The sequence below is a fragment of the Corynebacterium sp. HMSC073D01 genome, assembly GCF_001815555.1.
GTDB lineage: Bacteria > Actinomycetota > Actinomycetes > Mycobacteriales > Mycobacteriaceae > Corynebacterium > Corynebacterium glucuronolyticum.
In genome coordinates this window covers 57,672-170,813 of record NZ_KV821047.1, presented here as the reverse complement: position 1 = coordinate 170,813, position 113,142 = coordinate 57,672, and the positions used below count along the sequence as shown (strand labels likewise).

General features: G+C 60.8%; 113 protein-coding genes (1 of these 113 cut by a window edge). 40 read left to right on the top strand and 73 right to left on the bottom strand.

Translation table 11 applies throughout. The features are described 5' to 3' along the window. The 3 genes in view from HMPREF3044_RS07500 to HMPREF3044_RS07490 are tightly spaced (at most 2 nt apart) and all read left to right on the top strand, a layout consistent with a single transcriptional unit that may run on beyond the window. Window positions 1-860 carry the 3' portion of a methionine ABC transporter ATP-binding protein gene (locus HMPREF3044_RS07500; RefSeq protein WP_070740462.1) on the top strand. The gene continues 178 nt to the left of window position 1, outside the view, so only the last 860 of its 1,038 coding nucleotides appear in the window; the start codon falls outside the window, past its left edge; its stop codon occupies window positions 858-860. A gap of 2 nt (window positions 861-862) precedes the next feature. Next, window positions 863-1,540 carry a methionine ABC transporter permease gene (locus HMPREF3044_RS07495; protein ID WP_005394957.1) on the top strand — a complete coding sequence of 226 codons (678 nt, stop codon included), beginning with the start codon at window positions 863-865 and terminating at the stop codon, window positions 1,538-1,540. Further along, window positions 1,537-2,130 carry an HAD family hydrolase gene (locus HMPREF3044_RS07490; protein ID WP_070740460.1) on the top strand — a complete coding sequence of 198 codons (594 nt, stop codon included), beginning with the start codon at window positions 1,537-1,539 and terminating at the stop codon, window positions 2,128-2,130. The genes HMPREF3044_RS07495 and HMPREF3044_RS07490 overlap by 4 nt, the downstream gene beginning before the upstream one ends. Here HMPREF3044_RS07490 and HMPREF3044_RS07485 read toward each other — a convergent pair. After that, window positions 2,056-2,946, bottom strand: coding sequence for a sucrase ferredoxin (locus HMPREF3044_RS07485; RefSeq protein ID WP_246820943.1), 891 nt, complete (start codon window positions 2,944-2,946; stop codon window positions 2,056-2,058). The genes HMPREF3044_RS07490 and HMPREF3044_RS07485 overlap by 75 nt on opposite strands. 76 nt (window positions 2,947-3,022) lie before the next feature. On the opposite strand from HMPREF3044_RS07485, the gene HMPREF3044_RS07480 reads away from it, so the two are divergent. Then, on the top strand, window positions 3,023-3,625 hold the full coding sequence (locus tag HMPREF3044_RS07480) for an AMIN-like domain-containing (lipo)protein (RefSeq protein WP_005390407.1): 603 nt from the start codon (window positions 3,023-3,025) through the stop codon (window positions 3,623-3,625). Here the strand turns inward: HMPREF3044_RS07480 and HMPREF3044_RS07475 are convergent. Next, a complete protein-coding gene (locus HMPREF3044_RS07475) occupies window positions 3,622-5,154 on the bottom strand; it encodes a Y-family DNA polymerase (RefSeq protein WP_070740507.1) in 1,533 nt (510 codons plus the stop codon). The genes HMPREF3044_RS07480 and HMPREF3044_RS07475 overlap by 4 nt on opposite strands. Before the next feature lie 12 nt (window positions 5,155-5,166). Continuing rightward, window positions 5,167-5,817, bottom strand: a complete 651-nt coding sequence (locus tag HMPREF3044_RS07470; protein WP_070740452.1) for a hypothetical protein — start codon at window positions 5,815-5,817, stop codon at window positions 5,167-5,169. Between the two features lie 51 nt (window positions 5,818-5,868). On the opposite strand from HMPREF3044_RS07470, the gene HMPREF3044_RS07465 reads away from it, so the two are divergent. Together HMPREF3044_RS07465 and HMPREF3044_RS07460 are read left to right on the top strand one after the other, a co-directional pair. Continuing rightward, entirely contained in the window at window positions 5,869-6,291 is a 423-nt protein-coding gene (locus HMPREF3044_RS07465) for a hypothetical protein (protein ID WP_246820942.1), read from the top strand. Window positions 6,292-6,296: 5 nt separating this feature from the next. Continuing rightward, window positions 6,297-7,688: a pyridoxal phosphate-dependent decarboxylase family protein gene (locus HMPREF3044_RS07460; RefSeq protein WP_246820940.1), complete on the top strand. Its 1,392-nt coding sequence runs from the start codon at window positions 6,297-6,299 to the stop codon at window positions 7,686-7,688. Here the strand turns inward: HMPREF3044_RS07460 and guaA are convergent. Then, window positions 7,669-9,219 carry a glutamine-hydrolyzing GMP synthase gene (gene guaA / locus HMPREF3044_RS07455; protein ID WP_034989287.1) on the bottom strand — a complete coding sequence of 517 codons (1,551 nt, stop codon included), beginning with the start codon at window positions 9,217-9,219 and terminating at the stop codon, window positions 7,669-7,671. The genes HMPREF3044_RS07460 and guaA overlap by 20 nt on opposite strands. A 9-nt stretch (window positions 9,220-9,228) precedes the next feature. On the opposite strand from guaA, the gene HMPREF3044_RS07450 reads away from it, so the two are divergent. Together HMPREF3044_RS07450 and HMPREF3044_RS07445 are read left to right on the top strand one after the other, a co-directional pair. Continuing rightward, window positions 9,229-9,540: a thiol-disulfide oxidoreductase DCC family protein gene (locus tag HMPREF3044_RS07450; protein ID WP_040428925.1), complete on the top strand. Its 312-nt coding sequence runs from the start codon at window positions 9,229-9,231 to the stop codon at window positions 9,538-9,540. A gap of 65 nt (window positions 9,541-9,605) precedes the next feature. After that, entirely contained in the window at window positions 9,606-10,691 is a 1,086-nt protein-coding gene (locus HMPREF3044_RS07445) for an HNH endonuclease signature motif containing protein (protein ID WP_005390414.1), read from the top strand. Here HMPREF3044_RS07445 and HMPREF3044_RS07440 read toward each other — a convergent pair. Further along, window positions 10,673-11,797: a GuaB3 family IMP dehydrogenase-related protein gene (locus HMPREF3044_RS07440; RefSeq protein WP_005390415.1), complete on the bottom strand. Its 1,125-nt coding sequence runs from the start codon at window positions 11,795-11,797 to the stop codon at window positions 10,673-10,675. The genes HMPREF3044_RS07445 and HMPREF3044_RS07440 overlap by 19 nt on opposite strands. Before the next feature lie 10 nt (window positions 11,798-11,807). After that, on the bottom strand, window positions 11,808-13,334 hold the full coding sequence (guaB, locus tag HMPREF3044_RS07435; protein WP_070740442.1) for an IMP dehydrogenase: 1,527 nt from the start codon (window positions 13,332-13,334) through the stop codon (window positions 11,808-11,810). Between the two features lie 99 nt (window positions 13,335-13,433). Here guaB and HMPREF3044_RS07430 point away from each other — a divergent pair, with 99 nt between their 5' ends. After that, complete coding sequence (locus tag HMPREF3044_RS07430) at window positions 13,434-13,793, top strand: DUF5319 domain-containing protein (RefSeq protein ID WP_005390417.1); 360 nt, start codon at window positions 13,434-13,436, stop codon at window positions 13,791-13,793. Here HMPREF3044_RS07430 and HMPREF3044_RS07425 read toward each other — a convergent pair. Next, the gene (locus HMPREF3044_RS07425) at window positions 13,790-14,506 is read right to left on the bottom strand and encodes a hypothetical protein (protein ID WP_070740439.1); all 717 of its coding nucleotides are present in this window, start codon (window positions 14,504-14,506) and stop codon (window positions 13,790-13,792) included. The two genes, HMPREF3044_RS07430 and HMPREF3044_RS07425, sit on opposite strands and share 4 nt — an antisense overlap. Further along, on the bottom strand, window positions 14,499-15,074 hold the full coding sequence (locus HMPREF3044_RS07420; RefSeq protein ID WP_005390420.1) for a sigma-70 family RNA polymerase sigma factor: 576 nt from the start codon (window positions 15,072-15,074) through the stop codon (window positions 14,499-14,501). The genes HMPREF3044_RS07425 and HMPREF3044_RS07420 overlap by 8 nt, the downstream gene beginning before the upstream one ends. 245 nt (window positions 15,075-15,319) lie before the next feature. Between HMPREF3044_RS07420 and HMPREF3044_RS07415 the strand changes: the two genes are divergently transcribed. Then, on the top strand, window positions 15,320-15,622 hold the full coding sequence (locus tag HMPREF3044_RS07415) for a WhiB family transcriptional regulator (RefSeq protein ID WP_005390421.1): 303 nt from the start codon (window positions 15,320-15,322) through the stop codon (window positions 15,620-15,622). Window positions 15,623-15,665: 43 nt separating this feature from the next. Here HMPREF3044_RS07415 and groL read toward each other — a convergent pair whose 3' ends face one another. The 5 genes from groL to HMPREF3044_RS07390 form a co-directional block, all read right to left on the bottom strand. Next, window positions 15,666-17,249 carry a chaperonin GroEL gene (gene groL, locus HMPREF3044_RS07410; protein WP_070740436.1) on the bottom strand — a complete coding sequence of 528 codons (1,584 nt, stop codon included), beginning with the start codon at window positions 17,247-17,249 and terminating at the stop codon, window positions 15,666-15,668. Window positions 17,250-17,254: 5 nt separating this feature from the next. Further along, on the bottom strand, window positions 17,255-17,551 hold the full coding sequence (groES, locus tag HMPREF3044_RS07405; RefSeq protein WP_196793962.1) for a co-chaperone GroES: 297 nt from the start codon (window positions 17,549-17,551) through the stop codon (window positions 17,255-17,257). 118 nt (window positions 17,552-17,669) lie between these two features. Next, window positions 17,670-17,903, bottom strand: a complete 234-nt coding sequence (locus HMPREF3044_RS07400; protein ID WP_005394928.1) for a cyclin family protein — start codon at window positions 17,901-17,903, stop codon at window positions 17,670-17,672. Next, the gene (feoB, locus tag HMPREF3044_RS07395) at window positions 17,903-19,849 is read right to left on the bottom strand and encodes a ferrous iron transport protein B (RefSeq protein ID WP_276542528.1); all 1,947 of its coding nucleotides are present in this window, start codon (window positions 19,847-19,849) and stop codon (window positions 17,903-17,905) included. The genes HMPREF3044_RS07400 and feoB overlap by 1 nt, the downstream gene beginning before the upstream one ends. Window positions 19,850-19,924: 75 nt before the next feature. Next, window positions 19,925-20,110, bottom strand: coding sequence for a FeoA domain-containing protein (locus tag HMPREF3044_RS07390; RefSeq protein ID WP_005390427.1), 186 nt, complete (start codon window positions 20,108-20,110; stop codon window positions 19,925-19,927). A gap of 228 nt (window positions 20,111-20,338) precedes the next feature. Here HMPREF3044_RS07390 and HMPREF3044_RS07385 point away from each other — a divergent pair, with 228 nt between their 5' ends. Next, a complete protein-coding gene (locus HMPREF3044_RS07385; RefSeq protein WP_034989281.1) occupies window positions 20,339-20,920 on the top strand; it encodes a hypothetical protein in 582 nt (193 codons plus the stop codon). 15 nt (window positions 20,921-20,935) lie between these two features. Further along, a complete protein-coding gene (locus HMPREF3044_RS07380) occupies window positions 20,936-21,457 on the top strand; it encodes a hypothetical protein (protein WP_005390430.1) in 522 nt (173 codons plus the stop codon). Here the strand turns inward: HMPREF3044_RS07380 and HMPREF3044_RS07375 are convergent. Then, window positions 21,408-22,364 carry a TDT family transporter gene (locus tag HMPREF3044_RS07375; RefSeq protein WP_081446530.1) on the bottom strand — a complete coding sequence of 319 codons (957 nt, stop codon included), beginning with the start codon at window positions 22,362-22,364 and terminating at the stop codon, window positions 21,408-21,410. The two genes, HMPREF3044_RS07380 and HMPREF3044_RS07375, sit on opposite strands and share 50 nt — an antisense overlap. 61 nt (window positions 22,365-22,425) lie before the next feature. Next, window positions 22,426-22,854: a hypothetical protein gene (locus tag HMPREF3044_RS07370; protein ID WP_005390432.1), complete on the bottom strand. Its 429-nt coding sequence runs from the start codon at window positions 22,852-22,854 to the stop codon at window positions 22,426-22,428. A 152-nt stretch (window positions 22,855-23,006) separates the two neighbouring features. Between HMPREF3044_RS07370 and HMPREF3044_RS07365 the strand changes: the two genes are divergently transcribed. Continuing rightward, window positions 23,007-24,503 (top strand): gluconokinase, encoded by a 1,497-nt coding sequence (locus tag HMPREF3044_RS07365; RefSeq protein ID WP_070740434.1) that lies wholly within the window; start codon window positions 23,007-23,009, stop codon window positions 24,501-24,503. A gap of 95 nt (window positions 24,504-24,598) precedes the next feature. Here the strand turns inward: HMPREF3044_RS07365 and HMPREF3044_RS07360 are convergent, their stop codons facing one another. The 7 genes from HMPREF3044_RS07360 to HMPREF3044_RS07330 form a co-directional block, all read right to left on the bottom strand. Next, the gene (locus HMPREF3044_RS07360) at window positions 24,599-31,051 is read right to left on the bottom strand and encodes a Rib/alpha-like domain-containing protein (RefSeq protein WP_246820938.1); all 6,453 of its coding nucleotides are present in this window, start codon (window positions 31,049-31,051) and stop codon (window positions 24,599-24,601) included. Window positions 31,052-31,385: 334 nt separating this feature from the next. Next, window positions 31,386-32,423, bottom strand: coding sequence for a tRNA (adenosine(37)-N6)-threonylcarbamoyltransferase complex transferase subunit TsaD (tsaD, locus tag HMPREF3044_RS07355; protein ID WP_070740431.1), 1,038 nt, complete (start codon window positions 32,421-32,423; stop codon window positions 31,386-31,388). After that, complete coding sequence (gene rimI / locus HMPREF3044_RS07350; protein WP_070740428.1) at window positions 32,417-32,938, bottom strand: ribosomal protein S18-alanine N-acetyltransferase; 522 nt, start codon at window positions 32,936-32,938, stop codon at window positions 32,417-32,419. Before rimI ends, tsaD begins: the two co-directional genes overlap by 7 nt. Then, window positions 32,925-33,611: a tRNA (adenosine(37)-N6)-threonylcarbamoyltransferase complex dimerization subunit type 1 TsaB gene (gene tsaB / locus HMPREF3044_RS07345; RefSeq protein WP_070740425.1), complete on the bottom strand. Its 687-nt coding sequence runs from the start codon at window positions 33,609-33,611 to the stop codon at window positions 32,925-32,927. The genes rimI and tsaB overlap by 14 nt, the downstream gene beginning before the upstream one ends. Window positions 33,612-33,661: 50 nt before the next feature. Next, window positions 33,662-34,237 carry a tRNA (adenosine(37)-N6)-threonylcarbamoyltransferase complex ATPase subunit type 1 TsaE gene (locus HMPREF3044_RS07340; protein WP_070740501.1) on the bottom strand — a complete coding sequence of 192 codons (576 nt, stop codon included), beginning with the start codon at window positions 34,235-34,237 and terminating at the stop codon, window positions 33,662-33,664. A gap of 41 nt (window positions 34,238-34,278) precedes the next feature. Beyond that, on the bottom strand, window positions 34,279-35,385 hold the full coding sequence (alr, locus tag HMPREF3044_RS07335) for an alanine racemase (RefSeq protein WP_070740422.1): 1,107 nt from the start codon (window positions 35,383-35,385) through the stop codon (window positions 34,279-34,281). An 80-nt stretch (window positions 35,386-35,465) separates the two neighbouring features. Beyond that, entirely contained in the window at window positions 35,466-36,224 is a 759-nt protein-coding gene (locus HMPREF3044_RS07330; RefSeq protein WP_231286096.1) for a CAP domain-containing protein, read from the bottom strand. A 340-nt stretch (window positions 36,225-36,564) separates the two neighbouring features. On the opposite strand from HMPREF3044_RS07330, the gene HMPREF3044_RS07325 reads away from it, so the two are divergent. After that, on the top strand, window positions 36,565-37,422 hold the full coding sequence (locus HMPREF3044_RS07325; RefSeq protein ID WP_005390446.1) for a poly(ethylene terephthalate) hydrolase family protein: 858 nt from the start codon (window positions 36,565-36,567) through the stop codon (window positions 37,420-37,422). A gap of 338 nt (window positions 37,423-37,760) precedes the next feature. Here HMPREF3044_RS07325 and HMPREF3044_RS07315 read toward each other — a convergent pair whose 3' ends face one another. The 10 genes from HMPREF3044_RS07315 to HMPREF3044_RS13125 all read right to left on the bottom strand — a co-directional run bounded on the left by HMPREF3044_RS07315 (window position 37,761) and on the right by HMPREF3044_RS13125 (window position 49,546). Continuing rightward, entirely contained in the window at window positions 37,761-39,395 is a 1,635-nt protein-coding gene (locus tag HMPREF3044_RS07315; RefSeq protein ID WP_070740419.1) for a hypothetical protein, read from the bottom strand. Beyond that, on the bottom strand, window positions 39,392-39,700 hold the full coding sequence (locus HMPREF3044_RS07310; RefSeq protein ID WP_005390449.1) for a hypothetical protein: 309 nt from the start codon (window positions 39,698-39,700) through the stop codon (window positions 39,392-39,394). Before HMPREF3044_RS07310 ends, HMPREF3044_RS07315 begins: the two co-directional genes overlap by 4 nt. A gap of 169 nt (window positions 39,701-39,869) precedes the next feature. Then, a complete protein-coding gene (glmM, locus tag HMPREF3044_RS07305; protein WP_070740416.1) occupies window positions 39,870-41,213 on the bottom strand; it encodes a phosphoglucosamine mutase in 1,344 nt (447 codons plus the stop codon). Window positions 41,214-41,566: 353 nt separating this feature from the next. Continuing rightward, a complete protein-coding gene (rpsI, locus tag HMPREF3044_RS07300; RefSeq protein ID WP_005390451.1) occupies window positions 41,567-42,142 on the bottom strand; it encodes a 30S ribosomal protein S9 in 576 nt (191 codons plus the stop codon). Beyond that, window positions 42,139-42,582 carry a 50S ribosomal protein L13 gene (rplM, locus tag HMPREF3044_RS07295; protein WP_005390452.1) on the bottom strand — a complete coding sequence of 148 codons (444 nt, stop codon included), beginning with the start codon at window positions 42,580-42,582 and terminating at the stop codon, window positions 42,139-42,141. Before rplM ends, rpsI begins: the two co-directional genes overlap by 4 nt. Before the next feature lie 523 nt (window positions 42,583-43,105). Further along, the gene (locus HMPREF3044_RS07290) at window positions 43,106-43,396 is read right to left on the bottom strand and encodes a WXG100 family type VII secretion target (RefSeq protein ID WP_070740412.1); all 291 of its coding nucleotides are present in this window, start codon (window positions 43,394-43,396) and stop codon (window positions 43,106-43,108) included. A 39-nt stretch (window positions 43,397-43,435) separates the two neighbouring features. Next, window positions 43,436-43,753: a WXG100 family type VII secretion target gene (locus tag HMPREF3044_RS07285; RefSeq protein WP_070740409.1), complete on the bottom strand. Its 318-nt coding sequence runs from the start codon at window positions 43,751-43,753 to the stop codon at window positions 43,436-43,438. Between the two features lie 159 nt (window positions 43,754-43,912). Further along, the gene (locus HMPREF3044_RS07280; protein ID WP_070740406.1) at window positions 43,913-44,896 is read right to left on the bottom strand and encodes a type VII secretion-associated protein; all 984 of its coding nucleotides are present in this window, start codon (window positions 44,894-44,896) and stop codon (window positions 43,913-43,915) included. Window positions 44,897-44,911: 15 nt separating this feature from the next. Next, window positions 44,912-48,925 carry a type VII secretion protein EccCa gene (gene eccCa / locus HMPREF3044_RS07275; RefSeq protein ID WP_070740403.1) on the bottom strand — a complete coding sequence of 1,338 codons (4,014 nt, stop codon included), beginning with the start codon at window positions 48,923-48,925 and terminating at the stop codon, window positions 44,912-44,914. A gap of 405 nt (window positions 48,926-49,330) precedes the next feature. Beyond that, a complete protein-coding gene (locus HMPREF3044_RS13125; RefSeq protein WP_005394894.1) occupies window positions 49,331-49,546 on the bottom strand; it encodes a hypothetical protein in 216 nt (71 codons plus the stop codon). Between HMPREF3044_RS13125 and eccD the strand changes: the two genes are divergently transcribed. Further along, window positions 49,545-50,987, top strand: coding sequence for a type VII secretion integral membrane protein EccD (gene eccD / locus HMPREF3044_RS07270; protein ID WP_231286097.1), 1,443 nt, complete (start codon window positions 49,545-49,547; stop codon window positions 50,985-50,987). The two genes, HMPREF3044_RS13125 and eccD, sit on opposite strands and share 2 nt — an antisense overlap. Next, window positions 50,987-52,327, top strand: coding sequence for a S8 family serine peptidase (locus tag HMPREF3044_RS07265; protein WP_005390462.1), 1,341 nt, complete (start codon window positions 50,987-50,989; stop codon window positions 52,325-52,327). The genes eccD and HMPREF3044_RS07265 overlap by 1 nt, the downstream gene beginning before the upstream one ends. Here HMPREF3044_RS07265 and eccB read toward each other — a convergent pair. From eccB to HMPREF3044_RS07245, 4 genes are all read right to left on the bottom strand, one after another. Further along, a complete protein-coding gene (gene eccB, locus HMPREF3044_RS07260) occupies window positions 52,293-53,618 on the bottom strand; it encodes a type VII secretion protein EccB (RefSeq protein WP_005390464.1) in 1,326 nt (441 codons plus the stop codon). The genes HMPREF3044_RS07265 and eccB overlap by 35 nt on opposite strands. Before the next feature lie 353 nt (window positions 53,619-53,971). Next, window positions 53,972-56,353: a DUF6541 family protein gene (locus tag HMPREF3044_RS07255; protein WP_246820945.1), complete on the bottom strand. Its 2,382-nt coding sequence runs from the start codon at window positions 56,351-56,353 to the stop codon at window positions 53,972-53,974. Window positions 56,354-56,720: 367 nt separating this feature from the next. Further along, entirely contained in the window at window positions 56,721-57,575 is an 855-nt protein-coding gene (gene truA, locus HMPREF3044_RS07250; RefSeq protein ID WP_070740397.1) for a tRNA pseudouridine(38-40) synthase TruA, read from the bottom strand. A gap of 73 nt (window positions 57,576-57,648) precedes the next feature. Next, window positions 57,649-57,855 carry a YgaP family membrane protein gene (locus HMPREF3044_RS07245; RefSeq protein ID WP_070740393.1) on the bottom strand — a complete coding sequence of 69 codons (207 nt, stop codon included), beginning with the start codon at window positions 57,853-57,855 and terminating at the stop codon, window positions 57,649-57,651. A gap of 302 nt (window positions 57,856-58,157) precedes the next feature. On the opposite strand from HMPREF3044_RS07245, the gene HMPREF3044_RS07240 reads away from it, so the two are divergent. Both HMPREF3044_RS07240 and HMPREF3044_RS07235 read left to right on the top strand, forming a co-directional pair. Further along, window positions 58,158-58,739 (top strand): hypothetical protein, encoded by a 582-nt coding sequence (locus tag HMPREF3044_RS07240; RefSeq protein ID WP_070740390.1) that lies wholly within the window; start codon window positions 58,158-58,160, stop codon window positions 58,737-58,739. Window positions 58,740-58,978: 239 nt separating this feature from the next. Next, entirely contained in the window at window positions 58,979-59,602 is a 624-nt protein-coding gene (locus HMPREF3044_RS07235; protein WP_246820936.1) for a hypothetical protein, read from the top strand. Between the two features lie 274 nt (window positions 59,603-59,876). On the opposite strand, the gene rplQ is transcribed toward HMPREF3044_RS07235, so the two are convergent. The 6 genes from rplQ to infA form a co-directional block, all read right to left on the bottom strand. Next, a complete protein-coding gene (gene rplQ / locus HMPREF3044_RS07230; RefSeq protein WP_070740387.1) occupies window positions 59,877-60,413 on the bottom strand; it encodes a 50S ribosomal protein L17 in 537 nt (178 codons plus the stop codon). A 76-nt stretch (window positions 60,414-60,489) separates the two neighbouring features. Continuing rightward, window positions 60,490-61,512, bottom strand: coding sequence for a DNA-directed RNA polymerase subunit alpha (locus HMPREF3044_RS07225; protein ID WP_070740384.1), 1,023 nt, complete (start codon window positions 61,510-61,512; stop codon window positions 60,490-60,492). An 88-nt stretch (window positions 61,513-61,600) separates the two neighbouring features. Beyond that, a complete protein-coding gene (rpsD, locus tag HMPREF3044_RS07220) occupies window positions 61,601-62,206 on the bottom strand; it encodes a 30S ribosomal protein S4 (RefSeq protein ID WP_005390474.1) in 606 nt (201 codons plus the stop codon). A 21-nt stretch (window positions 62,207-62,227) separates the two neighbouring features. Further along, window positions 62,228-62,629, bottom strand: coding sequence for a 30S ribosomal protein S11 (gene rpsK / locus HMPREF3044_RS07215; protein ID WP_005390475.1), 402 nt, complete (start codon window positions 62,627-62,629; stop codon window positions 62,228-62,230). Between the two features lie 3 nt (window positions 62,630-62,632). Beyond that, entirely contained in the window at window positions 62,633-63,001 is a 369-nt protein-coding gene (rpsM, locus tag HMPREF3044_RS07210) for a 30S ribosomal protein S13 (protein ID WP_005390476.1), read from the bottom strand. Between the two features lie 256 nt (window positions 63,002-63,257). Next, entirely contained in the window at window positions 63,258-63,476 is a 219-nt protein-coding gene (gene infA / locus HMPREF3044_RS07205) for a translation initiation factor IF-1 (RefSeq protein WP_003854422.1), read from the bottom strand. Between the two features lie 572 nt (window positions 63,477-64,048). Between infA and HMPREF3044_RS07200 the strand changes: the two genes are divergently transcribed. Continuing rightward, complete coding sequence (locus HMPREF3044_RS07200) at window positions 64,049-64,354, top strand: hypothetical protein (protein ID WP_246820935.1); 306 nt, start codon at window positions 64,049-64,051, stop codon at window positions 64,352-64,354. A gap of 247 nt (window positions 64,355-64,601) precedes the next feature. Here the strand turns inward: HMPREF3044_RS07200 and HMPREF3044_RS07195 are convergent, their stop codons facing one another. Next, window positions 64,602-69,137, bottom strand: coding sequence for an acyl-CoA dehydratase activase-related protein (locus HMPREF3044_RS07195; protein ID WP_070740378.1), 4,536 nt, complete (start codon window positions 69,135-69,137; stop codon window positions 64,602-64,604). A 194-nt stretch (window positions 69,138-69,331) separates the two neighbouring features. Here HMPREF3044_RS07195 and HMPREF3044_RS07190 point away from each other — a divergent pair, with 194 nt between their 5' ends. From HMPREF3044_RS07190 to HMPREF3044_RS07185, 3 genes are all read left to right on the top strand, one after another. Continuing rightward, window positions 69,332-69,925: a TetR/AcrR family transcriptional regulator gene (locus HMPREF3044_RS07190; RefSeq protein ID WP_070740375.1), complete on the top strand. Its 594-nt coding sequence runs from the start codon at window positions 69,332-69,334 to the stop codon at window positions 69,923-69,925. A 108-nt stretch (window positions 69,926-70,033) separates the two neighbouring features. Continuing rightward, window positions 70,034-70,201 carry a hypothetical protein gene (locus HMPREF3044_RS13120; RefSeq protein WP_168167240.1) on the top strand — a complete coding sequence of 56 codons (168 nt, stop codon included), beginning with the start codon at window positions 70,034-70,036 and terminating at the stop codon, window positions 70,199-70,201. Between the two features lie 164 nt (window positions 70,202-70,365). After that, window positions 70,366-72,450, top strand: a complete 2,085-nt coding sequence (locus HMPREF3044_RS07185) for a RecQ family ATP-dependent DNA helicase (protein ID WP_070740372.1) — start codon at window positions 70,366-70,368, stop codon at window positions 72,448-72,450. A 92-nt stretch (window positions 72,451-72,542) separates the two neighbouring features. Here the strand turns inward: HMPREF3044_RS07185 and HMPREF3044_RS07180 are convergent, their stop codons facing one another. After that, on the bottom strand, window positions 72,543-73,361 hold the full coding sequence (locus HMPREF3044_RS07180; RefSeq protein ID WP_070740369.1) for a L,D-transpeptidase: 819 nt from the start codon (window positions 73,359-73,361) through the stop codon (window positions 72,543-72,545). A gap of 127 nt (window positions 73,362-73,488) precedes the next feature. Further along, window positions 73,489-74,283 (bottom strand): type I methionyl aminopeptidase, encoded by a 795-nt coding sequence (gene map, locus HMPREF3044_RS07175; protein ID WP_070740366.1) that lies wholly within the window; start codon window positions 74,281-74,283, stop codon window positions 73,489-73,491. A gap of 89 nt (window positions 74,284-74,372) precedes the next feature. On the opposite strand from map, the gene HMPREF3044_RS07170 reads away from it, so the two are divergent. Further along, window positions 74,373-75,095: a YaaA family protein gene (locus HMPREF3044_RS07170; protein ID WP_070740363.1), complete on the top strand. Its 723-nt coding sequence runs from the start codon at window positions 74,373-74,375 to the stop codon at window positions 75,093-75,095. Between the two features lie 520 nt (window positions 75,096-75,615). Here HMPREF3044_RS07170 and HMPREF3044_RS07165 read toward each other — a convergent pair. The 8 genes from HMPREF3044_RS07165 to rpsH form a co-directional block, all read right to left on the bottom strand. Next, complete coding sequence (locus HMPREF3044_RS07165) at window positions 75,616-76,161, bottom strand: adenylate kinase (RefSeq protein ID WP_070740360.1); 546 nt, start codon at window positions 76,159-76,161, stop codon at window positions 75,616-75,618. Continuing rightward, on the bottom strand, window positions 76,158-77,480 hold the full coding sequence (gene secY / locus HMPREF3044_RS07160; protein WP_070740357.1) for a preprotein translocase subunit SecY: 1,323 nt from the start codon (window positions 77,478-77,480) through the stop codon (window positions 76,158-76,160). Before secY ends, HMPREF3044_RS07165 begins: the two co-directional genes overlap by 4 nt. Before the next feature lie 236 nt (window positions 77,481-77,716). After that, a complete protein-coding gene (gene rplO / locus HMPREF3044_RS07155; protein ID WP_070740354.1) occupies window positions 77,717-78,214 on the bottom strand; it encodes a 50S ribosomal protein L15 in 498 nt (165 codons plus the stop codon). 7 nt (window positions 78,215-78,221) lie between these two features. Next, window positions 78,222-78,407, bottom strand: coding sequence for a 50S ribosomal protein L30 (gene rpmD / locus HMPREF3044_RS07150; protein ID WP_005390489.1), 186 nt, complete (start codon window positions 78,405-78,407; stop codon window positions 78,222-78,224). A gap of 3 nt (window positions 78,408-78,410) precedes the next feature. Further along, entirely contained in the window at window positions 78,411-79,034 is a 624-nt protein-coding gene (gene rpsE, locus HMPREF3044_RS07145) for a 30S ribosomal protein S5 (protein WP_070740351.1), read from the bottom strand. A gap of 31 nt (window positions 79,035-79,065) precedes the next feature. Further along, the gene (gene rplR, locus HMPREF3044_RS07140; protein WP_005390491.1) at window positions 79,066-79,467 is read right to left on the bottom strand and encodes a 50S ribosomal protein L18; all 402 of its coding nucleotides are present in this window, start codon (window positions 79,465-79,467) and stop codon (window positions 79,066-79,068) included. Next, window positions 79,467-80,003, bottom strand: coding sequence for a 50S ribosomal protein L6 (rplF, locus tag HMPREF3044_RS07135; RefSeq protein ID WP_005390492.1), 537 nt, complete (start codon window positions 80,001-80,003; stop codon window positions 79,467-79,469). Before rplF ends, rplR begins: the two co-directional genes overlap by 1 nt. A 19-nt stretch (window positions 80,004-80,022) precedes the next feature. After that, entirely contained in the window at window positions 80,023-80,421 is a 399-nt protein-coding gene (gene rpsH / locus HMPREF3044_RS07130; RefSeq protein ID WP_005390493.1) for a 30S ribosomal protein S8, read from the bottom strand. 984 nt (window positions 80,422-81,405) lie between these two features. On the opposite strand from rpsH, the gene HMPREF3044_RS07125 reads away from it, so the two are divergent. The 9 genes from HMPREF3044_RS07125 (at window position 81,406) to HMPREF3044_RS07085 (ending at window position 94,443) form a co-directional block, all read left to right on the top strand. After that, the gene (locus HMPREF3044_RS07125) at window positions 81,406-81,690 is read left to right on the top strand and encodes a DUF6457 domain-containing protein (RefSeq protein ID WP_005390495.1); all 285 of its coding nucleotides are present in this window, start codon (window positions 81,406-81,408) and stop codon (window positions 81,688-81,690) included. Between the two features lie 88 nt (window positions 81,691-81,778). Beyond that, a complete protein-coding gene (locus tag HMPREF3044_RS07120) occupies window positions 81,779-84,088 on the top strand; it encodes an FdhF/YdeP family oxidoreductase (RefSeq protein WP_070740347.1) in 2,310 nt (769 codons plus the stop codon). Between the two features lie 6 nt (window positions 84,089-84,094). Then, window positions 84,095-85,000, top strand: coding sequence for a formate dehydrogenase accessory sulfurtransferase FdhD (gene fdhD / locus HMPREF3044_RS07115; protein ID WP_005390500.1), 906 nt, complete (start codon window positions 84,095-84,097; stop codon window positions 84,998-85,000). A gap of 297 nt (window positions 85,001-85,297) precedes the next feature. Next, a complete protein-coding gene (locus tag HMPREF3044_RS07110; RefSeq protein WP_005390502.1) occupies window positions 85,298-85,849 on the top strand; it encodes a hypothetical protein in 552 nt (183 codons plus the stop codon). Window positions 85,850-86,581: 732 nt separating this feature from the next. Beyond that, the gene (locus HMPREF3044_RS07105; protein ID WP_005390504.1) at window positions 86,582-87,565 is read left to right on the top strand and encodes an ABC transporter permease; all 984 of its coding nucleotides are present in this window, start codon (window positions 86,582-86,584) and stop codon (window positions 87,563-87,565) included. After that, window positions 87,566-88,639 carry an ABC transporter permease gene (locus HMPREF3044_RS07100; RefSeq protein ID WP_005390506.1) on the top strand — a complete coding sequence of 358 codons (1,074 nt, stop codon included), beginning with the start codon at window positions 87,566-87,568 and terminating at the stop codon, window positions 88,637-88,639. After that, window positions 88,639-90,690 carry a dipeptide ABC transporter ATP-binding protein gene (locus tag HMPREF3044_RS07095; RefSeq protein WP_070740344.1) on the top strand — a complete coding sequence of 684 codons (2,052 nt, stop codon included), beginning with the start codon at window positions 88,639-88,641 and terminating at the stop codon, window positions 90,688-90,690. Before HMPREF3044_RS07100 ends, HMPREF3044_RS07095 begins: the two co-directional genes overlap by 1 nt. Before the next feature lie 55 nt (window positions 90,691-90,745). After that, a complete protein-coding gene (locus HMPREF3044_RS07090; RefSeq protein WP_070740341.1) occupies window positions 90,746-92,452 on the top strand; it encodes an ABC transporter family substrate-binding protein in 1,707 nt (568 codons plus the stop codon). A gap of 284 nt (window positions 92,453-92,736) precedes the next feature. Beyond that, on the top strand, window positions 92,737-94,443 hold the full coding sequence (locus HMPREF3044_RS07085; RefSeq protein WP_070740338.1) for an ABC transporter family substrate-binding protein: 1,707 nt from the start codon (window positions 92,737-92,739) through the stop codon (window positions 94,441-94,443). Between the two features lie 154 nt (window positions 94,444-94,597). Here HMPREF3044_RS07085 and rplE read toward each other — a convergent pair whose 3' ends face one another. The 7 genes from rplE to HMPREF3044_RS07055 form a co-directional block, all read right to left on the bottom strand. Next, complete coding sequence (gene rplE, locus HMPREF3044_RS07080) at window positions 94,598-95,182, bottom strand: 50S ribosomal protein L5 (RefSeq protein ID WP_005394838.1); 585 nt, start codon at window positions 95,180-95,182, stop codon at window positions 94,598-94,600. 2 nt (window positions 95,183-95,184) lie between these two features. Continuing rightward, a complete protein-coding gene (gene rplX / locus HMPREF3044_RS07075) occupies window positions 95,185-95,499 on the bottom strand; it encodes a 50S ribosomal protein L24 (RefSeq protein ID WP_005390515.1) in 315 nt (104 codons plus the stop codon). 3 nt (window positions 95,500-95,502) lie between these two features. Further along, window positions 95,503-95,871 (bottom strand): 50S ribosomal protein L14, encoded by a 369-nt coding sequence (rplN, locus tag HMPREF3044_RS07070; protein WP_005390516.1) that lies wholly within the window; start codon window positions 95,869-95,871, stop codon window positions 95,503-95,505. Window positions 95,872-96,052: 181 nt separating this feature from the next. Further along, entirely contained in the window at window positions 96,053-96,589 is a 537-nt protein-coding gene (locus HMPREF3044_RS07065; protein ID WP_070740336.1) for a hypothetical protein, read from the bottom strand. A gap of 84 nt (window positions 96,590-96,673) precedes the next feature. Then, on the bottom strand, window positions 96,674-96,886 hold the full coding sequence (locus tag HMPREF3044_RS12615) for a hypothetical protein (protein WP_005390518.1): 213 nt from the start codon (window positions 96,884-96,886) through the stop codon (window positions 96,674-96,676). Further along, the gene (locus HMPREF3044_RS07060) at window positions 96,855-97,505 is read right to left on the bottom strand and encodes a hypothetical protein (RefSeq protein ID WP_005390519.1); all 651 of its coding nucleotides are present in this window, start codon (window positions 97,503-97,505) and stop codon (window positions 96,855-96,857) included. The genes HMPREF3044_RS12615 and HMPREF3044_RS07060 overlap by 32 nt, the downstream gene beginning before the upstream one ends. After that, window positions 97,451-97,867, bottom strand: a complete 417-nt coding sequence (locus HMPREF3044_RS07055) for a hypothetical protein (protein ID WP_141759651.1) — start codon at window positions 97,865-97,867, stop codon at window positions 97,451-97,453. Before HMPREF3044_RS07055 ends, HMPREF3044_RS07060 begins: the two co-directional genes overlap by 55 nt. A 238-nt stretch (window positions 97,868-98,105) precedes the next feature. On the opposite strand from HMPREF3044_RS07055, the gene HMPREF3044_RS07050 reads away from it, so the two are divergent. Together HMPREF3044_RS07050 and HMPREF3044_RS07045 are read left to right on the top strand one after the other, a co-directional pair. After that, a complete protein-coding gene (locus HMPREF3044_RS07050; protein WP_070740330.1) occupies window positions 98,106-99,800 on the top strand; it encodes a dynamin family protein in 1,695 nt (564 codons plus the stop codon). Beyond that, entirely contained in the window at window positions 99,801-101,384 is a 1,584-nt protein-coding gene (locus HMPREF3044_RS07045) for a GTPase family protein (RefSeq protein ID WP_070740327.1), read from the top strand. 43 nt (window positions 101,385-101,427) lie between these two features. On the opposite strand, the gene HMPREF3044_RS07040 is transcribed toward HMPREF3044_RS07045, so the two are convergent. The 13 genes from HMPREF3044_RS07040 to rpsJ all read right to left on the bottom strand — a co-directional run bounded on the left by HMPREF3044_RS07040 (window position 101,428) and on the right by rpsJ (window position 109,147). Further along, on the bottom strand, window positions 101,428-101,781 hold the full coding sequence (locus tag HMPREF3044_RS07040) for a hypothetical protein (protein WP_070740324.1): 354 nt from the start codon (window positions 101,779-101,781) through the stop codon (window positions 101,428-101,430). Further along, window positions 101,778-103,121 carry a sodium/glutamate symporter gene (locus HMPREF3044_RS07035; protein ID WP_070740322.1) on the bottom strand — a complete coding sequence of 448 codons (1,344 nt, stop codon included), beginning with the start codon at window positions 103,119-103,121 and terminating at the stop codon, window positions 101,778-101,780. The genes HMPREF3044_RS07040 and HMPREF3044_RS07035 overlap by 4 nt, the downstream gene beginning before the upstream one ends. Before the next feature lie 825 nt (window positions 103,122-103,946). Then, window positions 103,947-104,219: a 30S ribosomal protein S17 gene (gene rpsQ, locus HMPREF3044_RS07030; protein WP_005390525.1), complete on the bottom strand. Its 273-nt coding sequence runs from the start codon at window positions 104,217-104,219 to the stop codon at window positions 103,947-103,949. A 2-nt stretch (window positions 104,220-104,221) separates the two neighbouring features. Beyond that, window positions 104,222-104,452 (bottom strand): 50S ribosomal protein L29, encoded by a 231-nt coding sequence (gene rpmC, locus HMPREF3044_RS07025; RefSeq protein ID WP_005390527.1) that lies wholly within the window; start codon window positions 104,450-104,452, stop codon window positions 104,222-104,224. Further along, window positions 104,452-104,868 (bottom strand): 50S ribosomal protein L16, encoded by a 417-nt coding sequence (gene rplP, locus HMPREF3044_RS07020; RefSeq protein WP_005390533.1) that lies wholly within the window; start codon window positions 104,866-104,868, stop codon window positions 104,452-104,454. The genes rpmC and rplP overlap by 1 nt, the downstream gene beginning before the upstream one ends. A 6-nt stretch (window positions 104,869-104,874) precedes the next feature. Next, window positions 104,875-105,627 (bottom strand): 30S ribosomal protein S3, encoded by a 753-nt coding sequence (rpsC, locus tag HMPREF3044_RS07015; RefSeq protein WP_005390534.1) that lies wholly within the window; start codon window positions 105,625-105,627, stop codon window positions 104,875-104,877. Continuing rightward, complete coding sequence (rplV, locus tag HMPREF3044_RS07010; RefSeq protein WP_005390536.1) at window positions 105,627-105,989, bottom strand: 50S ribosomal protein L22; 363 nt, start codon at window positions 105,987-105,989, stop codon at window positions 105,627-105,629. The genes rpsC and rplV overlap by 1 nt, the downstream gene beginning before the upstream one ends. 4 nt (window positions 105,990-105,993) lie before the next feature. Next, the gene (rpsS, locus tag HMPREF3044_RS07005; RefSeq protein WP_005390537.1) at window positions 105,994-106,269 is read right to left on the bottom strand and encodes a 30S ribosomal protein S19; all 276 of its coding nucleotides are present in this window, start codon (window positions 106,267-106,269) and stop codon (window positions 105,994-105,996) included. Between the two features lie 16 nt (window positions 106,270-106,285). Then, entirely contained in the window at window positions 106,286-107,128 is an 843-nt protein-coding gene (rplB, locus tag HMPREF3044_RS07000) for a 50S ribosomal protein L2 (protein WP_005390539.1), read from the bottom strand. 42 nt (window positions 107,129-107,170) lie between these two features. Next, the gene (rplW, locus tag HMPREF3044_RS06995; protein ID WP_005390540.1) at window positions 107,171-107,473 is read right to left on the bottom strand and encodes a 50S ribosomal protein L23; all 303 of its coding nucleotides are present in this window, start codon (window positions 107,471-107,473) and stop codon (window positions 107,171-107,173) included. Then, window positions 107,474-108,154, bottom strand: a complete 681-nt coding sequence (rplD, locus tag HMPREF3044_RS06990) for a 50S ribosomal protein L4 (protein WP_005394818.1) — start codon at window positions 108,152-108,154, stop codon at window positions 107,474-107,476. It lies immediately after the preceding gene. Between the two features lie 2 nt (window positions 108,155-108,156). Beyond that, window positions 108,157-108,807: a 50S ribosomal protein L3 gene (gene rplC / locus HMPREF3044_RS06985; protein WP_005390545.1), complete on the bottom strand. Its 651-nt coding sequence runs from the start codon at window positions 108,805-108,807 to the stop codon at window positions 108,157-108,159. Window positions 108,808-108,841: 34 nt separating this feature from the next. After that, window positions 108,842-109,147, bottom strand: a complete 306-nt coding sequence (gene rpsJ / locus HMPREF3044_RS06980) for a 30S ribosomal protein S10 (protein ID WP_016458981.1) — start codon at window positions 109,145-109,147, stop codon at window positions 108,842-108,844. Window positions 109,148-109,656: 509 nt separating this feature from the next. Between rpsJ and HMPREF3044_RS06975 the strand changes: the two genes are divergently transcribed. From HMPREF3044_RS06975 to amaP, 6 genes are read left to right on the top strand one after another with little or no spacing between them, the layout of a single operon-like run. Next, window positions 109,657-110,166: an Asp23/Gls24 family envelope stress response protein gene (locus tag HMPREF3044_RS06975; RefSeq protein WP_070740319.1), complete on the top strand. Its 510-nt coding sequence runs from the start codon at window positions 109,657-109,659 to the stop codon at window positions 110,164-110,166. Window positions 110,167-110,178: 12 nt separating this feature from the next. After that, window positions 110,179-110,463, top strand: a complete 285-nt coding sequence (locus HMPREF3044_RS12915; RefSeq protein ID WP_070740315.1) for a hypothetical protein — start codon at window positions 110,179-110,181, stop codon at window positions 110,461-110,463. A gap of 28 nt (window positions 110,464-110,491) precedes the next feature. Continuing rightward, window positions 110,492-110,683, top strand: coding sequence for a hypothetical protein (locus HMPREF3044_RS06965; protein WP_005390553.1), 192 nt, complete (start codon window positions 110,492-110,494; stop codon window positions 110,681-110,683). Window positions 110,684-110,686: 3 nt separating this feature from the next. After that, the gene (locus HMPREF3044_RS06960; protein WP_005390554.1) at window positions 110,687-111,733 is read left to right on the top strand and encodes an Asp23/Gls24 family envelope stress response protein; all 1,047 of its coding nucleotides are present in this window, start codon (window positions 110,687-110,689) and stop codon (window positions 111,731-111,733) included. After that, window positions 111,705-112,277, top strand: coding sequence for a DUF6286 domain-containing protein (locus HMPREF3044_RS06955; RefSeq protein WP_005394813.1), 573 nt, complete (start codon window positions 111,705-111,707; stop codon window positions 112,275-112,277). The genes HMPREF3044_RS06960 and HMPREF3044_RS06955 overlap by 29 nt, the downstream gene beginning before the upstream one ends. Further along, on the top strand, window positions 112,274-112,840 hold the full coding sequence (gene amaP / locus HMPREF3044_RS06950) for an alkaline shock response membrane anchor protein AmaP (RefSeq protein WP_005394811.1): 567 nt from the start codon (window positions 112,274-112,276) through the stop codon (window positions 112,838-112,840). Before HMPREF3044_RS06955 ends, amaP begins: the two co-directional genes overlap by 4 nt. Window positions 112,841-113,142: the final 302 nt, after the last annotated feature.

The following is a 113,142-nucleotide window of genomic DNA, read 5'->3' as shown; positions in this document are numbered from 1 at the left end:
GACTCGATACGCCGACCTCCGGTGAAGTACTTCTCGACGGCACGGACATCGTCCCCCTGCCCGAGCGCAAGCTGCGCACCCTACGCAGCTCCATCGGCATGATCTTCCAGCAGTTCAACCTGTTTAACTCCCGCTCGGCGGCCGCGAACATCGAGTATCCCCTCAAACTCGCGGGCGTGCCCAAGGAGGAACGGAAGCGCCGCGTGGCGGAACTGCTCGAGTTCGTTGGCCTCTCCGACAAGGGTGGCAACTACCCCGAGCAGCTGTCCGGCGGCCAGAAGCAGCGCGTTGGCATCGCCCGCGCCCTCGCCACCAACCCCTCCCTCCTGCTTGCCGACGAAGCGACCTCCGCTCTCGACCCCGAAACCACCCTCGACGTACTGAACCTGCTGCGCCGGGTGAACCGCGAGCTGGGCATCACCATCGTCGTCATCACCCACGAGATGGGGGTTGTCCGCGCCATCGCAGACAAGGTCGCCGTCATGGAGGCCGGGCGCGTGGTCGAATACAACGATGTCTACCACGTCTTTTCCGACCCCCAGACCGCCGTCGCCCGCCGCTTCGTGCAGACGACGCTGCGCAACGAGCCCGACCAGGTGGAATCCGAATCCCTCCTCGCCGACGACGGCCGCCTCTTCACCATCGAACTCACCGAACACTCGGGCTTCTTCGATGCCGTCGGCGATGCCCGCGCAGCAGGCGTGGGCATCAGCATCGTCCACGGCGGCGTGACCACGCTCAAAACCCACTCGTTTGGCAAGATCACCGTGCGCCTGACGGGCCCCGAAGACGCCATCGCGGCCTTCGCCCACCGCCTCGAGCGCACCACCCAGATTACTGAGATCCGAGGAGAACTCTAACCATGACCACTACGTATCTAGCAGCCGACTGGAACCGCCTCGGCGACACCTTCCTCGAATCCATCCAACAAACCCTGTTCATGGTGATCACCACGATCATCATCGGCGGCATTGCCGGCCTCGCCATCGGCACGCTGCTATACACCACCCGCAAGGGTGGCATCATGCAGTCTAAGCCGGCGTACTTCATCCTCAACTTCCTGGTGAACTTCATCCGCCCGATCCCCTTCATCATCCTCGTCAGTTTCCTGGCGCCTGTGACGAAGGCGGCGGTCGGCTCCACCATCGGCACGACACCGGCAATCTTCGTCATGAGCGTGGCGGCCACCTTCGCCGTCGCCCGCATCGTCGAGCAAAACCTCGTCGCCATCGACCCCGGTGTCATCGAGGCCGCCCGCTCCATGGGGGCTGGCCCCTGGACGATCGTCCGCACCGTTATCCTCCCCGAGGCACTCGGACCACTCATCCTCGGCTTCACGTTCATCTTCATCGCGATTGTCGATATGTCCGCCATGGCGGGCTACATCGGCGGCGGCGGACTCGGCGACTTCGCCATCGTCTACGGCTACCGGGCCTTCGACCTGGAAGTTACCTACGTGGCCACGTTCATCATCATTATCATCGTGCAAATCGCCCAGTTGTTTGGTAACTGGCTATCCAAGAAGGTGATGCGTCGATGACCGCACTGCTGTTTGACCTCTACGGTGTCGTCATTCAGCACCGCACCCCCGCCGATCGCGCCCGCGTGGCCGACCAGCTGGGGGTTACGGACGGTTTCTGGGAGACCTACGAGCGCACCCGCCCACCCTACGATGCCGGCGCAATTTCCGACGCCGATTGGTGGCGCGCCCTCGACCCCAGCATCGACCTCGACACCGCGCTGCGCATCGAGGCAGAAACACTGAGCCACGCCTACCCCGCCATGGTCGACTTCCTCTCCGCCCTCAAGGAGGCAGGCTTCCGCATCGGCGTGCTCAGCAACCTCCCCTACGTCCTTGCGGATAATCTCCTCACCGTCCACCCGTGGTTTACCCACCTGGACTCCCTCACGTTTTCCTGCCGCATCGGCGTGAATAAGCCCGACCCGCGCGCCTACGCCCACGCACTGGCGGACCTCGGCGCAGACGCGGAGGACACGCTCTTCTTCGATGACACGCAGGCGAACGTCACCGCCGCCCGCGAAGTCGGCCTCATGTCAGCCCTCGTGGACCGCGCCGACCCCGTCGCCTCCGTCCGCGCTGCCATGAAGAAGTTCGACGCTATCCCGTAGCGCCACCCACTGCTCGGCGGCCTTCCCCGGCTTCCCGCACGAGGCGACGACCCCCTCCCGGTGAACCTTTTCCAGGTGAATGAGGTAGCTCCCGGAACGCCCACGGAACCACACACGGTCCCCACGGGCGTCGACAAGCTCCAACTCACCGGGAGCAACAGAAAACCGCGCGGCGACGGCAACCTCAGCCACCTGGGCCGCAGAACCATAAATGGAACGACCACGAAGCTGCGGAACGAAAAGCGTCGGGCTAGACAACGCCGCAGCCGCCGCCGACGCATTCAGGCGACCATAGGAATACCCCCACGGCAACAGCTGAAACACGGGCGCAAAACGGTGCCCCTTGTTATGCGACGTCTCCCAGATGACCTCACCACCGAACCGATCATCCAGCGTCTTCGCCAGCGGCCGCCCCTTAATCGCACAACACATATCCCGCTTGCCATGGGTGCAAATAAGCCCCATCGGCCCCTCCACCGGCGTGCCCTGTGGCCGCGCCAGATCGATGTCCAGGATGTCCTCCGCACGGGTCACCGCCAGGCGCTCAATCCGCGGTGCCGGGTCGAACCGCACCACGTACACCGACGGCGCACCGTACAGGTACGCGTGGATCTCCGGCTTGCGGATGAACTGGAAGCCATAGCCCACCGCCCCCACATGCCGCTTCAACGCCCCCGCTGTCTTCTCCCCCAGCGCCGTTCCATCTAGGACATCGTGCCCCCAGCCGCTGAGCCGCTCGAACAGCACGAGCCCGCGGCCCGTCTTCGCGGTTCCCGGTAGGGACTCCACGGCCACATCTGAGCACCTTATTGTCATGACCTGCATTGTACTTTTACAACAATTTGGTCACATCCATGGCATGGCCTCACCCACGCCCGCTACGGTGGGACGTATGAGACATCGTGCCGTCGCCACCGCCTGTATCGCCTCCGCCCTCGTTCTTGCTGGCTGTTCCCAGGAACCCGCTGAAGAGGTCACGTCAACCACCACTGTCACTTCGGTGGAAACGAAGCAATCCACTGTGGACACCAAGAGTGCCATCACGGATGCCTCTCCCATCGGCGAGGCAGACATGGATGAAAAGTCGCAGCGCGCGGACGGCGAGTGGGATCTCGTGGCGACGGACATACGCGTCGGGCACCACCAGGGCTTCGACCGGGTTGTCGTCGACTTTTCCGGCACGGGAACCCCCGGCTACTTCGTCTCCTACACCGATGCGCCTACACAGCAGGCCAGCGGTTACCCGCTCGTCCCCGCAGGCGACTCCTACTTGGAGGTAGCCATCGACGGCACAACGTACCCATTCGAGGTGGGCGCTCAGCCCGAGTCGCTCGCCACAACCCCCGACCTGCCGGTGGTGAAGGATGTTGCCGACGGCGGCACATTTGAGGGGCGCAGCCAGTACATCATCGGCATCAACGGTCCGAAAAAACCGTTCGCTGTGAAGGTTCTGGACAACCCCACGCGCCTCGCCATCGACATCATCACCGACTAGCCGTACTCTGCCTCGACACTCCACCGCCCCTCGCGCCACAGCACGAGCCACGCATATTCATCGTCCGTGTGCACCTGCCGACCCACCACTTGCATCCGCGCATGCTGCCCCGGGCTTGTCGACGCCCACCAGCGTCCATCCACCGCCCACGGTCCCGCCCAGGCAGTCACAACGAACCGTCTCTTTCCCCAGGCCAGTGCGAACGGCTCGCCGGTCAGCTGCGCCTCGGCATCGAGGGCGACGAGGGCACCCTCACTGGTGACGATCTGTACCCGCGAGGCCGGGTGATGGCTGGCCGGGTAGGGCGCGGGGATCCGCCCCGCCCACGGCCCCTCCACCGGCCGCGGGGGCAAGGCATCCTCCCCAAACGGCACGAGGCGCACGCGCTCCGTGGGACCACGACCGCCGGATTCGACGGGGGTGAGAACGCGATCCGTGCCCAGCGTGGACTGTAGTCGCATCGCCACCTGGCGTGCCTTCTTCTGCTGGGCACTCCCCGTGGACCACAAGCCGGTGGATTCGGGGACATGACACTCGAGCGGGGTGAGCGCGAACTCGACGATCCCCTCGCCGTCGACGGCGTCTGCCGGCCCGCGGGAGGTGAGCCAGCCGTCGAGTTGCCAGCGCACACGGTCGGCGGTGGCCTCTTCCGTCAGGTCCTCGCGGGTGCGCCATGCGCGCTGCACCTCCTTCCCGCCACCGAACACGGCGGTGACGAGGAGGCGGGCGCACGTGAGGCCGGCGGCAGAAAGGGCAGTGTGGAGGCGGGCGGCGAGGTGGCGGGCGGCGAAGGCTGCGGCGTCGACACGCGTGATGGGCTCGTCCGGGACCATCGTCACGCTGAGGTCGGGTGCGTCGATGGCGGAGGAGACCTTCTTGCCGGGGGCGGCGCGGGCGATGGCGTGACAGCGCTCCCCCGTGGTGCCGAACCGTGTGGTCACGGCCGTGGAGGGGAGGGCGGCGAGCTCGCCGAGGGTGTGCACGCCGAGATCGGCAAACTTCTGTACCACCTCCGCGTCGCAGTGCAGCGCCTCCTCCGCCACCAGCTGCCCCAGGGGCTGGGAGGAGAGGAACTGCGCTGAGCCTCCGGGGGGCACGATGGCACCCGCGCGGGCGGCGAGGAACGCGGTGGTGACTTCGTCGGCAATGCCGACCAGGCAGTCAACACCGCTGCGGGCCGCGGCATCTAGGATCTTTTCGGCGGCGGTGTCCTCCCCACCATAGAATTTCGCCGCCGCACGCATATCCACGACGAGGAGGCCAGGGCGGATGACCTCGATGGTGGAGACGACATCGTCAAGCCCGCAGGCGATGGACTCGAAGTAGCGGGCATCGCGATCCGGGTCGTGCGCCACACTGCGCAAACCAGGGTCCAGCGCCTGCGCATGCCGCAACCGCATGCCCCGCCGGATGCCACGGGCACGGGCCGCGCCGTTGGCCACCCACACCGCGCCGTTTTTTGTGATTACCGCCGGGTCCCCGTCCAGCTCCGCCGCATGAATCGGCCAATCCGGAAACCACAGCGCCATGACGCGCACGCGCTATACCGCCCGCAGCGTCGGCTGTTCACCGAGGTACAGCGTGGTTGCCCTATCCCGGCGCGTCTTCGTCTCCGCGCGCACATCCAGCACCACGCTCGTGATCCGCCCACTGCCCCGCCCGATACCACGGAAGCCAACGACCCGCCCAGTCAAAGTCAGCGCCGGCGACGGCAGCCGCGTGCCGACGGTGACAAGCGCCGCCGTTCCCTCGCGCACCTTCGCCATGAGGGGGCGGGCACGCGTGGGCGATACCGTCACCGCCGCCGTGTGGTACATGACAAGGTCCATGTGCTCGGCAAGGAGCCCCACCACATGCAGCGGATCGGGGCCCGGATCGGGAATAATGAGGACATTGTCAGCAGCGCCGCGCCCCTCCAGCGCCGAGGTGAGGACGAGCTCCGGCCACCCCACCACCGCCACGAACAAACCAGAACCGGACGCTTGTGCGATAAGCTCAACCGCAAGGGCGGGGCATTCGTTCATACTGGTGACGGCGCGACGAGGAAGCCCCGGAACGCCGGCAAGCAATTCAATAACCGCATGACCGGGGACAGTGGCGCCCATCGCCTCCATCCGCGCGCGCAGCTCCGCGATCTGCGCCAGGCGCCCATTTTCGAACACCTCCTCGTTTCGAACGCTCGTTCCAACCATGACCCCCAATCTAGTCCCGCCCAAACCACCCCGTCAAGTACCATGGTGAGCATGTATTACGGCACAATGCGCTCCTACCACACCCCGATCAACACCCCTGCCATCATCCGCATCGGCGCCAGCGCCCTGGCTGGCATCGCCACCGCTGTCATGACGACGCGCCTGCCGTTTGCCATCTCCGCACCCGTTGCGCTCCTTGCCATCATCGCCGCTGTCATGCTCACTTTTACCCACCCCTACCGGCGGGAACTGCGCGCGTACTACGAGGCGCACGGCGGCTTCGCCGCCACCGGCCGCAGCAAGATCCAGTTCCTCCTCCCACTGTTCCCCCTGTGGTTTCTCATCATGCTCAGCCCCCTCATGGCCCCCGCGCACCCGGTCCTCACCGGGCTTATGTTTGTGGCCGGTATGGCGGGCGTATGGATCACTTTCCCGCACATCGATGGCACGCGGTTGGCGGCGTTCTTAGACTAGAACACATGACAAGTAATCCTGTAACTTTCAATCCCCGTGTGCCCGATCTGGCGACGGAATTCATCGGTTCGATCTTCAACGATTACGACCCTCGCGAGTACGCCCCCGGTGCCGACTTCCTCACCCGCCAGGAGGACCGCAAGAAGGTCTCCCCCACTGCTATCCCCGCAGTTGGCCGCCCCCTCACCGAGGCCACCAAGGAGCTTGTCGACGTCCTGGAGCACGACTCCAACCTCCGTCACCCACGGTTCTTTGGCTTCATCCCCGGCCCCGCCCAGTCTGTCTCCTGGCTCGGCGATGTCATCGCCACGGCATACAACCCGCACGCCTCCAACTGGGCGCAGTCACCCGGCGCGAGCGCGCTGGAGAAGCAGGTTCTTGACTGGGCGTGCGAGGCGGTCGGCATCAGTAACCCGAATCGCGGCGGCATCCTTGTCTCCGGCGGATCGATGGCGAACCTCACGGGTCTCATGGCAGCCCGCGAGTCCCGCATCAGCCTGGACGACATCCCCCGCGCGCGCGTCTACACCACGGAGCAGACGCACTCGTCGGTGAACAAGGCGCTGCGGATCATCGGTGTTCGCCCGCGCATTTTGCCTGTCGACGAGCACTTCCGCATGCAGCCGGAATTGTTGCGCTCAGCGATTGAATCCGACATTGCTGACGGCCTCCTCCCACTGGCCGTGGTTGGCACCTGCGGTACGACGAACACCGGCGCCATCGACCCCCTCGACGCGATCGCGGATATCTGCGAAGAGTTCAACCTGTGGTTCCACGTCGACGGTGCCTACGGCGGCTCCGTGGTGCTCAGCTCCCACCGCGACAACGCGCACGGGGTCGAGCGCTGCGACTCCATGGCCTGGGACGGGCACAAGTGGCTGTACCAAACCTATGGACTTGCGATGCTGTTGGTGAAAGACCGCGCCGACCTCGTCCGGGCGTTTAGCGCCGGCGGCGAATACCTGCAGGATGTGGAGGGAGGTTCCCACAACCCCGACTGGTGGGACATGGGCCCCGAACTCACCCGCCCTGCCCGCGCGCCACGGCTGTGGCTCACGCTGCAGACGGTGGGCACCGAGCGCCTGACGCAGATGATTGACAGCTCCATCGCTGTTGCTGAACTGTTTGAAAAGGAAATTGCCACCGTCGACGGCATCAGCATCGTCACGCCGGCCTGCAACGCGATTGTCACGTTCACCACGGGTAGTGAAAAGCGCAACGTTCAGCTTGCCGAGTACCTGCGCCGCCACAACATCGCCGGCATCTGGACAACGACCCTCAACGACAAAAATGTCCTCCGCCTGTGCACCATCTCCCCCGACGAAACGCCGGAGGATATGGAGGCACTAGTGAAGGACATCCGAAAGGCTCTGGAGATTATTCCCACTCAATCGTAGCCGGGGGCTTCGAGGTGACGTCGAGAACAACGCGGTTGATCTCCGGCACCTCGTTGGTGATGCGCGTGGAGATCTTCTCCAGCACGTCGTAGGGGACGCGGGTCCAGTCTGCGGTCATCGCGTCCTCGGAGCTCACTGGACGCAGGACGATCGGGTGGCCGTACGTGCGGCCGTCGCCCTGCACACCGACGGAGTGAACATCAGCCAGGAGCACGACCGGGCACTGCCAGATCTCGCTGTCCAACCCGGCGTCGGAAAGCTCCGTGCGGACGATGAGGTCGGCGGCGCGCAAGATATCGAGGCGCTCGCGGGTAACCTCACCGATGATGCGGATGCCGAGACCCGGGCCGGGGAACGGCTGGCGGCCGACGATGACCTCCGGGAGACCAAGCTCGCGGCCCACCGCGCGGACCTCGTCCTTGAACAGGAGGCGCAGCGGCTCGACGAGCTCAAACTCGACATCGTCGGGAAGTCCACCGACGTTGTGGTGGCTCTTGATGTTGGCGGTGCCGGAGCCTCCGCCCGACTCCACAACATCCGGGTACAGCGTGCCCTGGACGAGGAAGCCGACATCCTGGCCATCGAGGACGCCGGCGACCGCGCGCTCGAAGGAACGGATGAACTCCGCACCGATCGCCTTGCGCTTCGCCTCCGGCTCCGTCACGCCCGCGAGCTTGCTGAGGAACGCCTCCGACTCGTCGACGGTCACGAGCTTCGCGCCCGTCGCCTTGACGAAGTCCTCCTCCACCTGCTGGCGCTCCCCTGCACGCAGCAGGCCGTGATCAACAAACACACACGTCAGGCGGTCGCCGATCGCGCGCTGCACGATCGCCGCCGCAACCGCCGAATCCACGCCACCGGACAGGCCACAAATCGCACGCCCATCGCCGATCTGCTGGCGAACCTTCTCAATCAGCTCATCAGCAATATTCGCAGGAGTCCAATCCTGGGCAAGCCCAGCAATGTCGGTAAGGAACCTGGTGAGAACCTCCTGGCCATGCTCAGAATGCATGACCTCCGGGTGGTACTGCACGCCCGCCATCTTCTTCGCCGGGCATTCAAACGCCGCCACCGGCGCGCCCGCCGACGTCGCCGTCACCGTGAAGCCCTCCGGAGCCTCACTAACCGAATCGCCGTGGCTCATCCACACGTTGTGCGTACTGAGTCCCTCGTGCAGGACACCGCCATCGACGGTGAGCTTCGTGCGGCCGTACTCGCGATCCCCCGTCGCAGCCACCGTGCCACCCAGCGCATTCGTCATCGCCTGGAAGCCGTAACAGATACCGAACACCGGAACTCCAAGCTCCAGGAGCCCCTCCTGCAACGCCGGTGCGCCATCCTCGTACACCGACGAGGGGCCACCCGACAAAATAAGCGCTGCGGGATTTTTCGCCTTCACCTCTTCCACCGGCATCGTGTGAGGAATAACCTCAGAGTACATGCGCGCCTCGCGCACGCGACGAGCAATCAGCTGCGCGTACTGAGCGCCGAAATCTACAACTAATACTGGGCCTTGAGTCACGTCTAACATTCTAACGTAATGAGTTCTACCTTTTACTTCGACGGCAACTGCCGATTCTGCGCGCGCAGCGCCCGCGTCCTTGTACGCCTCACGCAAGGCCTCACCGTCGAGCCTGCACCACTTGCTGACACCGCCGTCTACCGCTCCCCCGCCGGTGTGACATACGAGCTCAACGAGTCGATTGGCAGGGCGCTCGCGCACCACGGCCGCTGCGTCGCTATCCGGCTCGCAGGGCGCATGCTGTGCTGGCCGGTATTCGCGCCGGTTTATCGCTTCGTCGCTGCACATCGCAGCTGCGCAATCGGAACACTCGCCCGAAAAAATTCTTAACCGCGTGACCGGGCAGGATTCGCTTCCTGTTGCGGGGTAGTGCGGGCGGTTCTATCATCGGGCGCATGGGGGCATTTGAAACCTTGGGGGCCCTGCAATCTCGCGGAATGGAGATCGTGCAGGGTGGAGCCGGCATGACGTACGTCGAGATCATGCGGCATGGTTTTTCGCGCGCGCAGGCGAAGAATTTGGAGAGGCTCGCGGGGGTGTATTGCGAGAGGACGAGGTCGTCAAGGATGCAGGCAGCGGCGGTTGCGTGTGCGCGCGAGACGGGGAAGTCAGTGGGGCAGCTGCTGCTCATCGAGAAGCACGTGAAGAAGCTGAAGAACAAGCGGAATGCGTGGCCGATGCGGCAGGTGCTGTGTCGGGTGCGGGGCCACGACGGTGATATCTCGCGGGAGGCACGGCGGCTTCTCGACGAATGGAATCCCACCTCGCCGGAGGACACCGACACCACGGCCCTGGCGCGGTTCAGCGATGTGAAGGGGACGCTGCGCCGCAAACTCGTCCTCGAGGCCGATGAGCACACGCTGAAGCAGAAGGAACTGCAGGCGCGGGAGTATGCACGCAAGAATGGGGTGACGCTGGGACAAGCCGTCGAAAAGCTACTCCTAGAGGGAAGCGGGCCGGTCGCGCCTGCCCGGACCACCATCATCGTGGGGCTCGACGAGGCGACGAGGATCGAGCGGGGCGAGGGCGACGACATCATTGTAGGGCTTACCGACGGCTCCCGGGTACGCGGTGCGGAACTCGCACGGCAGGCGTTCCTCGACGCGGGGCACGTCGTGCTCGTCCATCCTGTGGAAGGTGCGGTGGATGCCTACCGCTTCGAGCGCCGCGCAACAAAAAAGCAGCGCATCATGTGCGCTGCTGAATCCCCGATGTGCGGCTGGCCGGGCTGCAACCAGCCCGCCGATGTCTGCGAAATCAACCACAACCAGCCGTGGAAAGCCGGCGGGCCGACCAACATTAAAAACCTCTCACCCCTGTGCCGCTTCCACAATGGGTGGGCGAACGACGCGCGGCACGGGACGATCGTGAAGATCCGGGGCATCACATACCGCAGGCCACCGCCCGGGGGCGGGCCACTGCAGCGCAACGAACATCCCGTCGCGCTGCTGGGAGCCATGCGTTATACGAGGTCTAGCTGAACCTTCTGGAAACTCTTCAGGTCCGTGTAGCCGCACTTACCCATGCTGCGGCGCAACGCACCGTTGAAGTTGAACTCGCCAAGCGGGCTGGAGCTCGGGCCGTGCAGTACGTGCTCGAGGCTGACCAGTTCGTCGCGGTTGGCCACCTGCTCCACCATGGAGCGGGGGAACTTGGGGTGCGCAGCCGACGCCTGCCAGTAGAGGCCCTCGCCTGCGGCCTCCTTGGCCTTGGCCAGCGGAGCACCGAGGGTGACGGCATCGGCGCCACAGGCGATGGCCTTGACGGCATCGCCGGTGAGCTCGATCTCGCCGTCGGCAATGATGTGGACGTAGCGGCCGCCGGTCTCGTCCAGGTAATCCCGGCGCGCGGCGGCGGCATCCGCGATCGCGGTGGCCATCGGCGTATTGATGCCGCTGGTCGCCCAGTTGGTGGTGTCGCCTGCGCCGATGATGACGCCGGCGGCGCCCGTGCGCATGAGGTGCAGCGCCGTGTGGTAATCCGACACGGAACCGGCGATGACCGGGGTGTCGAGGGAGCCGATGAACTCCTTTAGGTTCAGTGGCTCGCCTTCCTTGGTCACGTGCTCCGCAGAGACGACCGTGCCCTGCACCACGAGGAGGTGCAGTCCAGCCTCCTGGAGGACGGGGGCGAGCTCGCGGGCGTGCTGCGGGGAGACGCGGACGGCGACGATGGCACCTGCGGACCGCACGGCGGCGATGCGCTCGCCGAGGAGATCGAGGTCGAGCTCCTTCTGGTGCATTTGCTGCAGGACGCGGGTGGCTGCCCACTCGTCGTCTTCGTCTTCAAGCGCCTCGCGGATCTGCTCAATGGCGGCACCGAGGTCGGTCTCGCGGCCCCACAGGCCCTCCGCGTTGATGACGCCGAGTCCGCCCTGCTTGTCCATCTCGATGATGAACTCGGGTGTGGCCAGGGCGTCGGTGGCGTGGGAGAGGAACGGGGTCTCGAACTCGTAGGCGTCGATCTTCCAGCGGGTGTCCACGTCTTTGGAGCTGCGGGTGCGGCGGGAAGGGACGACGGCGATGTCGTCTAGGTGGTAGGTCGTGCGGGCCTCGCGGCCGATGCCGATTTCCTTATGTTCGCGCAATGTTTTCTCCTTAGCGCAGCTCGTAGTTCGGTGCAGCGACGGTCATCTGAATGTCGTGCGGGTGGCTCTCGCGGAGGCCAGCGGCGGTGATCTGTACAAACTGGGCCTTCCACAGATCCTCGATCTCGTGGGAGCCCGTGTAGCCCATGGCTGCGCGGAGGCCGCCGACGATCTGGTGCAGGACAGCATCGATATCGCCCTTGAATGGGGTGCGCCCCTCAATGCCTTCGGGGACAAGCTTGTCCTCACTGGTGACGTTGGCCTGGAAGTAGCGGTCCTTGGAGTAGGAACGCTTCTCGCCGTGGAGGCCGCGGCCCTGCATGGCGCCCATGGAACCCATGCCACGGTAGCGCTTGTACTGCTTGCCACCAACGGTGATGACATCGCCGGGGGCTTCGGTGGTACCGGCGAGCATGGAGCCGAGCATGACGGTGGAGGCACCGGCTGCCAGCGCCTTAGCGACATCGCCGGAGTACTGCATGCCGCCGTCGGCAATCACGGGGACACCCGCCTTGTGGGCGGCTGCGGAGGCCTCGAGGATGGCGGTGATCTGCGGCGCGCCGACACCTGCAACAACACGCGTCGTGCAGATGGAACCCGGGCCAATGCCCACCTTGATGGCGTCGGCACCGGCATCGATCATGGCCTGCGCGGCGGAGCGCGTGGCGAGGTTGCCGCCGATGATCTGGGCGCGGTCGCCGAAGTCCTTCTTCAGGCGGGCGACCATTTCCAGGGCGAAGTTGTTGTGCGCGTGAGCGGTATCCACCACGAGAGCGTCGCAGCCAGCCTCGATGAGCTGGGCGCCGCGATCGTAGGCATCAGTGTTGGTGCCCACACCGGCAGCGACGCGGAGGCGACCGGCCTCGTCCTTCGTCGCCAACGGGTAGGCCTCAGACTTCACAAAGTCCTTCACTGTAATGAGGCCGACGAGCGTGTTGTCGTCCTTGACAATCGGCAGCTTCTCCACACGGTGCTCGCTGAGCAGCTTGAGCGCCTCAGACTTGGTCACGCCCTCCTTGGCCACGATCAGCGGCATCGGTGTCATGACATCCTTGACCAGACGGTTCATGTCGGGCTCGAAGCGCATGTCGCGGTTGGTGCAGATGCCCAGCAGCTTGTCCTTCTCGTCTACCACCGGCAGGCCGGAAATGTGGTATTTGCCGCAGATCTCGTCCACCTGCGCAATGGTCATATCGGGGGTGGCGACGACGGGGTCGGTGATCATGCCGGATTCGCTGCGCTTGACGCGCTCCACCTCGTGCACCTGATCCTCGACGGAGAGGTTGCGGTGAAGGACGCCGATGCCACCGTGTCGCGCCATGGCGATAGCCATGCGAGCCTCGGTGACGGTATCCATAGCTGCGGACAGGATCGGAATGTTAAGCTCAATCCCTTTGGACAGGCGGGTCTTGGTGTGGACCCCGGAGGGGATGACATTAGATTCGGCGGGAAGCAGAAGAACATCGTCGAAGGTAAGCCCGGTGAATGCTATCTTGTTCGGATCGTCACCACCGGTGTGAACGGGCGTAGAAGTCACGAGAGAATCCTTAATCTTTTTAAGCTGATATCGCGTACTCCCACTATAGTCCCCGTATTGATACCTGGAACGCAACCACCTAGGCTAATCGTTGTGACTATGCCTCTTGATCCTTTTGCTGGCGATCCGAACGACCCCGCGTCCTTCATCGAGGATGATGACGCGGATAAGCAGCCGCCCCTGTCCATGGAGCAGAGAGCGAGCTTGATGGAGGATCTGCGCTGGCTTGATGAGTTCAAAAAGCACATCGCCCCACTGGGTTACAGGGGGATTTTCTTCTTCTGTGAGGATTGCCGCGAGAACCACTTTTACGATTGGGATATCCTCGTCGATCACTACCGGGCGATGCTGGACGGAGAACTCTCCCCCGTCCACGAGCCCGGGGTAAGCGTGCGCCCGGAGGACTACCTGCCGTGGGATTACTGCTTGGGCTACGTGGACGGGATTCACGCCCGCTAATCGAGAATCGGGGGTGCGCCTATTTCGGGGGTGTGCGACGGGGTGGTCGTCGGCGCGGGGGCGACGGTTCCCGTCTCCAGCGTCGGTGCCACGTTCATGGTCGGCGTCGGCGCGGGTCCAGCGGTCACCGTTACTGTTTCCGTCACGGTGACGGTGGGCTGTGGTTCCGTCGATGTCGGTGCGGGCTCCTCTGTGGGGGGCGTGGCAGGACTTTCCGTGACGGTCACGGTGTGCGTCGGTTGCTCTTCTGGCTTCTCGACGTCCGCTTGCTGCTGCGTATTCCCCAAAGCTGCGGCAAGCACGTGCGCCTGCTGGAGGAGGGCGAGCGCCCCGTCCGTGTCGCCGCGAGTACGGGCAGCGTCGGCCTCCTGGAGAGTGGAGGCAAGCTCAACCACGGTGGCGTGGTCGCCGAAGAGAGACTGGTTGGCCGACCACAGGGCGTCGCCAGGCTGAGAGTTGAAGATGGCGCCACCGACGCCGGCGATGACGAGGGCGGAGGCGGCGGCACCGACGAGACCGGAACCGATAAGCCCACGCCAGTTGGTGGCATGCTTCTGCTCGCCGGTGGCGAGGAACAGCGGGGCGGGAGGAATGTCGCGCCCCACTTCGTCGACAAGCCCAGCAAAGTCAGACGCAAAATCGTCATCGGCGGAAACCTCGCCCTTAGACAATGCCGTCAGGAAAGCATCGGTGGTGAAAAGATCATCACTCATTTGCAATCGCACCTTCATTCTCGTACATCCGCCGCATGGTAGCGAGCGCCCGATGCTGGGCGACGCGAACCGCGCCGGGTGTAGAACCTACAATCTCCGCCGTCTCATCGGCGGATAAGCCAACAAACACACGCAAAATAATGATTTCGCGAGCCCTGTCACTTAAACAATCGAGAATCTCCCGCACTCTGTTACTACCATCTGCTACCAGGGCGTATCCCTCGGGGGTAAGCCCCTCATCAGATGATTCGGGAATGGTGTCGGTGGGGGTTGTTTTGTCGCGCCCCATCGAGCGGTACGCATCGGCGACCTTGTTTGAGGCGATGCCATACACGAATGCCATGAACGGGCGCCCCTGATCTTGATAGCGACCAATAGACTGGGCCACGGCTAGGCAAATCTCCTGGGCCACATCCTCTGCATTGGGGATGCGACCACCGGAGATGCGAGCACGCGTATAGCGGACGATGGCGGGGTGGATGATACGAATGATCGAGCGCAGTGCTTTAGCGTCTCCCCGCGCGGCGCGAGGGACAAGCGGCGCTAGTTCTTGGTCAATATCGCTCATCGCTCCCCTTTCATGTACTGAAACCTTACCCTGCGATCTCATTGTTTTTGCATTAACGTATTCAGTAATGGTGCGTGCAAAAATTCACCAAGGGTTAACCTGTCGGATTTACACCAGTTCAAACGAGGTTTTTAACCCAGCGTTATTGTGGTAGCCACATTGCAGTAACCGTCGTGCTACTCAGCGTTCACCAAAACCTACAAGACTCCTGTGGTATCTGAAAGCCATACAAAAGGAGTTTGACAGTGCCACAGCCGAAGAAGTTGCCCGGACCACAGCTGGATGTATGGGATTGGCAGGTCCACGGTTCCTGCCGAGGAAAAGATTCCTCTTTCTTCTTCCACCCAGAGGGCGAGCGGGGACGCGCTCGCACTCGCCGGGAGCTTCGAGCTAAGGCAATCTGCAACGTCTGCCCGGTGCTCGAGCAGTGCAGGAATCACGCGCTGAAAGTGGCGGAGCCCTACGGCATCTGGGGCGGGCTGAGCGAAGCGGAGCGGGACTCGATCCTGCATCCGCGTAAGCGCAGGCACGCCATGGCGAAGGTATAAAAAATTGGGGAGCAGGTCGCTGCTCCCCAATTTTTATGGGTTTTTACTCGTCGGCAGGCTTCTCCACAACCGAGGCCTCGGTGGTCAGCACCATCCGGGCGACGGAGGTGGCGTTCACCACGGCAGAGTGGGTCACCTTGACTGGGTCAATGATGCCCTGCTCGATGAGGTCCCCATACTCCAGGGTGGCGGCGTTGAAGCCCTCACCATTGGCGCACTCGCGGATCTTGCTGACGACAACGGAGCCGTCGAGGCCCGCGTTCTCGGCAATCCAGAAAGCGGGCTTCTCCAGGGCGGAGGCCAGTGCGAGAACACCGGTCTTTTGATCGCCCTCGAAGCTTTCTGCAAGCGAAACGAGCTCTTGCGCAATCTGAACGAGCACGGAACCACCGCCGGCGATGATGCCCTCCTGCGCCGCCGCGCGAGCGGCGTTGATGGCATCCTCGACGCGGAGCTTACGCTCGGACTGCTCGGTCTCAGTAGCGGCACCGACGCGGATGACGGCGACACCGCCGGAGAGCTTCGCCAAACGCTCCTCGGCCTTTTCCTTGTCCCAGGAGGAGTCGGTGATCTCGATGAGGTGGCGGATTTGGCCACGGCGCTTCTCCACAGCCTCGGCAGAACCTGCGCCATCGACGATAACCGTCTCATCCTTAGAAATGGACACGCGGCGAGCGGTGCCGAAGTGTTCCTCACCGGCGTCGCGAAGGTTAATGTTGACCTCCGGGTCGATGACGGTTGCGCCGGTGACCACAGCGAGGTCATCCATGAACGCCTTGCGCCGCTCACCGAAGAACGGAGACTTCACGGCTGCCACCTTCAAAGACTTGCGGATCGCGTTGACCACAAGCATCTGTAGCGGCTCGCCGTCGACATCCTCAGCGATGACGAGCAGCGGGCGGTTGGCGCCGGCGACCTTCTCCAGCACGGGGAGGAAGTCCGGCAGGGAGCTCACCTTGTTGCGGACGAGGAGGATGGCCGGGTTCTCCAGCACGGCCTCCTGAGAGTCCACATCGGTGATGAAGTACGGGGAGAGGAAGCCCTTGTCAAAGGACACACCCTCGGTGATGTCGAGCGTGGTGTCGATGGTCTGGGACTCCTCGACGGTCACGACACCGTCCTTACCCACCTTTTCCATCGCGCCGGCAACAAGCTCGCCGACCTCGGGGTCACGGGAGCTCACCGTCGCTACGTTAGCGATCTCCTTGGCGGAGCTCACGTCCGTGGCGCGGGCTTTCAGCAGCTCCACGGTCTTCTCCGTAGCTGCTTGGATGCCCTTGTTCAGCTCGATCGGGTTGGCACCAGCGGCAACGTTGCGCAGCCCCTGGCGGATGAGCGCCTGGGCGAGCAGCGTCGCGGTGGTCGTGCCGTCACCGGCGATGTCGTTCGTCTTCACAGCGACGGACTTCACCAGCTGGGCACCGAGGTTTTCAAACGGGGCGGAGAGGTCAATCTCGCGGGCGATGGTCACACCGTCGTTGGTGACGGTGGGCGCGCCGTAGGACTTGTCCAGTACGACGTTGCGGCCACGGGGACCGAGCGTCACCTTGACGGCATCAGCAAGCTCATCGACTCCCGCCAGGAGGCCTTCGCGGGCTTCCTGATCAAATGCAATGAGTTTCGACATAAAGATTAGCCCTCGATGACTGCCAGGATGTCACGAGCGGAGAGGATGAGGTACTCCTCACCATCGAACTTAATCTCCGTTCCGCCGTACTTGGAGAACACAACAACGTCACCCTCGGAGATGTCGAGCGGGACACGCTTGCCATCCTCGAAACGGCCAGGGCCAACAGCCTTGACGGTTGCCTGCTGCGGCTTTTCCTTAGCAGAATCCGGAATGACGAGACCGGATGCAGTGGTGGTCTCTGCTTCGTTGATCTGAACGAGAATACGATCCTCAAGCGGCTTAATCTGTGCCACGGTAATCCTCCATGCTTTGTGGTTGAATTTGTGTGGGTTCGTTTCCGGGTGGCCGCCGTCGCGGGTGGACAACCAGATCCAAAAACAACCTCTTTTGGCACTCTACCCCCGAGAGTGCTAGCACTCAAGTCAGGGTGAGTAACACCGGACCGCTGCCGCAGGTCCCGGCAACGGCACACGACGAGCAGCGCCCCACGCAGGACTTCATCTCCTCGCGGCTGAGTCGCCCTGAGTGCTCCAAAAACTCCAACACCGCATCGACGGTGACCGGCTGCAGGCCGCACTCGTGGGCGAGACCCGCCCGCGTCGTGACACCGCTCTTCAGGGCACTGATGACGGACTGAACAGGGGCAGCCATTACAGACCAAACACCTTCAACAGGTTGAACGCGCCCACAGCGAGAAGCCAGGCGAAAACCAGCTGCACGCCGAAGCCGAACATAGTCCACTTCCAGCCAATCTCTCTGCGTTGAGCGGCAAGTGTCGCGACACACGGGGTGTACGCGAGCATGAAGAGCATGAATGCCCAGACGGCTGCAAGCGCATGGCCGTTAGAGGATTCGTCAAAGTCCGCACGAACAGACTTTGCCAGCGAACTCTCCGCCTGCTCCTCGGGATCTTCGTCGGTAACATCCTCCACGGCGTACATCTGCGCCCACGTGGAGATGACAGCTTCCTTGGCCACGAAGCCTGTGATCAGCGGCCCAGATAGGGTCCAGGAACCAAACCCAGCGGGGGCGAAGACCGGAGCGACGGTGCGCGAGACAGCTCCATAGACGGACTCCTCCGGTGGCGGGTTAAGCTCCGTCGTTCCGTTCACTGGGATCGCCATGAGGAGCCACACGACGGTGACGGTGGCGACAATTACGGTAGCGGCATCGTGGAGGAAGCCCTTGAGACGGGTCCACGTCACGGTGCCGGCGAGGCGAGCCGTGGGCAGCTGGTATTCGGGGAGGTCAATAATCAGTGGCTCATCGGGCATCGTGCGCCACAGGGTATGCCGCAGGATGAGACCAGTCAGGGCGATGAGCAGGATCGAAATGACGTACATCGTGAATACCACGAGGCTCGCGTGGTCAGGGAAGAAGATGGTGGCCAACATGAGGAACACGACGAGCCGGGCCGAACACGAGGCAAACGGAATGAGCAGGGAGGTCAAGATCCGTTGGCGAGGGGAACCCAGCACGCGCGTCGCCGAAATTGCCGGCACGTTACAGCCGAAGCCGACAACAATGGGGATGAACGCCTTGCCGGGCAAGCCGATGGCGCGCATGGTGCGGTCCGTCACCACGGCGGCGCGAGCCATATAGCCGGAATCCTCAAGGATGGCGAGGCAGAGGAACATGAGGCCCATGAGCGGAAGGAAGCTGACAACCATGCCAACACCGCCGATGATGCCGTCGACAAGCAAGCCAGTGACGAGCGGATGATCCAAGCCGACCTGTTCCAGGAGCCAACGTGCGCCGTCGGCAACGGGGCCGGTGATAACGCCCTCGGCCCAATCCTGGAGGGGTGCGGCAAGAGTAATGGTGATGTGGAATACCGCGAACATCGCGGCGAGGAACACGATCGGACCACCAACCGGGTGCAGGGCGACGGCGTCGATCTTCTCCGTCAAACCTGGTTCGGTCTCATGCTCGCTAGCCGCCGCAGAGACGAGGCGATCAATGATCTCGAATCGTTCCTCGATGTCCTTTTCCGGCCAGCTCGTTGTCGGACCAATGAGTGCGGCGCGGACGGCGGCCTCGATCTCAGCGAGCCCCGTGCGGTGGCGACCATCAACGGGAATAACGGGGAACCCGAGCTCCTTCTCCAGCTGCGCCGCATTGATCTCCGTGCCGTGCTTCTCCGCCAAATCGCACTTGGTCAGGGCGACAAGCAGGTGGAAACCGTGCTCGGCAAGCTGCGTAACCATGTAGAGACTGCGGCCGAGCGCCGTCGCGTCCACTGTGGCAACAACCACGTCGGGACGCTCCTCAAACGGAACATTAAGGAGGAGATCGCGAGTGAGCGCCTCATCCGGGCTCATCGGATCCAATGAGTAGGTGCCAGGAAAATCGATGAGGTCGTAAACGCCGTCGGACAAGGCCCAGGCGCCACGGGACACCTCAATAGAGGTCCCCGGCCAGTTACCTGTACGCACCTTGGACCCAGTCAACGCGTTAAAGAGCGTAGACTTGCCGGAGTTCTGGGCTCCAACAAGAGCCACCGACGGCGACCCCTTGGGAGCAGGAGATGTCTCTGCCGCACAGTGCGCACAGCTAGGTGCCTGCGCTACCGTGGACGCAGATTGGGTTTCAGACATGGTAAATAATCCCTTAGTGTAAAAACGGAAAGACGGCACCGGACCCCACCCCGCACGCCGCCACAGGAAAGAAAATTAGATGAGACCGAGCGAGCGAAGGGTCGCTTTATCCAGCGCGTAACGGCTCTTGCCGACGCTGACCACACGGCCACCGCCGGAGGTCTTGCCACCAAGCTGAACGTCAACGTTGCGACGCAGACCGAGTTCAGCAAGGCGCCGTGAAACCTCGGGGCGGGTAGGCATCGAAGTGATCGCTGTCATGGTCAACTTCCTTTCAAAAGCTGGCTCCAGTGATAGTTATCCTGGACTAAGTATTTGCTAGGCAAGTCTCACCTTACTAGGTGAGTTTAAAATATCCTAAGCCTGGGGCTGTGAGTTTTTTCACAAAAGCGACACGCCGGTACTTTGGGTCCACAAACTAGGGGGTGAACCTCGGATAGAGTTGTTGCTACACTACAGGTCAACTCAAATTTGATGGGAGAATCGCCCATGCACCAGAGATCCGCTTTACTCCTCGTATGCGTCTCCACTCTTGTGCCTTTAACTTTCACTCAGCCAGTCGCCCTCGCCGAGCCGGCCCCCGCAACCGCGAACCAGGTCCAGCCGCAGGGACTCCACCTCTTGTACTCCGATACCGATGTCCTCACCGGGCAGAAAGCCGGGTACTCACTGCAGTACGTCGGCGCCGATGGGGAGCGAGCAGACAGGATCCACGGCAACGTAACCGTCACCATTGACGGGGCGAAGACCGCCTACACCGCCCGTTTCAACCACGGATTTGCCATCTTCAAGAACATCACGTGGGACACGCCATCTACCGAGGCGCACACACTCGAGTTCACGGCGACCGCCGACGATGGCACCATCCTCGGCACAGTAAAAGCCAGCACCCGCGTGCAGCAGGCACCGCCGCCGGAGCCGGAGCCGGATGCGTCGACAAGCTCACTGCTGTCGTCTGGAATCAGCCTGACACCCGGCAACCCCGACCCCTCGACTGTCTCTGAAAACACAAAGTACTACATGGAATATGCCAGGGAGCTGGAGAAGCAGCTCGCAAAACTTGGCAAGTAAAGAAAGGTTTCCACAATGAAGAAGATCACCCGCACCCTCGCCCCCGTTCTCGCTCTTGGTCTGGCGCTCCAGGCACTGCCCGCCTCCGCCGCCATTGCAGATATCCACGACAACCCGATCACGGGCGTACAGAAAGATGCTGTATCTAACAACAAGGTTGTCGGCGTAGAAAAGGACGCCGTCAAGGTCAATGGAATCGAGAACGCAACCGTCGCAGAAGGAGCCATTAAGGGCATCGAAAAAGACGGCATCAAGGCCAACGGCATCGAAAACGCCAACATTCACGAGGGTGCCTTCAAGGGCATCGAAAAGGATGGGGTCAACGCCCTCGTTGGTGCACCCGGCATGGTGAACGTTAACGACGGTGCACTGCGGGTCGTCGTCGCAGACGTCCTCGGTTCCTCAAAGCTCTCCGAGAACCCCGGCGTCACCGCTGGCTTCTCGATTGCCGCCGTCGGTGCGCTCCTCGGCGGCATCGCAGCACTCGTCAGCGCGATGGGTCTAACACCCGCGATTCAGGCCGCCCTCGGTCTGTAACCCAGCTAATAAACCGGCTGGCACATAATCCCCAGTGGGCGATGAGCACCACGGGGATGCTGAGCGCCACCACGTCGAGCCAATGCGAACCGCTGACGAGCGCGACCTGGTGGCCACCCATGCTGACGGTTCCCGGCGGGAACGTGCATGACCACCACGCAGGTGAGTAGGCAACCCACCGGGCAGCATTGGGGTAGAAGATTGTCATAGCGTAGATCGCCAGGGGGATGGCGATGACGAGGGCAACCCGCCCATACAGGATGGAAAAAGGACCGGGGTAAAGAATCTGCATGGCGGTGGTCGACTGGCCAACGACGCCAAGCGGCACCCACGCCGTCGCAGACTTGGCACCCGTGAAATCCACCTTGCCGTGCCATGCAGCCCAATACACACGGGCAAACGTGGGAACAGCAGTAAACAGGGACATACAGAACAACACCGTGCCCATGACGTGGTACGTGCTGCCGTAGTCGCGAGCGAGCCAACCGGCGACCGACGCGGAGATCATCGGCCCCACAAGCGGCAAGCCCCACGTGAACTTGGGATCGCCATGGAAACGCGTGAGCTGAATCCCCCACGTGATCACGGTTACGGGTCCACCGATCCAAAAGCCGATAAGCCGGAAGAGATTGTTGCCGGTGATCCCGGATAGCGCCGCGCCGAGGGCCAGGATGCCGATGAAGTACATCGACCACTCGGCCATAGTTGTGCGTCGAAAACTAGGCTCGCGGAAGCGGGCGAAGCCGACAGTAAGTTCCGCGAGAATGACGCAGGCTATGGCGACAAAGATGCCGGCGAGAAATAGCAGGTGCTCCTCGACGAGGAGGCGGGCCACAATGGATGTCCCCATGAGGCTTCCGCCCCAGGCTGGGCCGGGCGGAGGGAGTTGGCGGAATTTCTCAGTCACGAACGATCATAGTACCCGCAGTGTGGCCATAATCACTACATTCTTGCCCGGTTCCGGGCAGCTACTGGGTCTCAGGAAGGTTGAGGGCAGCCGCGCGCCACAGGGCGTAATCCTCCGGCTCGTCCTCCATGTAGTTCTTGACGGCGCGGATGCCGTCGTCGACAAGCGCAATCTGGGCGAAGGAAATGTCTTCCCCCTCCGGGCCAACGAAAATAACAGGGCCGATGACGGCGGTGGTCGGATCAGTAAAGAAAGCGGAGTTGCCCGTAGCGGCTTCGTTCTTCGCCATCGATGCCACGGCGTTCGGTTCCACACCGTCCCCTTGCTCGTGCGTCATGTGCAATGCAGCGAGTGTCGCATTCTCGCGCTGCTGGAAGGCTACAGCCACGCGATCCTCCGCAGTGCCACCGATGTATTCGGCGGCGTTGTCAATATCAAACTCGATGGCCTTTGCCGTCAGATCAGGTTGAACTAGGTATCCACGTGTCATGGTGTGCTCCCCATCTTTCTATCTAAACCGCTACTAAGGGTATTGGCTTTGTACCCCGAAAGCACCAGATGAAAGCTAACCGTCACCATGAATTCACCCCAGGTTAACCCCGCTCCCCCCGAAACTACCCCTCCACCAATACACTGGGATTTATGGCTGACACCCCCAAGATTCCCACCATGTCTATCAAGCTAAAGGATGCGACCGCGCCGTTCGTCCTGGCCATGGATGTCGGCTCCACAGCCTCCCGTGGCGGCCTGTACGATGCCACCGGCTGCCCTGTGAAAGGGTCGAAGCAGCGGATCGCGCACGAGTTCACCACGGGGCACGACGGGCGCAGCACCATCGATGCCGATCAGATAGCCGACGAGTGCCGACGGATCGTAGAAAGTATCGTCGCCTTCGCTGAGGACAAGGATCTTAGGATCTCTGGGGTGTGTTTTGATTCGTTTGCGTCGAGTTTCCTTCTCGTTGACAAGCAAAAACAAGCATTGACACCGTGCGCAACCTATGCGGACTCACGGTGCGCACCGTACGTCGAAAAGCTAGAAAAGCGTGCCGACGTGGGTGCGTACCACCAGCGGACCGGCGTGCGCGCACACACGAGCTACCACCCAGCGCGGTTCCTGTGGGTGCAAGACCAGTTCCCTGAGCTGTGGGAAAAGACCTGGCGAGTCATGACCATCGGCGAGTACGTCTACCTCAAACTCGCAGGAATCGAAGGACTGGCCACGTCCACCGGCGCGTGGAGCGGAATCGTCAACGCGCACACGGGCGAACTCGACACCGAAATCCTCGCCGCCTGCGACGTCGATCCGCCACTGATCTCACCACTACACCTACCCACCGAGCCCGCGTTCCCCACCTCGCTCGACTGGCCCGCCCTCGACGCCATCCCCTGGTTCCATGGCATTCCCGACGGCTGGCCATCCAACGTCGGCCCGGGAGCCACCGATGCCTCCACCATCGCGGTGGCGGCGGCGACGTCGGGAGCCATGCGCGTCTTGCTGCCCCAGGCACCCGAGCACATCCCCGAGGGGCTGTGGTGTTATCGCGTCTCGAGCGACCAGGTCATCCTCGGCGGGGCGCTCAACGATGTGGGTCGCGCGATCAGCTGGCTGGAACGCACCGTTGTAGCGCTCCCCCACGAGGACATCGAGGAAACACTGGCGGGCGCACCGTCGGACCACGCGCCCGAGGTGCTGCCGTTCTTCTCCGGGGAACGGGCGACGGGGTGGGCATCGGGGGCGAAGGCATCGCTGGTGGGAATCACCGACGACACCACACCGCTGGGGCTGTGGCGGGGCATCATCGAAGGCATCGCGGTGTCCTACGGGCGCATCTACGATGAGCTGGATGAAGCCGGCGCCCAGCCCGAACGGGTGATCGCCTCGGGGCGGGTGACCACCGACCACCCGGCGTGGCTCCACATTCTCGCGGACACGCTGCGCTGCGACGTGGTGCCCCTAGCCATGAAGCGGGCGACGCTGCGTGGCACCGCGCTTATCGCCTTGAATATCATCGCCCCGGGTGTCGATCGGGCCGTGCCACCGTTTGGGGAGCGCATCTGCCCCACTGAGGCGAACGCCGAGTACTACCGGGAGCTGCGGGCGAATTTTGAGGCCTTATACAAGGCTCTAGTGAAATAAAAAAGCGCCACCCGGAGGTGGCGCCATGCGGTGGTGGGACCAGTTGACCACCGCGAGGTGAGGGAGGCACGCCGTGTGGCGCGCCTCCCTATTTATTACTCGGATTCAGTTGTGTCGGTTTCCTCGGTGTATTCGGATTCCTCCGCGTACTCCGTGTCCTCCTGAGCCTCAGTCTCGGCATCGCTGGCAGCGCGGTTAGCGGTGCCGCCGGTCTTCGGCTTGCCATTCTGGTCGAGCTCGGTGGTCTTCTCACCCGTCTGGGTCTTGTTGCCGTCGGAGGAGAAGATGTTGCCGGTCTCGTCGGTCTCGATGGCGCTGAAGTCCCAGCCCTTGCCGGAGGTGCACTTGGACAGGTAGTAAGCACCAACCAAGCCGGCCGCAGCGGTCAGGCCGAGGATGGTGAGGATACCGCCGGCGTTGACCTTGATGCCCGAGTTAGCGAACTGGGCGTTGAGGTCCTTGATGAACTGTGGCTGCTCACCGGGGTTGGCCGGGCGCAGCGCATCCAGCTGCTGCTTGACACTCTCCGGGAGGGGCAGCTCGATCTGGGTGAGCAGACCGATGATACCCAGCGGGATGAGGTAGAGCAGCGGGTTGGTGTACCAGTCATCGTTGTCCTCGAAGCATCGCTGTATAGAGAACGTAGTCTCCTTCGCGATGGAGGCAACCTTCGGCGTGACCGTGACCTTGGAGGCCTGCTTGGAGCCATCCTTGAAGGTGACGTTCACGGGGATGTCCTGGCCGACACCGGTGACGGCATTTTCAGGAACAGTGACTTCAACCTCACCAGTGGTCTGGTCGACGACCTTTACGGTCCAGCCGGCCGGAACCTTGGACTGATCAACCTGGAAGGTGGTGCCCTCCGGAATCTCGTTCATCTCGATACCGGGGGTCTCAACCAGGTCGATGTACGGCTTGCTCTTCACCGTGGTGCCACGGTCAGGAACCAGCGACGGGTAGGTGACCTTGCTGGAGTCAGCGGTGGTGTATTCCGTGACGTTGCCCTCGGCCGTGATGGTTTCACTCGTGCCATCGGGGTAGGTCACAACGACGTCGATCATCTTCTTGCCGGGTGTCTCATTGGCACCAGGCTCGTAGGTGATCTCACCGGTGTTCGGATTGACATACACTCCGTCGGGGTTACCTTCGCCCGGGGCGTAAGTAGTGCCGGACGGAATGGTCTTGCCGTTGGCATCCTTCGGAGCATCGAAAGTGACCTTGCCGCCCTGTTGAACGTCCTTATCCTTGTAGATCGGCTGGTACTCGTTACTCTGGGATTCCGTCACCGTCACCTTGGCAACCGCGGTGTCCTCAGAACCATCCTTGGTGTAGTGAATCTTCACCAGGATGTCCTGGGTGTACGGCTTCACGTTCGTGGCATCCACCGAAATGGAGCCGTCTTCGTTCAGCGATGCACCCTGCGGCAGGCTGCTGATGACCTCGAAAGTAGCGTCAACGTCCTTGAGGGCTGCCGGGCGCTCTATGGTGCCGGTCTTGCCCTGGCGGAGTGTCAGCGAATCGTACTGCGGGTCAAGCTTATCGGCGAGTTTGCCATCGACAGTGACCGTGGTCTTTGCGGTACCCGTCGTACCGTCGGGGTAGGTGACCTTGACGGTAATTTCGTGGGTTCCAGGAACGGCATCCTTGCCATCGATGTCGAGGGAGCCGTCAGGGTTAACAACAACCCAATCCGGGGTGGTGCCGTCCTTCTCGAACTTGCTGCCGTCGGGCAGCTCGTTGCCGTTCTTATCCTTCGGCGGGTTGACGTGGACATCTTCACCAGGCGTGACCGTGTCGATGTCATCGTACTTCGGGTCGCCGTGCTTGGAGTAGTCGCTTTCAACAACCTTGGCCTGAGCGGTGATCTCCAGCTCGGAATCATCGCGGAAGTGGACGATAACCGGAACGTCGTATGTCTTGACCTCCTGGTTGGCGCCAGGCGAGAAGGTGACAGCGCCGGTCAGCGGATCAACCGTGATCCAGTCCGACTCCTCCCTCAGCGTGTAGTAGGTACCACTGGGCAGGTCACCCTGTACGGTCGGGTTGATCGTCTCAGACTTTGTCTGGGCAACCTCGGCAACCTTCTCGTAGTTGATCTTGCCGTCGAAGCGGTCAGCGTAGTTTCCAGTGACCTCGATCTCCTGGGTGACGACCTCGGAGGGACCACTGGGGTAGATGACCTCTACCCGCTGCTTGTACACCTTCGGCGCCACGTCCTTACCAGGGCTGACGAAGACCTGTCCAGACTTTTCACCGATCGTAACCCACGCGGGGGCGTCGACAAGCTTGAAGGTCGAGCCGGCGGGAACGTCCGTCGGCTCTTTGCCAAGCTTGCTGTCGCCGGCGGCAACCGTGATACGCTCGTAGGCGGGGTTGAACTCGTCCTTGTAAGACTTGGTCACCTTGACCGCGGCATCGAGATCATCAGTGGTGCCATCCGGGTAGTGTGCCTTCACCTGAATGGTGTAATCTTTCAGAGGCGCGTCGGCCGGAACGGTGCCGGTGATGGTGCCATCGGGGTTGACGGTAGCCCAACTGGGGCCGCCTTCCTTGGTGAAGGTGGTGCCCTCCGGCAGTACCTTGCCCTCGGTGTCCCTCGGGGTATCGATATTCAGAGTGTCACCCTGGCGAGCCGTGGTGTCCGCATACTTCGGATCGAAGCTGCCCTTGTCCGTGGCCTGGACGGTCACTACCGCGTTGACGATGCGGAAGGACTTGTCTACGTCGTAGGTAACGCGGATCGGGATCTGGTACTCCTTAGGCGTTACCTCAAAACCGGGAGCGTAGTAGAGGGTGCCCGATTCCTTGTCCAGCTTGACCCACTCGGGAAGCTCGGCAACACTTTCGTAGCTGGCCTCGTCGGACGACTTAGCCGTGGCGGATTCAGTCTCGCCCTGCTTCACTGTCTTGGGCTCGTACTCGGTAACACCGTTCTTCTCATCCTCGGCTGCGCGGGTATCGCCAACCTGGATGGTGGCAACGGCGTTGGCCTTGGTGCCATCCGGGTAGGTAACCGTCACCGGCACCTCGTAGGAGCCGTTGGAAACAGAACCACCAGGAGCAACCGTGATGGAGCCGTCCTCGTTGAGGGTGGCCCACTCAGGCGTGGTGCCGACGCGTTCGAAGGTCGTGCCCTCTGGCAGCGCCTCACCCTCTGTCGTCTTCGGGCGATCAACCTTCGCGGTCCCGCCGGGCTTGACGCTGACGGAATTGTACTGTGGCGTGCCGTAGGTGGTGACATCGGAAGCAACAACCTTCACCTTGGCCGAAAGAGCCTTGGTGGACTTATCCGGGAAGGTTACCGTGACGGGGATCTCGTAGCTGTCAGCGGCCGTGTTGTTGGTGGGCTTAGCGGTGATCTCGCCGGTCTTACCGTCGATGGTCAACCAGTCATACTGGTTGTCCAGGGTGAACAGCGTGTTGGCGGGAAGCTCACCCTTGGTCACCTGAGGAGCAGGAACCTTAGCTTCCTTCTCCTGGCGAACCGTAACCTCATCGCCATAAGCAAGCTCGACGGAGTCTGCGTTGTTGGCGGTGACGGTGATCTTCTGGGCGACCTCCTTGGTTTCCTTGGTGCCATCCGAGTAGGTGACCTGAATCTTCTGGGAGTATTCGCCAGGCTTGACGTCTACCGGCGGCTGGGCGGTGACCTGACCATTGTCAGGATCAACGCTTGTCCATCCAAGTGGATCAATGAGCTCGTAGGTGGCATCCGCAGGGGCGTTCTCTGGGAGCTCGCCGTAGACCTTCGCTCCACCGGCGACCGCTTCCATATCCTTGTAGTAGGGATCGAACTTTTTGTCGTAGGAATCGACCACCTTAACGGTGGTCTTCGCCTCACCCGTGGAGCCATCGGGGAAGGTGACCTTCACCGTGACGGGGTAATCACCAACCTTCTGGCGAACGGGAACGACAGCTTTGATCACACCGGTGGTGGGATCAACAGTGATCCATTCTTCACCGGAGACCTTTTCAAAGGAGCTCTTCTCAGGCAGCGCCTGCTTGGTGGCGGCGTCCACCGGGGCGGGGATGAAGCCCGTCTTGCCCTGGCGCAGTTCCAGACCCTCATACTCGGGGGTGTAGGTGTGCGTGTCGGACGGGGTGACCTCGACCGGCAGGCGGTAATCGCGGGTGGAACCATCCGGGAAGGAAGCGGTGACGTTGAAGAGCCGCTCGCCTACCTTCTCATCCGGGCCCGGCTTGTAGGTGACAATGCCGTTCTCGTCGACGGAGACCCAATCCGGGGTGCCCTCGGCGAGCTTGAATTTCGTGCGAGCCGGGAAGTCCTTATCCGCCTTAGCAGTCTTGGTGGTGCCCTGCTGGACAACAACCTTGGGGTACTCGGCGTTCGTCTCGGTAGCCTGGGAAGGATCGACGACGAACTTGACGCGGTCCAGGTGGGTGAACGTGCGCTCGCCGTCCTTGACGGTGTAACGAACAATCACGTTGTACTCGCCGGCGGCGGCCGGGAGACCGGTGAGCTCGCCCTTCTCGTTGACGGTCAGACCTTCGGCGCCGTTGACGATGTAGTTGGAGATCTCAGCTCCCTCGGGAAGGCCCTCGGTTGCGAGCTTGTGGGTGTATGGCACGCGCGACTTACCCTTGGGCAGGGGCGTATCGGTAATGGTGAAGGGGATCTCCTTGGGGAAGGTCTGCTCGACCTTGCCGCCCTTCATCTGCTTGGCCTTGATCGTGGCTACAGTGGTGCCAGCCTTGGTCGGGGTACCGGTGATCTCGCCCGTCTTCCGGTCGATGCTCAGGCCCTCGGGGAGGCCCTCGGCCTCGTACTCCATCGTGCGACCATCGGCAGCTTCCTGCTTGTAGTGGCCGGTGTAGGGATCACCCACGGAGCCGTAAGGGTTGGCCTGATCGTTGCGGGTGGCGAGGAACGAGTCGGCCTGCACCAGCGTGCGACCGGCGTAGAGGCTCGCGGTGTAGGTCTCGGCGGTGCCGATGGTATCCGGAACCGTCAGCGGGCAAGTATTGGCCGGAATGTTGCCCAGGCTATCGGAGGAAACCTTGCACTCGCCTACCCTGTTCCCGGCGGAATCGGTCCACACAACGTTGTACTCGTAATCCGGGATGAGATCCGTTGCCCGCACCGTGGCAGTATCGCCCACCGTGGCGGGGTTGGTTGTCACGTTGTACGGAGTGACATCGAACGTGTTGGAACGGGCCTGCAAAATGAAGTGGGCGCCATCGGAACGGTTAACCACGTTGGTGCCACGGCCAGTGCCAACACCATCAAACATCGGGGTCTGCCACGAACCCATGTTCACGTTGGCAGACAATACGCCCGTCTCCAGGTCACCGATGACCGGGTAGACGTACATGTACTGCTGGTTGATGTGCTTGGAATTCACACCGCCAATAGCCCAAGAACCTGCGCCGTACTCGGCGAGCTGGTGGTGACGGTTACCGGTGACAATGCCGTTGTAGCTGGCGCGGTCGCCGTAAATGCCACGGAACTGTAGCTTGTAGTTGCCGTCCTTGTCTGTCTTGGTCACCACGGTCTCGGCGATCGCCGAACCTTCACCGTGAATTTTCTCGTAATCCTCAACAATCTGGCGCTGAGCGGCACGGAATTCCTCCACCGGCGCGTTCTTGTGTTCCTTCTTCCACGCGTCAAAGAGGAGCGTGACCTCATCGTTGACGTAGGAGCCCACGACGGTGACGTTCTTAGCGCGCATATCTCCAATAGGCCCGTCAACCTCGCTCAACGAGTCGGTTCCACCGGCAGCGTCCCATGTGTTCCACCAGATGAGGCCCTCGACATAGCCACTGCCCTCATCCTTGGGGGCTTCCTGCCACTGATCCTTAGGCTTTTGCAGCCAGGAGAGATCATCCTGGTTGGGGTACTCGTGCAGAGCGATCATCCAGTTGATGACGTGCTTCCTGGCAGCGTTCCACGAGGCCAGGTTACGGAACGTAGACGTTCCTACGGGATAGGACTCCTGGTAGGCCACCGTGTAGTGCTTGCCATCAACATCCAGCTCATCGCGGGAGGTGAACACCACGAGCTTCTCACGAGCGTTGGCATCGAAGGTATGGGAAATGCCCTGCGCGTCCGTGTACGGCTTGAGGTAGATAGAGTAGCGACCATTCTGCGAATCGGAGTTGGTCAGCTTACGCGATACGTCGTAGTAGGTGGGCGAGACGGTGCCGTCCTCGTCGATCCAGTAGGCATATACCTTAATGCCGTTGGGCTTTTCATCGTCGTTGTTGTAACGGCGAAGAACCCCCTCACGGTCGATGTAAATATCGCCACTTACGGTGTACTCATCGCCCCAGGCGTGGCCCGGGGAGTGGATAGCATTCTTGATGGGGGTATCGACCGGGACATTGCCGCGGTCCTGCGCCTGCGCAACTGCTGCCACCGGCGCTGAAGCCTGAACCGCAACGACACCCGTTGCGGCCATAGCGGTGGAAACGACGATCGCTGTTGCGGAGCGGGAGAAACGACGTACGAAGTCGGTTGCTCCGATGCCGCTCATTGCTCGGGAGATGCGCCCTGGCATCCGACCCGAAGCTAAACGGGTGTTGTTCATTTTTCCTCCGGAAAATTTGGTCCTGAAAATTCCTGTTGAGACAACTCCTGAGGGAGCCTGATTCCCAATAGGTAATATTCTTACCCTTTTCCAAGGTTTTGTCTAGTGAGTGTTAAGCGGCCTTAAAATTCACTGAGGATCATACTTTGGTTATAAAAAGTGCCCATTGTTCAACAAATTAGCACACGAGATACCCGTTTCGCCTGGTCGTTTTTCAAAAAAGTGACACCGGAACCCGCTCACGTCGATTTCCGGTGCCGTAGAAAATTTTTCCATTTCACCCCCAACCGGGGGTTAAAAATCGCATTTACTACATGTGCGTAGGTTAAGAAAGCTATTCCATCACCTGAGGAATCTCAACATCGAGTGAGGAATCTGTGCCAATGCTTAACGGCGACGGTTCTGCACCCTCGTGGATGCGCTTTGCCGCCACGGCGGCGATCATCACGCCGTTGTCGGTGCACAGGGAGAAGCGGGGAACGCGCAGCTCAATGCCCGCGGCATCGCAACGCTCCTGGGCGAGTTCACGCAGCCGCGAGTTCGCCGCCACGCCCCCGCCGAGCAGGAGCACGTCGGCCCCCACGTCCTGGCAGGCGCGAACAGCTTTGAAGGTGAGGACGTCGGCAACTGCTTCTTGGAAGGAGGCACAGACATCCTCCACACTAATGACACGATTCTCACGTTCGGCGGCCTCCACATAGCGGGCGACGGAGGTCTTTAGGCCGGAGAAGGAGAAATCGTGGCGCGGGTCTTTCGGCTTCATGAGGCCGCGTGGGAAGGCGATGGCGTGCGGGTCGCCCCGGTGGGCGAGCTTGTCGATGACGGGTCCTCCCGGGTAGCCCAGCCGGAGGAGCCGTGCGACCTTGTCGTAGGCTTCGCCGGCGGCGTCGTCAAGCGTGGAGCCCAACTCGCGCATGGGGAGGCCGACGCGCTCGACCTCGAGGAGCTGGGTGTGCCCGCCGGAAACGAGGAGCGCGACGGCGTGGCCAAGTGGCGCACCCTCAAGGTTGGCGACAGCGACGTGCCCACCGAGGTGGTTGACCCCGTAGAACGGGACGCCCCAGGCGGCGGCGTAGGCCTTGGCGGCAGAAGCGCCGATGAGGAGCGGCCCGGCAAGCCCCGGACCGACCGTCGCGGCGACGGCATCGGGGCGGTCGATCCCGGCCTCTTCGAGGGCCTGGTGCATGACGGGGCTCATGGATTCGAGGTGGGCGCGGGAGGCGATCTCCGGAACGACACCGCCGAAGCGGGCGTGCTCGTTCATGGAGCTCGCCACCGCGTCGGCGCGGATTGTCAGCTCTCCGTCGTCGGAGAGCTCAACGATGCCTACGCCTGTCTCGTCGCAGGAACTTTCAACACCGAGAACTAACACAGTGTACCTTTCTTTCCCCCGTTCTTTTCGCGGTCGAAGACCGCGTCGCGGCGCATCGTCAGCGCGTCTGCACCGGAGGGCTGGTAGTAATTCTTCCGCACGCCAAGCTGCACAAAGCCGTGCTTTTTGTAGAGGCCGATGGCGGGGTCGTTGTCCACCCGGACTTCGAGGAAGACGGTGGACTGGCGGCGGTCGGCCTCGGCCAGGATGTCGCTCAGTAGCAGCTCGCCGATCCCCCGCCCCTGGTAGGCGGGGTCGACGCCGATGGTGTGTACCTCGGCCTCGCCTAAGCCGTAGCCGAGCCCCGCGTACCCGATGAGCGCACTGTCTCGCTCCGCGCCGACGTAGTACGTCCATGGGCTGCGCAGCTCCTCGGCGAACGCTGCCGCCGACCAGGGCGAGTCACCGGGGAAGAGCTGGGCTTCCAGCTCCTCCAACCGCGTCACGTCGGCGGCTGTGAGCGGGCGTAGCGTCGCCGGAGACGGCGCAGCTGACGGAACGCTAGAGCTGGACATCAGGGATCGCCTTGCTCTTCGGTTTCTGCTTCGGTTCTGCTGCATCAGGCCGGCGCAGGTAGTGCGGGCGCAGCGGGTGCGGCTTACTGTCCCAGTCCGCGACGGCAACAAGGCTTGCCGGGGTGACCTCGACCTGCACGCGTGTGCCGGTGGTGGCGACTTTTTCGGCGAGGGCCTCCGGCACGCAGACAATGTCGGCTGCGGAGTAGTCGCCGGATAGCTCTTCTGGCTTGACGACGTCCGGCCCCGCCACACGGTCACCGTTGTCGTAGGCCGCGACGTAGACTTCGTGCCGGCGAGCATCGGTGGCGACGACGAGGCGGCCGGAGGCTGCCTCCGGGTGCGAGGTAGCGACCTCGGCTGCGAGGGCGTCGAGGCTCATGACTCCGTAGACGGGGATGGACAGGGCGTCGGCAAATGCTTGGGCGGAGGCCATGCCCACGCGCAGGCCGGTGAAGGGGCCGGGCCCCTCGCCTACGACCACCGCGTCGAGAAGCGAGAAGTCACCGCCGACTGCTGCCAGTGCCTGTTGGACGAGGGGGGTGAGCAGCTCGTTGTGGTGGCGGGAGTCGGTGACAGATACGTCGGCGAGCACCGTGACCGTGTCTGTTGTGCGTGCGCACACCCCCACCACCAGCTTGGTGGTGGACGTGTCAATTGCCAGTACGTTCATTTACCTCTCCTTACCCGCCGCTGTGACGCGACCGGAACAATACTAACGCCCTAGTTGCCGGTGCCTGTGCCAGAGGTGCGCTTTTCGACGCTGATGTAGCGCGCCTCGGAGTCCGGGTCTTCCCGGACGGCGCGTTCGCGGTCGATGTCGACGTAGTAGTAGACGGGGGCGAGCTGCTCCATCATGCCGTCGCCCCATTCCGCCACGACGACCGAATCGGCCAACTGCCAGTCCAAATCGAGGGATTCGAGCACGTCCATCGGGTCCTCCCCTGACTCCCGCAGCCGGTAGGCATCGACGTGGATGAGCGCCGCGCCAGCCGAAGCATGTACTCCCGCCTCAGCGGAACCATGTTCTCCCGCGTCAGCGGGAGTACATGGTTTATGGACGCGGGCGATGGTGAACGTGGGCGAGGTTACCCGCCCCCGTACATTCATTGCGCGCGCGAGCCCACCGGTCAGGGTGGTCTTGCCGGCACCCAGTGGGCCGTGCAGCAGCACGACATCACCGGCGACAAGCATCCTGCCGAGGAGTTCCCCTACGTGTTGGGTTTCCGCGACCGATTCGCAGCGCACGGTCGCTCCCACGAGATCCTCACCGGTTGCCACATCGTCTATGGTCACCATCGGCTGTGGCGTGTCACCCATCGGCTTACCTTTCCGTTTCGTTATTCTCCACGCCCACTATACGTACGCTGCACGCGCCCACGCGGGCTGCACAACACCTCATAGTTGATGGTCTCCAGGTGCTCGGCCCACTCATCCACCGTCATCTCACCGTGGTCACCGGGCCCAAACAGGAAGGCCTCGTCACCGGGGTGAACCTGTGGCTCTTCGGGGCCGAGATCAACGACAATCTGATCCATGCACACGCGCCCCACCTGCGGGTATCGCTTGCCACCGATAGCGACCTCCAGTTTGCCCTGCATCCGGCGGGGTAGGCCGTCGGCGTAGCCCACGGGGACGATGGCGGTGTAACGATCCGTCGGAGCGTGCCACGTCATGCCGTAGGACGCCCCCTCGCCGGCGTGGATCTTCTTCACGATGGTCACGTGGGCGCTCCACGTCATCGCGGGGCGGAGGGTGTACCCGGCGGTATCGCCCTCGGGAAGGGGGCTGTAGCCGTAGAGAATAAGGCCGGGACGAACCGTCGAAAAGCCAAGATCACCCTTGGTGAGAACCCCCGGAGAGTTCGCAACGTGGTTGCGCGTGGGGTTGAGACCGCAGGCACGGGCGACGGCGAGGGCGCGGGTGAGGGTGTCCACCTGCTCACCCGTCAGCGGATTGTCCTCCTCGTCGGCACAGGCCAGGTGGGTGAACAGACCCGTGACCGTAAGGTGCGGAACACCGGCGACGAACCGGCAGAGCTCCTCCCAGTTCTCCTCATCCACCCCGGAGCGGTTCAGCCCCGTATCAATGACGAGGGTGACGGTGCGTGGAGTGGGATCCGCCGCGAGCGCCCGCGCCTGTGCCATCGACGCAAGCCCCAGGTCAATGTGCTCCTCCTGCCTAGGCAAATCTTGCTCAGGGTGCCAAATCCAGGCGAGGACGGGAAGCTCAGTCACCTCGCGCACCTGGCGCGCCTCGGGGATCGTCGCCACGCCGAAACCCGCGATACCCGCCTTCTCCAAGACGGGAACGACGAGATCGACTCCGTGGTTGTAGGCGTTCGCTTTCACCACGGCCATCACGTCGGCGTTACCTGCAGCTTTTCGCACCTCGCGGGCGTTCGAGGCGATAGCATCCAGATCAATGGTGAGCGTAGTAAGTTCCATAGTTTCAAAATTTTGCCACGAAAACACCTGTGGGGTTAATTAGCTCTCACCCCAGGTCACTCATGAGCCGGTAACAGTGGCTACCGAATGGTGCGACCAGGCTTATCCGCCAAGCGCACAACAATGACAGTCTTTCCGCCACGCTGAACAATTCCCACACCCGCGAAACGGTGTGGCTCATACATCAGCGCCGCCTCATGGCCGGGGCTTTTCATCCACTCAGCAAATGCCCGATTCGCGTCCACCCACGATCCCTGACCGCCGAAGAGCAGCTCACCGGCGTGGTTGAAGTAGTACGAACCCGTCTCATGGACGAGCGCGGGGGCCTGCGCACCAGGCGTTGACGCGACCAGGTGATCTGCCCAAGCCACAGAGCTGGCTGCCACATCGTCGTCCCACTGGAGGGCAGGTAAACCCCGATGGAGCCGTTCGGCATTGATCTTGTTAAAAAGCACCCGCTCGTTCTGCAGCACGACGTCCGCCCGCGAGTCCAAGCCCCGCTGCCGATCCATGATATTGACGATCCCGTCGACAGCCTGCCAGCCTGTGGCCACGGCGACGAGATCCACGATCACCCGCCGAATCATGTCCTGCACCTGCTGTGGCGCCCCGACACGCGCCGCAAACCCGACCAGGAGTGTGGACAGCTGCGTGGCGGTTTGTTCCATCCAGGTAGTGAGCGGATCCTGCGACGACCCGGCAGCGGTAGACGGGGCTGCAGGGGCGGCCGTGGCTTCCGGCGGACACGGAGCGACAACCAGGGCGGTACTCAGCACCGCGCCCGCCGTCGCAGCGGACAGCAGACGGTACCCGCATGAGTGTCCGTGCTTTCCTACCACGTTTCTCGCCTTCCTCATATACATACTTCCCGCTGCTACCGGGCGCAGCCTCAGGGATGCTACCAACCACATCGCCGCCTGCGGGAACCCCATCAGGTGACGCAGATACTGGCCAATGTACCGGACACGACCGATTTTGACAACGCCAAAGGAGCGCTAACCTGCACCTACACGCTGCAACAACAGCGACACGCGCCGAACCGCCAGGTGAAAAGTGTGGCACCCGCGCAAATCGAGTGGGACGAGAGGCACCGGCGGTGAATCTGGGGCAGCCGAAACAGTTACGCCACCGGTGGGACGGGGATCCTCACCGCGTGCAATTATCCACTATCCTGGTTACGTGGCTGAAAATCTAAAGAAGCAATTGTCCGTGTTGTCCAAGCGTGGCCCCCACCGTGTTCTCGTGGGTGACCTCGACTTCGCCGGCCTACCCGGCAAGGTGTATACACCTGCTGAAGGCTCCGGTATCCCCGGCGTGGCGTTCGGACACGACTGGATGCTGGGTCTCAAGCGATACCACGCAACCCTCCGCCACCTCGCGAGTTGGGGAATCGCCGTGGCGGCTCCGTCCACGGAAACGGGCTTCACCCCAAACCACCGTGGGTTCGCCGCCGACCTTCAAACCGCGTTACAGGTGCTCGCGGGTGTGAAGCTGGGAAGTGGCAACGTAACCGTGTCTCCAAAGAAGCTTGGCTTGGCAGGTCACGGAATGGGCGGTGGAGCTGCCATTCTCGCGGCGCTTGATAACCCGCAGGCCAAGGCCGTCGCCACGATTTTCCCCGCCGTGACTAGCCCGTCGAACTACGAGGCTGCCAAGCATATGACAGTGCCCGGTCTCGTCATCGATTCCGAAACCAACGGCCTCATGGATGCGGGCAATCCCGCCACGGTGGCGTTCAACTGGGGCGCGGATGTGGCCTACAGGCAGATCTCCAACGGCAACCAGCTCGGCTTCGCCGAGGGAGCTCTCCTTCACCTCTTCGTCGGCCTCGGCCTGCCACAGACTTCCGCCCAAGAGAACATCCGCGGTCTTGTCACGGGCTTCCTGCTGCACCAGCTTGGTGGCGAAAAGAAGTACTCCGCCTTCTCTGCCTTCGAGGCGGAGGCAAAAAATGTTGGCTACCTCACCCGCGAGGAGCTTGCCGACCGCGCGGACATCGAGAAGGTTGACACCTCCTCCATCTTCAAGCGCTCCTAGCCGTAGGATGCATGGGAAAAACCCTGAGCCTCCGTAACCGGAATCCCAGGGCGTGCCTGCTTTAGACCTTTCCGAGCCTGCCGTGGCCGGTGGATACGTCCACCGGCCACCTTTTTATGTCAACACTGAGCGCACTGGCCCGCGTCCACGGGCTGTTTTCGACGGCACTTGTGCCGCTAGCGGTTTCCGCTGCGCCCCGTGTTCTCCGTATCCTCCTCGCCGTGCCGCCTGCGACGCGACGAAATCCTGGGTGGTCTTGCTCACCGCTTTCTCAAAAGTACGGAGGTTGGAGATGACTTTTTGATGGTAGCTTTCTTTAATCTCGTCGTACGCGCTCATCACCATCCACCTGCCTTACGGGCGCCACCTGCGTGACGCAGTGGCGGCGGCGTGGAGGAGGCAACCCCTGGTGTGGTTGGTGCGCCGGTTGCCACCGCTGGCCCTGCTGGTGCAGGGGCGGGTGCTGGTGTCGGCGGGGGTGTCGTGCATACCGGGGTCGGCGTCGGTGCGGGCGCTGGGGCGGGCTGAGCCGGTGCAGGTTTTGGTTCTGGTGCGGGAGTTGTCGCTGCCGCTGGCTCCACCGGCGGTGCAGCTGGCGGTGCAGGTGGGGCATCTGGTGACTCCCCTGTCAGCCCAGCAAGCAAATCCCCGAGGTTATTGTGCAGGAATTCAGCGATGAGAATACCTGCTCCCAGACCCAACAGTCCAGCAAGGATGCCCCCTGTCACAGCGGCAGAATCCCCATCCGGCTGGGGTGCGTGCTCTTCCGGCTGCGGGTTCTCGGTATCTGGCCACTCGTCTTCTGGCTGCGGATCTTCCTCATTGGGCTCGGTGTTCACCGGTGTCGACGTGTGCGTTCGGGAGTGATGTTCATGCCGCTCACCCAAGCCTTCGTCGGTGTGGGCATCTTGAGTGTGGGATTGGTCTTCTGTGGCATCTGCCGGAACAACCCGTCGCGTCTGCTGGTGGTTTTTCGCCTCGTCACCGTCGCATTCGCAATTGACGTTTACGGTAACCGAGTTGGTGTTGGTCTTCGTCCCCTTGGGTGGGGGTGTCACCTCGGGCGTGGCGGGCGTTGCCGGGATTGTTTCTACAGGCGGCGGGGTGGTGGAAGCGGGTTGTGTCGGCGGTGCCGGTGTTGGTGCCGGAGGCTGCGGAGTTGTCCCCGCCGGAGTTGTCGGCGTCGCCGTCGGTGCCGGCGGCGCCGGCGGCGCCGGCGGCGCAGCTGGCGGAGTAGAACCTGCGGGAGACGGCGGGCATGTCGGTGCTGGTGTCGGATCACACGAGGCACTCTTTCCTGTTTCGTGTTCTACCACGTTCGGGGCCGCACACGTCGCGGTATCTCCACCGCTGACACCGGCCCTACCCTCATTTGATTTGATGAAGGTGTCGAGGCACTGCTCTACCGCTTCGTCGCGGGCGGTACAGAGTTTGATGACACAGTCGCCTGTGGCATCAACGATTGCGCCGCCGGCCTTCACGCACGCGTCGTAGCCATCAGGGTCTTCATCGCGGTCGGTGGTGGCAAGTTGCTCCGCGAGTTTTTTCACGATGTCGTTGGTTTCCTTCGTAACACGAAGTATTTCTTTGGCCGCATCGGTGTCGATGTCCTCTGCGGTATCTCCAACATCATTGGCCTCCTTGCCTGCGTCGCCTGCGTCCTGGTCGCTTTCTTTCGACCGATCAAAGAGGCTTCTCAGCTTTTCCATGACCCATCCACCGGCAACACCGGCGACGTTAAAGAACACTGCTTCAAACAGCATCTCGAAGACGTACGAGAGGATGCCTTCCTTATTCCTCCGGTTGCGCGGGATAAGACGAGAGGTGGATCGTCGGAACAACCCGTAGTTGGCGCCGCGGGTGCGGGAGGCTTTTTCTTTTACTTCCTCTGCGCTGTGCTTCGGAACCCACAGCCCACCCGCGACTTGGGTCATCGTGTCTACGGAGTCTTTGTATGCGCTCGTGTCCGTCATCGTGTCGCGCCCTCCGCGTCGATGGCTCCCAATGTATGGACGTTCACGGCTTCCTGGCGTACCAGCTCATGAATCTGCGCCTCTGCCTTCCTCGTGGCGTTGATAAGCGTAAGGGAGCGCCGCAGGTTTTCCTGGTGAATCGAATTGAGTTGCCTGGCGATGATCCGCGCTTGGTCTGCGAACCCCTCCCCTAGCATGTCGCTGGTGACAATCGGCTCGCTGCCGCGCAGGTCGGCCGCAAAGGTCTCCAGCTGATCGCGGAGCTGCTGCAGCGTCCGCAGGCTCTTCTCGGTATCTATGTGCATGTTTCCCCCTGGTGGTTCACATTTCTTGCAGGTCGGTCCCCGCGGACGCGGTGCCCACCGTGCCCACCGGGTTCAGGCAGGAAAAGCGAGAAAGCCGCCCTCCTACCGTCTACTACTTAGACGGCACGAGAGCGGCAAATGGTTCCCCCAAACCAGATACTTCTTTTTCCTACACGTCGGCGACGACGGCGGCGAGCCTGCCGGCGATCTTCCGGGCGGTCGCCTCGTCGGGCGCTTCCACCATGACGCGGAACAATTCTTCCGTGCCCGAGGGGCGAAGGAGGACGCGACCGGCCTCGCCGAGTTCTTCCTCGGCGACGGCGATGGCTTCCTTCACCTGGGTGGAATCCGCGATCACGGTCTTGTCGGAGACGGGAACGTTGACCAGCACCTGCGGCAGGACCGTCATGATGGAGGCGAGCTCGTCGAGGGGCTTGCCGGTCTCCGCCATGCGGGCCATGAGCGACAGACCCGTGAGCAGGCCGTCGCCGGTCGTCCCCCAGTCGGGGAAGACAATGTGGCCGGACTGCTCGCCACCGAGGCTGAGGTCGCTGGCGCGCAGTTCCTCGAGCACGTAGCGGTCGCCCACTTTGGTGGTCTTCAGGTCGATGCCGTGGTCGTTCATCGCCAGCTTGAGGCCGAGGTTGCTCATCACCGTGGCAACGAGGGTGTTGTCCTTCAGGTCTCCTCGATCCTTCATGGCTGTGGCGATGATTGCCATGATCTGGTCACCGTCCACGACGTTTCCATGCTTGTCGACGGCGAGGCAGCGGTCCGCGTCACCGTCGTGTGCGAGGCCGAGGTCTGCTCCATGCTTGACGACGGCTGACTGGAGCTTGTCGATGTGGGTGGAACCACAATTCTCGTTGATGTTGTACGAGTCGGGCGTGTTGTACATGGGGATGACGGTGGCACCGGCATTCTTGTAGGCCTCGGGTGCTACCTTGCTCGCTGCGCCGTTGGCACAGTCAACGACGAGGGTGATGCCGGTGAGATCCGTGTCGACGCAGGCTGCGAGGTGGTCAAGGTAGCGCTCCTTCGCGTCGGGAGCTTCCTCGATCACCTTGCCGATGGAGTGACCCGTCGGCCCGTCGTCGGGAAGAGTCTGCATGACCTGCTCGATTTCGTCCTCAACGGCGTCGGGAAGCTTGTGCCCGCCGCGAGAGAAGAACTTGATACCGTTGTCCGGCATCGGGTTGTGGGACGCGGAGATAACAACACCCATGTCGGCATCGTAATCATCTGTGAGGAAGGCGACGGCAGGGGTGGGGATGATGCCCACGCGGAGGACATCGACGCCCTGGCTGGCCATGCCGGCAGAAAGCGCTGCGGCGAGCATCTCGCCGGAGACGCGCGGGTCACGCCCGACGACGGCGACGGGGCGTCGCTTTGTCGTATCTGCATCGCGCGTGAGCACGTGGGCTGCCGCGGCACCAAGGCGCAATGCCAGAGGCGCGGTCAAAGTTTTGTTCGCCAGTCCGCGAACTCCGTCAGTTCCAAAAAGTCGAGCCATAAGCTCTCATGTTACAACGTGGCTCATTCCCCAGCCCGTTGAGCAGCATCCAGCGCAGCCGTGCTCATGCTCCGAGAGCAACAGACGAACACAGCGTGGGCCAGCCAAGTAATAACTTATCCGGTTGTTGGTTAGTCATCAGTGGCATGATCTTCTCGGGAAAACAGGCTCTAGTGGTTTGGCGGATATCCGTAGCCAGGTAGTCGGCATTCTGGCAAACAACACGCCAATTGGATTAGGAGTAGGAGCCCCTAGTGAACCGACCACCGGCTGTGATTCACCTGGCATCGGGGAACAAAAAAGCCGCCTGCACATCGAAGGATGTGCAGGCGGTCTTTTGAAAAGGCGTGTTTTTAACGCTTGGAGTACTGCGGGGCACGACGTGCCTTGTGCAGACCGGCCTTCTTGCGCTCCACCGCACGGGAATCGCGGGTGAGGAAGCCAGCCTTCTTCAGGGCCGGGCGATCGTTGATGTTGAACTCGTTAAGAGCACGGGCGATCGCGAGGCGGAAAGCACCGGCCTGGCCGGTGGGGCCGCCACCCTTGAGGTTGGCCTTGATGTCGAACTGACCGTCGCGCTCGAGAAGAACGAGCGGGGACAGGATATCCTGCTGGTGCAGCTTGTTGGGGAAGTATTCCTCCAGGCTACGGCCGTTGCAGGTGATCTTGCCGGAGCCAGCAACCATGGTCACACGGACGATGGCGCGCTTCCGGCGACCGACGGTCTGAATCGGGTGATCCAGCTCAGCCGGGGTGAGAACAGAAGCCTCAGCGGCGGTGTCCTCGGTAGCCTCGGGAGCGATGGAATCACCGATGGTGGAGGTGAACTCCTCGGTTGCAGCCTGGGCGGCAGCAATGTCCTCTGCGGAAGCAACGTTCGGCTCGTTGGCCTCTACGTTCTCTACCTTCTCTACGTTCTCTTCGCTCACTGTGCCACCTGCTTAATCTCGTAGGTCTCGGGATTCTTGTCGGCGTACGGGTGCTCGGCACCTGCGTACACGCGCAGCTTCTTGATGGAAGCGCGGGAGAGGCGGGTGTGCGGCATCATGCCCTCAATCGCCTCGAAGATGACGCGCTCGGGGTGAAGCTCCAAGGAGCGACCAAGGGTCAGCTTCTTCAGGCCACCCGGGTAACCGGAGTGACGGTAGCGGAACTCACGGTCGCGCTTGTTGGAGGAAATCGCAACCTTATCGGCGTTGATGATGATGACGTAGTCGCCACAATCGACGTTGGGTGCGTACTGAGGCTTGCCCTTGCCACGAAGCAGGTTTGCAGCGTGGGTAGACAGGCGGCCCAGAACCACGTCGGTAGCGTCGATGACGTACCACTTGCGGGTAATGTCACCGCTCTTCGGGTGGTATGTAGACACACTGACTCCTTGTCTATACTGTCTAAAACTTTGCCAGCCATGGTGTATGCGACGCACTCCCCGCACTCGCTTTCGCGACTACAGGAACGAAACACACGGCGGCCGGTGGAGACCCGAGGCTTCGGTGCGGCCTGCGTTTGCCCTCGTCATCACATTTCCGATAACTCGGACGCACGCTCGCGTACACAAGCGCATTACCATACCAAAAAATCCTCCTACGACAAAATAGCGTTTGCTGCTACAGCCAGCGCACGTCGCAACGTGTAGTGCTCGCCACTACAGCCAGTGCACGTTCTTAGAACGCACGTACTAGCCACCGTGGCAGTTGTACCCAATTGCGCAGAAAAACCTTCTGCACCCTCAGCCCTCCACACGCCCTACCGCACACTATCGGGGGGATGATTGTGCGCGCGGCGATGGGGCTCACGGGGACCCGTATGAATAGGGACTCCGGGACGTGCGAAGGGGTGAAGGGTGCAGAAGGCCTGGTGGCAGGTCGCTGGGTGTTCGACGTGGTGGGTGTTTACGACCAGCTGGCGGCGGCGCGCGAGTTCATCTCGCTCATCCGCTGGTTGCCATCCTCGACGGTGCGGGCAATGGTTTCCAGAATCTGGTTAAGTTCACCGGCGGCGCGGTCCCACCGGTTCTGAGCATCCTGGTAGGCGACAGCGGAGTCGCCCTTCCATGTGCTTACCATCGGCGCGATCTGGGACTTGAGATCTCCCAGCAGTCCGTTGATGCGACCGGAGGTGGTTCGCATGTCAGCTGAGGCGGCGGAGATGGCGCCGAAGTCGTATCTAATCAGTGATTCCATGGTGTTGTTCCCCTTTAATAGTGCTTGGTGAGCGTGTATTTACAGCGCGAGGCCTTGGGCCTCAATGGAGCGAAACGCCTGCGAGTTGTCGGCCTCGGATGAGTCGAACTGCGACGCGTTGGAGCGAATGTTGGTGGCGATATCTGTCAGCGCCGAGCGCAGGCGCATTGCTGAGTCGTCCCAACGAGCCATGAGGCCCGCGAAGGACGTGCTGGCCGAGCCCTTCCAGCTTCCGGCTACATCCTGGACAACGCGTTTCACACGGTTGAGCTCCGCCTGGACCTGGTCATTGGTGGCGTCAACGTTCTTGGCGGTGTTGACCATCACCTCTGATTCGGTTGCAAACATTCCTGACATGGTGTCCCCCTTTTATAAGGATCTGTATGTGTTGCTTCTATTGTTTCCCGCCCGTCCCCGAGCCTGGCGGCCGATTGCGGGGCGGTGAAGGCGTCCTTTTTGTTCCTTCATTTACTTAGACTGCATGAGCCACCCAATCGGTTCCCACTTTTTCAAAATTTATCTTTCTCCCTGGTAAGTGAGGGTATCTGCAGCCATCCGGCAGGCCGCTTTGTGGGCGTAGGTGGGTTCTCCACGCGAGTGGCAGCCCACGGAGAACTGCCTATCTTTTTCCACCCACGTGGTCCAGTTCACCTGCGATCCGTCGCCGGGAAGCTCGATATACTCCACCGGTTTGCCCTCGCCTGTGCCTTCAACAAGCGTCAGGGTGGGATCCTCCTCCACCATGCGCAGCACTTCCGCTTCGACGGCTTGGGGCTGCACACCGTAGACGGGATCCGCCGCCACGACGATGCGCAGATCCGGGTCCGGCCCTTCAGCGGTGTAGGCGCCGTCGGGGCGGGCTGTGAGCGTGAAGTTGGGTGGGGTCTTCATCTCCAGTCCCCCACCGCTGACAGTGACTGGCTCGTTATCCACTGTCTCTTCGGTTTCCGGGTCTGAGGTGGTGGCGACGGGTGAGGGCGCCACCGTGGTCTCGTCGGCGGCGCGTGTGTCCCGGGTTGCTCCCGGCAGGGCTGAGCTGATTGCCCACCAGCTCAGTGCAATAACGAGGAGGACGACCGCAGCGATTGCAGCGTTTGTGAGGGTGAGCAGTGTGCTGGCACCGGACCGGGCCTGCGGGCGGTAGACAACCGCCCGTGATTCTCCTGGCTGTGGCTCCTCAAGCGGATAGGATTCCACGGGTTGTGGCGGGTCGTCTTTGTGTAGCACGCTGCTTGAGTAGGCGGCGATGCCTTTATTTAGCAGGGTGCGGGCAAGCATCTCTGTTGTGCGTTCATCGGCGGTAATGACGACCTCGATGTCGGGCCAGTATTCGGAGCAGAGGTCTTTGATTTGGTCGACGACGGCGGGCACGGCCCATCCTTCTATGATGCCGGTGGCCGGCAGGTCGTAACGGTAGACGGTGTCCGGACCGTCGATGACGGTGGCGATGTCATCGACGGTGACGGTCACGACGTGGTCTGTGTCGTAGTTAGCTGGCATGGGTTCCCCCGTTTCTTATTGTGTGGTTTCTGCGTGCGGAAGTGCGACTTGGATGGGGCCGACGCGCGCCGACTCGCGCACAAGTTGGGCTCGCCCCGGGGCTGCCACGGTGGTTTTCACTCCGGCGATGGGCCCGTCGGCGGGATCGGCTGAGTAGATGAGGATGTCTGGCTGGGCATCCATAATTCCACTGATAAGTGGCGTGTAGAGCGCCCGGGAGAAGGCACCGGCTTTGCGGCTCAACACGATGTGGAGGCCGACATCGCGGGCGTGTGGCAGGTAGGGGTGGAGGGGCTGGAAGATGTGGTCGGCGATGAGATGGCAATCGTCGACAAGCAGAAAAAGATCGGGACCCGACCACCAGGAGCGTTCGCGGAGCTCCTGTGGGCTGACCTCCGCCGAGGGCATACGGGTGGACAGTGTGACGGCGAGGTTTTCCACCAGCGTGGCCATAGTGTCGGCGGTGGCGGCGTAGCCCGCGAGCATGTCTTGTGGGAAGGTGCCGAGGAGACTGCGGCGCGGATCGAGGACGATTAACCGCGCAACGTCGTGTCCGATACAGGATAGTGATTGGCCGACGAGCTCCATGAGGGAGGTTTTGCCACAGCCCCGCGCGCCGAGGGCGAGGAGGTGTTGGGAAACACCGGGCTGCCACATGGCCGGGGCGAGTCGTGCGCCGCCGATCCCGAGTGGGATGGTGATGTGGCCACCCGGCGCGCCCTCGGGGCCGGGTAGTTCGCTGCTGGTGAGGGTGGTGGGCATGAGACGAAGCTGTGGCACTGGCGGCTGCCCGGCTGCAAGTTCGTGCACGTGGTGGATGTCTTCGCCGGAACTTAGGGCGATGAGCATGGATTCACCGTCGGGGGTCAGTCCTCTGCCGGGTAGGGCGGGGACGCGTTCTTGGGCTTTGCGGTCGATGAGTGAGTCAAGTGGGTCGGCGAGGTGGAGTTCGATGCGCCCGCCGATGAGGTCGCGGATTGCGGGGCGGAGTTCGCTCCAGCGGTGGGTGGTGATGATGAGGTGGACGCCGGCACCGAGTCCGTCGGAGGCGATCCGCGCGACGGTGTCCAGGTGCTCCTCGAAGTCGGCCCGGATGATGTGGAAGCCGTCGATGATGAGGAATGTTTCCCGCGTGGGTGTGGGGGAACCGCTGCCCCCGCTGGTAGTGGCATCGTCGATGAGTTGGGTGACCTCGGCAAATACTCTGTCTACTGTTTCTTTGTTTTGCTTGCCGACGACTCCGGCAACATGGGGCAGGCTGGACAGTTCTGCAAGGTCTGCTCCGCCGAGGTCGAGGATGTAGAAGGCGATGTCGGCGGTGGTGTGCGTCGTGGCGCAGGACAGCACGAGGCTGCGTACGGCCGTTGTTTTACCCGATTGCGGTCCGCCACAGATGGCGAGGTGTCCTGCCGCGCCGTTCAGGGGCAGGACGAAGGGGTCTTGTCGCTGTTGGTAGGGCCGGTCGATGATGCCGATCGTGGCTGCGAGTCCGCCCCGCTTCTCTGCAGAGGCGGACAGGGAGCTGTGACCTGCCGACGAACCGGTGGCACCACTGGTGCCCCCAGCAGCAGCGGTGCCGCCGGCAGCAGCGGTGCCTCCGCCCAGCACCGCGCCGAGTGGGACAACCGGCGGCAGCGGCGGGAGCCATACCTGGTGCGCCACCAACTCCTGCGCCTCTGCTTCTGCACTGCAGGCTGCGACAACACGGTCAACAAGGGTTTCCGGTGGTACTGCAGCGGTGTCGCTTGCTTGGACAGCTTCATTGCCCGCAGTACCACCTGCAGCAGAGCCACCTCTGGCAGGTCCACCCGTGGCAGGACTGCCTGCGGCGGATCCATCATCAGCCTCGTCTGCGGAATTGCCGCAGGCACCCGCATCGATCCCGGCCTGGTTTTGCTCAGCAGCCGTATCGGAGCCCACGGGATCTGCCTCCCGCCACCCGGTAAACAGCTGCACGCGGACTTCTTCATCGCTTGCTATTGTGGCCTCCTTGACGGGGCCAGACACGTAGGAAGCGGTAAACCGGATCAGTTCGTCAGCATCGGTTTTCATGTATCCGGAGCCCGGCTTCGCCGGCAGATGGTACGCATCGGCCGTACCAATCACCTGGCGAGATTCGGAGGCGGAAAAAGTCTTGAGGCCGATTCTGTAGCTCAGGTGCGAATCCAGGCCGCGCAGTCTCCCCTCCTCTAACCGCTGCGAGGCGAGCAGGAGGTGGACACCGAGGGATCGGCCAAGGCGACCAACAGCAACAAACAGTTCAGCAAAGTCAGGGTGTTGACCAAGTAGCTCAGAGAATTCGTCGATGATGATGACAAGGTGTGGCAACGGGGGAAGGCTCGGGTCGTGGGCGGCCTTTTGGGCGTACGCACCAATGTTGGGGATGTTGCCCGCCGCACGGAGAACTTCCTGCCTGCGGTTCATCTCCCCGCTGATCGCTTCCTGCATCCTACCCACGAGTGTCTGTTCCTCTGCCAGGTTGGTGATCACTGCCGAGGTGTGCGGTAGCTTACCGAGTTCCAGGAAGGTGGCACCGCCCTTGAAGTCCACAAGGATGAGGTTGAGATCCGCCGGCGAATGCGTCAGTGCCAGGGAAACAACGAGGGTCTTCAGTAGTTCTGATTTTCCGGATCCTGTCGCCCCAATGCACAGGCCGTGGGGGCCAACGCCGCCAAGGGCGGATTCTTTCATGTCGAGCACCACTGGTCGGCCTTCTTCATCTGCGCCGATGGGGACGGCGAGAAGATAGTGCTCGTCCCGTTCCCACAGCTGCCCGAGTGGTAGTCGCGTGGGGGTGGACACCCCCAACATGGGCAGCAGTTCCCCGGAGGAGGCGATGGCTTCATAGCCGCTGCCCGGCCGGTCGTAGGCACCAATTGCCCGTACAAGCTGATCGAATTCGGCTTCTGTCACCCCGTCGGCTAGGCCAATGACCTGTTCGCCACCCTCTGTCGCCACCCCTAGCTGCGTGTTGCGGGTTCGGCTGCGTCCATGTGTCGCGCTCGGCTCACCGGCCCCTGCAGACCACACGCGTTCGCGCGACGTGCGCTGCCCCACACGGGGAGAAAAGCTGCGGTCACCACGGTTCCTGGGGGCATGGGCAGAAGCACCAGCGGAAGCACATTCTCCTTCCTGTGGATCCCCGTGCGAGTACAGGACGAGGCCATCCTGCCAGCACATCTGCCCCAGTTCTGTGGACGAGTTGGAACCCACGACGATACAGATGACGGTGCCCGCTGCGGCGGCGATTCGCGTCTCTAGCACGTTCGGGTCGGCACTGGCTGCCTGCTGTTCCCCTGGCACATCGTCAACAACGAGGATGGTCCACGGTGCCGAGTACGGGTCCCGGTTGTGTGGCAACCATTTCACACTCTCCCACTCCGTAGCGCATCTGCCACACACGTCGATGCCAAGAAGTTCAGGACCGTGGAAGAATGCTGCAGATGCGATAATCGCCCGCGCCAGATCCCGCACACTGTCTCCACCGGGGGCGCTGTCCTCGCCTTCGTCTCCCTCCACAATGCCGATAAATGGAAAGGCCGTCAGGTCGACGGTAAGTGGCACGCCGTGGACGGCGCGGCTGGCCTGCACGGTGTGCCGAAACGCGATGAGGCAAACGGGGTCAAGATCTTCCTGCGCACCCATTTCGGGGATGACAATCGGGGTGGCAAGGGGCGTAACTCCTGTGCCGACACGGACGGTGAGCACATCTGCGTCTCCACGCACGCGTTCCCACAGCCGTGGGGAATCCACGAGTGACCACAGCGAATGTGGCGCCGGGTGGCAAAACTCCTCGTACTCTTTCTGTGCGACGGCTACGGCCCGCGCCTGCTCACCTAATACTCCGAGGTGCCGGAGGTATACCCGCCTTATCTCGTCCGGATCCTCGCTGGAGGTGGGCGCAAACATCATCAGCATGCTCAGCACCATGAAGACCGGGAAGATGAGCATGGAAGGGTTCGGGTTTGTGCTGCCGAGGAGCATGAGGCCGACCATTCCGAGCATCACTGCCACCATCACCACAGGCATGATGATGCGGATGAGAGGTTGTGGTGTCGGTGCGTTGCTCGGTGGGACGGGATCGGGGCGGAGTTCACCTGTGGGGCGTGGCGGTGGCTCTACGCGTTCTCCGTCTTCTCCTCGTGCTGGTAGTGGCCGTATTGACGCGGCAATGGTCCCCACGATTCCCCTCCAAAATAATTCTCCCCTACATCTTGACCACTCCACCTATCCCCGCAGGTTGCTCGCATTTTCTGGAGCCTTACTCAGGTGGCTGGCTGGGACTCGATGCCCCGTTGCCCGTCAATGTAGTACTGCTTGCTTTCCTTGTCCTGGCGAAGCGGTCTTCTCTCCCCCGTGCCTGCTCATCCGCGCGCCTGCGCAAATGTGCTGCCGTGCACCGCAAACACGTCCGCTACCTGTATCGTTTAAGGGCTACCCGGCGGTCCGCACGGGGCACTGACGGCCTGCGTGGGCGATGCCGGCGGTATCTGTTTTACCCCCACTTCCGGAACGTGCTTTCCCACCGGTGGACAGCGCAATCGCTGTGGCGCACAGTGGAACTGTCGCTGAGGGGTGCTGGCGCGCGCCCGGTGACGAAATTTCAGCAGTACCTTTCCGGTACTCGGGGACACATTGGGGGTTATCCATGAACCGTCACGCTCTTACGCACTCGCTGCGCGTAACTTTTCGCTTTGCTGTTGGCCAGACACGGGATCATCCCGTCGATGTGGATGTTGCTGTGCCTGCTGGGGCACGGCTTGCCGATGTCCTCCCCGAGGTGTGTGATGTCGCTGGTGTGAGTCCTCCGGTGAGCCCGTGGGAAGCCCGCACACCGGCTGGCGGGATGGTGCCCACCTCGACACCCTTAGCCTGGTCTAACGTCCGACCGGGGAGCATTATCACTGTTCAGGATGCTTCCCACGATATGGAGCCACTAGTTGCAAGCGACACCGAGGCGCTCACGCAAGTGCGCCGTCCCAGTGGTGCCACTGGCTACTCTGTATGCGCGGTAGCAACGGGTTTTGTCATGCTCCTGCTGCTTCTGGGTGGGTACCCGCTGGCGCTGACTGCAGCTGCGCTTTGTTGCCTCGGCATCAGTGCCGGGCAGCGCGTGGCCTGGCAGGATGCGGTGCGCCCAGCAGTAACCGCCTGTATGACCGCAGGCACAGCGGTTCTTGCGCTTCTCGCCGGGCTTAACTGGGTCACGTGGACGGCGACGCCACCCGACGCATCCCTGGACGTCGCTTCTCCGCTCATCTCTCCCCTCGGCTTGGCGACGGCGGGGGCTGCCATGCTGTTTGCCACAGCACTTTCCCACCTCGTCAGTCGTCCTCCCCGTGCGGTCACCGTGTGCCTGATCACCACAGGACTCGGTGTTTGCGCGTGGGCTGGATTCAGCGGACTCGCGGCCACCGTCGGGCTTACTACCTCGCACTCCAGTGCGTTGGCAGCTCCGACAGTGGTCGCGGCCGCACCGCTTATGGCTGTCCTTGCCCTCGGTGCGGTCATCTATGGGCCGCTTGTCGCGCTGCGCAGCGCGGGGATCGCTATCCCTGCTGTTCCGTCAGCGGGTGCGGATCTCACTGCAACGGATCTCCCCGCCGAGGTGTACGCCGGTGCGGGCAGTCGTGCGCGCCGGGCGACGAGCCTTTTCGACGGCTTGGTGTGCGGTTCTTGTCTTCTCGGCGTGGCAGCGACCCTGCTCTCGGTGTTTTCCGAGCAGCCCGCGCCCTTCCGGCTCCTGTTCACCCTCGTCCTTGTCGCCTGTTTGGCCATGCAGTCGACCCGCTATGCTTCGGCCGTTGGGGCGTGGGCTGTGTGGCTATGGTCGATGGGGACCGCTGTCGCCACTGCCCTGACTGTTGTGATTCATCCCGGCGATGTGCAGCCCCATCCTGCCGTGGCGGGTCTGGCCTTCGTGCTGGCGACGGTGTGTGTCGCTGCTGGTTTGTGGACTCCTCGTCTCGCTCATCTTCCACCGACGACCATTGCCGCGCTGGAGAAGGTGGAAAGCGCCTGCGTGATCGTCGCGCTTCCCTTCGCCCTGTATCTGGCTGGTGTGTTCGCCGCGATTCGGGGGCTGGGCTGATGCGTGTCCGTCACCTCCCGGCTCGCCTCGGTGAGCGCTGCCTGGCTTTTGCCCTACTCACCATCCTCGGGCTCATGGCCGTGGAGGCATCCGCACAGGAGGAGCCCCGTCCCAGCCCAACGAGTCAGGTGGAATCCACGCCACCAGCGGATTTCACCTCTGCGCCGGAACCCACATCACCGAAGGGGTCGGCGTGCCCCGACGGCGATCCGGTCCCTGTTCCTGCGGGGCCATCCGACGTTGCCCGCGCCACAGCTCTGTCCGCTTCCCTCCACGCTGCCCACCGCTTCGCCACCGGCGCCGGGGTCACCGTCGCTGTCATCGACACGGGTATCACCCCGCACCCTCTCCTCCCCGAGCTTGTCGACGCCGGCACGTTCCTCGACCCTCCTTTCTCCCCCACCGGTGCACTCACAGACTGCGAAGGCCACGGCACAGCTGTCGCCAGCATCATTGGCCTGCGCACCCCGGCCTCCGCAAGCTCCGGCCGGGGTGGGGGTAGTGGTGAAGGAAGAGGTGAAGGTGGGGGTGAAAGAGCAGGAGGAGGGAAATCCAGTGGAGGGGATGATGTGAAGAAGCCTGTTGGTGTCGCCCCCGATGTCCGCCTTATTGCCATCAAACAATCCGCAACCGAAACCGGCGGCACCCTCGATAGCCTGGGCCACGCCATTAACCGGGCCCTGGATGAGCATGCAGACGTTATTAACCTCTCCGTCTCGTCGTGTTTGTCCCGCACAACGACACTTGCCCCCGGCGTGTTACAGGAGGCTATTGACCGCGCCGAACGGGAGGGGGCCGTCATCGTCGCGGCGGCGGGCAACATCGCCGGCGACTGCCCCGCAGATTCCATCAGCTACCCCGCGCATTTCCCCACGGTCATCGCCGTCAGCGCTCTGAACACGCCTTCTGTTATCGCCGAGTACTCCCTCGACCTGGGAGGAAAGCGACCCGTGGGGGCACCGGGGACAGCAAGCATTGCTGCGTCGACAAGTGGGCACGGCTACGCCACAGCGACGGACAAGACAGAATTCCAGGGAACGAGCTTCGCAGCGCCAGTGATCACAGGGTTTGTCGCACTGTTGAAGGAGCGCTACCCCCACGCCACGCCGGAGGAGCTGCGGGCACTGGTGTACTCGGCCGCACATCCGGTGACGGGTGCACTGGATGTGCAGGAGAGCGTCGACAAGCTTGAAGAAGAAAGGCAAACCGCACGCCAACCAGAACCGATCAGTGCAACGACGACGGAGGAAGCGGGCACATGGTGGCCGCTTGCCGTACTAATTGGCTTCGCCTTGGGTGGCCTCATCATAGCTGCGGCGAGGAAGCCTCCTCAGCGGTAAGAGCCGCACCACGGGGCAACAAACTCACCACCGACCACGGCGCCGGGGTAGCATCCTCCACGCCAAGCGCCGGGGCGGAGGCAACCGGAACGGGGAAATACGTGCCCGTCTCCCCCACAATGACCACCCCGTCACCGACGGTAACCGCCATGCCGCCTGACCGCGTCGCAGAGAACCTCGTCGCCACGCTCGTCCCCGCAATTCCCACGCCCGGGGGCAGCGAACGTTCGGGAGGCAGGACACCGACGACGGGCGCATCCACCGCCACCCCAGCTGTACCCGCCGACGCGAAGAGGCCCCACCCCCGCGACTCCGCAAGCCTCGTCGCACGCTGACTCACACACACCGTATCCGCTGGATGAACCGGAACAAACGTCCCCCGTTCCGCAGGCAAGGCAACGGCAGTCTCAGACAACGGCCTACCCCGCAGCGTCTCCGGGGGCACCTCACGCTCGGCGACCCCCACCTCCCGCAAAACCTCCGCCTGGAAGGCCGTCACCGGCGCGAGCCCCTCACCATCGTCGAGCCACACCCTTTCCCCCGCACGCAGAAGTCTCGCCGAGGCTACGCGGGGAAGCGACTCCATAGAGGGCAGCTCCGGCAGAATGTCGAGCACCGCCGCCGAGGGCTCCCATGCACCCGCCGACATTGGAATGCCCAGATGGCGACGCACCGTCGCGCCCTCTGCGGAATCGGCGTCTGGCAGCTTGCGCCGCCCCTCCGCCGTCACCAGATACTCATCGCGACCCACACGCGCCAGGAAGAATTCCCCCGGCGCGGCCGCAGGCGGATTGTCAAGACCTTCCACCACCTGTGTTTCGCCCTGGCCACGCGTACACGCAGACCAGGTAGATTCATCCCCCGCATCCCCCGCCGCGAGGACACCCGGCGCGCCGGGGATGCCCACCGGCGGACCGAACTCCTTCGTCGCCAAGATTTCATCGGCGGCACGGGCAGGCTGCGCCGGTTCCCCAGCGATCAGGCGCGCTGAGGTGAGGTTCAACGCCGGGTGGTAGGTCTCCCCCACGCGCACGTACAAACCGCCGGACTCGGCCCGGACGATGGCGGCATCCCCCGGCTCTGCCTGCGGTTTGAACATCGCCATCGCGCCTGCTCCAAGTGCAAATAGCGCGCAGCCGATGAGGCCCAGTGCGAGGCTGCGGCGAAGCCTGGCTAACGGGTCGTGGATCATGCGTGCGTCGGCGTAGATGAGTGCGTGCTCTGCCCTCCTCACCAGGAACTTGTACCCTGAGACCTGCGGTTTAGTAGTCGGCGCGAGAAGTTGTGCCATGTTTCCCCCTGTTTTCCCCTGATTTTGTCTTTCGATATTGTCGATCGGGCTTCAGATTAACCCCGTAGCAATCGGGCTGCAACGGGAACGGGAGCAGCGGGATGCACAGTGTGGAGCCCCCAGAACAAGCAAGGCTCAAAGCGCACAAATGACTATGTCCTTCGGACATGCACACAGGGCATGCGAATAGGCATGTCTAGGAGACATGACAATAGGTATGACAAAAGGCATGCCAATCGGGCATCAGCCACATGCAAAAGAGCCCGCGAGCCCCTCATTAGGAGTAATTCGCGAGCTTCACGCCGTGCGTGACACTGGCCTGCGTGACACTGGCCACTGCATGCGTTATGTGATTAGGGCGCATCCGGTGGTGGCGGATCATGGTCCGGGATGCCATCCGGGGTGAAGTCCCCTGGAACAGGAACGGGCTTCGGACGCACCTCAGCCTCAGTCGAGGACTGTTGTGCTTTTCCCGGCATCGTTTTCTCCGGTCGGTGGTAGTACGGCTGGTTAATTTCCTGATCGGTCGTAGCTACCCCCATCTGCCCCTTGGTGGGGACGGGAAGCAGCGGATCCGGTGAATCACCGGACTCTCTCATCCGTGTGATCTCGGCATCGGTGAACCTCTCGTTGACGACGTAGATCGTCACGTTGTGATCACGGTACACATCGGTCACGCCTGGCGTCCGGTCGAGGCCGGGAATCCACTCCGCCTTGGTTTTCTGGAAGTCCCAGAAATTGAACGGGCTCGTAATGATGTAGTTGATGTCGAGGTTCTTGGCGGCCTCATCTACGGTGTTGCGCAGCATCGGGTCCCCGAAGTTGCCCACGCCCAGGAGGTTGGGATGGAAGTACAACATCGTCGTGTCCGAATCTGATAGCGCGTACGGCCAGTTGTAGTGGGTGTAGAAAGCGGGCAGGCCGTTGTACGCATACATCCATCCGGATCCGTCGGCAGGGTCGGAGAAAATCCGGTGCTCGTACGCACCAGGCTGATTCGCCAACCAGCGCCACGCTTTCAGGTCATACTTATTCACCATGCGCTGATCACGAGAATTCGCGATTGGCCAGTCGAGCTTCCCTTCCGTGCGGTTATCCACTGCGACCCAGAGCGCCGCGCCCACGATAAGTCCGACGATTGTTGACAGCACGACGGAAAGCATAGATAGGCGACGCACCGGCCCGAGGCACACGACGCGAACCACGACGGCGATGGCCGCACCCGCGTAGGCGACGAGTAGCAGCGCGACGGGCATGATGAGGCGGTGCGTGCCGTTGTAGTGCAGACCACCGATAAAGGTGAATGCATCGCCCCAGGCCCCGGTGAAGGGGTGCATGGAGTTGACGGTGACGACGAGACTGAACAGATAGGCCAGCGGCCCCCACAGGTTGCCCCGCCAGACCAGCACGATGACCATGCCTGCCAACCCCACCCAGAGGAGCGGAAGTGAATCGAAACCAATCTCATCGGTGTGGCGGGTAGCAAGGTTGAACGCTGTCTCCCATGCCTTGGCCATGCTCAGACTTTCCGCGTCGTCGAAATTGACGACGTCCTCGGTCTGCGACGATCCCGCGATGATCTGCGGCAGCAAAATAAGCGCGCCGGCCACGCCTGTCAGGGCAAGAAGACCAAGATCGCGAAGGCGGAACCCTACACCCTGCTGCCAGGAGCGAGGCGTGTGCGAGGGTTTCCACACGAGCTTCGTCAGCCACCACAGAAGTAGGAAGATCACCACGTGTGTCGCCGGTGCTGGATGCGTCTGCACGAGGCCGGCGAATGCGAGTGCTGTGGCGAAGGCGCGTTTGGGCACCGCAGGAACGGACATAAACGCGCTCACAACGATGCCGATCATGGCCACGGCGGAGAGGTACGGCCAGGCCCCAACGTAGTAGCCGATCCAGAACAGAACGGGCACAACGCCAACAAGTACAGCAGCAAAACCGGCGGCCAATTGGCTTGTCACTCCGCGCGTGCCTACGACGCGCCATGCCAGTGCTGCAGCGGAGATAGGGAAGAGCGCTCCCGCGAGCACAACCGACGTGACGTTGAGGGCTGCAATGGGGGAAAGATCAGCAAACTGACCAATGAGATAGGCCGTCGAGTGCCAGGCTGTGGGGTAGTACAGAGGATGGCCGGTTTCTGCGTTTTGCAGGATCCCCATCTCTGTGGGTGAGGCGATGCCTGTCTCGCCGATGAAGCGGACGACAGAGGCGTGCCAGTGTGCGTCCCAACCCTGGTACACGTTCTCCAATCCACCCCACGACCGCTCGATCACAGCAAACGAACGAGACATGATGAAGTACGCGCCGGCGATCACGCCGGCGGCGGGCAACAGCCACCGCTGATCGGAAATGGATCCTGGCCGCCACGCCGGGTTGAGGCGCACGAAGTCGGAGGCACGACGTGCAGCACTGGCGGCTGGGATTGCTGGTGGTTGACCAACATGTTGACTATCGGGAACGAGAGAGAAGTTCTTCGCACGGTGGCGTCGCCCGAAATAGAAAGCACCTCTCCACAGTGCAGCCAGGGCAGCGACGAGAACGATAAACCAAATAACGGCTGTGGGAGTAAAGGAAATTCCCAACGGGTGGAACAGAGCTGACGCGATCCCGTACATTCCGACGGTCACCGGCACGGCGCACATTGCTGATGTCGGTGTCCGCATCCCGGAGATCCAACTAACGAGAAGGCCCGGTATGACACAGACAGCGATTGCTATAAGCGCTGTTTCCATCACGCAGCCCCACATCCTTTGTTTGTTCTCTGTACGTTAGTGATATCTATCTCTCAGACATCGTAGTCGGTCACTCCGCTGCGTTTTGGTAGGCGTGCCCGCTTTACCCTTCCACAGATCCGGAGCCTTTTGCTTATAACTCCCCTAACCTCCCCGTATGCCAGAGACTTTCTTTGTACGGCCTCCTCAGCCAACCCCCCGCCAGTGGCACCCACGGGGAACGCATGGGAACGCACGAGCTAGCGCCCCAGAGAGGATTCGGCTCTCCGACACGGCCTCTTTCAAGGCCCCATGTCAAGTTACCTGCCTCCGGGAACCACCCCTATATCCGGCTCACCATGAGTAGGTGCCCGCTCATTGGTCTGAGCTACTCAATTTCATCGGCTGTTCGCTTGCGCCTTGTCTCTTCTGCTCGGCTCGCAAGCTCCGCATCACTGGGATAGTCCACTCCTGTGAGGGTCAGTCCGCATGCCGACGCAACGGGAACATCGGCGGCTCGTTCTTTCAGAGTGAGCAGGTGTGGTGCGAACGAGAGATCCCGGCGCCCCTCCCCCACAGCGAGACATGCTCCGACGAGGGAGCGCACCATGGACCAGCAGAACGCATCTGCGCTGACCTTTGCAAGGTAGGTCTGTGGCTCACGGGGAGTTGATATGTCTTCCCATGTGAACGTTTCGACGGTGCGGATCGTGGTGGCGTGAGGTTTGTGCTTGCACAGTGCGGCGAAGTCATGCAGCCCTACAAAGGCCGATGCACATGCTGATACAACATCGATATCTACAGGCTTTTTCCAGGTAGCGGTATCAAACCTCCGCAAAGGTAGGGGACCGCCCGGACGTGTGGTGACACGATATTCGTAGTAGCGGCGAAGTGCCCCGAATCGTGCGTCGAAGGCTCCCGGTGCAGCACTGACGGCGAGCAGGGAGATATCGTCAGGCAGAAGTTTGTTGAGCCGACGGGTAAGCCGGGCTGGGTCGCCGTCAATGGAGCGCTGCTCCAGACAGGACTCGGGCACCACCATGTTGGCCACCTGCCCTGTGGCGTGCACCCCCGCGTCAGTTCGGCCTGCGACGGTGAGCTGGTAAGAGTCATCCAACCGCAGCACGAGTCGCAGTGCTTCCTCGATCGTTTGCTGTACGGTGCGGAGTCCACCTTTTTGCGTTGCCCACCCATGGAAGTTTGTCCCGTCATAGGCAATGTCGAAGCGGAGGTTCACTGTCATAACCACACAGTGTAGCGGGCGTGGGTTTTACCTCCTGCACCCTAATCCCGACTCCGCACCACACACCCTGCGTCTACTGGTTCTTGCAGGTGTTGACACCAAACAGCCTGTACAGGGGGCACCAGCCGATTGCCGCAGTCACGAGCATCACAACTGCGACGATGAGGAGAATCACTCCCCACACCGTCCCCGGCGATGTCACCGTAAATGCCAGTACCGCGCACACAACCGCAATCACAAGCCGCACAATGCGGTCTACGTTGGATTCATTCGTAACCATGATCTTTTCCTTTCGTTTGGCTAACTATTTTTTATCTTACATATTCCGATCCCGTCGATAGCATCAATTTGCCCTGCCGCAAACGAAATTTTGAGAACCATCTAAAAGGCAGATGCCAAAGGAACTGCCCACTCTTAAGATCCCTCGCACCAGATTGGACCTACCAATTCACCCCTAATCAGGGCAAGAGGGTCAATCAAAATAGTGTTTCTTCCCACTTTGCCGCCCCATCAATTGCGCTACCTTTTGCTATCTTTTACGGTTCAAATAAGTCACTTATCGCACTTTTTATAAGGAGCCCCATGCCCCACCGTCACAGGAAATTCTGGCCCCTGGTCGCCGCCGTCGCTGTAGGAAGCAGCCTTGTCGCGCCCGTTGCAAATGCGGATACCACTGACCAAGAGACTGAGCTTTGCATGCTGAAGATTAACCTCCGTGAAAATGAACAGATCTCGCCATCGGAAAAAGCTTTCAGAAAAGCAATGAACGAGGGCAATGCGCTGAAGGTAAAGAAATCAAACGCACAAACGCAGTTTATCGGCTACTCCGTGCAAAAAATGGTTTACACCAGGCAAATCGAGGACCTACAGGCGATGAGGAAAGACGGTGAGATTACCGATTCCGTCTATTTCCGCGAGGTCGAGCCGCTGGAGGCAATGACAAAGGTGATCGGGGAGCTGATCCCCCAGCTTCAGGCTTGTGCCACGGGGTATAAGGAATCGCAGAAGCCCGATTCTTCCTTAAGCACCGCAGACGGAGAACCCAATGATACGGCAATCGGCATTATTGCTGGCTCGGTAATCGCCCTCGTCGGGCTTGTCATCGGTTTGCCTCCCCAGGTGAAGAACATTCTGCCACCGAGCATCGCCACCTTACTTCCATAGGGCGATTTGCTGTTTTGTCGCGGTGATTAACTAGGAAGTAGTCGCCTCATTTGTAGGCCTGCCGATTGGTTTCTCACCGTGTACGATAACAAGGAACCTCAACCTCGCCCTCGACAGTTTGCGGGGCTAATTCAAAATTGGAGAAAACTATGCGGTCATCGAAGAAGACCATTGCTTTAGTCTCGCTAGTCGCTGCGTGCTCTAGCATGTTCACTATCCCTGCCAACGCTGCGTCTGTCGTGTTCGAAGGTAATACATGCTCCTTCACTTTCAATAAGGATGAAAAGGAATTTTCGTACCTCCCATTCTTTAACGACATCAATTCGCAGCAGGCAAGCTCATATATTGACCAAATTTCTGCTGATAATCAGCGCGACAAAGAAAAGATTAAAGGGCTGAAGCAAGAGCTCAAGGACGGCAAGTGGAAGGCTGGACTGCCGCCAATTAAGTCGGATAAGCCAGGTGATAAAAAAGGTGATGTAAAGGTTGAAACGGATGAGCACGGAATCAAGCACGTGATTTACCCGATAGATCCGGACAAAAACCGAGAGGGCATCTCAAAAGAAGAGTACGACCGAATGGTTAGTATGCAGGAGGCCCAGTTCAAGAATGACATTGCTTCTGCTGAAAAGGCTGTTACCATTCGCAATGGCCTCCTTCCGGCTCTGACTGCCTGCTCAAAGGGTCAGTCCTATGAGGACGAACCCACGCCCTCTAAGACTCCCCAAAAGGGAGCAGACAGCGCATTAAGCACCGCCGACGGCGAGCTCAACGATGCAGGCATCGGTGTTATTGTCGCAGCGGTTCTTCTTCTGCTCGGCGGCGCGGTTGCTGCTGTGCTCCCCCAGCTCGGCTTGGTCTAAGCCTCCCCTTTCATTTTGAGCGCCTCTGATGAGGCGCTCTTTTTTGTTTACGTCCTTCCTTGGCAACCAACGGTGAGGAAGAGCGGAGGGAGGATGGAGGCGTCGACTGTCGGATGCGGTTTGTTGGTACCGGTGTTCCAGGAACGCGGTGGAACCCCGGTACCAACTACGCGGACCAACTACGCGGACACACGGTACCAACTACCCCGAATCGACATCGACAAGCAAAAAATCCCCCGCACACAGGGTGCGGGGGATGAAGAGAGAGGGGAGATTACTTCTCGTCCTCGGCGGCCTCTTCCTTTGCCTCAGCCTCAGCCTCAGCGTCGGTGGAGGTCTCAGCCTCTACCTCGGGGGCCTCCTCCTTGGTCTCCTCAGCCTTAGCTTCCTCGGCCTCGTCGGCCTTCTTCGAAGCAGCGGCGCGGGTAGCGCGCTCAGCTTCCTTGGAAACGGTGGGCTCGAGAACCAGGGAGATCTGGGAAATGGAAGCACCATCGCCCTTGCGCTGGCCGAGCTTCACGATGCGGGTGTAACCGCCCTCGCGGCCCTCAAACTGGGGGGCAAGCTCGTTGAACAGGTAAGCAACAACCTGCTTGTCAGCGATCTTCTTGAGAACGTTGCGACGATCAGCAACCGTGCCAGCCTTGGCCTTGGTGATGATCTTCTCTACGTACGGGCGCAGCAGCTTAGCCTTGGCGTCCGTCGTCTTGATTGCGCCGTGCTCGATCAGCTGCGCAGCCAGGTTAGCCAGAATGTGCTTCTGGTTCTGGGCAGAGCCACCGAGACGCGGTCCCTTCTTCGGGGTTGGCATAGGATTAACTCCTCGTGTTTGTGTAAGTTCAGATTGTCAAAGCGCGCGCCGACAAATTCGACCGCCCTTTTCCTTCTTATTCGTCTACGTCTGCGTCTGCGTCCGGATCGTGGTATCCACCAGACTCGGCGTCGTACCCCTCAACGGTGGTGACGTCGAAGTCCTCCGGAGCGTCCTTCAGGGTGAGGCCGAGCCCAGCGAGCTTAACCTTGACCTCGTTGATGGACTTCTGACCGAAGTTGCGGATATCCAGCAGGTCCGACTCGGTGCACTCTGCGAGCTCACCGACGGTGTGGATCTCCTGACGCTTCAAGCAGTTGTAGGAGCGAACGGAAAAGTCCAAATCCTCAATCGGCATGGAGTAGGAAGCGGTGTTGTCGCCCTCAAGCGGGGATGCACCGATTTCGATTCCCTCTGCCGCAGTGTTCAGCTCGCGTGCGAGGCCGAACAGTTCCACGAGAGTCTTACCGGCGGATGCCATAGCATCGCGGGCGGTAATGGAGTTCTTGGTCTCCACATCAATGACCAGCTTGTCAAAGTCGGTGCGCTGCTCAACACGCGTTGCCTCGACCTTGTAGCTGACCTTGAGAACCGGGGAGTAAATCTGGTCGACCGGGATCCGGCCGATCTCAGCAACATCGTTGTTCATGGCAGCAGGCACGTACCCGCGGCCACGCTCGACGACGAGCTCCATGTTCAGACGGCCATCGTCGTTCAGCGTTGCCAGGTGGAGATCCGGGTTGTGGATTTCCACGCCGGCCGGGGGCTGAATGTCGCCGGCCTTAACCTCGCCTGCGCCCTCCTTATTGAGGTACATAACGACGGGCTCATCCGAATCCGAAGACAGGACGATGCCTTTGACGTTCAGGACGATGTCAGAAACATCTTCCTTCACGCCCGTGATCGTGGTGAACTCGTGGAGAACACCGTCGATCTTGATCGACGTCACGGCTGCGCCCGGAATGGACGACAGCAGCGTGCGACGAAGGGAGTTACCCAGGGTGTAGCCGAAGCCCGGCTCGAGCGGCTCAATGGTGAACCGGCTACGCGCGGAATCGATCGGCTCCTCAGTCAGTACTGGACGCTGTGAGATGAGCATGAAACTTGTTTTCTCCTTTGGTGGGCGCCCGCTATATTGCGCCCTCGTGGCATTAAAAGGATTATGGGGTTCTAGTTAGCTCCAAGGATTACTTGGAGTAGAACTCGACGATCAGCTGCTCCTGCAGCGGAATGTCGATCTGAGCACGCTCGGGCAGCTGGTGCACGAGGATACGCAGAGTGGACGGAACAACCTGCAGCCATGCAGGTACGACAGCGTCGACGAGGCCGTCCTGAGCCTCTTCGAACCACAGCATCTTCCGGGACTTCTCCTTGACATCGATGATGTCGTACTGGGAGACCTGGAAGGACGGAATGTTCGTCTTCACACCGTTAACCAGGAAGTGGCCGTGGGTGACCAGCTGGCGAGCCTGGCGACGGGTGCGAGCCAGACCTGCGCGGTAGATCACGTTGTCAAGACGCGACTCGAGGAGGATGACCAGGTTGTCACCGGTCTTACCCTTGCGACGGGCAGCCTCTTCGTAGTAGCGGTGGAACTGCTTTTCCATGATGCCGTAGGTGAAGCGAGCCTTCTGCTTCTCCTGCAGCTGAATCAGGTATTCAGATTCCTTGATGCGAGCGCGGCCAGCCTGTCCCGGGGGGTAGGGGCGACGCTCGAACGCCATATCTCCACCAACCAGGTCGGTGCGGAGACGGCGAGATTTACGTGTGGCGGGGCCAGTGTAACGTGCCATAACTTATCCTTTCTCCTTTACTTAAACCCGGCGACGCTTGGGGGGACGGCAGCCATTGTGCGGCTGCGGCGTAACGTCCGACATCGAGGTGACCTCGAGGCCAGCTGCCTGGAGGGAGCGGATAGCGGTCTCACGACCTGAGCCCGGGCCCTTGACAAACACGTCAACCTTCTTCATGCCGTGATCCATTGCCTTGCGGGCAGCGTTCTCGGCAGCCATCTGTGCGGCGAACGGAGTGGACTTACGGGAACCCTTGAAGCCAACGTGGCCGGAGGATGCCCAGGAAATCACAGCGCCCGACGGGTCCGTGATGGACACGATGGTGTTGTTAAACGTGGACTTGATGTATGCGTGGCCCTGAGCCACGTTCTTCTTCTGAATCCGGCGGCCAGTACGGCGGCCGGCACGAGACTTTGGAGGCATGTATTACTTCTTCTTTCCTGCGATCGTCTTCTTCGGGCCCTTGCGGGTACGAGCGTTGGTCTTGGTGCGCTGACCGTGAACAGGCAGGCCACGACGGTGGCGCATGCCCTGGTAGCAACCAATTTCGATCTTGCGGCGGATGTCGGCAGCAACCTGACGACGCAGGTCACCCTCGACCTTCCAGCTCGCCTCGATCACGTCACGGAGGGAAGCAATCTGCTCGTCCGTGAGGTTGTCGGTGCGCAGGTCGGGAGAAATGCCGGTCTCTTCCAGCAGTTTCTTGGCTCGGGCGGGCCCGATGCCATAAATGTAAGTCAGTGCAACTTCCATGCGCTTGTTGCGCGGAAGATCCACACCAGCTAGACGTGCCATAAGTGGAACGTACCTTTCCGGTTGTTGCGGTGGTTTTCTCCCTACTCATCCGTCCCTAACACAACGCTTTACCCGGGGCGGAACGCCGGGGAGTTGGGTTGTGGATTACGGACGGCTCCAGCCACCGTAGCCGGAGGTAAAGAAAGCCAGGGTTCGTGTTGCTTGTGCCACGACCCGCGCATCGTTTCAGTTGCGCGGGACACAGGTTTTTGGGTGCAACCGGTTTCCCCAGCCTGGAGTAAGGAGGCTTACGTTATTACTTGTAGCGGTACACGATGCGACCGCGGGTGAGATCGTAGGGCGACAGCTCTACGACGACACGGTCCTCGGGAAGGATGCGGATGTAGTGCTGGCGCATCTTGCCCGAGATGTGAGCAAGCACTTTGTGTCCGTTGTCCAGCTCGACACGGAACATTGCGTTGGGCAGAGGCTCGACAATGCGACCCTCAACTTCAATTGCGCCTTCCTTAGCCATATCCTCCACGTTTTCCGGCAACCAGACCCATCCCGACCACATGAGTAGCCGCTTTCAGTCTGCTGCCTGGTCAGACTTTATTAAAAGTCGTATCTGAGTATCACTGCATAGGCATCCCTCGTAAAGAGACACCAAGCTAGCACAATACACGTCACCCCCGCGGTACGCAAGTACCCGCGTGTCCCCCGCTTTTCTGCAGTCATCTTAGCGCATAACAGCTACTGCACAGACTCGCGTGTGCACGAGCTGCTTTCCAACGCCTCGGCAGTCGCCACGTCATCTACGCTTAATCTCGCTTCAGCATACGTCAAAGATCACTCCGAGATAGTTTGAAACGACAGATAAAGCTCTAAGGATGGCTTAACTCTCCGCACGCGCAGATTAATTACAGTGGCAGTTGTTCATATCTAATTGCGTTACTGCCCCACGAGTTTTATTTACGCCAAAATTCCAGGAGTGCGACCTTGATTATATGTTTCAAAACAACGTTTCTTTGCAGCGATGACGACCTCAACGCGGCGAAGCGGCGCTACGAGGCACGGCTAGATTTAGTAAGGCAACGAGTCACAGTATTGCTAGCCAGCGAACAAGCCGTCTGCCAAAGCCGTGACCCCAACAATTACACGTTTCGCTTCCTCGTTACCGAAATCAAACCGTGGGAGCAGTTTCTTGCCGAGGAACTCAATCAATACGGCGTTTATGAAATGGTCACTATCCTCGCAGTGCCGCCCACTGTCGACAGCGACGAGCTGTTTAGCTTCCAGGAACTTTTTGATATGGATTCAGAGGCGGACTGGCCAGTCCGCTTTCCTTGTACGTTCCGCTGGTTCAGGATGAGTGCATCAGGAAGAGAAGAGAACCATCTTGAAACAGTCTAAAAAATGTAAACGCCTTGGGTTTCGGTTCAGGTATGCACTGAACCTTTCTGTCACTTTTCACGCAAATTTAGTTTCTTTGCAGCGCTTGAGCTAGAAGACCCCTGCACGGAACTAACCCCGTGCGTGCCACCTCGTTGACCGCTTTTGAAGTGGCAACGAAGTAGCGCGTATCCACAGCTAAGCCTGCGGTGCGGCGCATCCACGGCTGCGCCACACACGGGAATGGCACCGTAGGCAGAGTTTCCCGCTACTTGGCAGAGGAGTGCACCATGACGGGAATCCCGAGGGAGACGGGACGCTTCTGGTCGGGGATATTCGATGACGCTGTACTGGATCCGCAGCCACAGGTGCGGGCATTGGCACCGCTAGCACTGGTCGGACCGGACGCGGAGGTCGCACCCACACCCGGATCCTCGAAGTGGAAGTCGTGCTGTTTCTTCGCCGTGGCGATCATGAGCTTGATGCGGTTCAACTGGTTGACCTCGCTGGCGCCGGCGTCGTAGTCGATGCCCACGATGTTGGCCTCGGGGTAGCGCACCCGCAGGGCACGGAACATACCCTTGCCGATGACGTGATTGGGCAGGCACGCAAATGGCTGCGCACAAATAATATTGGGGCACCCATTTTCGATCATGTCCATCATGTCGGCTGTGAGATACCAGCCCTCGCCGGCGATGTTGCCCAGCGAGCACACATCCTGCACTTTCTCCGCCAGCTCCTGAATGGTGGGGCCGGGCTCGAACCGGGTGGAGGTGGCAAGCGCCTTGCGGGCGACCTTCTCGTACTGCTGCATGCCCCACAGCGCGAAGTCCGACAGGCGACGCTGGTTCGTCGTCATGGAGCCGACAACCGTCTCCTTGAAGTGGGAGTTGATGAGGCTCATGTGGAAGAACTGAGCCAGCGACGGCAGCTCCGCCTCGCAGCCCTCGGCTTCGATGGTGGCCACCGCGTGGTTGTTGGCATCCGGGTGGAACTGGACGAGGATCTCGCCCACCAGGCCGACGCGTGGCTTGCGCGGGATCTGCTGTAGCTCCACGACATCGAAGTCCGCGACGATGGCGCGGATGAGGGCACCGAACCCGAGACGCTTCTTTAGCGCAGGCACGAAGTGCCTACCTGTGAACCAGTCGCGGCTGATGCGGTCCCATTTCTCGTACAGGCGGTCGACGTTGCCGTCGATCTGGTACGGGCGGGTGCGCAGCAGCAACTTCTGTAGGACGTCGCCCACGGTGACGGCCTGGAAGGCCTTGTGCAACATCTTCGGCCTGATGGAGAAACCGGGGTTGGATTCAATCCCCTGAGCAGACAGTGCGATGACAGGAACCTGGGGGTACCCAGCGTCGACAAGCCCCTTGCGGAGCAGCCCAGCGTAGTTGGTCGCGCGACACTGACCACCGGTTTGGGTGATGCCCACGGCGGTGCGGTCCGGGTCGGCGGTGCCGTTTAAGAACTGACTGATGAGCTGGCCGATGACGACGATGGCCGGGTAGCAGGAATCGTTGTTCACATACTTGAGGCCCACCTCGATGTCATCGTCGGTAGCCTCCTCCAGCAGGCGCACGTTGTAGCCGGCGGTGCGCAGAACCGGCGCGAACAGGCGCATGTGAATGGGCGCGAGCTGCGGCATGAGGATCTCGTAGCCCTCGCGCTGCATGTCCTTGGTGTACGGAACGCGGGCGTGAACATGACCGGCGGCGCGGTAGGTCTCCTCCCCTTCCTCGCCGAGGGTCTTCGTCGTGTCGATGTGCACCGACTGACGCTCGCTGACGCTTGCGCGCGAGCCAGCACCGTCGTCCGTGCCGGAGCTTGCGCGCGCCTGGGAGCGCTCATCCACCGCAGCCACGAGCGAGCGGAGGCGAATGGTAGCCGCTCCCAGGTTGCTGACCTCGTCAATCTTCAGCGAGGTGTAGACCTCTCCCTCACCTTCGAGGATTTCCTGCACTTGATCGGAGGTGATGGCGTCGAGACCACAACCGAACGAGATGAGCTGCACGAGCTCCAGTTCAGGGGTGCCGGACACGGTGCCGGCGGCCTCATATAGACGAGAGTGGAAGGACCACTGGTCACGCACGCGCAGGGGCCGCTCGAGGTGGCCCTGGGGCAGGCAATCCTCGGTGAGAACCGCGTGCCCTAGCCCCTGGATAACCTCGGGAATGCCGTGGTTGATTTCGGGATCGAGGTGGTAGGGGCGACCGGCGAGAACGATGCCACGGATACCGTGTTCACGCACGTAATCGAGGGCTTCGCGCCCCTTTTCCTGAATCTCCGCGTGGTAGGCATCCATTTCCTCCCAGCCGGCCTCGCAGGCAGTGCGGGCCTCCTCCTCCGTGACACCCCACGGCTCGAAGACCTCTGCCAGACGTTCGGGCAGGAGTTCCTTGTTGTGGAGGGACACGAACGGAGATAGAAAGGTGGCTTTACCCTCGGTGATGCGCTCCATGTTGTTGCGGATGACCTCGGGATAGGTGGCCACGATCGGGCAGTTGAAGGTGTTTTCCTGGCCTTTGGCGGAGTCGTCGTTGAAGGTGACGCACGGGTAGAAGATCGTCTTCACGCCCTTGTCCAGGAGGTTGTTGATGTGCCCGTGGACGAGCTTCGCCGGGTAACAGACGTTCTCACTGGGGATGGTTTCCATGCCCTCTTCGAACAGCTCGTGGTTGGAGCGGGTGGAAATCATGACGCGGAACTTCAGCGCGGAGAGCACCGTGAACCAGAAGGGGTAGTCCTCGTACATGTTGAGCACGCGGGGAATGCCGATATCGCCACGCGTGGCCTTCTTCTCCGTAAGGCGCCGGTAGCCGAAGGTGCGCTTGTACTTCCAGTCATACATGTTGGGGATCGGCGACTTGGCGGGCACCCGCTCGAGGGACGCACCGCGCTCGCACCGGTTGCCAGACACGTGCCGCTCCCCTGTGGAGAACGTGGAAATGGTCATCGTGCAGTGGTTTTGGCACAGCCGGCACGTCTTGCGGCTCGTCTCCACGGTCAGCTCGCTGAGTTCCTCGGTGCTGAGCAGGCTGGATGTTGCGCCCGGCTGCGCGTGTTTCTTGGCCGTGAGCGCCGCTCCGTAGGCACCCATGAGCCCGGCGATGTTGGGGCGCACGACCTCCCGACCGGACAGCTTCTCAAAGGCGCGCAGTACCGCGTCGTTCAGGAACGTTCCGCCTTGCACGACGACGGCGTCGCCCAGTTCATCGGCGCTGCGTAGCTTCATCACCTTGTACAAGGCATTGCGCACGACGGAGTAGCTCAGCCCCGCGGAGATGTCGCCCACGTCGGCACCATCTTTCTGCGCCTGCTTGACCGACGAGTTCATAAACACCGTGCAGCGGGTGCCCAGGTCGACGGGGTGGGGTGCCTTGACAGCAGCCTCGGCAAACTGCTCCACGTCTGTGCCCATGGTGTGGGCAAAGGTCTGCAGGAAGGAGCCACAGCCGGACGAGCAGGCCTCGTTGACGGAGATGGAGTCCACCGTTCCGTTCTTGATCTTCAGGAACTTCATGTCCTGCCCGCCGATATCGATAACACTGGTCACGCCCGGCGCGAGGAACTCGGCTGCGCGGTAGTGGGCCATCGTCTCGATTTCGCCCTCATCCACGCCAAGAGCAGTCTGGACGAGCGATTCGCCGTAGCCGGTAGAGCAGCTGCGCGCGATGGTTGCCGTGGGTGGCAGCACCGTGCGCAGGTGGGTGACGATCGCCGTCGCTGCGGCCACGGGGTCGCCTTCGTTGGAGGCGTAGTGGCTGAAGACGATGGAGGCATCTTCGTCGATGAGCACCGCCTTGATGGTGGTGGAGCCGGCATCGATGCCCAGGTAGAAGGTATCTCCGGTGGCCTCTGCGATGCCCTTTTGATCGACGTGGGCACGGTTGTGGCGCTCGAGGAACTCCTCGTAGTCACCCTTGGTCTCAAACAGCGCAGGCAGCCTGCGGGTTGTCGCGCCGATGGAGCCTGCATTTTCTAGCTTGTCGACGATCTCCTGCAGCGTCTGCTCGGAATCTCGCTCCGCCAGGAGGGCTGCGCCATAGGCCACGTACAGCTGGCCGTTGTCCGGGGAAATGAACTGGTCTACCTTGTCAAGGATGCGTCGATACGCCTCCCGAAGCTCGGGCAGGAAGTGCAAGGGCCCGCCGAGGAAAAGCACGGTGCCACGAATTGGCCGGCCATTGGCCAGGCCCGCGACCGTCTGCGTGGCGACGGACTGGAAAACCGAGGCGGCAAGATCCTCGTGTGGCACGCCCTGGTTGATGAGTGGCTGGATATCGGACTTGGCGAACACGCCACAGCGGCTAGCGATGGGATACAGCTGGGTGGAATCCTCGGCGAGCTCGTTCAGCCCCGCCGCGTCCGTTTTCAGCAGGGTAGCCATCTGGTCAATAAAGGCACCGGTACCACCTGCGCAGGAACCATTCATGCGCTGCTCGGGCGTGGGCTTGAGGTAGGTGAGCTTGGCATCTTCGCCGCCGAGCTCAATGATGACGTCGGCCTCCGGATAGGTGCGCTCCGTGGCCTCCGTCTCGGCGATAACCTCCTGGACAAACGTTGCGCCGACGTGTTCGGCGATGGACAGCCCGCCAGAGCCGGTCACTGCGACGGCAGTACGGATATTGGAATGGTCGGTAGCGATGTCTTGCACTAAACGAGTGAGCTCTCGACGCACATCAGCGTTGTGGCGACGGTAATCCTCGAAGGCACGGGTTCCATCTGGACGAAGCAGCACAGCCTTCACCGTGGTGGACCCCACATCGATGCCCAAGCGGTACATGTCGTCGTTCTGTGCCATGCTCTTCGCACTCCTCATATGCATTTAGCTGCCCCACACAGAAGGGGATGTTGTAATGTGCGCCACTTTAAGGGTTTGCCGACAAAATTTCTATGCTGTTGAAATTAGAATTGTTTCCACCTGCTACCAGTAGTGAGTTCACACTCATGATGGGGGCACCCGTTGAAAATATTCCCCTATGGAAGGAACTCCACATGACAGGCCCCAAGGCCGCCCGCGGAGAAATCAAGGACACCATTCTCACCGCCGCGCGCGAACTTTTCTCTACCCGGGACTACCCCGACATCACCGTCCGCGCAATCGCCAAACGCGCCGGCTGCGACGCCGGCATGATCTCCTACTACTTCGGCTCCAAGGCGGGCGTGTTCCGCGCCGCCATGTCACTCCCCCAAGACCCCGTTGAGGTGGTCGCCACCGCTTTCGGCGACGGCGGCCCCGGCACCGGCGAACGCGTCCTCGGCGAAGTCCTCCGCTTCTGGGAGGAAAGCTTCGCCACCACCAACGTCCAGCTCCTCGTCCGTTCCCTCCTAGAAAACGAGAAGACCCTTGCCTTCTTCCGTGAGTGGCTTGACCGCGCCCTCTTCACCACCCTCGCCCACCAGCTTGGCACACCCGATGCGAAGCTCCGCATCCAGTTCGCCGCCGGGCAAATCGTCGGGCTCTGCGTTTTGCGGTTCATCTACAAGTCTGAGCCCCTCGCCTCCATGCCCGCCCCCGTCCTCGCCCGCCAGCTCGGCCCCATCATCGATATTCACCTGTTCGGCCCGATCATCCCGCGCACCACGTAGCGTGGGTGTCGGATGGAACTTCTAGATCCACAGTTTCTTAGCATGCCAACATGGGTACCGAACCCCATACATAGATATCCAAGATCTCAACGAGGTGAGGCAAGAAAAATGAGCAATAAAGCCATCGCTACCTGGATCCTTGGCTGCGTAGTCGTGGTCATTTGGATTGCTGCAAGCTCCGACAATGGGTCGTACTGGGCCATGCGTACCGCCATTGCGTTTGCTTGCATCACAGTGGGTATCGCTTTCGTTCGTCTCATTCAGAAGAAGCAGTAGGTCAAATCCGAGTTTTTGCTAGTTCCCACCAGCTACCATCGCGATTTTGCTCCAGCCTAGGTATGGGCACTGGAGCGTTGTCGCCATCTCCAGGCGCGCTGCGGTAAAAAACTTAAAACCGCAGGTAAAATCATGTGTGTATGCCATGCCGTAGCGTAGGAGGCATGAGTAACCCAGTAGCTAAGGGGAGCGCCCAAGAGCTCCTCACCCGCATCGCCGGCCCCACCGCCACGCTTCGCGACGACCAGTGGCGTGCCATCGACGAACTCGTCAACAACCACAAACGCCTCCTCGTGGTGCAGCGCACCGGGTGGGGCAAGTCCGCTGTCTACTTCATCGCCGCCAAACTCCTGCGCAGCAATGGATACGGCCCGACCCTCATCATCTCCCCACTGCTCTCGCTCATGCGAAACCAGGTGCAGGCAGCCGCCTCTGCCGGGATCCGGGCAGAGACCATTAACTCCTCCAACATCAGCCAGTGGCAGGAGATTGAGGACGCCATCCGCAGCGAACAAGTCGATGTCCTCCTCATCTCCCCCGAGCGTCTCGTGAACCCGGATTTCCGCGAGGCGATCCTCCCCCAGCTCATCAAAGGCGTGGGCATGGTCGTCGTTGACGAGGCTCACTGCATTTCCGATTGGGGTCACGACTTCCGGCCCGACTACCGCAGAATCCGCGAACTTCTCAACAACGATCTCGCAGCAGACACTCCAGTTCTCGCCACCACGGCAACCGCCAACGACCGTGTCGTCGCCGATGTTGTCGCACAGCTCGGCCCAGATACCGGGCTCATCCGTGGTGGGCTCGACCGCACATCGCTCCACCTCAACGTGGTCCATCTCGACGACCCCTCTGCCAGAGCTACGTGGATCGCCGGCATCCTTCCCCAGCTTCAAGGCTCCGGAATCATCTACTGTCTGACAGTCTCCGCAGCCGAGGACCTCGCTGCCGCTCTGCGGGCGGCGCACATCCCCGTGGAGGCCTACACCGGTCGCACAGATGCCGATGAACGCCTCGAGCGCGAGCAGCAACTCCTGGACAATGAGGTGAAGGCTTTGGTTGCGACAAGCGCACTCGGCATGGGTTTTGATAAACCAGACCTCGGCTTCATCATCCACCTCGGCGCTCCGAGCTCCCCCGTCAGCTACTACCAGCAGGTCGGTCGCGCAGGCCGTGGCACTGATCGGGCTGACGTCATCCTCCTGCCCGGCCCGGAGGATCGCGCCATCTGGGACTACTTCGCCAGCACCTCGATGCCCTCCCAGGAGGTCGTGGATACTCTCCTTGGTGCGCTGGGAAGCTCACCACTATCCACGGCGAAGCTGGAAAAAACGGTGGATCTCTCCCGTTCCCGCATTGACCAGACCCTAAAAGTCCTCGCGGTTGAGGGCACCGTGGAACGCGTTGCCGGTGGTTGGGTAGCAACCGGTGACGACTGGATCTATGACGAGAAACGCTACGCAGGTATCACTGCTGCACGCCAGCGGGAACAGCAGGCCATGCTCGACTATGAGCACACCGACGGCTGTCGCATGGTATTCCTGCGAAAGCAGCTCGATGACCCAACCATTACCCCTGACGAGAGATGCGGGCGCTGCGATAACTGCACCGGCACCCACTACCCCACCACTGTGGACAGCACCGACGCTTCGGCTGAAGTCACTGCATCACTCAACGCCCCCGGTGTAGATATTCAGCAGCGCAAGAGGTGGCCCACGGGCGCTATCCGTCGCGGAAAGATTACGGGTACGGCTCCGGGAAAGGCGCTGGGGAGGATGAACGACATTACCCGTGGCCCCGCGCTACGCGCACTGTTTGCCGATCCGACCTGGGTACCGAACTCGAACTGGAAGCAGGATCCCTGGCTCAACAATTTCGTCCGTGTTCTCGCTTCGTGGAACTGGGAGGAGCGCCCGCACACTATCGTTGTGTTGGAACCGGAGGATCCCGCCCGCCGGGACATGCTCCTTGTCTGTGGCCAGGCACTAGCTGCCATCGGGCAGATGGAGTTTGGCGGGGTGGTTACCACCCGCACGGCGCCGGTCACGGCGATGAACTCCACCTTCCGCGTCAACGCGCTTGATGCGCACTACGACTACGGGCAGGTATCCATTACGGATACTACTGCTCCTGTTCTGCTGCTGACCGACATCGTGGACACCGGTTGGTCAGTCACCGTTGCCGGTAGCGACATTGCCGACAGGTTCGGCACAACAGTTCTGCCCCTCGCCTTCGCCACCGCGTTCTAGCCCATCGAGTGACCGATCCACTCCACTAGAAAGCAACAGCGGGGTGCCCGGCACAACCGGGCACCCCGCCACTTCGCGGAAGCGTGAAGTTTTTAGATCGGACCGTTCGGGTAACCGTAGGTCTTGTCACCGTATGCGAACACGCGATCGCCGATGTTCAGCTGCTCGAAGAACACCTTTGCATCACCGTAGTTCAGGTGGATGCAGCCGTGGGACAGGATGTACGGGGAACCTGCGTGGAACGCGATGCCGTTGTACGTGAAGTAGACTGCGTACGGCATCGGGGCGTTACCGAACTCGCGGGACACCTCGTCCTTGATCTTGCGATTCACGGTCATCATGCCCTGCGGGGTGTCGTGCCCATCAGCGCCTGCAGATGCCGGCACCGGACCGTAGGTGATCTTGCCGTTTTCCTGCAGCCAGGCGCGGTTGCCTTCGATATCGATGCAGGCCTTTGCTTCCGGCGGGCAGACTCCCTGCGGAATGTTCAGGGCATCGCGACGAGCGGCCTCAGCCTGCTCTGCCTCAATGCGGGCCTGCTCGGCTGCGAGGCGCTCTGCCTCTGCACGAGCAGCGGCTTCCTCAGCCGCGCGCTTCTCCGCAAGTTTCTGATCCACAAGGCCCGGGAACAGAAGGTTCATACCGCCATCAACCATGCTCTTAACGTTCTGGTTGTGCGGTGCAGGCAGAACGGCGTCGGCCTGGTTCACCAGGTTGTTGCGCGTCTGCCACGCGTTGTTGCGAATGTCATTATTCAGCTGGTCAAGCCCCGCAGTGATGTTGGACGAACCAAGATCCTGCGCGGATGCAGCTGCAGGCTGCGCGAGCAGTGCGCCTGCCGTCGCAGCGGCTGCCAGTGCAGCCGTGGAGCGACGTGTCGCAGTGCTCTTCAAACGATGCTTCCCACTCATACCGGGCATTATAGGTTGCGGTGCTATCGTTCTCTAAACCACAACACAGCTATTCCGATAGTTTCGGGAATATACCTTTACGGACATGCTGGTCATAGGTGACATTTCACCAATCCTGATTTTTTGCTTAATTTTTTCGCGGGGTGAGGATTCGGGGCCCATCAGCCGTGGCAGCAACCGTGTGCTCCCAGTGGGCAGCCCACGAGCCATCGATGGAGGCAACGGTCCAGTCGTCGTCGAAGACCACCGAGTCCACAGACCCCAAGGTGAGCATCGGTTCAATGGCTAGAACTGAACCTTCCTGGATGATCGGACCGCGACCACCACGACCCTCGTTAGCCAGGTATGGATCCTCGTGCATTTCGTGGCCAATGCCGTGACCACCGTAGCCATCGACGATGCCGAAGTTGTAGCCCCACTTCTTTTCCGCTGCGCGCGTTGCCATCTCCAGCGCGTGGGAGACGTCGGTAAGCCTGTTACCGGGAACCATGGCCTGCATGCCTTCCATGAGCACCCACTCGGTTGCTTCGTTGAGGGCCTTTGCATCTGCTGCGACGGTGCCCACCTCGATGGTGAGTGCAGAATCGCCAACCCAGCCCTTGTACGTCGCACCACAGTCGATGGAGATGAGGTCGCCGTCCTTCAGCACCGTCTTCTCGTCCGGAATGCCGTGAACGATGATGTCATTAACCGAAGCGCAAATGGAGCCAGGGAATCCCTCGTAGCCCTTGAACGTCGGCTTGGCACCCGCTGCGCGAATCGTCTTTTCCGCAATCGCGTCGAGCTCCAGGGTGGACACCCCCGGCTTGGCGGCTTCACGGCAGGCGATGAGCGCCTCGCCAACGATCTCGCCGGCCGCCTGCATGGCATCCAGCTCCTTCGGTGTCCTCGCGACAATCTTCTTGTTACGCCTAAAACCCACTGTTTTCTCCTTTACCGTTTCTGGCACCCAATCGTACTACCGCACCTGCTGCGCGCTGGGTCACCTGCCCCACCGGTAGAATCGCACACATGCTCATCATTCTTCCGCCCAGCGAAACTAAGGAACCAGGTGGAGAAAATGACCCCATGGAGGTCTCCTTCCCCTCCCTCAACCCCATTCGGGAGACGCTGATGGATGAGCTCGCCTCCATCCCCGCCGAAGAACAGCTCGGGTTCCTCAAAATCAGCCCGCGTCTCATCGACCAGGCAGAGGCGAACCTTGTACTCCGTGAGGCTCCCACCATGGCCTCCATTTACCGCTACACCGGTGTGCTTTTCGACGCCCTCGATGCCGGCACACTCCCCGACACCGCTTTGGACCGCATCCTTATCAGCTCCGCCCTCTTCGGTGTCACCCGCGCAACCGATGCCATTCCCGCGTACAGGCTGTCTGGCAACACAACCCTGCCTGGAAAGAAAACCGTCAAGTCCTTCTGGGGGAAAGCCCTCACCGCCGTGCTAAATGAGCTCCCCGAATTCATCGTCGATATGCGCTCCGGCGCCTACCACTCACTCGGTCCCGTGAAGAACCCCGCTTTGGGCGTGTGCACCGTCCGGGTGGAAACCGAGCAGCCCGACGGGACACGAAAGGTCGTTAGCCACTTCAACAAGCACTACAAGGGCGAGCTCGCCCGGTGCCTAGCCACCTCCGCAGAAGATGCACGCTCCGTCGACGAGGTTGCTGAAATCGCCGCCTCCTCCGGCTTCCGCGTGGAGACATCTCCCACCCAGCTGACACTCATCACGTCCTAGCTAGCCGCCATTTACCGAATGCGGCCCATCTGCTGCCGATGCCCATCGCACCGGTATTGGTTGGGCCGCGTTCCGTATCGCGGGTGCACGCACTGCGGTCCAGGAAGTGTTCTATTCTTGGCTACTTCATGTCTCTGGGCCACCTTTCCTTGACGAGCATCCGTATTGCGGCCCATCTGTTACCAATACTCAATGCCCCGGTAACGATTGGGCCGCATTCTTTATCGCGGGTACACGCACTGCGGCCCAGGCGGTGGTGAAAGCAGGGAGCTCGGCCACCATCGGGCCACTTTCCGTTGCAGCCGTCTTCTTTTGCGGCCCAACCACGGCGATCCTGCTGCGGATTGCCGCCAGATGGGCTGCGTTCGGTGGGTGTGTATCCAGAGTGTGGCCCATCGGTCTCCGAACACAGCGTCCTCGATCGGAGATGGGCCGCAGTGCGTTCCACCGCGCACCCTATGCATGCAAAAGCGCCCTCCCGGATCCTTCCGGGAGGGCGCTTGCGACTATGTAGAGGTGTTTACTTACCCAGTGCCTTCATGGCGCGCTCGTTGATTTCCTCAACGTCGCCCTCAGCGTCGACGGCGAGAAGCTTGTCGCCGTAAAAGTCTGCTACGGGCTGGGTCTCCTCGTGGTAGACCTTGAGGCGGTTGCGGATGGTGGCCTCGTTGTCGTCGTCGCGGCCACGGGCGAGCATGCGCTCAACAACGACGTCGTCGGAAACCTCGAAGCTCAGGACAGCATCGATTTCTTCGCCGTTTTCTGCGAGGTGATCGCGGAGGAGCTCGGCCTGCTCAACAGTGCGGGGGAAGCCGTCGAGAAGATAGCCATCCTTGGCATCGTCGTGGGAAAGACGATCCCAGAGCATGCGGGCGGTGACATCCGTGGGGACGAGGTTGCCGGCATCCATGTAGCTCTTGGCTTCCTTGCCCAGCTCGGTGCCTTCGCCGATGTTGGCGCGGAACAGGTCACCGGTGGAGATGTGCGGGATTCCCAGCTTGTCCTTCAGCAGGGCGGCTTGCGTGCCTTTGCCGGCACCGGGAGGTCCAAGGAGAACTATTTTCATTTGAGAATTCCTTCGTAGTTGCTTTGCAGAAGCTGGGACTCAATCTGCTTCACGGTGGTCAGGGCCACGGAAACGAGAATGAGGAGGGCGGTGCCACCGAACGGAGTGCTGCCCGCGTTCAGGTTGCCGACGCCTAGATCAAGCATAATATTCGGCAAGATCGCGATGATACCCAGGTACAGCGAACCAACGAAGAGAAGGCGGTTCATGACGAATCCGAGGTATTCAGCGGTAGGGCGGCCGGGGCGGATGCCCGGGATGAAGCCACCGTACTTCTTCATGTTCTCGGCCTGATCGTACGGATCGTACTGGACGGAGACGTAGAAGTAGCTGAAGAAGATGATCAGCACGAAGTACAGGACAATGTACTGCCAGGAGCTCGGAGCGTGCAGGTAAGCGATTACGTTACGCATCCACCAGTTATCCGGCGGAGTCGGCGAACCGGAGTTCACAATCTGCGTGATGAGAACCGGGACGTAGATGAGCGACGAGGCGAAGATGACCGGGATAACGCCACCCTGGTTCACCTTCAGGGGCAGGTAGGTGGAGGTTCCACCGTACTGGCGACGGCCGATCATGCGCTTTGCGTACTGCACCGGAATGCGGCGCTGGCCCTGCTCAATGAAGACCACGCCGACGACGAGGATAATCACTGCGACCATGACGGTGGAGAAAACGACCGGGCCCGAGCTCTGGAAGATGTTGGCACCATCGCGCGGAAGGCGCGTAGCGATACCCGCAAAGATGAGGAGGGACATGCCGTTACCGATGCCCTTCTCGGTGATGAGCTCGCCCATCCACATCACGAGGACGGCGCCGCCGGTCATGCAAATAACGAGGATGACGAGGTCCCAGATGTTGTGGCCTTCACGAAGCACCCGCACAGATGGTCCGAGAAGCTGGCCACGCGCAGCAAGGGCGACAATGCCCGAAGACTGCAGCAAGGCGAGCGCCACGGTGAGGTAGCGGGTGTATTGCGTCATCTTGGTTTGACCCGACTGCCCCTCCTTCTTCAGTTCCTCGAACTTCGGAATCACGACAGTGAGCAGCTGCACGATAATCGACGCCGTAATGTACGGCATGATGCCGATAGCGAACACTGACAGCTGCAACAGCGCGCCGCCAGAGAACAGGTTGATCATCGAGTAGACATTGGACTGTCCTTCGGTGAGCTCATTCAGTTTGCCCGCGATGGAGACGTAATCCACGCCAGGAGACGGGATCTGTGCACCTACGCGGTACAAAATAATCATCACGAGTGTGAAAAGGAGCTTCTTCCGAAGATCAGGGTCCTTAAATGCCTGAAGGATGGCAGACAAACTAATTTCCTCCTACCCTCCCCGACCACCGCGTAGGCAGATCCAGGGGGATGTTTATTACATAGTCGACTTTGCAACAATACCAGTTCGCACTTTTCTTGTCGATGTCAGCCCCCCTTGATGCATCCACGCGGAGGTGGATAGCCAACGTGGCCGTACAGGCGACGGCTACGAGGGGGCGTCGACAAGCAAAATGCCCCCGCACAACGCGGAGGCATTTCAGAGATGAAAGAAGATTAGTCCTCTTCCTTCAGGCTACGGCCAGTCTTGTCAGCCTTGGCAAAGTAGACCTCGGTGACGGAGCCACCGGCAGCCTCGATCTTTTCCTTAGCGGACTTGGAGAACTTGTTAGCCGTGATGTCGAACTTGACGCTGAGGTCACCGTCGCCAAGGACCTTGACGGGACGACGCTTCTTAACGATGCGACGATCCTGCAGATCCTTGATGGTGATGGTGCCACCCTGCGGGAAGTACTTCTCCAGGTCTGCGACGTTGACAACTTCGTAGACAACCTGGTTGTACTTCTTGAAGCCCTTGAGCTTAGGCAGGCGCATGTGAATCGGCATCTGGCCACCCTCGAAGCCCGCGCGCATGTTCTTACGTGCACCCGTGCCCTTGGTACCGCGGCCAGCGGTCTTACCCTTCGAACCTTCACCGCGACCAACGCGGGTCTTAGCCTTGTTGGAGCCCGGTGCAGGGCGAAGGTCGTGGAGCTTGATTACGTCTTCGCTCATTTTTTACCTACTCCCCTGCTACTTCCTCGACCTCAACCATGTGGTCCACAACGCGGATCATACCGCGAACAGAAGCGTCATCCGGGCGGACGACGGACTGGTGGATCTTACGCAGGCCGAGAGCTTGCAGCGTATCTTTTTGCTTCTGCTTGGCGCCGACGACGCCCTTCTTCATTGTGATCTTCAGAGCCATGGGTTACTTAACCTCCTGACCAGAGCGTGCACGAAGAATGTGCGGCGGGGCAACCTCGTCGAGGGACTTGCCACGGCGTGCGGCAACTTCCTCGGGGCGAGCCAGAGACTTCAGGCCCGCAACGGTTGCGTGGACAACGTTAATGGCGTTGTCGGAACCGAGAGACTTGGAGAGGATGTCCTGAACACCAGCGCACTCCAGCACCGGACGAGCAGCGCCACCGGCGATCACACCGGTACCTTCGGAAGCCGGGCGAAGCATAACCTTGCCTGCGGCTGCGCGGCCCTCAACACGGTGAGGAATGGTGCCACCGACCAGCGGAACGCGGAAGAAGTTCTTGCGAGCCTCTTCAGCACCCTTCTGGATTGCGGCGGGGACTTCCTTAGCCTTGCCGTAGCCAACGCCAACCATGCCCTTGCCATCGCCAACCACAACGAGTGCGGTGAAGCTGAAGCGGCGGCCACCCTTGACCACCTTGGACACGCGGTTGATGGTAACTACGCGCTCGATGTACTGATTACGCTCGTCCTGAGCGTTCTTGTCCTTGCGGTTGTCGCGGCGATTACCGCGACGCTGGTTGCGGTCGTTCTTGCGGTTGTCGTCATCGCGACGTTCACGTCCCGGCATTACGCTTCCTTTCCTTCGGTCTTAGTAAACATTAGAATTCCAGACCACCTTCACGCGCGGCATCTGCCAGCGCAGCGACGCGGCCGTGGTACTTGTAGCCACCGCGGTCGAAGACGACCTTGGTGATTCCAGCCTTCTTGGCGCGCTCTGCGATGAGCTGACCAACCTTAGCAGCACGTGCCTTCTTGTCACCCTCGGTTGCGCGTACATCCGCCTCGATGGAGGATGCAGCAGCGAGCGTGTGACCGGCCAGATCGTCGATGATCTGGACGTGCACGTGGCGGGAGGAACGGTGGACGACAAGCCGCGGGACCTCGGCGGTGCCACGGAGATTCTTGCGGATGCGGAAGTGCCTCTGAGCGCGAGCCGCCCGACGACGGGTGGACACGTCCTTGCCCACAGGCAGACGCTTCTGATTGTTCTCGTTGCTCATTACTTACCCGTCTTTCCGACCTTGCGGCGAATCTGCTCACCTGCGTAGCGGATGCCCTTACCCTTGTAAGGATCGTCCTTGCGCAGACGACGAATGTTAGCCGCGATCTGGCCTACCTTCTGCTTATCGATGCCTTCGATGGAGAACTTGGTCTGGCCATCGGTTGCGAACGTGATGCCTTCCGGAGCCTCGATGAGGACGGGGTGGGAGTAGCCCAGGGAGAACTCCAGGTTGGAGCCCTTCTGCAGGACACGGTAGCCCACGCCGTAGATCTCCATGTTGATCTTGTAGCCCTCGGTCACACCAACAACCATGTTGTTGATGAGGGAGCGGGACAGACCGTGGAGAGCGCGGTTCTTGCGGTTCTCGTCGGGGCGGGTGACGACGATCTTATCGTCCTCGACCTTGGCGGAAATCGGCTCGGGGATGTTGATCTCGAGCGTGCCCTTCGGGCCCTTTACAGAGATGTGCTGACCATCAATGGTGGTCTCGACGCCCTTCGGCAGGGCGACTGGGTTCTTACCTACACGTGACATTTAAGTCTTCAGCCTCCTTCTACCAGACGTAAGCGAGGACTTCCCCGCCTACGCCCTTCTCGTGAGCCTGACGGTCGGTGAGCAGACCCTGGGACGTGGAGATGATGGCCACGCCCAGGCCGCCGAGGACCTGCGGCAGGTTATCGGACTTTGCGTAAACGCGGAGACCAGGCTTGGAGACGCGCTTAACACCTTCGATGGAACGCTGACGGTTCTGGCCGTACTTGAGATCAAGCGTCAGAGTCTTGCCAACGCGAGCATCCTCGACCTTGAAGTCAGAGATGTAGCCTTCCTGCTTCAAGATGGTCGCAATGTTCACCTTGATCTTGGAAGACGGCATAGACACGGTCTCGTGGTAAGCGTGGTTAGCGTTACGCACGCGAGACAGCATGTCAGCAATAGGATCAGTCATTGTCATGAGTGATCGACATACCTTTCTCGTTGCGGTTCCCATTACACCCGGTTTCCCAGGCTTTTCGACGATTAAACGTCACCACCCAGCGTTATCACAGCGCCTCGACGGCCACTAGCCGCTTGACTAATTCAATAACCAGAAAGCTCGCTGCCGTATAAAAAACTGTGGACGCTTCTGCACACCGGTGAAGTGCACATAGGCGGAGGGCCTACAACAAAGTTGATTCTTCGTTTTACCAAAGCTCACTCGCTCCTCTGCATGCCGTAAAAACTGCGCACAAAATCAGCGGGCGAGCCCTGGGAGCCAAGGGTACACGCAGTACTACTAAAACCCAAATCTCGTCTTCCAGGCCCGTTAGCCAGCGAAAAGCCTCTAGCGCCACAGACCGATAACGGCCCGAATTTCTCACCCCACTCATACCTTCTGCTCCCTCGGGCCACGTTCGGATCGCCCCCGCACCCAACACGGCCCAGCGCCTCACCAGCACTCGCTTCTCTCCCCTTCCTTGGGCTACATTCGGATCGCCCCCGCACCCAACACGGCCCAGCGCCTCACCAGCACCCACTTCTCTCCCACTCCTCGGGCTACATTCGGATCGCCCCCGCACCCAACACGGCCCAGCGCCTCACCAGCACCCACTTCTCTCCCCTTCCTCGGGCCACGTTCGGATCGCTCCCGCACCCAACACGGCCCAACCGCTCCGAACACTCAAGATCAGTCATCCCAACGGGCCGCACTCCGCACCGCTATCCTCCCCGGCGCGCCCCAAACGCGGCCCAAGAGGTGAAAAGGCCGGATCGCCCGCTACGGTCGGGGACGCAAAGGCGTGCGTGACTGCGTCGGGGAGGTGAGGGCAGGATTCGGTTTACACTGTTATATACGCGTATACCTACTTGCACGCGTGTATCTATTTACACGTGTATACCTACTTACACGTGTAGACGGGCGAGCAGGTGCGCGTCGACAAGCAAGAAGAAAGGACGAACCATGGGTGACTTTGAACAATGGCTGCGCGACGCGGCGAAGGAACTGGACGTTGACTACGAGATCCTCCAGCCGCGCATCAACGACCTCCTGGATCTCACCAAGCACGTGGCGCACGGACCGTCACGGCCGGCGGCCCCTCTGACGGCATTCCTCGTCGGCGTATCTGCGGGGCAGGTCGGGGCGGGTGCGGACGCGAAGGTCTCCGCCGACCGCGCACTCGAATCGATCAAGGCGCTGGTCAAGATTATCGAGGAAAAGTACCCCGCAGACGAAGGCGAAGCCTAAGACCCCCAGTGGGTGACCAAAACCGCTGGTCACCCACAGATGCATATTATAAGTCCGTCTTTTTTGCCTATACCTATACAATGGTGGCATGACTAAGACCGTGGACAATAAACGCGAGCAGCCTCGCAAGCAGAATCGCTTTGATAATCCGAAGATTGAGCGCCCACACCGTCTAGCCGCAGGCATCCCGGGCGTGATGACGGCAATGAAGTTCGCCATCCCCGAGAACGCCCTCTTGCCGCTACTCACAATGAACCAGCCCGGCGGCATTGACTGCCCCGGGTGCGCGTGGCCTGAGCCTCCGATGGGCGACCGCAACATCGTCGAGTTCTGTGAGAACGGTGCCAAGGCCGTCGCGGAGGAGACCACACGTCGCCGCGTCGACCCCGAGTTTTTCGAACGTTACTCCGTTACTGATCTGAGGCAGAAGACCGACTACTGGCTCGGCCGACAGGGACGTATCACCACGCCGATGATGTACGACGGCACCGATGATTACTACCACCCGGTGAGCTGGGACACGGCCTTCAACACCATCGTCGATTACCTCAAGACGCTAGACGATCCGAACAAGGCCATTTTCTACACCTCCGGACGCACGGCCAACGAGCCGGCCTACATGTTCCAGCTTTTGGCACGCCGCTTCGGCACTAATAACCTGCCGGACTGCGCCAACATGTGCCACGATTCCACGGGTAAGGCCCTCGCCCCCACGGTTGGCCTGGGTAAAGGCAGTGTGACCTACGCCGACTTCAAGGTCACCGACATGCTTATTTCCGTCGGTCAGAACCCCGGCACGAACCATCCGCGTATGCTTACCGTCCTCAAGGAGATCAAGGACAACGGTGGCAAGATCGTCACGATCAACCCACTGAACGAGACGTACACCAACAGTTTCCAGGAGCCGCAGAACCCCGAGCACGTCCTCGGTGGTCGCACCGACATTTCTGATCGCTTCCTGCAGATCAAGTCCGCAGGTGACCATGCGTTCTTCCTCGCACTGAACCGCGAGCTTATCCGCCGCGATGCGATCGACCACGAGTTCCTCGACAAGTACTGCGTGGGCGCCGACGAGGCGATCGCCAACATCATGAGCCTCGACGACAAGGATTACCTCGAAGCCACTGGCCTGACCATGCACGACGTGCAGGAGGTCGCCGATATGGTCGAGCAGGCAAAATCCGTCATCGTCAGCTGGACGCTGGGAGTCACCCAGCACAAGAATTCCATCGAAACAATCCAGGAAATCGCCAACTTCCTGCTGCTCACCGGCAACATTGGCAAGCCCGGCGCGGGCACCGCCCCGTTGCGTGGCCACTCCAACGTGCAGGGCGATCGCACGGTGGGCATTGCCGAGGAGATGCCCGAGTCCTTCTACGCCGCGTTGGAGAAGGAGTTCGGGTTCACGTGTCCGCGTGAGCCGGGCTGGTCGACGGTGGATGCCCTCCGTGGCATGCGCGACGGTAAAGCTTCGTTCTTCTGGCAGCTCGGTGGCAACTTTGTCCGCGTCACGAGCGACACCAACGCCTCTGAGCACGCCATGGACTCCATGGACATGACAGTGTCCGTTTCCACCAAGTTGAACAACACGCACGCGCACCCGGGCAAGGTATCCATCATCCTGCCGGCAAAGGCGCGCACCGATCTTGATGAGCAGCTCTCCGGCCGCCAGGTGGTGACTGTGGAGGATTCCCAGGGTGCGGTTCACGCTTCTGGTGGCAAGTCCCGCCACAACGAGGACCTCGACCTGCGCTCCGAGGTGGAGATGATCGGCGAGATCGGCGACCGTCTCTTCCCTGAGGACAAGTACTGGCGCCCGATGATCGACGATTACTCGGTGGTGCGCAACCATATCGAGGCGACGATCCCCGGCTTTGACGATTACAACGAGCGGATCAAGCACCCCGGCGGGTTCCTTCTACCCAACGGCCCCCGTGAGCGCAAGTTCACCACGGCGGACGGCAAGGCGCACCTTACGGTGAACAAGCTGGAGGTTCTGCATGTCCCGGAGGGCTACTTCACACTCAATACGATTCGCTCCCACGACCAGTACAACTCCACCATTTACGGTCTCAACGATCGCTACCGTGGCATTAAGAACGGCCGGCGCGTCGTGTTCGTCAACCCGCAGGACTGCTACAAGCAGGGTCTCAAGGGTGGCGACCTCGTCGATATCGTTTCCGTCGCGCCCGACGGTGAGCGCCGCGCCCCGAACTTCCGCGTGGTGGAGTACGACACGGCCATGGGCTGCGTGGCAGCGTACATGCCGGAGGCGAACGTTCTGATTCCGCTGGATAGCTTTGTGGAGAAGTCGCACACGCCGATTTCCAAGTCCACCCTCGTCCGGCTTGAGCCGCTCGGCGTGTCCGCTCACGATTTTGACCAGGACGCTGATTAAGCCTTCATGGGTCGAATCACCACCGGTTTTCCTGTCACCCAGGTAGAGATCCACGACGACGGAACCTACGGCACGGATACTCGTGCCGATACCGTCATCGTGGAGGAGCCCCTGGAGATCCGTGTCAACGGGACGTCGCTGACAACGACGATGCGCACGCCCGGCCACGATATCGAGTTGGCGCACGGGTTCTTGTTCTCCGAGGGCCTCATCGCGAGCAAGGAGGAAATTTCCACAGCCCGCTATTGCGCGGGCACTACCCCCGACGGCGTGAACACGTACAACGTGCTCGACGTGGACATGCCCAACGGTCTACTAGAGGTGGCAGCAGGCACTGCAGACGACGCTGCACGGCCGATCACCCTCGGCAAGGACATCCCCACCGTCGACGCGCTAAGAAGACGCACACTGACTACCTCCGCGTGTGGCGTGTGCGGCACGGCTTCAATTGAGCAGCTGACCAAGCGGTTACCGTTTGCTTTCACGCCGCAGGCATTTAACCCAGCGGTCCTTGTAAAGCTTCCCGCCGTGGCAAGGAAGCAGCAGGTGGCGTTCCGCAAGACGGGCGGCTCGCACGCCGCGTCGCTCTTCCTGCCAAACACAAACGGTGGCTTTGACCTCCACGTCTTGCGCGAGGATGTCGGACGACACAACGCCCTGGACAAGGTGATCGGCTCCTTACTTTTGGGGGACGCACTCCCGGCTCGCGACGCGCTCATCGTCATGTCTTCGCGCGCCTCGTTTGAGCTCGTCCAAAAGGCCCTCATGGCGGGCATCCCCGGTCTCGTCGCCGTCGGTGCCCCCACCTCCCTCGCCGTCGAGCTCGCCCGTTCGGAAGGCTTCTTCCTCGCCGGCTTTGCCAAGCCCGACCGCCTCAACGTGTACTCCGGGGAGCTCGCCACGGGCGCATAAACACCCAAATACACAACCTCCCGGCCAGGCCACAAGTCTCTGACCAGCACCCCGCCCCGAAACACACCCCGTGCTCAAAGATACGGCGCGCACGGGAAAGGGGCGGGGCTATTCGTCCTCCATCTCCCCACGTTGAACCCCACAATCAAGTCACACTGTCCCACCCACAACTTCCGCGCTCTTCTCCTCTTTCTTTACACGAACTTTCAGGCGTTTGACAGGCTTCCCCCCCCCTGCTACGTTTATAACAGGTTCTACACAGCTCATTAAGAGCATCCACCTAGAAAGGGACTTTCTATGTCGACCCTGAAGAAGAGTGCCATCGCCACCATCACCGCAACAGCACTTGCCACCGGCATCTGCACACCCGCCGCCAACGCCGCCGCAGTTAAGGTCAACGGGGATACGTGCGTGCTTACTTTCACCGACTACGAACAGCAGATTCAGAATAGTAAAACGCTGAACACGACTCGCCAAGAAGCACGAGACTCGGTCACAGATATAGAGCTCACCTTGGAGACTCAGCTCAAAGACTACGATCAGGCGTACGCGCGTCACGAGATCTCGGAAGCAGAGTACAAAAAGGCGACGAAGGAGATCAAGGAAATCCACAAAGCCTACAGGACCACGCTCCCCGCTCTGCGAGCCTGCGCTGCCGGCAAGGACATGCCCGCGAGCTCTGCTGAGTTCGAGGCGTTCATGAGTGCTCCTAACGGCAAGGAGCTTTCAGACGCAGGCATCGGCATCGTTGCCGCAAGCGCCGTGGTCGTGGTGCTCGCAGGTCTGGTTGCAGCACTGCCTCAGATCAAGCCCATGCTCCCCGCCAACATCCAGGCCATGCTCCCCTAGGTAAGGCCACGCGGGTGCCTATGCTCGCACAATGTGATCTCAAACGGCGATCCCAATGCACGCAACGGGTCGCCGTTTTTGCTACCACTAGGCTCCCGCTACCGCGTCCACGTCGGCCGACGCGAACCTGATACCACCGCATTTCACCGCACAGCTTCGCGCCACCTGGCCTTCACGCCTCCACCGCCCATCCCACCACTGCCTTTTACCCCACCAAAGCCTCACGCCGCCTTGAGGGTTCGCGCCTGCCCCTTTGTCCCGTCTGTTTTTCTTCACCTGAGTTAACGGGCGCTGACGCGAGCTTTATGGTGTCCACCCTATGCGCGCCTATGCGTGCATGCCCGGTGGTGTCGTCGTCGCTTTGTCGATTACGGGCTGACGATTCTTCGCGTTTTGGCGTATGGAGAGAGTCCCCCGAGCCGGACATCACCGCGTCTTGCATGAGAGACTAACTACCCCCACGGGTGGTTTTTTTTTGATGAGCGTGACAGGGGTGGCCGGGGCAGCGTTCAGGATATGACCAGCTAAAGGTTACTTAACCAAAGTCGTTTTTGTATAGTATGCCTTAATTCTCATTCTATTCACTTGTTCAACAATTCCCCTCAAAAGTCACTGTGACTTACGATTGTGACAACACCCACAACTGAATGGTTGGTATCTCAAACCAGACAGTGAAGACAGTGTGGTCGCCCGGATAACGGGTGGCGCAACCGAGACTAGCAAGGCAAAAACATGCTGAAATACATGCTGAAGAAGGCGGCCGGTTGGTTAGCCATGATCTTCGTAGCCGTGAACATTACGTATTTCTTGGCATCAAGCTTCCTTAACCCACGCTCAAACTACGCGGGTCGCCGCCCCCCGGTGCCGGAGGAGCGCATTGACGCCATCCTTGAGCCACTCAACTTGAACGATAAGGTCCCTATCACCGAGAGGTGGTGGAATTGGCTTTCGGGGATTCTCCTCCACTGGAACTGGGGCTCAAGCCCGCTGGGAGACTCCATCAACGAGCAGATCTCCTACCGCATCTGGGTCTCCGCCCGGCTACTCCTCTTGGCCACGTTCCTTTCTGTTGTCATCGGTATCGCGCTCGGCGTCTTCACCGCCTCCCGCAAGGATAAGCTTGCAGACCGTGGTTGGATGGTCGTCTCACTCATCACCCTCAACACCCACGTGGTTGTTGCCTCGGTGCTCGTTGTCTGGATCGCCATCTCCATCAACCGCGCTGCGGGACACCCTGTGTTCTACGTCACCGGCGCTTCATCCATCGGCGTCGAAGGCTTTTTCAATCAGCTTGTCGACGGCTTCCAGCACCTCATCCTGCCCACCATCTGTCTGCTCATCATTTCCTACGCCAGTTACCACCTCATGCAACGCAACATGCTGCTGGATAACATCGACGCAGACTACGTCCGCACCGCGCGTGCCAAGGGACTCACCAAGGCACAGGCCGTGAGGCGCCACGCACTGCGCACGTCCATCATCCCCGTGGCCACCTCAGTCGCGTTTTCCATCCCCGGCATCTTCACCGGTGCCATCATGACGGAGACGATCTTCGGCTGGAACGGCATGGGCAGCTACTTCCTGGAAACCATCCAAAAAAATGACATACACGGCGCCGTCGGCGTGGCCGCGTTCGGCGCGTTCATGACAGCTATCGGCGCAGTGTTGTCCGACCTGTTCGTTGTCTTCCTTGATCCGCGAGTGAGGGTGAGCTAAATGTCTGAAAGAAAGCCCGAATACATTAAAAAGGGCCCTCAGCCCCCGCTGCCACCGGCTTCGGCGCTCAACAACCCAACCGGTGATTTCAGCCCACACTCTGACCCCACCAACCAGGCCGGCGTCACGGCCATCGTGGAAGATGAGATGGACGATATCAGGCGCGTAGAGGCCCAGCAGAACCCCAACGCACCCGTCGCGGATCATTCCGTGGCGCGCCCGATGAAAAAATCCACGCTGTACTACAGGCGTTTCATGCGCAACAAACCAGCCGTGGTCGGCCTTATTGTTCTGCTCATTCTTCTTCTATTCGCGGTATTTGGCAGGTTCCTTACCCCGTGGTCCTACGATGACCCGGACTTCATGTCGCTGGCCGTACCGCCAGGTGGTGAGCATTACTTTGGCACCACCTCCGCCGGAAACGACCTTTTTGCCATGGCCGTTCACGGTCTAGGCAGGTCAATGATCATCGCCTCGAGCGTGTCCATCGCCACCATCGTCATCGCCGCCATCGTTGGCACCACCGCAGCCCTCCTCGGCGGCACGGCGGAGAAGATCATCCTCGCACTCATTCACTTCCTCTTGGTCATCCCCTCGTTCCTCCTCATCGGCCTCATGGTGAGCGGTTCCGGCGGTGACTGGAAGATCCTCACCATCGTCCTCATCGCCTTCGGCTGGATGTTCAGTGCGCGTGTTATTTGGTCCATGTCCATCTCGGTTCGTGAGCGCGAATTCATCGCCGCCTCCCGCTACATGGGCGTGCCCACGTGGAAGATCGTGCTTAGGCACATGATCCCCAATATCGCCTCGCTCCTGGCCATCTACCTAACCCTAGGCGTTGTTTCCGCCGTCATGAGTGAGACGGGCTTGTCCTTCCTGGGACTGGGTGTGAAAATCCCCGACGTTTCCCTCGGTACGCTCTTGGCCAACGGCGCCAAGAACGTGGAGGCCTCTCCGTGGGAATTCTTCTTCCCCGCAGCCATCCTCACCATGCTCACCGTCTCGGTGGCCTTCCTCGCCGACGGCCTCCGCGACGCCCTCGATCCCAACTCTGCTGCCGGAGGTAAGGCGTAATGAACTCACCCATCTTGCAAGTCCGAGATCTGCACGTTTCCTTCCCCTCCGAAGCAGGCCAGGTGGACGCAGTCCGTGGCGTGAATTTCGATCTCTACCCCGGGCGGACCCTGGGGATTGTGGGCGAATCAGGCTCCGGCAAATCCGTCACCTCGCTGGCCGTTATGGGTCTTCTCCCCGAGTACGCGGGTGTAACGGGCTCCGTTAAGCTCGGCGGCGAAGAGCTCCTGGGCAAAACGGACAAGGAGATGAGCACGTACCGCGGCAAGGAAATCGGCATGATCTTCCAAGACCCGCTGTCGGCCCTCACTCCTGTGTTCACCGTCGGCGATCAGATTGTTGAGGCACTCCAAACCCACCAGTCCATTTCCAGGGACAAGGCGTGGGCACAGGCCGTTGAGCTTCTCGACGAAGTGGGCATCCCCAACCCCAAGGTCCGTGCAAAAAGCTTCCCGCACGAGTTCTCCGGCGGCATGCGCCAGCGCGTGGTTATCGCCATCGCGATTGCCAATAACCCACGCGTGCTCATCGCCGACGAGCCCACCACGGCACTCGACGTCACCATCCAGGCTCAGATCCTCGAGCTCATCAAGAAGGCACAACGCGAAACCAACGCCGCCACCATCATGATTACCCACGATCTCGGCGTGGTCGCCGGGACCGCAGATGATGTGCTGGTGATGTACGGTGGCCGCCCCGTAGAAAAGTCGGACGTACACACCGTATTCAAGAACCCACATATGCCCTACACCGTGGGCCTCTTGGGTGCCATTCCAAGCGTGGCAAGGCGAGAAAAGAAGGCTTTGACCACCATCGACGGTGCACCGCCTATCGTGGTCAACCTGCCCGATGAATGTACCTTTGCCCCGCGCTGCCCCATCGCCACCGAGGCGTGCCTGAAGAAGGAGCCAGATATCCAGGATATCGAGCCTGGCCACGCTGTCGCGTGTGTGCGTGCTGACGAGATTTCGAATGGCCACCTCAACGGCAAGGAAATTTTCCCGGCCAAGGATGCCCCCGTCAGCGCGTTCGCAGATATCCCCCGCGAGGAGCGCACGACCGTACTCGATGTCACCGATCTGACCAAGACCTTCCCGCTCATCAAGGGCGCGATGTTCAAGCGCAGGGTGGGCAGCGTTTACGCGGTCAGTGGCCTGACCTTCAACATCAAGCAGGGAGAATGCTTCGCCATCGTGGGCGAATCCGGCTGTGGCAAGACAACCACGCTGCTGGAGATCATGGACATGAAGCCCGAGGATCCCACCCGCATCGTCATCGGCGGTAAGGACGTGGGAGACATTCCGCGGCGCGAGCGAAGGCTCCTGCGAAAAGAAATTCAGATCGTCTTCCAAGACCCAATGGGAGCCCTCGACCCACGCCTCACGGTATCGGAAATTATCAAGGAGCCCCTCGACGCCCTCGGCTGGGAAGGCGACCACGATGCCCGTGTAGCAGAGCTCATGGATCTGGTGGGGCTGAACCCGGCCCACATCGACCGCTTCCCCGGCCACTTCTCTGGTGGCCAGCGCCAGCGCATATCGCTTGCCCGCGCGCTAGCTGCAGAACCCAAGCTCATTGTTTTGGATGAGCCGGTCTCCGCCCTCGATGTTTCCATTCAGGCAGGCATGCTGAACCTCCTCGATGAGCTCAAGGCCCGCCTCGGCGTGAGTTACCTCTTTGTGGCGCACGATCTCTCCGTGATCCGGCACATCTCTGACCGTGTTGCCGTCATGTACTTGGGACGCTTTGTGGAGCAGGGCGAGACCAACTCGCTGTTTGATAACCCCCAGCACCCCTATACTCAGGCGCTTTTATCGGCTATCCCCATCCCTGACCCGGACCTGGAGCGCCAACGCCAGAGGATTCTTCTCCCAGATACCCTGCCTTCCCCCACCGAGAAGGCAGAGGGCTGCGCGTTTAGAACCCGCTGCCCCCTGTATCGCGAGCTTTCTGAAGACCAACAGTCTCTTTGCGATGGTACGACGCCCTCCATGGAACAGGACGCAGGTAAGGATCACTTCTACGCCTGCCACTGGCACCGTGCGGAATAACACCATTTAAAAGACCCACCCAATATTTCTCACACCCAGGAGGATGAGGAAAAATATGAAATTACGGAAAACAGCGCGCGCTGTAGTGGCCATCGTCGCATCAAGCGCACTGATTCTCACCGGCTGTGCCTCACAACAGGGCTCAGAGGGCAGTGACAGTTCTGCCTCCGGGAAGACCAATTCCAAGGAACAAAACAAAGAAGAAATTCCCGCCGGCGATTTCAACGAAACCGCCTACGAGAACGTCAAGGACGGCGGGCAGATCATCACCGCCATCGACGAGATTTCCACGCAGCAAAACGTGTGGCACGCCGATGCTCCCACCTACACCAGGTACCTATGGACCTGGTACAACCCCGTTGTCTCGCTGTTCACCGCAGACGGCGAGTTCTCGCCTAACGACGATTACGTGACCGATGTCAAAGAGGAGATGGTGGACGGCAACACCGTCCTCACCTACACAATCAATGACAAGGCGCACTTCAACGATGGCACCCCGATTGATTGGACCACATTTGAAACGGTGTGGAAGATCAACAACGGCGAAAACGAGGCCTACTCCCCCTCCGCCACCGACGGCTACGAGCAGATCAAATCCGTAACCAAGGGTGAGACCGACAAGCAGGCCGTGGTCACCTTCGATGGCCCGTACCCGTGGTGGATGTCTTTGTTCAACTACTTTGCACACCCAGCTCTCAAAGATCCGGCCAACTACAACGATTACGTGAAGAAGCTTCACCCCGAGTGGGGCGCAGGCCCGTACACCGTTGCCTCGGCCGACTTCAACAAGGGCGAAGTAATTTTCGAGCGCAATCCCGAGTGGTGGGGTAACCCCGGCAAACTGGATCAGCGCATCTTCCGCCAGATGAACCCGGATGCCTCCATCAACGCGTTCAAGAACGGCGAAATTGATTACACCGGTGCCGGCGCGCGTGACCGCTTTGCATCCGTCAAGGACCAGCCGGGCACCGAGATGAAATACGGTCACCGTCCTTTCATCTCACTTCTGACCCTCAACGCCAAGTCCCCGGGCCTGGACGAGCTCCCGGTGCGCGAGGCGTTTGCCACCGCGCTTGATAGGCAAACCCTAGCCAAGATCTGGTTCCAGGGTCTGCCCTTCAGTGACAACCCCCCAGGATCACTCATGTTCATGACGTTCCAGCCGGACTACAAGGACCTCTACTCCGAGGTAGTTCAGTTTGACCCAGAGAAGTCCAAGCAACTCCTGGAAGACGCAGGCTGGAAGGAAGGCGCCGATGGTGTCCGCGAGAAGGACGGCAAAAAGCTAGATTTCCGCTACGTCCTCGTTGGCGTGGATGAGATCACCCGCAACACCGCCGCCGCCACGCAGAAGATGCTGAGCGACGTGGGTATCAAGATCGAGATTGTGGAGCTCCCCTCCAACAAGTGGTCCGAGATTTCCACCAACCGCGATTTCGATATCCTCCCCATGGGTATCACGGCTGGCGATGCCTACGCCGTTGCCTACTTCGGCCAATACTACAACTCTGATTCCGAGCTGAACCTGTCCTCCACCGGTGACAAGGAAGGCGATGCCAAGATCAAGGAGCTGCAGTCCCTGCCCACCCGTGAAGAGCAGATTGCACGCTCCAACGAGCTGGAGAAGGAATTCCTGGCCAAGTTCGGCCTCATCCCCGAATTCGGCGGTCCGGCTATCCAAGCTCAGAAGGAGGGACTTGCTAACGTCGGTGCCTACGGTTACGCCGTGGTCAAGCCTCAAAACATTGGCTGGAAGAAGTAAGTTTCGTTCAACAATTTAATAATTTGCAGCCGACGGACGAGCATCCGTCGGCTGTTTTTTTACACCCTTTGGACGTTTTTCATGGCAAACCCCTGAAATTGCCCTAGAAACTAGATAACGTAGTCACTATTAGTTATGCACAGTGAGTTGTAATACACCTGACAGACGTGCCTGCCAGATGCTGTGCGCCAGCTAATTCACCGTTATCAAAAATTAGTGGAACATTTTAAGTGGCCTGCACCCTCACTGTCAGAGTCGCTGTTCCTGAAAGGAGAGTCATACGCATGAAAGTGCGCCCCTTGCCCACAAAACTCGCGGCGATTCTGGCTGCTTCGGCCCTCGTGTTCACCGGTTGCGCGAGCAACAACTCCGGTTCCTCGGAAGCCAACAGCTCCTCCAAGGCCTCAAATAGCTCAGACAACCAGGCGATAGAAGTCAAGGCAGCAGACTACAATGAAACGCCTTACGATCAGGTGAAAGACGGCGGCGAGCTAGTCACACCGATCACCGAGATCTCCCCACAGCAAAACCGCAACCACGCGGATGCTCCTTTGTACACCCTCAACCTGTGGCGCTGGTACAACCCGCAGTTTGTACTCTTTGATGGCGAAGGTAACTACTCCATCAACGATGACTACCTCACCGACGTGAAGGAAGAAATCAAGGACGGCAATACCGTAGTCACCTTCACCATCCGCGACGAGGCCAAGTACAACGATGGCACCGACATGGACTGGAGGACCTTCCACGCAACGTGGAAGATCAACAACGGCGAGAGCGATGAGTTTAAGCCCAACGCCACCGACGGCTATGATCGCATCACCTCCGTCGAGCAGGGTGAGACCCCCAAGCAGGCAGTTATCACCTTCAGGGGTACCTACCCCTGGTGGCAGTCTCTGTTCAATGAGCCAGCCCACCCGGCACTCGAGGATCCGGCCAACTACAACGACTATGTGAACAAGGTTCACCCCGAGTGGGGCGCAGGCCCGTACACGGTTGACTACGTTGACTTTAACAAGGGCGAGGCCGTGTTCAAGCGCAACGATAACTGGTGGGGAGACAAGGGCAAGCTGGACCGTCGTATCTTCCGCCAGATGGAAGCAGATGCCTCCATCAACGCCTTCAAGAACGGCGAGGTGGATGTCACCTCAGTGAGTGCCCGCGACCGCTGGGCTGCCGTCGAGGGAATGGACGGCATTGAGAAGAAGATCGGCCACAAGGCGAAGATTTCGCTTCTCACCCTCAACGCCAAGTCCCCGCAGCTTTCTGATATCAAGGTCCGCGAGGGCATCGTCACCGGTATCGACCGCGAGACGCTCTCCAAGATCTGGTTCCAAGGTCTGCCCTACCAGGAGACCCCGCCCGGATCCTTCATCATCCACTCCTTCCAGCCCACGTACCAGGATAACTTCTCCAAGGTAACAAGCTACGATCCGGAGAAGGCCAACAAGATTTTGGATGAAGCCGGCTGGGTCAAGGGTTCCGATGGAATCCGCGAAAAGGACGGCCAGAAACTCTCCTTGCGCTACGTCCTCACCGGCGCCGAGGAGATTACCAAGAATACCGCCTCTGCCTTCCAGAAGATGATGAAGGAGATTGGCGTGGACATCAAGATTGAGGAGCGCCCGTCCAGCGAGTTCTCCAACATCTACACCGCCCGCGATTTCGATCTCTTCCCCATGGGCTTCACATCCTCCGACCCGTTCGGCGTGGCCTTCTTTGACCAGACCTATGGCTCGGATTCTGACCTCAACGTCTCCTCCACAGGCGACGCTGCAGGCGACGCCAAGATCAAGGAGCTCCAGGATCTGCCCACCCGCGATGAGCAGACCGCACGCTCCAATGAGATCGAACCGGAGTTCTTGCAGCGCTTCGGCATTGTCCCGATGTACGCAGGACCTGACATGTTTGCGCAGAAGGAGGGGCTGGCTAACGTCGGCGCCTACGGATTCGCCATCGTCAAGCCTCAAAACATCGGCTGGAAGAAGTAACACTCCCCGTCTTTCCTCCTGGTAAGCCCGCGCAGCTTTCACTAGCCCGCGCGGGCTTTTCCGCGCTTTCTTGGAACCCTTGAATCGCGCTCGCTAGTACGACCCTTGAGAAAAGCAAAAAAGCGCCCTTTAAGGGCGCTTTTCTGGTTTGGAACTAGTCGCTCGGCTGCTGCTTAACGCCGTCCTTATCCTTGAACGGGAAGCCCAGGCGAAGCAGAAGATCGCGGCCTTCCTCGTTGTTGGTGGCGGTGGTGACAACAGTGATGTCCATACCGCGCGGGCGGTCGATCTTGTCAACGTCGATCTCGTAGAACATGGTCTGCTCGGTGAGACCGAAGGTGTAGTTGCCATGGCCGTCGAACTGCTGGTCGGAAAGACCGCGGAAGTCACGAATACGGGGAAGAGCAACCGTCAGGAGGCGGTCGAGGAATTCCCACATACGGTCGCCACGAAGCGTAACGCGGGCACCAATCGGCATGCCCTCACGGAGCTTGAAGTTAGCGATAGACTTGCGTGCGCGACGGAGCTCCGGCTTCTGGCCGGTGATGAGGGTCAGATCCTCGAGAGCACCGTTGATAGCCTTAGAGTCGCGAGCAGCCTCGCCGACACCCATGTTCACAACGATCTTGGTCAGACCAGGAACCTGCATCACGTTGTCGTAGTTGAACTTCTTGTTCATCTGCTCACGGATCTGGTCCTTGTAAACAGCCTTGAGACGGGGAGTGTAATTGTCAGTCATTCTTACAGATCCTTCCCGCTCTTCTTGGAAACACGAACCTTCTTGCCGTCTTCGTTGATGCGGTAACCAACGCGGGTCGGGTTGCCATCTGCATCAATGATCATGACGTTAGAGACGTGGATCGGAGCTTCCTGCGTAACAATTCCGCCGGACTCTGCGCCACGCTCAGGAGCGGAGTTGACCACGTGCTTCTTCACACGGTTAACACCCTCGACGAGGACCTTGCTGGTCTTCGGGAAAGCCTGAATGACCTTGCCCTTGGCACCCTTGTCCTTGCCAGCGATAACGAGAACGGTATCTCCCTTATGAATCTTCATAGGTTAGATCACCTCCGGTGCGAGAGAAACGATCTTCATGAACTTCTTCTCACGAAGCTCGCGAGCGACGGGTCCGAAGATACGGGTACCGCGGGGCTCGCCATCGTTCTTGATGAGTACGGCGGCGTTCTCGTCGAACTTGATGTAGGAGCCGTCAGGGCGACGGGTTTCCTTCTTAGCGCGGACGATAACTGCCTTGACAACCTCGCCGGCCTTTACGTTGCCGCCGGGGGTGGCATCCTTAACGGAGGCGACGATCGTGTCGCCGATGCCGGCAAAGCGCCTAGTGGAACCACCGAGGACACGGATGCAGAGAATTTCACGAGCACCCGTGTTGTCGGCGACCTTGAGGCGCGATTCCTGCTGAATCACGTTTAAGTCTCCTTGACCTGGAAAATTTCGTACGCCCGATTACCGACCGGAACGTACCTGGCCTGTTACCCACTAAGGCACGCTAGCGCGCACCTGTTCAGGCAACGCGAGACAATTTACCACGTCCCCTATCAAAAACCAAACCCCGTCCACATGGGACGGGGTCAGTCAGGAGAACGCCTTAGTTAAAGAAGGGAAGCTTCTTCAGGTTGATGTTCTTGCACAGCTTGTGAGCACCCTTTTCTACGTCCTTGCGCACACTCTGGGCCTTTTCTTCTGCTGCCTCAATGGCCTTTTCCCTCTTGGACTTTTTGTCGTCTTTACCCTTGAGAGCAAGTCCGAGGCCGATAGCCAGGAGGAAGGAGTCCTTAGCCAGCGGAAGGCCTTCCTGCGACGGACGGATGCCGTCGTCTTCCGTGTTTTCCGGGTTGCCGAAGTACATGGAAAGAAGGCCAGCGGCGAACGGCGTGAGAACCATGCCGGCGAGGCGATCCGGAACGAACGGGGCCAACAGCGTGGCGCCGATGCCAATCTCGGAGTATGCGATGAAATCACCGAACTTTTCGGTGGGGATTTCCTTCATCATTGGGATGCCGGTGGCGGCCATGTTCTGCAGGCCGGCAGAGGAGCTCTCGTCCATGCCCAGCTTCTGGATGCCGGAGTTAAGAATGAAGGCGCCGGGAATGACGCGAAAAGCTGCGGAGGTAAGTAGCGACATGTATGCCACCCTTTCTTCATAAGGTCTCGCATTAACTACATCTACCTTTGCCAGTGTACCGGTTATCACTTCAGCGTGGGTATGTTATTCAGGTCCCATCTCGTCGACGATGCGTACCTCCCCTTTGAACAGCGGGCGACGGCTTGCATCGGCCCACAATTCCTCCTCATCGAAGTCCTCCTTTGTACACTCTGATTCCTCATCCGCGTGCAGTTCCTCGACGGCTTCCTGCGTCAGTCCCTCACGCAGTTCCTTGCTGTCGATCTCAGAGCTGCGAAGCGCCGTGGTTAATTGCATCCAGTCGCGGTTCCTCGAGAACGAGTTTGCGGAGGATGAGGGCACGAATCTTGTCGCGTCGGTGCCCCTCCGTGTAAATATCCTGTCGCCCATTGAGCAACCAGGAGGATGAAAACCATGACGATCCCCAACCATCCCATGACGGGGAAGATCTTATTGACCAGTTCAGTGAAGGGGAACAAGCTGAGGAGAAACGCAATCCCCCCACGAGGACGGCGTAGTGCATCCGGTACCACGCGGGATTGCCTACCGTTACTCTGCGTCCCATCGAGTACATGACGGACAGGCCCGTGGAAAATATCATGAGGTACGTGGCGATCGCTGCCACCGGCCCGAGTGCAGGGTGAACCTGCTCAACAAGCAGCAGCGTGGGCAGGTCGGCGTGTGCCACGTCCTCCACACGGAACAGCAGTGCGACGGCCATCACAAGGAGAACAACAGCAAAGATCGCACCGCCGAGAAAACTACCGCAGCTGGCCTCCTTCGGCCGCCAATTGTTTCCGCCGATGATAAAGGCCATGGCGATACCCGAGGGCATGGCCACGCCGATGTAGTTGAGCGCGCTCAACCACCAATTGGGCAGTGGCTGGTCGACGGTCTGCTGCGCATATTCCGACACGTGGCCGAGATCCCCGGCCCGGAGACGATAGCGGCGATGGCGGCAATGAAGATGAGAAGCAGCATGAATGGCGTGATCGCACCGAAGAGGTTAGTGATCTTCTCCACATCGAGCATGCCCGCTTCCAGGACGAGGACGGCCATAATCACCGAGCCACCCCACAGCGGAAGGCCGAACTGCTGGTGAAGGTTGCTCCCCGCGCCGGCCATCATGACGAACCCGAGACAGAACTGGGAGGCCGTCAGGGCGTAGTCCAGGAACCGGGCGGTGACGGCGGAGGTGACGTTGCCGAATACCTTGCCGTGGCTCGTCGCCCGGAAATTACTGCCGTATTGCAGGATGACCATTGCTGTAAACGGCATGAGGAAAAGGACGATGATGCCGTCCGCAGCCCCCCGTGCCGTAGGAGACGTAGTACTGCAGCATCTCCTGCCTTGACGCGAACCCCGCCCCCACAGTGAACCCGAAGTATGCGAGTCCAATAACCAATATGTTCTTCCACATGGTGGAACACATATTTCCAAAATTACGTATATAAAAAATCTAAAACAAGTAAGTATAGATGTCTCGCTCGATAGGCGTTCGTGGAAGAATAGGGGTGTGAACGACAACGCACTGGACACTATCGTCCGCCTCCGCGACGGATTGAAGGGCGTGGGCTTTTCCACGGACCCCGAATCGAAGCGGGAGACCGAGGCGATCATCGACCAAATTAACGATTACATCCTGCCTCGATTAAAAAACGTCGATGCGCCTCTCCTCGCCGTGATCGGAGGGTCGACGGGTAGCGGTAAGTCCACGCTCGTCAATGCTCTCGTCGGTAGGCGTGTGTCACGCTCGGGGGTGATTAGGCCGACGACGAGGCAGCCCGTCCTTGTGTCTAACCCGGCGGATGCCGAGTGGTTCGACTCGCCGCATGTCCTGCCGGGTCTCGCCCGCGAGCACGGCGATCCGGATCAGAACCCTGAGGCCACGAGCCTTCGCACGGTCGTCGCCGATTCCTTGACTCCGGGTCTTGCGCTTCTCGACGCCCCGGACTTCGATTCTATTGACGATCGCAACCGGGCTCTCGCGACCCAACTCCTCGCCGCAGCAGATTTGTGGATCTTCGTCACCACCCCGGCGCGGTATGCCGATCAGCTCGTGTGGAACTTTCTCCACGATGCTGCGGGCCGCAACCTACAGGTGATTGTTGTCCTCAACAAGGTTGAGGAAGATTCCGGTGATTCCGTACCGAACGACTTGCGACGGATGATGGACGAGGCGCAACTGCACGACGCGGAGCTCATCGTCATCCCCGATGCGGGCCACGTGGAGGAGCTCCTCCCCCACGAGTATGTATCTGAGCTGTCGGACCGATTGGCAACCCTTGCGGCGGATGCCGCAGCCCGCCGTGAGATGGCGGGGAAGACCTTGCTCGGAGCCGTCGGCAAGCTCGAGGAACGAGTGGGGGCGATAGCGCACGTTAAGCAACAACAGGAAACTTTCGCTGAGCAGCTGAACGAGGGCATCGCCGACAACTACGAGGCGGCGACGAGACAGGTCCTCAACGCGACCAGTGACGGCCAGCTGCTGCGCAAGGAGGTGCTTAACCGCTGGCAGGACTTCGTCGGCACATCCGATGTTTTCAGGACGGTCGAGCGGCTGTACGCCCAAGCTCTGGATCGGATTGGGCGCTTCTTCTCTGGCAAGCCCGAACCAGTGCGCGAGGTGGAGACCGAGATCGAGGAGGGCCTCCACGCCGTCATCGTCGATGCCGCCGAGACCGGGGCCACACGCTCATGGGGTTATATCGGTTCCAACGCACCGATTCTGCGCGAGGGCACCGATCCGTCACTCGCCCACGCCAGCCGCGATATCGGCGACCGTGCATCCTCCCTCGTCCGCGAATGGCAGGGCGAGCTGATGCGCAATATTGAGGACAGTGCCGGCGACAAGCGGATGAAAGCGCGCATCATGAGCTTCGGTATCAACGCCGCCACCGTCGCTCTCATGCTCGTCGTCTTTGCTGGTACGGCGGGGCTCACCGGCGGCGAGGTCGCCATTGCGGGTGGTTCGGCTGTCGTCGGGCAGAAACTTCTGGAGACCATCTTCGGCGAGGACGCGGTCCGCAGGATGGCGAACAGCGCCCGCCAATCACTGAACGAGCGGGTGAACAAGCTGTTTGCTGACGAAGCTGAGCGCTACTACCAGCTCACCGACCACCTCGGTGACGGCACTCCGGCAGCTGCACTGACGGAACTTGCCTCCGATGCTGTCTCTTACGTGCACAACCAGGCGAAGGGTAACAAGTAGATGTTTGGAAAGAAGACCACCCTCACCGAGCGTCTCGACGCGCTAAATACCGCCGCTGATCTCGGGCGGGGCTACCTCTCACCACGCGAGCAGGAGGCCATTGCCGGTGTAACCGAGCAGGCCGCACAGCGCCGCGAGCTCTCCGGTTCGCACACCGTCGTCGGTTTCTTTGGTGCTACCGGCTCCGGCAAGACGAGCCTGTTCAACGCCGTGGTTGGCGAAGATCTGGGCAAAGCTGCGGCCCGCCGCCCCACCACCTCTTCGCCACTGGCCGCCGTGTGGGAGCCGGAGGGATCTGAGGAATTGCTGGACTGGCTGCAGGTAGAGGATCGGAGGATGCGCACCGGAACCTTCCACGGAAGTCCCCTCATCCTTCTCGACCTACCGGATTTCGATTCCGTCGAGCCAAAGCACCGTGCGGTTGCCGAGCGCCTGGCAGGCCAGGTGGATGTGCTCGTCTGGGTTACCGACCCCGAGAAGTACGCCGACGGCATCATCCACGATCAGTTCATCCGTCCGCACGCCTCCCACAGCTCCGTCACCCTCGCTGTCCTCAACAAGGCGGACAAGCTGAGCAAGGACGATGCGCGCAATGTCGCCCGCTCCTTCCACCAGCTGCTTATCGACGATGGGTTGTCCCGCGTGCGCGTCATCCCCACCAGTGCCAAGACCGGTGCAGGCGTGGAGGAGCTGCGCAAGGAAATCGCTCGCGTCGCGCAAACACATGCGGCGCAGGAACAGCGCATCGCCGCCGACATCGACACGATCACCGCACCCTGGGCGGAAAACAAGGTTCCCGGTGACGTTCCTCGCGGCGCTAAGAAGGAACTGGATACGTACCTCGCCAAGGCAGCCGGGGCCGATTCCATCGCGGATGTCACCGCCGCCGCCTACCGCAAACGCCTGGGGCAGAAGACCGGTTGGCTCCTCACCAGCTGGATTCCTCGCTTCCGCGCCGACCCGCTCAAGCGCCTTGGCCTGCGCGAGGAAGCCGATGAGCTCGGTGTCCACCGCTCCTCCATGCCCGCGCTCGACGCGTCCTCACGCGCCGTCGCCAACAAGGGTGTGCGTAATTTCGCAGACACCGCCGCCCAGGGCTTGCCGACGAGCTGGTCCTCGGCACTGTTCGACCACACCGAGGAGATCGTGGACAACCTGCCCGACCAACTCGACCGCGCCGTCGCTCGCACTGAACTACCCGCACAACCGGGCAAGGGGTGGGGAATCTTCACCTTCCTACAGTGGATCGGGTTGCTCGCCGCGCTGGTGGGCGTGCTGTGGTACCTCGTCATCGCCTTCCTACCCGGTGTCATCGCACCGATTATGGAACCGCGGATCCCCGAAGTGGAGGGGTGGCCCGTGCCAACTCTCCTCATCCTCGCCGGGCTTCTCGTGGGGCTCGTCCTCGGCCTGTTCACCGGTGCCTTCGGGTGGGCTATCGGCGCGGGAATCAAGAACCGCACCAAGCGGGCCATCCGAAACGAGGTCGCCGAAATCTCCGACGATGCCGTTGTCGCTCCGCTGCTGGAGATCCGCAACCGCTACATCTCTTTCCTCGAGGCGATGAAGAAGGCGGCGAGCTAGCCAAACACATTGAAAGGCCATCATTTATATGATGGCCTTTTTCTCATTCAGTGGTTGGGTCTTGGTCGTCTAACCACGTCGTAAACCTATAGTTTTCCAGGAACCCCATGTACACCATGACGACGAAGAAAAGAGGGGCAATGGACTGCCACAGCGCAGCAAAGTCCACACTCGCAACCACGTAGGCGATGGAAAAACCCGTGTAACTGCCCTTCCAGAAATCCACAAGTGGAAGCCTGCGGGGAAACCATTTCACGAGGGTGACAGCCCAGATGGCAATGCCCGCGGCGAGGGTGAGATATCGAAAACCGTGCACCGAATCGTCGACAAGCAATTGAATCGCCCCACCAACGGTGAGAAGAGTCCAAAACCCTATCCACACCCATGCCCATTTCATGAGCGGACCTTAGGTGGCGTGTACTCCCAGTGCAGGAGCTTCGGCAAAAGGGCAATGACCAGGCCGAGAAGAACCGATGCCCAGCCGAGACCCGCCATCCACCCGAAGGCGAAGGACATCGGGGCCAGAAGAGTCATACCGATCTCGAACGGTGCGAAACCGACGTAGGCCACGCCGTACTCATTCAGCGTGCCGGACTTCAGCTTCGGATCGACGATCTTTAGCAGCGCGATGCCCGTGGCCACCGCAGCCGTCGCCCAACCCCACGTGAACAGGCCACGCTCGAGCCAGCGTTCGCCGAAGTACTGCGGGGCCTGGACGCGGAACACGAGGAAGCAGTAGAGGATACCCACGACGAACATGATGAGCAGTGGCTGCCAGTACGCCGCAACCACCGCCGGAGCAATCGATGCCACACCAAACGCAATGAGATAATCCGTCGCTGCACCCGAGTTTGCGGCAATCAGGTCCTTATCCAGGAAGTGCGGGTGACGAACCACCTTGAGGAAGATGCGACCAGCCAAACCCATGACGAACGACATCGCGAACAGCGGAATGCTCACCGTGGGGAACATATCCTTAATGAAGGTCACCACGATATCGGAAGCCAGCACCGTCAGCGTCACCACCGAAATGTGCAGGGTGATCGGTTCAATCGCCGAGGGGTTCGTCGTCGCGTGACCAACCGCCGGGCGATCTTCCAAGTTCTCGATGTAGCCGGAGCGCAAATCCCACGGCAGACGCTGCGGAATCGCACTCGTCCGCCCCGTGCGAATACCCCACGCCGAGAAAATCATGCCACCGACGATCGCCGCAATGGTACCCACCGTTGCCGCAGTAAAGCCCAATGACGCCGCATCCGGCGCGCCCGCGTCCTGCAGCGCGGAACCCACCGCCGCCGCAGTGCCGAAACCGCCGACGAAACCGACCGGCAGCATCATGCCGAACCACTCGCCCGTGTGGAAAATAGGATCCAAGACATACCTGCCGAGGATGATGAACAAGCCCCACTGACCCAGGAACATCGATGTCGAATACGCCCACATGTTGCGCGCATTCTTCGCCACTCCCCCGCCGAGCTCCATCGAATAGGCCATCGACGCGAAGACGAAGGCAATGAGCAACGTCGTGTACGTCCCCATCGAGTTAGAAAATGGGATCCACCCCAACACCTCGGGGCCGAGGATGAGAGCCAGGATGCCGCCCGTGATGGAGGCCGGCATGAGCAGCCGTTGGAAGATGCCGACCCGCCTGCGCAGCGTGTTCCCGATGACCATCAAAAGCGATATCCATCCCACATCCCACAACAATGTAAATGGAGTGAATTCTTCTGCAGACATACCAGCCTCCTTTTTAACTTATGCCACCCAGACTCTCACAGAACTACGTGTACACATTCTCCTTGTCCCACAGTCCTAGCCGCGGAAACTTTTGTTTTTCGTTGAACACCTTGAGTTTACTCACCCTTTTTGGGCTCACCAAGAATAGGGCAATAGTCACCTACCCCGCTTCTTCATCCCACAGCCCATGTCTGACCTCTTTCGGAGGTACCCCCGGAATGAGTGAGAAAGCTGCTTTATTAGAGAAAGTTTCTGTATTTCAGCCCGGCGAGGCCGTTTTCGTCGTGTCTGTCATGTAGATTTCACCCCGACCGCCCGCGCCGCACCACTCCGCACCTCGCCCGCTGCTGAGAAACAAAACGTACCTATGAGCGCATTGACAGGTGTTCCCACGCCAAACGGTGATGCTCGGTCTTTCCTTCCCTGTGAGAATCTCCATTCTCTGCTTCTCCACGCGCGTGCTTGCAAGTGCCAAACGCGGCCCAGCACCAGGCAAACGTCGAAAAGCAACGAGCACACGGGCCGCATTCGGGACGGCACGCTACGCAACACGGCCCGACCCGGGGCGAAGCACGCAGAGAATGGGGACGGATGGGCCACAAACGGCAGAAGTCGGCTCAAACGCGGCCCAGCACCAGGCAAACGTCGAAAAGCAGCGAGCAGACGGGCCGCATTCGGGACCGCGCACTACGCAACACGGCCCGACCCAGGGCGAAGCACACAAAGCACGGGGAGAGATGGGCCGCATTCGGGACGGATGGGAAAGCAGGCACGAAAAAACCCGGCCCCACGAGGGGGCCGGGCGGATCGTCGGAGGACTAAGTCTTACTTAGCCTTCTCGATGATCTCAACAAGACGGAAGTGCTTGTCCTTGGAAAGCGGACGAGTCTCCTCGATGCGGACGCGGTCGCCGATGCCGGCGATTTCGTCCTCATCGTGTGCCTTAACCTTGCTGTTAAAGCGCATGGTCTTGCCGTAGAGGGCGTGCTGCTTGCGGTCCTCGAGCTCGACAACGATGGTCTTCTGCATCTTGTCAGAGACAACGTAGCCTTCGCGGACGCGGCGAGCACCCTTCTTCTTCTCAGAATTTTCAGTCATGATTATGCCTCAGCTTCCGGAACGTTGGACAGGCCCAGCTCGCGCTCACGGATAACCGTGTAGATGCGGGCAATGTCCTTCTTCACAACACCCAGGCGGCGGTTGTTGGTCAGCTGACCGGTGGCGTGCTGGAAACGAAGGTTGAAGAGCTCTTCCTTCGACTCCTTGAGACGCTCAACCAGCTGGGAGTTGTCTAGTGTACGAAGCTCGGAGGCGGGGATACCAGCTGCCATTAGAACTGATCCTCCTTGCTGATGATACGGAACTTACACGGAAGCTTCTGGCCGGCGCGGCGCAGAGCCTCAATTGCAACGGCGTCGTCCGGGTAGCTCATCTCAAAGAGAATGCGGCCGGGCTTGACGTTAGCAATCCACTTCTCCACGGGGCCCTTACCGGAACCCATACGAACGCCGAGCGGCTTCTGGGTCAGGGGGCGATCCGGGAAGATGTTGATCCATACCTTGCCGCCACGCTTGACGTGGCGGTTGATGGCAATACGTGCAGCTTCGATCTGACGGTTGGTGATGTAAGCCGGCTCCAGAGCCTGGATGGCATAATCACCAAAGGTAATGCGAGTGCCACCCTTTGCAACGCCACGGCGACCGGGGCGGTGCTGACGGCGGTACTTAACGCGCTTTGGAATAAGCATTGGTGTTTAAGCCTCCTGCTTCTTCTGCTCTGCACGCTGGCGACGCTGGCCACCGCGACGCGGACGGCCACCGCGGTTACCGCGGCCGCGACGATTCTCAGGTGCATTCAATTCGCTCTCGCGACGGCCACCGACGACATCGCCCTTGTAGATCCACACCTTGACGCCAATACGGCCGAACGTGGTGTGAGCCTCAAAGGTTCCGTAGTCGATCTCGGCACGCAGGGTGTGCAGCGGAACGCGACCCTCGTGGTAGCGCTCGACGCGGGACATCTCGGCACCGCCGAGACGACCAGCACACACAACCTTGATGCCCTTGACCTGCGGCTGACGCATAGCAGACTGGATAGCCTTGCGCATAGCACGACGGAAAGCGACACGGTTGGAAAGCTGCTCGGCGATGGACTGAGCCACCAGCTGAGCGTTGGCATCGATGTTCTTGACCTCGATGATGTTCAGGGCGACCTGCTTGCCGGTGAGCTTCTCGAGCTCGCCGCGGATGCGGTCAGCCTCAGAACCGCGACGTCCAATCACAATGCCCGGGCGGGCGGTGTGGATGTCGACGCGAACACGGTCGCGGGTGCGCTCGATGACGACGTCGGCGATGCCGGCGCGATCGAGGCCCTTGTCCAGGAATTCGCGAATCTTGATGTCCTCAGCAACGTACTCCGAGTACGTCTTCTTATCTGCGTACCAGTGGGTCTTCCAATCTGAGGTGATGCCCAGACGGAGGCCATGAGGATGGATTTTCTGGCCCATTACTTGGCCCCTTCCTTCTTCTCCTCGACAACCACGGTGATGTGGCTCGTGCGCTTGCGGATGTGGAATGCACGACCCTGTGCGCGCGGACGGAACCGGCGCATGGTCGGACCCTCGTTGGCGTATGCCTCGGAGATGACCAGCGAGCTACGATCCAGGCCGAAGTTGTTCTCAGCGTTAGCTGCTGCAGAGGCAACAACCTTGGCGAGCGGCTCAGCAGCACCCTGCGGAGCGTACTTCAGAATGGACAGCGCCTCCGAGACGGACTTGCCGCGAACCAGGTTGATAACGCGGCGAGCCTTCATCGGGGAGACGCGGACGAAGCGCGCGGTAGCACGAGCGGACGTAATCTGATCAGTCATTTACTTACCGCCCTTTCTTATCGTCTTTAACGTGACCCTTGAATGTCTTGGTCGGTGCGAATTCGCCGAGCTTGTGTCCAACCATGGACTCGTCGACGAACACCGGCACGTGCTTGCGACCGTCGTGGACGGCGAAAGTGTGACCAATGAAATCCGGAAGGATCGTGGAGCGACGGGACCAGGTCTTGATGACCTGCTTGGTCCCCTTCTCATTTTGAGCATCTACCTTGTTGAGGAGGTGCTCGTCTACAAACGGGCCTTTCTTTAGGCTGCGTGGCATTCTAAGTTACCTCCTCTTAGCGCTTCTTGCTCTTGTTGCTGCGGCGACGACGCATAATCATGCGATCGCTCGGGCGGTTCGGCTTGCGGGTACGAACTTCCTTCTGGCCCCATGGGGACACAGGGTGGCGACCACCGGAAGTCTTACCTTCACCACCACCGTGCGGGTGGTCAACCGGGTTCATCACAACACCACGGACAGTCGGGCGAACGCCCTTCCAGCGCATACGGCCGGCCTTGCCCCAGCGGATGTTGATCTGGTCCGCATTGCCAACCTCGCCAACGGTGGCGCGGCAGCGGATGTCTACGCGACGGATTTCGGAAGACGGCATACGCAGAATGGCGTACTTGCCTTCCTTACCGAGCAGCTGAATGGAGGTACCAGCAGAGCGGGCCATCTTGGCACCGCCACCGGGCTTGAGCTCCACGCAGTGGATCGTCGTACCAGCGGGGATGTTACGAAGCGGAAGGTTGTTACCCACCTTGATGTCAGCAGTTGCGCCGGACTCAACGATGGTGCCCTGCTTCAGGCCACGCGGTGCGATGATGTAGCGCTTCTCGCCGTCGACGTAGTGCAGCAGCGCAATGTTAGCGGTGCGGTTCGGGTCGTACTCAATGTGAGCGACCTTTGCCGGCACGCCGTCCTTGTCGTTGCGGCGGAAGTCGATGACGCGGTAGCGCCTCTTGTGTCCGCCACCCTTGTGGCGGGTGGTGATGTGGCCGTGAGAGTTACGGCCGCCCTTCTTGGGCAGGGGACGCAGCAGAGACTTCTCTGGAGTCGAGCGAGTGATCTCCTCGAACTCAGACACAGAAGACTGGCGGCGGCCCGGGGTTGTCGGCTTATATTTACGAATAGCCATAGTTAATACGTCCTTATCTTTTCCGGTCTAAACCGCAGGGGCCTAGACGGAACCGCCGAAGATGTCGATGGAATCGCCCTCGCGGAGGGTGACAATGGCGCGCTTGGTAGCCTTCCGACGCCCGAAACCGCCGGTGCGAGTGCGCTTGCGCTTGCCCTCACGGTTCTGGGTGTTAACGGAGGTAACCTTCACGTCAAAGATCTCCTCGATGGCGTGCCGGATTTGCGGCTTGGTGGAGTCCTTAGCCACGAAGAAGGTGTACTGACCCTGCTCCGTGAGACCGTAGGACTTCTCGGAAACCACAGGCGCGATGATGATGTCGCGGGGATCTGCAATGGTAGCCATTTACTTCTCCTCTTCCTTGGTCGTGGCAGCCTTCTTCACCAGAGAGCTCTTGGACTTAAGTTCAATGAACTTGTGCAGAGACTCGACGGAGAAGATCACGTCGTCAGCCTTGAGGACATCGAACGTGGTGATCTGCTCGGGGCCGCAGAAGCGAACGCCGGGGAGGTTGCGGACGGACAGACGGGAGGTCTGATCCTCGCGACCAACGACGACGAGCACGTTCTTGCGGTCGGTGATGGACTCCAGGAAGGTACGTGCAGCCTTGGTGGACGGGTTCTGACCGGCAACGACCTCAGTGATCGCGTGGATGCGACCGGTACGTGCGCGGTTAGAAAGTGCACCGAGGAGGGCAGCAGCCTTCATCTTCTTAGGAGTGCGCTGCGAGTAGTCGCGCGGCTTCGGGCCGTGCGCGATACCGCCGCCGGTGAAGTGAGGAGCGCGGATCGAGCCCTGGCGAGCGCGACCGGTTCCCTTCTGACGGAACGGCTTCTTGCCACCGCCGGAAACTTCACCACGAGTCTTCGTGGAGTGCGTGCCCTGACGTGCGCCAGCAAGCTGTGCGTTCACAACCTGGTGGAGCAGCGCAACAGACACCTTACGGTCAAACAGCTCGGCGGGAAGCTCGACGGTTCCGTCGGTCTTGCCGTCTGCGGTATGGACATCGAGTACTAGGTTGCTCATGCTTATGCACCGCCCTTCACTGCGGTCTTAACAGTCACGAGGCCACCACGGTTACCCGGGATCGCACCCTTGATCAGGATGAGGTTGGCCTCGGCGTCGATCCTCTGAACCTTCAGGTTCTGAGTGGTGACGCGATCTTGACCCATGCGACCAGCCATGCGGGTGCCCTTGAATACGCGACCGGGGGTTGCGCAAGCACCGATACCGCCGACGCGGCGGTGAGCAGCCTGGTTACCGTGGGCAGCGCCCTGGCCTGCAAAGCCGTGGCGCTTCATTGCGCCGGCGTAACCCTTGCCCTTGGTCGTGCCGGTGACGTCGACGAGGTTAACGCCCTCGAAGATGTCGACGGTCACATCCTGGCCGAGCTCGTAACCGGACACATCGTCCATACGAATCTCTGCCACGTGGCGACGCGGGGTAGCGCCAGCTTTCTTTGCGTGACCCACCTGCGGCTTCTTAGCCTTGCGGGGGTCGATTTCGCCATATGCGATTTGGATAGCGTTGTAGCCATCGGTTTCAACGGTGCGAATCTGGGTGACCACGCACGGCCCAGCCTCGACGACGGTGACCGGAACAACCCGGTTGTCCTCGTCAAAGACCTGGGTCATGCCGAGCTTGGTGCCCAGAATGCCCTTGATCTCTTTTTCACTCATTGTTCATTCTCCGTAAGGAATTACTCGCTCGCAGTTACTGAATGTTGACATCGACGCTGGCCGGAAGATCGATGCGCATAAGCGCGTCAACGGTCTTCGGGGTCGGGTCGAGGATCTCGATCATGCGCTTGTGCGTACGCATTTCGAAGTGCTCGCGCGAGTCCTTGTACTTGTGGGGAGAACGAATAACACAGTAGACGTTCTTTTCTGTGGGCAACGGCACGGGGCCAACGATACGGGCACCGGTACGGGTGACCGTCTCCACGATCTTCTTCGCTGACGCGTCGATCGCTTCGTGGTCGTAGGCCTTGAGCCTAATGCGGATCTTTTGTCCCGCCACGCTTATCCTCTTCCTCGCTCGTCCCACATCAGTATTACCTGGTTGGTGGGAGCTGATGGTTAGTTTCTCTATAACGTTGTCCAGTCCGTGGTACTCACGCCGGTTGCAACAGAGGATAGACATGCGGTGGCGACTCTTCACATAGGAAGGCGCCTCTATAATCGCCTACGAACCACTGTTGAATTGCACGTGAGCCAGTTTCTGGCTTCCAGACCTTGCCGGAAAATCACTGTTCCCAATGTCCGCGCCCGAAGGCGCTCAATTGGCAACCTGGACATTAAAACATATGCCCTTAAAAATTGCAAACCTTTCTTTTTTTGCTTGCCGACGCTCCCCTGGTTTCGGCTCCCCTCTCCCCTCACCCGCCCACCATCCTCCACGGCAGGAAAAATATCGTTACCCACTTGTTACACATTTTTCATTAAGATTGAATGTTGTTGCTGATTTATTCACAGACCAGCAGCTACCGTAACCAAACCAACTTGAATCGATGCAAGGAGAATACTTCCATGGCACAGAACAACACCTCGAAGGCTGTTTCCCAGGACAACAAGAGCACGGACGCAACCAAGCCCGTCACTCAGAACGCCGATTTCGAGGCAGAGAACGCCAAGGCAACCTCCCACGGCTACACCGCCATTGAGGATTCCGTTATTTCTAAGATCGCCGGCATGGCAGCCCGCGAAGTCTCCGGCGTGTACGCACTCGGTGGCCAGGCAGCCCGCATGGTTGGCGCACTGCGCGACACCGTTGGTGCTTCCACCAACGTCCAGCAGGGTGTCTCCGTCAACACCGACGAGAACACCGCCGACGTTGAGGTCGCCATCGTCGCCGAGTACGGCGTTGCAATCCACGAGCTGGCTGAGGCCATCCGCCAGAACATCATCAACGCTGTTGAGCGCATGACCGGCCTGACTGTCAACTCCGTCAACGTCACCGTCCACGACGTCCACCTCGAGCTCGAGGAGGATGAGCCGGAAGAGACCACCGCCATCGAGGGCCGCAAGAGCTACCGCTAAGGAGCACGACACGTGACCCAGTCTGTTCCGCTAGACGTCGCCGAAGCCATCGTGTCGGAGGTTACCTCTATACACGGTGTTGGCGACATGCACAGTGGGCAGTTCGGCGAAGTTGCGTTGCTCTACCCCGGCACGCGTGTGCAGGGACTCCGCGTAAATGATTCTCGCCTCGAGGTGCACCTCGTGTGCGACTACGCCGCTGGCGAGGATCTTCACCGAGTAGCAGAGAAGGTTCGCAGTGTCGCATCCCGGCACGTTGATCTCCCCATAGACGTAATCTTTGGCGACGCCCAGTAATTCCAACTTTGTGAAGAATGATGCATTTATGATTAACAAAACATTCATTGGACTCCTCGTCGGCTTACTGCTCGCCATCGCTGCCACCACCGGCGGGATCGGAGGATTCTTCCTCGCCGCAGTTTTCGCCATTATTGGTGGCCTTGTCGGAGCCCAACTTGACGGTAATTTCGATATCCGGACCTTTGTGGATTCACTCGGCAACCGTGGCAGGGGGTAACCTGTGACAACCCCCGAGAAAACCGCTTCACAAGCGTCGACAAGCCTCCCAGAGGTAGCGGACGTAACGGCGGGCTTCGAGGACAAGCGCGGGTTCAACCACTTTACTGAGCGCGCGCTGTCCACCATCGTCCAGCAGGCGATTCTCTCCGTGCCGGGCGTTGTCCAGCGCTCCTCCGGCCTGGAGAAGATCACCGGGCGCTCCTACCCACGGTTCAACATCGATGCAGACGACACCAACGGTAGCGTCTCCATCGACTCCACTATCGCTGTGACCTGGCCTTCGCCCGTCACGGCCGTGGCGGAAACCGTGCGCGACACGGTACGCACCTGGATCAGTCGATTCACGGGCATTGAAAACGTGTCCGTGAACGTAGCTGTCGGGCCCGTCGTGAACGTGCCGACGCGCGTCTCGATGAACCACCTCCTCGACTTTGGCCTGGAGCCAGCGACGATTCCCGTTCGCTACACGGAGACCATCCCCGTCTCCCCTACGGTCAAGCCACAACGGGAGCTGCGCCCCATCGACCGAGGCACCATTCCTGAGCTGCGCCCCATAGACCGCGGACGGCAGCCGGAGCTGCGCGCCATCGACGCGGGCACGATCCCCGAGGCCTGGTCCCCGGAGACTCCCGAACCGCGCTTCGTCCGTCCGACATCTCTACCGAACGCCAAACCGGTCATGTCGGTGCACACGCCGCAGCCGGTCACACCCGCATCCCCGCGTGTTACCCGCAAGGCGAGCGTCATCTCCCCGAAGACGCCCCGCCCTGTGCAGGCAATTTCGCCCCGGGTGAAGGAATCCCGGCCGCTCATCCACCCATCCACGGTGGAAACACGCGTCCGCAGCGTCGCCGCGCTACCGCCCATCCAGCCCGTGCCCGTGCGCACGCCGGCTCCGATCCGCGTCGTTTCCCCCCGGATTGTCTCCCGTGGGATTCCGGCGCACCGCCCGGCAGCACGACAGCATGAGCTAAAGCCCATTTCCATTAACAAGAATCGCGTAAAGGAGGTGCTACGAAATGAGCGAGGTCGACACAATTTCCACTAGCTCCTACCTCGGATCCGAACCAGTTCGCGACCCGGGTGCCAAGTGGGTATCCGTCATCCTCGGTATCCTCCTTGTAGCGTTTGCCATCATCATCGGCCGTGAGTTCTGGGTTCTCTACGGAGACACCACCGCCACCAGTTGGCTGGAACCGGTCTACTCGTGGATCGGCACCCTGACCTACCAATCCTGGATGTTCCCCGTGGGCATCCTGCTGTGCGTCATTGCCCTCGTGCTTCTCTGCGTCACCTTCTGGCCACGCAAGAGCACCCACCGACAGATCGAATCCGCCACCTCCCTGTGGATGCGCCCCATCGACATCGCCCGCCTGTGCACCGCTCAGGCGGAGAAGGTTCCCGGCGTTCTCCACGCACATTCGACGGTGACCCCCAAACACATCACGGTCAGTGTCAATGGCGACACGACCACCGCAGAAGACCTCACCCGTCGCGTGACGGAGCACCTCACTCCGCACCTCGCGCACGTCGCAGGCGCACCCACGCTCACGGTGCATGTCAAGGAACCGGAAGGAGTAACTGAGCAATGAACAAAGCCCTAGCTGCATTCAACCGCATCGTCTCCTTCCTCGGCTTCCTTCTTTTTGCCTTGGTTGGCGCCCTGCTTATCGCCCTGCACTTCAATAACCCGTACGCCCAGTACGCCACCGAATTTGCAGACCAAGACGCATGGCGCACGCTATCCGACGCCCCCGCCTACCCGTGGATCCTCGGTCTCATCGGCATCGTTGCCCTCATCCTCGGCCTCTGGCTGATCCTGAGCAACTTCACCCGCAAGACCATCAACCGCGTCCCCTCCTCCGCGTCTAACCAGGATGGCAACATCAGCCTCGCCCTCGGGCGCATCGCTGATGCTATCGCCGAGACGTTTGAGGACATTCCCTTCGTGGAAAACGCCGGTGCCTCAGTGAAGGAATTCCGCGACCGCCCGGTCATGGACTTCACCATCACTGCCGACCCGCGCGTGAACTCGGTTCAGATCCGCGACCGTATTGAGCAGGCTAACCTCGACCTCCGCGAAGCGATTCGCGACGTCGATGTCGACTCCCGCTTCCGCCTCCACATGGAGCCCGTGCAGCGCAAGGCCGACTAGCCTCCCTCACGGCAAAGAGCGCAGCCACTTCGGTTGCGCTCTTTTTGTGTGTTCGATGGCCGGTCTGGATGGTGTTGCGGGATTGGTGGCATTCCGAACCTTGCTGGCCCCAACGCGGCCCAAACGGAACCAGCTACTCGGCCGTCCGCGCTACCCGGGCCGCACTCGGTACCTTGGGGTCCCAACGCGGCCCGGCAGGTGGACTGCTCTCGGCAGCAACGCGGGGCTGGGCCGCATTCCGAACCTTGCTGACCCCAACGCGGCCCAAACGGAACCAGCTACTAAGCCGTCCGCGCCACCCG

Excerpts from the sequence above, each read along its gene's own strand:
- HMPREF3044_RS07495 (WP_005394957.1), top strand. The coding sequence starts at position 863 with ATGACCACTACGTATCTAGCAGCCGACTGGAACCGCCTCGGCGACACC.
- HMPREF3044_RS07490 (WP_070740460.1), top strand. The coding sequence starts at position 1,537 with ATGACCGCACTGCTGTTTGACCTCTACGGTGTCGTCATTCAGCACCGC.
- HMPREF3044_RS07485 (WP_246820943.1), bottom strand. The coding sequence starts at position 2,946 with ATGACAATAAGGTGCTCAGATGTGGCCGTGGAGTCCCTACCGGGAACC.
- HMPREF3044_RS07480 (WP_005390407.1), top strand. The coding sequence starts at position 3,023 with ATGAGACATCGTGCCGTCGCCACCGCCTGTATCGCCTCCGCCCTCGTT.
- HMPREF3044_RS07475 (WP_070740507.1), bottom strand. The coding sequence starts at position 5,154 with ATGGCGCTGTGGTTTCCGGATTGGCCGATTCATGCGGCGGAGCTGGAC.
- HMPREF3044_RS07470 (WP_070740452.1), bottom strand. The coding sequence starts at position 5,817 with ATGGTTGGAACGAGCGTTCGAAACGAGGAGGTGTTCGAAAATGGGCGC.
- HMPREF3044_RS07465 (WP_246820942.1), top strand. The coding sequence starts at position 5,869 with ATGTATTACGGCACAATGCGCTCCTACCACACCCCGATCAACACCCCT.
- HMPREF3044_RS07460 (WP_246820940.1), top strand. The coding sequence starts at position 6,297 with ATGACAAGTAATCCTGTAACTTTCAATCCCCGTGTGCCCGATCTGGCG.
- guaA (WP_034989287.1), bottom strand. The coding sequence starts at position 9,219 with ATGTTAGACGTGACTCAAGGCCCAGTATTAGTTGTAGATTTCGGCGCT.
- HMPREF3044_RS07450 (WP_040428925.1), top strand. The coding sequence starts at position 9,229 with ATGAGTTCTACCTTTTACTTCGACGGCAACTGCCGATTCTGCGCGCGC.
- HMPREF3044_RS07445 (WP_005390414.1), top strand. The coding sequence starts at position 9,606 with ATGGGGGCATTTGAAACCTTGGGGGCCCTGCAATCTCGCGGAATGGAG.
- HMPREF3044_RS07430 (WP_005390417.1), top strand. The coding sequence starts at position 13,434 with ATGCCTCTTGATCCTTTTGCTGGCGATCCGAACGACCCCGCGTCCTTC.
- HMPREF3044_RS07425 (WP_070740439.1), bottom strand. The coding sequence starts at position 14,506 with ATGAGTGATGATCTTTTCACCACCGATGCTTTCCTGACGGCATTGTCT.
- HMPREF3044_RS07420 (WP_005390420.1), bottom strand. The coding sequence starts at position 15,074 with ATGAGCGATATTGACCAAGAACTAGCGCCGCTTGTCCCTCGCGCCGCG.
- groL (WP_070740436.1), bottom strand. The coding sequence starts at position 17,249 with ATGTCGAAACTCATTGCATTTGATCAGGAAGCCCGCGAAGGCCTCCTG.
- HMPREF3044_RS07400 (WP_005394928.1), bottom strand. The coding sequence starts at position 17,903 with ATGGCTGCCCCTGTTCAGTCCGTCATCAGTGCCCTGAAGAGCGGTGTC.
- feoB (WP_276542528.1), bottom strand. The coding sequence starts at position 19,849 with ATGTCTGAAACCCAATCTGCGTCCACGGTAGCGCAGGCACCTAGCTGT.
- HMPREF3044_RS07390 (WP_005390427.1), bottom strand. The coding sequence starts at position 20,110 with ATGACAGCGATCACTTCGATGCCTACCCGCCCCGAGGTTTCACGGCGC.
- HMPREF3044_RS07385 (WP_034989281.1), top strand. The coding sequence starts at position 20,339 with ATGCACCAGAGATCCGCTTTACTCCTCGTATGCGTCTCCACTCTTGTG.
- HMPREF3044_RS07380 (WP_005390430.1), top strand. The coding sequence starts at position 20,936 with ATGAAGAAGATCACCCGCACCCTCGCCCCCGTTCTCGCTCTTGGTCTG.
- HMPREF3044_RS07370 (WP_005390432.1), bottom strand. The coding sequence starts at position 22,854 with ATGACACGTGGATACCTAGTTCAACCTGATCTGACGGCAAAGGCCATC.
- HMPREF3044_RS07365 (WP_070740434.1), top strand. The coding sequence starts at position 23,007 with ATGGCTGACACCCCCAAGATTCCCACCATGTCTATCAAGCTAAAGGAT.
- HMPREF3044_RS07360 (WP_246820938.1), bottom strand. The coding sequence starts at position 31,051 with ATGAACAACACCCGTTTAGCTTCGGGTCGGATGCCAGGGCGCATCTCC.
- rimI (WP_070740428.1), bottom strand. The coding sequence starts at position 32,938 with ATGTCCAGCTCTAGCGTTCCGTCAGCTGCGCCGTCTCCGGCGACGCTA.
- tsaB (WP_070740425.1), bottom strand. The coding sequence starts at position 33,611 with ATGAACGTACTGGCAATTGACACGTCCACCACCAAGCTGGTGGTGGGG.
- HMPREF3044_RS07340 (WP_070740501.1), bottom strand. The coding sequence starts at position 34,237 with ATGGTGACCATAGACGATGTGGCAACCGGTGAGGATCTCGTGGGAGCG.
- alr (WP_070740422.1), bottom strand. The coding sequence starts at position 35,385 with ATGGAACTTACTACGCTCACCATTGATCTGGATGCTATCGCCTCGAAC.
- HMPREF3044_RS07315 (WP_070740419.1), bottom strand. The coding sequence starts at position 39,395 with ATGACGGACACGAGCGCATACAAAGACTCCGTAGACACGATGACCCAA.
- HMPREF3044_RS07310 (WP_005390449.1), bottom strand. The coding sequence starts at position 39,700 with ATGCACATAGATACCGAGAAGAGCCTGCGGACGCTGCAGCAGCTCCGC.
- glmM (WP_070740416.1), bottom strand. The coding sequence starts at position 41,213 with ATGGCTCGACTTTTTGGAACTGACGGAGTTCGCGGACTGGCGAACAAA.
- HMPREF3044_RS07290 (WP_070740412.1), bottom strand. The coding sequence starts at position 43,396 with ATGGAATCACTGATTAGATACGACTTCGGCGCCATCTCCGCCGCCTCA.
- HMPREF3044_RS07285 (WP_070740409.1), bottom strand. The coding sequence starts at position 43,753 with ATGTCAGGAATGTTTGCAACCGAATCAGAGGTGATGGTCAACACCGCC.
- HMPREF3044_RS07280 (WP_070740406.1), bottom strand. The coding sequence starts at position 44,896 with ATGCCAGCTAACTACGACACAGACCACGTCGTGACCGTCACCGTCGAT.
- eccCa (WP_070740403.1), bottom strand. The coding sequence starts at position 48,925 with ATGCCTGTGGTGATGGTGGCAGTGATGCTCGGAATGGTCGGCCTCATG.
- eccD (WP_231286097.1), top strand. The coding sequence starts at position 49,545 with ATGAACCGTCACGCTCTTACGCACTCGCTGCGCGTAACTTTTCGCTTT.
- HMPREF3044_RS13125 (WP_005394894.1), bottom strand. The coding sequence starts at position 49,546 with ATGGATAACCCCCAATGTGTCCCCGAGTACCGGAAAGGTACTGCTGAA.
- HMPREF3044_RS07265 (WP_005390462.1), top strand. The coding sequence starts at position 50,987 with ATGCGTGTCCGTCACCTCCCGGCTCGCCTCGGTGAGCGCTGCCTGGCT.
- eccB (WP_005390464.1), bottom strand. The coding sequence starts at position 53,618 with ATGGCACAACTTCTCGCGCCGACTACTAAACCGCAGGTCTCAGGGTAC.
- HMPREF3044_RS07255 (WP_246820945.1), bottom strand. The coding sequence starts at position 56,353 with ATGGAAACAGCGCTTATAGCAATCGCTGTCTGTGTCATACCGGGCCTT.
- truA (WP_070740397.1), bottom strand. The coding sequence starts at position 57,575 with ATGACAGTGAACCTCCGCTTCGACATTGCCTATGACGGGACAAACTTC.
- HMPREF3044_RS07245 (WP_070740393.1), bottom strand. The coding sequence starts at position 57,855 with ATGGTTACGAATGAATCCAACGTAGACCGCATTGTGCGGCTTGTGATT.
- HMPREF3044_RS07240 (WP_070740390.1), top strand. The coding sequence starts at position 58,158 with ATGCCCCACCGTCACAGGAAATTCTGGCCCCTGGTCGCCGCCGTCGCT.
- rplQ (WP_070740387.1), bottom strand. The coding sequence starts at position 60,413 with ATGCCAACCCCGAAGAAGGGACCGCGTCTCGGTGGCTCTGCCCAGAAC.
- HMPREF3044_RS07225 (WP_070740384.1), bottom strand. The coding sequence starts at position 61,512 with ATGCTCATCTCACAGCGTCCAGTACTGACTGAGGAGCCGATCGATTCC.
- rpsD (WP_005390474.1), bottom strand. The coding sequence starts at position 62,206 with ATGGCACGTTACACTGGCCCCGCCACACGTAAATCTCGCCGTCTCCGC.
- rpsK (WP_005390475.1), bottom strand. The coding sequence starts at position 62,629 with ATGCCTCCAAAGTCTCGTGCCGGCCGCCGTACTGGCCGCCGGATTCAG.
- rpsM (WP_005390476.1), bottom strand. The coding sequence starts at position 63,001 with ATGGCACGTCTAGCTGGTGTGGATCTTCCGCGCAACAAGCGCATGGAA.
- infA (WP_003854422.1), bottom strand. The coding sequence starts at position 63,476 with ATGGCTAAGGAAGGCGCAATTGAAGTTGAGGGTCGCATTGTCGAGCCT.
- HMPREF3044_RS07195 (WP_070740378.1), bottom strand. The coding sequence starts at position 69,137 with ATGGCACAGAACGACGACATGTACCGCTTGGGCATCGATGTGGGGTCC.
- HMPREF3044_RS07190 (WP_070740375.1), top strand. The coding sequence starts at position 69,332 with ATGACAGGCCCCAAGGCCGCCCGCGGAGAAATCAAGGACACCATTCTC.
- HMPREF3044_RS13120 (WP_168167240.1), top strand. The coding sequence starts at position 70,034 with ATGAGCAATAAAGCCATCGCTACCTGGATCCTTGGCTGCGTAGTCGTG.
- HMPREF3044_RS07185 (WP_070740372.1), top strand. The coding sequence starts at position 70,366 with ATGAGTAACCCAGTAGCTAAGGGGAGCGCCCAAGAGCTCCTCACCCGC.
- HMPREF3044_RS07180 (WP_070740369.1), bottom strand. The coding sequence starts at position 73,361 with ATGAGTGGGAAGCATCGTTTGAAGAGCACTGCGACACGTCGCTCCACG.
- HMPREF3044_RS07170 (WP_070740363.1), top strand. The coding sequence starts at position 74,373 with ATGCTCATCATTCTTCCGCCCAGCGAAACTAAGGAACCAGGTGGAGAA.
- HMPREF3044_RS07165 (WP_070740360.1), bottom strand. The coding sequence starts at position 76,161 with ATGAAAATAGTTCTCCTTGGACCTCCCGGTGCCGGCAAAGGCACGCAA.
- rplO (WP_070740354.1), bottom strand. The coding sequence starts at position 78,214 with ATGAGCGAAGACGTAATCAAGCTCCACGACCTTCGCCCTGCACCGGGC.
- rpmD (WP_005390489.1), bottom strand. The coding sequence starts at position 78,407 with ATGGCTCTGAAGATCACAATGAAGAAGGGCGTCGTCGGCGCCAAGCAG.
- rpsE (WP_070740351.1), bottom strand. The coding sequence starts at position 79,034 with ATGCCGGGACGTGAACGTCGCGATGACGACAACCGCAAGAACGACCGC.
- rplR (WP_005390491.1), bottom strand. The coding sequence starts at position 79,467 with ATGAGCAACGAGAACAATCAGAAGCGTCTGCCTGTGGGCAAGGACGTG.
- rplF (WP_005390492.1), bottom strand. The coding sequence starts at position 80,003 with ATGTCACGTGTAGGTAAGAACCCAGTCGCCCTGCCGAAGGGCGTCGAG.
- rpsH (WP_005390493.1), bottom strand. The coding sequence starts at position 80,421 with ATGACAATGACTGATCCTATTGCTGACATGCTGTCTCGCGTGCGTAAC.
- HMPREF3044_RS07125 (WP_005390495.1), top strand. The coding sequence starts at position 81,406 with ATGGGTGACTTTGAACAATGGCTGCGCGACGCGGCGAAGGAACTGGAC.
- HMPREF3044_RS07120 (WP_070740347.1), top strand. The coding sequence starts at position 81,779 with ATGACTAAGACCGTGGACAATAAACGCGAGCAGCCTCGCAAGCAGAAT.
- fdhD (WP_005390500.1), top strand. The coding sequence starts at position 84,095 with ATGGGTCGAATCACCACCGGTTTTCCTGTCACCCAGGTAGAGATCCAC.
- HMPREF3044_RS07110 (WP_005390502.1), top strand. The coding sequence starts at position 85,298 with ATGTCGACCCTGAAGAAGAGTGCCATCGCCACCATCACCGCAACAGCA.
- HMPREF3044_RS07105 (WP_005390504.1), top strand. The coding sequence starts at position 86,582 with ATGCTGAAATACATGCTGAAGAAGGCGGCCGGTTGGTTAGCCATGATC.
- HMPREF3044_RS07100 (WP_005390506.1), top strand. The coding sequence starts at position 87,566 with ATGTCTGAAAGAAAGCCCGAATACATTAAAAAGGGCCCTCAGCCCCCG.
- HMPREF3044_RS07095 (WP_070740344.1), top strand. The coding sequence starts at position 88,639 with ATGAACTCACCCATCTTGCAAGTCCGAGATCTGCACGTTTCCTTCCCC.
- HMPREF3044_RS07090 (WP_070740341.1), top strand. The coding sequence starts at position 90,746 with ATGAAATTACGGAAAACAGCGCGCGCTGTAGTGGCCATCGTCGCATCA.
- HMPREF3044_RS07085 (WP_070740338.1), top strand. The coding sequence starts at position 92,737 with ATGAAAGTGCGCCCCTTGCCCACAAAACTCGCGGCGATTCTGGCTGCT.
- rplE (WP_005394838.1), bottom strand. The coding sequence starts at position 95,182 with ATGACTGACAATTACACTCCCCGTCTCAAGGCTGTTTACAAGGACCAG.
- rplX (WP_005390515.1), bottom strand. The coding sequence starts at position 95,499 with ATGAAGATTCATAAGGGAGATACCGTTCTCGTTATCGCTGGCAAGGAC.
- HMPREF3044_RS07065 (WP_070740336.1), bottom strand. The coding sequence starts at position 96,589 with ATGTCGCTACTTACCTCCGCAGCTTTTCGCGTCATTCCCGGCGCCTTC.
- HMPREF3044_RS12615 (WP_005390518.1), bottom strand. The coding sequence starts at position 96,886 with ATGCAATTAACCACGGCGCTTCGCAGCTCTGAGATCGACAGCAAGGAA.
- HMPREF3044_RS07055 (WP_141759651.1), bottom strand. The coding sequence starts at position 97,867 with ATGCCGTTTACAGCAATGGTCATCCTGCAATACGGCAGTAATTTCCGG.
- HMPREF3044_RS07045 (WP_070740327.1), top strand. The coding sequence starts at position 99,801 with ATGTTTGGAAAGAAGACCACCCTCACCGAGCGTCTCGACGCGCTAAAT.
- HMPREF3044_RS07040 (WP_070740324.1), bottom strand. The coding sequence starts at position 101,781 with ATGAAATGGGCATGGGTGTGGATAGGGTTTTGGACTCTTCTCACCGTT.
- HMPREF3044_RS07035 (WP_070740322.1), bottom strand. The coding sequence starts at position 103,121 with ATGTCTGCAGAAGAATTCACTCCATTTACATTGTTGTGGGATGTGGGA.
- rpsQ (WP_005390525.1), bottom strand. The coding sequence starts at position 104,219 with ATGACTGAAAATTCTGAGAAGAAGAAGGGTGCTCGCCGCGTCCGCGAA.
- rpmC (WP_005390527.1), bottom strand. The coding sequence starts at position 104,452 with ATGGCAGCTGGTATCCCCGCCTCCGAGCTTCGTACACTAGACAACTCC.
- rplP (WP_005390533.1), bottom strand. The coding sequence starts at position 104,868 with ATGCTTATTCCAAAGCGCGTTAAGTACCGCCGTCAGCACCGCCCCGGT.
- rpsC (WP_005390534.1), bottom strand. The coding sequence starts at position 105,627 with ATGGGCCAGAAAATCCATCCTCATGGCCTCCGTCTGGGCATCACCTCA.
- rplV (WP_005390536.1), bottom strand. The coding sequence starts at position 105,989 with ATGACTGATCAGATTACGTCCGCTCGTGCTACCGCGCGCTTCGTCCGC.
- rpsS (WP_005390537.1), bottom strand. The coding sequence starts at position 106,269 with ATGCCACGCAGCCTAAAGAAAGGCCCGTTTGTAGACGAGCACCTCCTC.
- rplB (WP_005390539.1), bottom strand. The coding sequence starts at position 107,128 with ATGGCTATTCGTAAATATAAGCCGACAACCCCGGGCCGCCGCCAGTCT.
- rplW (WP_005390540.1), bottom strand. The coding sequence starts at position 107,473 with ATGGCTACCATTGCAGATCCCCGCGACATCATCATCGCGCCTGTGGTT.
- rplD (WP_005394818.1), bottom strand. The coding sequence starts at position 108,154 with ATGAGCAACCTAGTACTCGATGTCCATACCGCAGACGGCAAGACCGAC.
- rplC (WP_005390545.1), bottom strand. The coding sequence starts at position 108,807 with ATGAGTGAAAAAGAGATCAAGGGCATTCTGGGCACCAAGCTCGGCATG.
- HMPREF3044_RS06975 (WP_070740319.1), top strand. The coding sequence starts at position 109,657 with ATGGCACAGAACAACACCTCGAAGGCTGTTTCCCAGGACAACAAGAGC.
- HMPREF3044_RS06965 (WP_005390553.1), top strand. The coding sequence starts at position 110,492 with ATGATTAACAAAACATTCATTGGACTCCTCGTCGGCTTACTGCTCGCC.
- HMPREF3044_RS06955 (WP_005394813.1), top strand. The coding sequence starts at position 111,705 with ATGAGCGAGGTCGACACAATTTCCACTAGCTCCTACCTCGGATCCGAA.
- amaP (WP_005394811.1), top strand. The coding sequence starts at position 112,274 with ATGAACAAAGCCCTAGCTGCATTCAACCGCATCGTCTCCTTCCTCGGC.